92 protein-coding genes and 1 tRNA gene (2 of these 93 cut by a window edge) are annotated in these 115343 nt (G+C 43.9%); 32 read left to right on the plus strand and 61 right to left on the minus strand.

Translation table 11 applies throughout. The features are described 5' to 3' along the window. The 11 genes from DN752_RS09075 to DN752_RS09130 all read right to left on the minus strand — a co-directional run. Window positions 1-1009 carry the 5' end (the start) of a hypothetical protein gene (locus DN752_RS09075; protein ID WP_112783647.1) on the minus strand. It extends 1193 nt beyond the left edge of the window, so 1009 of the gene's 2202 nt are visible here — the first part of the coding sequence; the start codon lies at window positions 1007-1009; its stop codon lies beyond the left edge, outside the window. Between the two features lie 92 nt (window positions 1010-1101). After that, window positions 1102-1914: a DUF3823 domain-containing protein gene (locus tag DN752_RS09080; protein WP_112783648.1), complete on the minus strand. Its 813-nt coding sequence runs from the start codon at window positions 1912-1914 to the stop codon at window positions 1102-1104. Window positions 1915-1944: 30 nt separating this feature from the next. Beyond that, entirely contained in the window at window positions 1945-4002 is a 2058-nt protein-coding gene (locus tag DN752_RS09085) for a RagB/SusD family nutrient uptake outer membrane protein (protein ID WP_112786478.1), read from the minus strand. 133 nt (window positions 4003-4135) lie between these two features. Further along, window positions 4136-7363: a SusC/RagA family TonB-linked outer membrane protein gene (locus DN752_RS09090; protein WP_112783649.1), complete on the minus strand. Its 3228-nt coding sequence runs from the start codon at window positions 7361-7363 to the stop codon at window positions 4136-4138. Between the two features lie 55 nt (window positions 7364-7418). Beyond that, complete coding sequence (locus tag DN752_RS09095) at window positions 7419-8849, minus strand: glycoside hydrolase family 76 protein (RefSeq protein WP_245949493.1); 1431 nt, start codon at window positions 8847-8849, stop codon at window positions 7419-7421. A gap of 31 nt (window positions 8850-8880) precedes the next feature. Next, complete coding sequence (locus DN752_RS09100) at window positions 8881-10692, minus strand: MSCRAMM family protein (protein ID WP_112783651.1); 1812 nt, start codon at window positions 10690-10692, stop codon at window positions 8881-8883. A 390-nt stretch (window positions 10693-11082) separates the two neighbouring features. Beyond that, a complete protein-coding gene (locus DN752_RS09105; RefSeq protein WP_245949494.1) occupies window positions 11083-11976 on the minus strand; it encodes a 3-hydroxyacyl-CoA dehydrogenase in 894 nt (297 codons plus the stop codon). A 616-nt stretch (window positions 11977-12592) separates the two neighbouring features. Further along, window positions 12593-13015 carry a hypothetical protein gene (locus tag DN752_RS09115; protein ID WP_112783653.1) on the minus strand — a complete coding sequence of 141 codons (423 nt, stop codon included), beginning with the start codon at window positions 13013-13015 and terminating at the stop codon, window positions 12593-12595. 111 nt (window positions 13016-13126) lie between these two features. Next, window positions 13127-13318, minus strand: coding sequence for a hypothetical protein (locus tag DN752_RS24740; RefSeq protein ID WP_112783654.1), 192 nt, complete (start codon window positions 13316-13318; stop codon window positions 13127-13129). A 559-nt stretch (window positions 13319-13877) separates the two neighbouring features. Then, window positions 13878-13951 (minus strand) — tRNA-Asn (locus tag DN752_RS09125). 124 nt (window positions 13952-14075) lie between these two features. Next, window positions 14076-16625 (minus strand): mechanosensitive ion channel family protein, encoded by a 2550-nt coding sequence (locus tag DN752_RS09130; protein WP_112783655.1) that lies wholly within the window; start codon window positions 16623-16625, stop codon window positions 14076-14078. A 242-nt stretch (window positions 16626-16867) separates the two neighbouring features. Here DN752_RS09130 and DN752_RS09135 point away from each other — a divergent pair, with 242 nt between their 5' ends. The 4 genes from DN752_RS09135 (at window position 16868) to DN752_RS09150 (ending at window position 22960) form a co-directional block, all read left to right on the plus strand. After that, window positions 16868-18202: an alpha-L-fucosidase gene (locus DN752_RS09135; protein ID WP_112783656.1), complete on the plus strand. Its 1335-nt coding sequence runs from the start codon at window positions 16868-16870 to the stop codon at window positions 18200-18202. Between the two features lie 206 nt (window positions 18203-18408). Further along, window positions 18409-18837 (plus strand): Hsp20/alpha crystallin family protein, encoded by a 429-nt coding sequence (locus DN752_RS09140; protein WP_112783657.1) that lies wholly within the window; start codon window positions 18409-18411, stop codon window positions 18835-18837. A 215-nt stretch (window positions 18838-19052) separates the two neighbouring features. Further along, a complete protein-coding gene (locus DN752_RS09145; RefSeq protein WP_112783658.1) occupies window positions 19053-20540 on the plus strand; it encodes a Do family serine endopeptidase in 1488 nt (495 codons plus the stop codon). Window positions 20541-21028: 488 nt separating this feature from the next. Continuing rightward, entirely contained in the window at window positions 21029-22960 is a 1932-nt protein-coding gene (locus DN752_RS09150) for an HAD-IIIC family phosphatase (RefSeq protein WP_112783659.1), read from the plus strand. Window positions 22961-23059: 99 nt separating this feature from the next. Here the strand turns inward: DN752_RS09150 and DN752_RS09155 are convergent, their stop codons facing one another. The 5 genes from DN752_RS09155 to DN752_RS09180 form a co-directional block, all read right to left on the minus strand. Then, a complete protein-coding gene (locus DN752_RS09155) occupies window positions 23060-24070 on the minus strand; it encodes an adenosine kinase (protein ID WP_112783660.1) in 1011 nt (336 codons plus the stop codon). Window positions 24071-24096: 26 nt separating this feature from the next. Further along, window positions 24097-25260: a hypothetical protein gene (locus DN752_RS09160; protein ID WP_112783661.1), complete on the minus strand. Its 1164-nt coding sequence runs from the start codon at window positions 25258-25260 to the stop codon at window positions 24097-24099. Window positions 25261-26344: 1084 nt separating this feature from the next. Continuing rightward, window positions 26345-26593 (minus strand): hypothetical protein, encoded by a 249-nt coding sequence (locus DN752_RS09170; protein ID WP_112783663.1) that lies wholly within the window; start codon window positions 26591-26593, stop codon window positions 26345-26347. 204 nt (window positions 26594-26797) lie between these two features. After that, complete coding sequence (gene rimO, locus DN752_RS09175; RefSeq protein WP_112786479.1) at window positions 26798-28111, minus strand: 30S ribosomal protein S12 methylthiotransferase RimO; 1314 nt, start codon at window positions 28109-28111, stop codon at window positions 26798-26800. Window positions 28112-28284: 173 nt separating this feature from the next. Next, complete coding sequence (locus tag DN752_RS09180) at window positions 28285-29751, minus strand: Gfo/Idh/MocA family protein (protein WP_112783664.1); 1467 nt, start codon at window positions 29749-29751, stop codon at window positions 28285-28287. A gap of 800 nt (window positions 29752-30551) precedes the next feature. Here DN752_RS09180 and DN752_RS09185 point away from each other — a divergent pair. Beyond that, on the plus strand, window positions 30552-33791 hold the full coding sequence (locus tag DN752_RS09185) for a SusC/RagA family TonB-linked outer membrane protein (protein WP_112783665.1): 3240 nt from the start codon (window positions 30552-30554) through the stop codon (window positions 33789-33791). A gap of 19 nt (window positions 33792-33810) precedes the next feature. Beyond that, the gene (locus DN752_RS09190; protein ID WP_112783666.1) at window positions 33811-35595 is read left to right on the plus strand and encodes a RagB/SusD family nutrient uptake outer membrane protein; all 1785 of its coding nucleotides are present in this window, start codon (window positions 33811-33813) and stop codon (window positions 35593-35595) included. A gap of 566 nt (window positions 35596-36161) precedes the next feature. Here DN752_RS09190 and DN752_RS09200 read toward each other — a convergent pair. The 6 genes from DN752_RS09200 to rpmB form a co-directional block, all read right to left on the minus strand. Next, window positions 36162-37298, minus strand: a complete 1137-nt coding sequence (locus DN752_RS09200) for a hypothetical protein (RefSeq protein ID WP_162633180.1) — start codon at window positions 37296-37298, stop codon at window positions 36162-36164. 204 nt (window positions 37299-37502) lie between these two features. After that, window positions 37503-38648 carry a hypothetical protein gene (locus DN752_RS09205; RefSeq protein WP_162633181.1) on the minus strand — a complete coding sequence of 382 codons (1146 nt, stop codon included), beginning with the start codon at window positions 38646-38648 and terminating at the stop codon, window positions 37503-37505. Window positions 38649-39903: 1255 nt separating this feature from the next. Beyond that, window positions 39904-40863, minus strand: a complete 960-nt coding sequence (gene ftsY, locus DN752_RS09210) for a signal recognition particle-docking protein FtsY (RefSeq protein ID WP_112783670.1) — start codon at window positions 40861-40863, stop codon at window positions 39904-39906. A 98-nt stretch (window positions 40864-40961) separates the two neighbouring features. After that, window positions 40962-41114: a DUF4295 domain-containing protein gene (locus DN752_RS09215; protein WP_015264418.1), complete on the minus strand. Its 153-nt coding sequence runs from the start codon at window positions 41112-41114 to the stop codon at window positions 40962-40964. A gap of 53 nt (window positions 41115-41167) precedes the next feature. Continuing rightward, the gene (gene rpmG / locus DN752_RS09220; protein ID WP_112783671.1) at window positions 41168-41350 is read right to left on the minus strand and encodes a 50S ribosomal protein L33; all 183 of its coding nucleotides are present in this window, start codon (window positions 41348-41350) and stop codon (window positions 41168-41170) included. A 31-nt stretch (window positions 41351-41381) separates the two neighbouring features. Continuing rightward, window positions 41382-41624, minus strand: a complete 243-nt coding sequence (gene rpmB / locus DN752_RS09225; RefSeq protein ID WP_015264420.1) for a 50S ribosomal protein L28 — start codon at window positions 41622-41624, stop codon at window positions 41382-41384. A 264-nt stretch (window positions 41625-41888) separates the two neighbouring features. Here rpmB and rocD point away from each other — a divergent pair, with 264 nt between their 5' ends. Next, window positions 41889-43127, plus strand: a complete 1239-nt coding sequence (rocD, locus tag DN752_RS09230; RefSeq protein ID WP_112783672.1) for an ornithine--oxo-acid transaminase — start codon at window positions 41889-41891, stop codon at window positions 43125-43127. Between the two features lie 263 nt (window positions 43128-43390). Here rocD and DN752_RS09235 read toward each other — a convergent pair whose 3' ends face one another. Further along, window positions 43391-45802, minus strand: a complete 2412-nt coding sequence (locus DN752_RS09235) for an outer membrane beta-barrel family protein (RefSeq protein ID WP_112783673.1) — start codon at window positions 45800-45802, stop codon at window positions 43391-43393. 244 nt (window positions 45803-46046) lie between these two features. Between DN752_RS09235 and hemB the strand changes: the two genes are divergently transcribed. From hemB to DN752_RS24450, 7 genes are all read left to right on the plus strand, one after another. Further along, a complete protein-coding gene (gene hemB / locus DN752_RS09240; RefSeq protein ID WP_112783674.1) occupies window positions 46047-47015 on the plus strand; it encodes a porphobilinogen synthase in 969 nt (322 codons plus the stop codon). Between the two features lie 512 nt (window positions 47016-47527). Next, the gene (locus DN752_RS09245; protein WP_112783675.1) at window positions 47528-48838 is read left to right on the plus strand and encodes an ammonium transporter; all 1311 of its coding nucleotides are present in this window, start codon (window positions 47528-47530) and stop codon (window positions 48836-48838) included. A gap of 127 nt (window positions 48839-48965) precedes the next feature. Then, the gene (locus DN752_RS09250; protein ID WP_112783676.1) at window positions 48966-50114 is read left to right on the plus strand and encodes a porin; all 1149 of its coding nucleotides are present in this window, start codon (window positions 48966-48968) and stop codon (window positions 50112-50114) included. A 313-nt stretch (window positions 50115-50427) separates the two neighbouring features. After that, window positions 50428-50739 carry a hypothetical protein gene (locus DN752_RS09255; RefSeq protein WP_112783677.1) on the plus strand — a complete coding sequence of 104 codons (312 nt, stop codon included), beginning with the start codon at window positions 50428-50430 and terminating at the stop codon, window positions 50737-50739. Window positions 50740-51420: 681 nt separating this feature from the next. After that, entirely contained in the window at window positions 51421-52896 is a 1476-nt protein-coding gene (locus DN752_RS09260; RefSeq protein ID WP_112783678.1) for a sulfatase family protein, read from the plus strand. Window positions 52897-53140: 244 nt separating this feature from the next. Next, window positions 53141-55261, plus strand: coding sequence for a beta-L-arabinofuranosidase domain-containing protein (locus DN752_RS09265; RefSeq protein ID WP_112783679.1), 2121 nt, complete (start codon window positions 53141-53143; stop codon window positions 55259-55261). Between the two features lie 166 nt (window positions 55262-55427). After that, complete coding sequence (locus DN752_RS24450; protein ID WP_162633182.1) at window positions 55428-55583, plus strand: hypothetical protein; 156 nt, start codon at window positions 55428-55430, stop codon at window positions 55581-55583. Between the two features lie 13 nt (window positions 55584-55596). Here the strand turns inward: DN752_RS24450 and DN752_RS09270 are convergent, their stop codons facing one another. From DN752_RS09270 to DN752_RS09280, 3 genes are all read right to left on the minus strand, one after another. After that, window positions 55597-56331, minus strand: coding sequence for an RluA family pseudouridine synthase (locus tag DN752_RS09270; RefSeq protein WP_112786480.1), 735 nt, complete (start codon window positions 56329-56331; stop codon window positions 55597-55599). An 87-nt stretch (window positions 56332-56418) separates the two neighbouring features. Further along, on the minus strand, window positions 56419-57999 hold the full coding sequence (locus DN752_RS09275; protein WP_112783680.1) for a peptide chain release factor 3: 1581 nt from the start codon (window positions 57997-57999) through the stop codon (window positions 56419-56421). Between the two features lie 103 nt (window positions 58000-58102). Further along, entirely contained in the window at window positions 58103-59341 is a 1239-nt protein-coding gene (locus tag DN752_RS09280; protein ID WP_112783681.1) for a sensor histidine kinase, read from the minus strand. A gap of 156 nt (window positions 59342-59497) precedes the next feature. Between DN752_RS09280 and DN752_RS09285 the strand changes: the two genes are divergently transcribed. Next, a complete protein-coding gene (locus tag DN752_RS09285) occupies window positions 59498-59968 on the plus strand; it encodes a Dps family protein (protein ID WP_112783682.1) in 471 nt (156 codons plus the stop codon). A 98-nt stretch (window positions 59969-60066) separates the two neighbouring features. On the opposite strand, the gene DN752_RS09290 is transcribed toward DN752_RS09285, so the two are convergent. From DN752_RS09290 to DN752_RS09330, 9 genes are all read right to left on the minus strand, one after another. After that, window positions 60067-61377, minus strand: coding sequence for an ABC transporter permease (locus DN752_RS09290; protein ID WP_112783683.1), 1311 nt, complete (start codon window positions 61375-61377; stop codon window positions 60067-60069). Continuing rightward, window positions 61370-62272 (minus strand): ABC transporter ATP-binding protein, encoded by a 903-nt coding sequence (locus DN752_RS09295; protein ID WP_112783684.1) that lies wholly within the window; start codon window positions 62270-62272, stop codon window positions 61370-61372. The genes DN752_RS09290 and DN752_RS09295 overlap by 8 nt, the downstream gene beginning before the upstream one ends. A 75-nt stretch (window positions 62273-62347) precedes the next feature. Then, window positions 62348-63241: a hypothetical protein gene (locus DN752_RS09300; RefSeq protein ID WP_170134445.1), complete on the minus strand. Its 894-nt coding sequence runs from the start codon at window positions 63239-63241 to the stop codon at window positions 62348-62350. A gap of 93 nt (window positions 63242-63334) precedes the next feature. Beyond that, window positions 63335-64453: a molecular chaperone DnaJ gene (gene dnaJ / locus DN752_RS09305; RefSeq protein WP_112783685.1), complete on the minus strand. Its 1119-nt coding sequence runs from the start codon at window positions 64451-64453 to the stop codon at window positions 63335-63337. Window positions 64454-64459: 6 nt separating this feature from the next. After that, on the minus strand, window positions 64460-65080 hold the full coding sequence (locus DN752_RS09310; RefSeq protein WP_112783686.1) for a nucleotide exchange factor GrpE: 621 nt from the start codon (window positions 65078-65080) through the stop codon (window positions 64460-64462). Window positions 65081-65155: 75 nt separating this feature from the next. Further along, a complete protein-coding gene (obgE, locus tag DN752_RS09315; protein ID WP_112783687.1) occupies window positions 65156-66148 on the minus strand; it encodes a GTPase ObgE in 993 nt (330 codons plus the stop codon). 93 nt (window positions 66149-66241) lie between these two features. After that, window positions 66242-66814 (minus strand): adenylate kinase, encoded by a 573-nt coding sequence (locus DN752_RS09320; protein ID WP_112783688.1) that lies wholly within the window; start codon window positions 66812-66814, stop codon window positions 66242-66244. A 41-nt stretch (window positions 66815-66855) separates the two neighbouring features. Beyond that, complete coding sequence (gene hpt / locus DN752_RS09325) at window positions 66856-67383, minus strand: hypoxanthine phosphoribosyltransferase (protein ID WP_112783689.1); 528 nt, start codon at window positions 67381-67383, stop codon at window positions 66856-66858. Between the two features lie 89 nt (window positions 67384-67472). Then, window positions 67473-68390, minus strand: a complete 918-nt coding sequence (locus DN752_RS09330) for a M20/M25/M40 family metallo-hydrolase (protein ID WP_112783690.1) — start codon at window positions 68388-68390, stop codon at window positions 67473-67475. Between the two features lie 172 nt (window positions 68391-68562). Between DN752_RS09330 and DN752_RS09335 the strand changes: the two genes are divergently transcribed. The 4 genes from DN752_RS09335 (at window position 68563) to DN752_RS09350 (ending at window position 71952) form a co-directional block, all read left to right on the plus strand. After that, complete coding sequence (locus DN752_RS09335) at window positions 68563-69834, plus strand: OmpA family protein (RefSeq protein WP_112783691.1); 1272 nt, start codon at window positions 68563-68565, stop codon at window positions 69832-69834. Between the two features lie 70 nt (window positions 69835-69904). Next, window positions 69905-70552, plus strand: coding sequence for a uracil phosphoribosyltransferase (upp, locus tag DN752_RS09340; protein WP_112783692.1), 648 nt, complete (start codon window positions 69905-69907; stop codon window positions 70550-70552). Between the two features lie 6 nt (window positions 70553-70558). Beyond that, entirely contained in the window at window positions 70559-71488 is a 930-nt protein-coding gene (locus DN752_RS09345) for a calcium/sodium antiporter (protein ID WP_112783693.1), read from the plus strand. Window positions 71489-71493: 5 nt separating this feature from the next. After that, on the plus strand, window positions 71494-71952 hold the full coding sequence (locus DN752_RS09350) for a hypothetical protein (protein WP_112783694.1): 459 nt from the start codon (window positions 71494-71496) through the stop codon (window positions 71950-71952). On the opposite strand, the gene sdaAA is transcribed toward DN752_RS09350, so the two are convergent. From sdaAA to DN752_RS09375, 5 genes are all read right to left on the minus strand, one after another. Further along, the gene (gene sdaAA / locus DN752_RS09355; protein WP_112783695.1) at window positions 71941-72849 is read right to left on the minus strand and encodes an L-serine ammonia-lyase, iron-sulfur-dependent, subunit alpha; all 909 of its coding nucleotides are present in this window, start codon (window positions 72847-72849) and stop codon (window positions 71941-71943) included. The two genes, DN752_RS09350 and sdaAA, sit on opposite strands and share 12 nt — an antisense overlap. 138 nt (window positions 72850-72987) lie before the next feature. Next, window positions 72988-73947, minus strand: coding sequence for an FKBP-type peptidyl-prolyl cis-trans isomerase (locus DN752_RS09360; protein WP_112783696.1), 960 nt, complete (start codon window positions 73945-73947; stop codon window positions 72988-72990). A 17-nt stretch (window positions 73948-73964) separates the two neighbouring features. Next, window positions 73965-75365, minus strand: coding sequence for a hypothetical protein (locus DN752_RS09365; protein WP_112783697.1), 1401 nt, complete (start codon window positions 75363-75365; stop codon window positions 73965-73967). Next, on the minus strand, window positions 75346-75894 hold the full coding sequence (locus DN752_RS09370; RefSeq protein WP_112783698.1) for an RNA polymerase sigma factor: 549 nt from the start codon (window positions 75892-75894) through the stop codon (window positions 75346-75348). The genes DN752_RS09365 and DN752_RS09370 overlap by 20 nt, the downstream gene beginning before the upstream one ends. A gap of 79 nt (window positions 75895-75973) precedes the next feature. Beyond that, window positions 75974-76378: an OsmC family protein gene (locus DN752_RS09375; protein ID WP_112783699.1), complete on the minus strand. Its 405-nt coding sequence runs from the start codon at window positions 76376-76378 to the stop codon at window positions 75974-75976. 68 nt (window positions 76379-76446) lie between these two features. On the opposite strand from DN752_RS09375, the gene DN752_RS09380 reads away from it, so the two are divergent. Both DN752_RS09380 and lipA read left to right on the plus strand, forming a co-directional pair. Further along, a complete protein-coding gene (locus tag DN752_RS09380) occupies window positions 76447-77178 on the plus strand; it encodes a hypothetical protein (RefSeq protein WP_112783700.1) in 732 nt (243 codons plus the stop codon). Between the two features lie 59 nt (window positions 77179-77237). Continuing rightward, window positions 77238-78116: a lipoyl synthase gene (gene lipA / locus DN752_RS09385; protein WP_112783701.1), complete on the plus strand. Its 879-nt coding sequence runs from the start codon at window positions 77238-77240 to the stop codon at window positions 78114-78116. A 197-nt stretch (window positions 78117-78313) separates the two neighbouring features. On the opposite strand, the gene atpG is transcribed toward lipA, so the two are convergent. The 10 genes from atpG to DN752_RS09435 all read right to left on the minus strand — a co-directional run bounded on the left by atpG (window position 78314) and on the right by DN752_RS09435 (window position 85379). Further along, window positions 78314-79189 carry an ATP synthase F1 subunit gamma gene (gene atpG, locus DN752_RS09390; protein ID WP_112783702.1) on the minus strand — a complete coding sequence of 292 codons (876 nt, stop codon included), beginning with the start codon at window positions 79187-79189 and terminating at the stop codon, window positions 78314-78316. Window positions 79190-79244: 55 nt separating this feature from the next. Further along, entirely contained in the window at window positions 79245-80822 is a 1578-nt protein-coding gene (gene atpA, locus DN752_RS09395; protein WP_112783703.1) for a F0F1 ATP synthase subunit alpha, read from the minus strand. A 35-nt stretch (window positions 80823-80857) separates the two neighbouring features. Then, window positions 80858-81418, minus strand: a complete 561-nt coding sequence (gene atpH, locus DN752_RS09400; RefSeq protein ID WP_112783704.1) for an ATP synthase F1 subunit delta — start codon at window positions 81416-81418, stop codon at window positions 80858-80860. Window positions 81419-81427: 9 nt separating this feature from the next. Further along, entirely contained in the window at window positions 81428-81922 is a 495-nt protein-coding gene (locus tag DN752_RS09405) for a F0F1 ATP synthase subunit B (protein WP_112783705.1), read from the minus strand. A gap of 79 nt (window positions 81923-82001) precedes the next feature. Next, window positions 82002-82259: an ATP synthase F0 subunit C gene (gene atpE, locus DN752_RS09410; protein WP_015264455.1), complete on the minus strand. Its 258-nt coding sequence runs from the start codon at window positions 82257-82259 to the stop codon at window positions 82002-82004. Between the two features lie 34 nt (window positions 82260-82293). Further along, entirely contained in the window at window positions 82294-83322 is a 1029-nt protein-coding gene (gene atpB, locus DN752_RS09415) for a F0F1 ATP synthase subunit A (protein WP_112783706.1), read from the minus strand. A 173-nt stretch (window positions 83323-83495) separates the two neighbouring features. Next, window positions 83496-83786 (minus strand): hypothetical protein, encoded by a 291-nt coding sequence (locus tag DN752_RS24745; RefSeq protein WP_211324193.1) that lies wholly within the window; start codon window positions 83784-83786, stop codon window positions 83496-83498. A 69-nt stretch (window positions 83787-83855) separates the two neighbouring features. Further along, the gene (locus DN752_RS25145; protein ID WP_112783707.1) at window positions 83856-84089 is read right to left on the minus strand and encodes an AtpZ/AtpI family protein; all 234 of its coding nucleotides are present in this window, start codon (window positions 84087-84089) and stop codon (window positions 83856-83858) included. After that, entirely contained in the window at window positions 84043-84495 is a 453-nt protein-coding gene (locus DN752_RS09430) for a bactofilin family protein (protein ID WP_170134446.1), read from the minus strand. The genes DN752_RS25145 and DN752_RS09430 overlap by 47 nt, the downstream gene beginning before the upstream one ends. Window positions 84496-84497: 2 nt before the next feature. Next, on the minus strand, window positions 84498-85379 hold the full coding sequence (locus DN752_RS09435; protein WP_112783708.1) for a M23 family metallopeptidase: 882 nt from the start codon (window positions 85377-85379) through the stop codon (window positions 84498-84500). 107 nt (window positions 85380-85486) lie between these two features. On the opposite strand from DN752_RS09435, the gene porW reads away from it, so the two are divergent. From porW to uvrC, 3 genes are all read left to right on the plus strand, one after another. Further along, on the plus strand, window positions 85487-88135 hold the full coding sequence (gene porW / locus DN752_RS09440) for a type IX secretion system periplasmic lipoprotein PorW/SprE (RefSeq protein ID WP_245949495.1): 2649 nt from the start codon (window positions 85487-85489) through the stop codon (window positions 88133-88135). Window positions 88136-88142: 7 nt separating this feature from the next. Further along, window positions 88143-90455: a penicillin-binding protein 1A gene (locus DN752_RS09445; protein ID WP_112783709.1), complete on the plus strand. Its 2313-nt coding sequence runs from the start codon at window positions 88143-88145 to the stop codon at window positions 90453-90455. Window positions 90456-90534: 79 nt separating this feature from the next. After that, window positions 90535-92337, plus strand: a complete 1803-nt coding sequence (uvrC, locus tag DN752_RS09450) for an excinuclease ABC subunit UvrC (protein ID WP_112783710.1) — start codon at window positions 90535-90537, stop codon at window positions 92335-92337. A 42-nt stretch (window positions 92338-92379) separates the two neighbouring features. Here the strand turns inward: uvrC and porN are convergent, their stop codons facing one another. The 8 genes from porN to DN752_RS09490 form a co-directional block, all read right to left on the minus strand. Continuing rightward, the gene (porN, locus tag DN752_RS09455; RefSeq protein ID WP_394337173.1) at window positions 92380-93165 is read right to left on the minus strand and encodes a type IX secretion system ring subunit PorN/GldN; all 786 of its coding nucleotides are present in this window, start codon (window positions 93163-93165) and stop codon (window positions 92380-92382) included. Between the two features lie 80 nt (window positions 93166-93245). Further along, window positions 93246-94847 carry a type IX secretion system motor protein PorM/GldM gene (gene porM, locus DN752_RS09460; RefSeq protein WP_112783712.1) on the minus strand — a complete coding sequence of 534 codons (1602 nt, stop codon included), beginning with the start codon at window positions 94845-94847 and terminating at the stop codon, window positions 93246-93248. A gap of 39 nt (window positions 94848-94886) precedes the next feature. Next, window positions 94887-95699 (minus strand): type IX secretion system motor protein PorL/GldL, encoded by an 813-nt coding sequence (gene porL, locus DN752_RS09465; protein ID WP_112783713.1) that lies wholly within the window; start codon window positions 95697-95699, stop codon window positions 94887-94889. Between the two features lie 53 nt (window positions 95700-95752). Continuing rightward, window positions 95753-96841 carry a T9SS ring complex lipoprotein PorK/GldK gene (gene porK / locus DN752_RS09470; protein WP_112783714.1) on the minus strand — a complete coding sequence of 363 codons (1089 nt, stop codon included), beginning with the start codon at window positions 96839-96841 and terminating at the stop codon, window positions 95753-95755. Window positions 96842-96956: 115 nt separating this feature from the next. After that, window positions 96957-97934 (minus strand): PorP/SprF family type IX secretion system membrane protein, encoded by a 978-nt coding sequence (locus DN752_RS09475; RefSeq protein WP_112783715.1) that lies wholly within the window; start codon window positions 97932-97934, stop codon window positions 96957-96959. Window positions 97935-98014: 80 nt separating this feature from the next. After that, the gene (locus tag DN752_RS09480) at window positions 98015-98788 is read right to left on the minus strand and encodes a uroporphyrinogen-III synthase (RefSeq protein WP_112786485.1); all 774 of its coding nucleotides are present in this window, start codon (window positions 98786-98788) and stop codon (window positions 98015-98017) included. A 43-nt stretch (window positions 98789-98831) separates the two neighbouring features. Continuing rightward, window positions 98832-99944, minus strand: coding sequence for a DUF4271 domain-containing protein (locus tag DN752_RS09485; protein ID WP_112783716.1), 1113 nt, complete (start codon window positions 99942-99944; stop codon window positions 98832-98834). A 4-nt stretch (window positions 99945-99948) separates the two neighbouring features. After that, window positions 99949-101679 carry a POTRA domain-containing protein gene (locus DN752_RS09490; protein ID WP_245949496.1) on the minus strand — a complete coding sequence of 577 codons (1731 nt, stop codon included), beginning with the start codon at window positions 101677-101679 and terminating at the stop codon, window positions 99949-99951. A gap of 50 nt (window positions 101680-101729) precedes the next feature. On the opposite strand from DN752_RS09490, the gene hemW reads away from it, so the two are divergent. Both hemW and DN752_RS09500 read left to right on the plus strand, forming a co-directional pair. Beyond that, the gene (gene hemW, locus DN752_RS09495; protein WP_112786486.1) at window positions 101730-102854 is read left to right on the plus strand and encodes a radical SAM family heme chaperone HemW; all 1125 of its coding nucleotides are present in this window, start codon (window positions 101730-101732) and stop codon (window positions 102852-102854) included. Between the two features lie 60 nt (window positions 102855-102914). After that, window positions 102915-103229, plus strand: coding sequence for a DUF721 domain-containing protein (locus DN752_RS09500; RefSeq protein WP_112783718.1), 315 nt, complete (start codon window positions 102915-102917; stop codon window positions 103227-103229). Window positions 103230-103243: 14 nt separating this feature from the next. On the opposite strand, the gene DN752_RS09505 is transcribed toward DN752_RS09500, so the two are convergent. Continuing rightward, window positions 103244-103960 (minus strand): DUF4197 domain-containing protein, encoded by a 717-nt coding sequence (locus DN752_RS09505; RefSeq protein WP_112786487.1) that lies wholly within the window; start codon window positions 103958-103960, stop codon window positions 103244-103246. Window positions 103961-104043: 83 nt separating this feature from the next. Between DN752_RS09505 and DN752_RS09510 the strand changes: the two genes are divergently transcribed. The 6 genes from DN752_RS09510 to DN752_RS09535 all read left to right on the plus strand — a co-directional run bounded on the left by DN752_RS09510 (window position 104044) and on the right by DN752_RS09535 (window position 111272). After that, window positions 104044-106101, plus strand: coding sequence for a GAF domain-containing SpoIIE family protein phosphatase (locus tag DN752_RS09510; protein ID WP_112783719.1), 2058 nt, complete (start codon window positions 104044-104046; stop codon window positions 106099-106101). Between the two features lie 33 nt (window positions 106102-106134). Then, complete coding sequence (locus DN752_RS09515; protein WP_112783720.1) at window positions 106135-106479, plus strand: STAS domain-containing protein; 345 nt, start codon at window positions 106135-106137, stop codon at window positions 106477-106479. Beyond that, window positions 106469-106897: an ATP-binding protein gene (locus DN752_RS09520; RefSeq protein WP_112783721.1), complete on the plus strand. Its 429-nt coding sequence runs from the start codon at window positions 106469-106471 to the stop codon at window positions 106895-106897. The genes DN752_RS09515 and DN752_RS09520 overlap by 11 nt, the downstream gene beginning before the upstream one ends. A 92-nt stretch (window positions 106898-106989) precedes the next feature. After that, on the plus strand, window positions 106990-109005 hold the full coding sequence (locus DN752_RS09525) for a peptidylprolyl isomerase (RefSeq protein WP_112786488.1): 2016 nt from the start codon (window positions 106990-106992) through the stop codon (window positions 109003-109005). Next, window positions 108992-109873, plus strand: coding sequence for a peptidyl-prolyl cis-trans isomerase (locus DN752_RS09530; protein ID WP_245949497.1), 882 nt, complete (start codon window positions 108992-108994; stop codon window positions 109871-109873). Before DN752_RS09525 ends, DN752_RS09530 begins: the two co-directional genes overlap by 14 nt. Next, on the plus strand, window positions 109866-111272 hold the full coding sequence (locus DN752_RS09535; protein ID WP_112783723.1) for a peptidylprolyl isomerase: 1407 nt from the start codon (window positions 109866-109868) through the stop codon (window positions 111270-111272). The genes DN752_RS09530 and DN752_RS09535 overlap by 8 nt, the downstream gene beginning before the upstream one ends. Window positions 111273-111410: 138 nt before the next feature. Here the strand turns inward: DN752_RS09535 and pheS are convergent, their stop codons facing one another. After that, window positions 111411-112439, minus strand: coding sequence for a phenylalanine--tRNA ligase subunit alpha (pheS, locus tag DN752_RS09540; protein ID WP_112783724.1), 1029 nt, complete (start codon window positions 112437-112439; stop codon window positions 111411-111413). A gap of 309 nt (window positions 112440-112748) precedes the next feature. Further along, window positions 112749-115343: the 3' portion of a hypothetical protein gene (locus DN752_RS09545; protein ID WP_112783725.1), read on the minus strand. 1731 nt of this gene lie beyond the right edge of the window; 2595 of the gene's 4326 nt are visible here — the last part of the coding sequence; its start codon lies beyond the right edge, outside the window; it ends in the stop codon at window positions 112749-112751.

Raw genomic sequence — 115343 nt, forward strand, 5'->3', positions numbered from 1 at the left:
ACAGCAGCTGTGCCGCAAAGGTGGCCTGGTAATTTTTCTTATAATCAGCCCAGTCCCTAGGCCAGTCTTCGATCGGATCCGTCAGAAAATACATCTTCCTACCCGTCGGAGCTGTCATGGATTCCATGGAGCCATATTCCAGAAAAGCCGTTTCAAACACCCGCTCCTTTGCCTGGCCATTATAATAATTGGGCTCTCGTGAGGTGCCCGTCCATACCTGCGCAATGTACCCGTCTACACTGGGCAAGGACGCGAGACTGGCCTCGGGACTGACTATCATCCATTGGGAATAATTCACCAAGGAATGGGTGGGCACATAACACCGGACCTCCATACCTTTGCTTTTGCCATACTCCTTTGCAAAGGAAAAACACTCCTCCACCGCCCGGTAATACAGGTGATATTTCAGCTTATTGGCCAAATAGGTATTTTCGGCAGATTCGTGCTGTGGTCTCCAGTCAAACCCGTAATATACTTTCCACTCTCTTTTGAACGCCTCACTATAACCCGCCTTGGCCCAAAACTCAGGTTCTTCAAGGTAAATGGCATCTATTCCCGCATCAATGACCCGCTTGATCACCTTTTCTTTCAAATAGTTGATGAAATTCTGCGATGGAACAATGTACGGAACCATGTGTCCATGCCAAAGTGTATCTCCCTTTTGGGTGACCTGTCCTTCATCCAGGTGCCATTCACCGTCCCATTCGCCCGTAAAATAGTCCTGATATTCGCCCCAAGCGATCCCTGTCATAAAATGGGTCGTGTACCCTTTATCCCGCCAGGTCTGTACGCGTTCTTCGAACGTCATGCCGGCCTTTCCGTGATGATCTTTTACACTGTAGACAATCGCCACGTCCGCGCGAACATCCGTCACTGGCTTCCATGGATTGGAGGTTTGAAAAGCCGTTTTCTCTTTTGTCCCTGCCACTATCTTCTCTTCTTGGGAAGGTTTGGCGCAAGCGATAAACAAGAGGACGGGGATGATATATAATAAAGTTGTTTTTTGCATGAATATATAGGTTCTGGTAGTGAAGCTAGAGGATACATTATAGGTGTCTGACCGAGTACAGCTGTCTAGCCAGAAAGCGTCCAGACTCCGTCTCAATAAACCAACACTTGACGCGGTTCATTATAGTTCCATCGTCTGGTACCACTTCCTCTTGGTGTATCAAAATTAATTCGGGCGGCAGCTCTGACAAAGACCATTCTGCCCTCGGGGATGGTGCCATTTGACTCGATGGTAATGGTCTCGCCCAGCATGGAATTAAAGGAAGATCCCGAAAAATCCAATTGGCTGGACCAGCGCTCATCTCGGGCACGATAGCCCACTGTGGACGAATAGCTCACAAACAGCTGGATATCGGTCACATTCTGGAAACTGTCACTATATCCTCCCATGGGTTCGATTTTAGCGCGAAATTCTTCCTCGGAAACACCACGGGTCACACGAACTTGAGCCCTTACCTTTCCGTTGATCACCTCAGGCTCACTGACCCATTCCACTCTCAAAAACGGCTGTACCTCAAAGGTGACATTGGTAACGCCCTTAATGTCCACGGTCTGGGTTTCATCAGCAAGCGGCACCCCACGCTCATCCTCACGGATAAGGGGAATAAACGGCCCGTCGATGCGAACATTATAATTCCCCGCAAACAACTTGGTGTTTTGGAATGTCCCGTCGGGCATACAAAAGAAATCAGGATTAGGGGTGACATTGTCCCCCCAGCTCAATTCCATCAGCCTGACGCGTATGCCTTCGCTTCCCTGATCGGTGAGCACCGGCTCACCAGTCTCCCTATCCAGCACTTCCCCTTGGAGTGTTTCCGCAGGCAAGTCGTAATTATCCAGCTCAAACATGCTGCAAGAACTGAGTGAAAACAGCGCAGCTAGTACTAGGTATGCTATATTTTTCATCTTATAATATTCTAGGTTATTGATAATGACTTATCGGTTGGGTTGCTGGTCGATTACCGGGCTCTTGGACACCTCTCCGCCAGGAATGGCGAAATAGTAGTCGATGATATTGTATTCGAAAGTCTTCAAACTTACCCATTGGAAACGGGCATCGAAGAAATACTGCCCGCTCTCTGTGGACAGGAAAGGATAGAGTCCCCTAAAGCGGTAGCGAGAATTCATACTGAAGTCCTCTTTGTCCCGCGTTTCACCCCAGAACCCGTCTCGTTGCTCGTAATGCTGAACTCTCCATCGACGCAGGTCCCACTTGGTCTTATGCTCCAAGGCAAGCTCCTTTCTGCGCTCTTTACGCACAATGTTACGGCTCTCAATACCTGAAGAGAGCATCCCGCTAAGCAAACTAGCGCCTGCACGCTCACGGATATCATTGATCCCTGTGGTGGCTACCTGGAGCATATCGGATCCATCTGGTGATGCTTCCCCAGCAAGGGCCAACTCCACGGCAGCTTCCGCGGCATTGAGCAGCACATCTGCATACCTCATCAACACAAAATGCTGGTCAGACCTGCCTTCACCTGCCTCAAAAGAAGGGTCTGAATTCAGCCATTTACGACCGTATAATCCGGTCAAGGAGCTTTCACCATTGTTATAAAAAGGCCCATTGGCACCAGCCGCGGTGATCTGTTCTCCTTGGAAAGTAACCAGTTCTTGACTTCCGCCCTCCCTAGCACTGAGGAAAAGCTCTTTTGGCGACTGCGTGTAAAGCGGCAATTGCTGATAGCGGGTTTCTGCTGTAGCATAAGAATAATCACTGAACAACGGCTTGACCGGCTCCGAACCGGTGTAGACTCCAGCCCGGATCTCGATTTCCTGATTTTTGAAAATATCCCCGGGGAAGATGACATAGGCTCGAAGACGTGGTTCTGCCTCTTCAAAGAATTCCAAAGGCGTATCGTACATCAGGTAATCTCCTTCTGTATTAGTGGAGCCAGTGGTCACCCTGATCGTCCCGTCAGGATACCTGTCAAAGCCCTCAAACAACTCGATAAAATCCAGCGTCGGGCAGGTGCCTGAAGCCAATGGTGCCTTGAAGATAAAAGGAGCACTGTAGGCATCATAACCATGGGTCGCCACAGGAAAGTCATATTCCTTTACATAAATATTCTCTGGGCTCGTAGGATCGCTGAACATGTCCACCATGTTTTGGTATTGTGCTTCAGGGTCGTCTGCTGCCCATTTCCTCTTGTAGAGAGAATAGCGGCCACTATTGATCACTTCATTAGCTGCGGCATATGCCTCTCTGAAATACCTGACAGATGCTGTCTGGGCTGATTCATCGGAAAAGCCGATGACCCTCACCCCTGTCTTCAAGCCAGTCCCTGTAAGCCTTCCCGGTACGGTTTCATTGTATTTTGCCACAGAACCTGCATAGAGCATGTCTTGGGATTTAAAAGAAAGTGCAACGTATTTATTGGAATATCCGGGCTTGGGACTGGCCGGCTGTAGTAATTCGATGGCCCGGTCATAATCTGCCATCACCTGATCCCACGTTTCTTCCTCCGAAGAGCGGGGGATTTCCAAGGATTCGCCATCACCTGGATAGCGTAGCACCCGTGTTACCAAAGGTATTCCACCAAATCGCTTTGCCATGGCCGAAAACACAAAGGCCCGAACGAAATAGGCTTCCCCCAAATAATGATTATAGGTCACCTCCGGAAAGGCATCTGCGTATTCCGGTAGCTTTTCCAACAGGTAATTGGCCTCTCTCAACAAGCCAAAAGCCCTTCCCCAGTATGGAGTCCGCTCACCCGTATATGCTGAGCTGATCCCATCACGGTTCACTGCTTCTCCTGTTCCTTCAATCCCCAAAGAGCCAAGCCATGAATTGTATTCTACGCCCCATTGCGCCATGTATTTGAAATCCTCAAAGGGCATTTTGCTGTACATACCAGCGATATATACGTCCATGCCGGATTCACTGGTCATGAGCGTTTCGTCCCCGATGACGTTGGGAGGGGGCACATCCAAGTCCGTACAACTAGAAATGTACAATATGCTGAACAGTAATAATATGATTCTTATTTTCATATGATTATAATTATTCTTGTGGCCATATGGAATCTCGCATGGTAAATAGCCATTGCTATGTGTAACATGCTTCGTGATGCTCGATTTCATGATGTAATTCATTTTAATGTTCCAAGGTCTCATCTAGCAGCTTTTAAAATGATGCCGTCACCCCTAAAGTGTAGGTTTTGCTCAACGGGTACATTCTTCCCAGCGCATCTCCGGGATGTTCTGGATCCACAAATTTCACCCCTGTAAATGTCAAGAGGTTATAGGCATTGGCATAGAATCGGATATTGGTAGAAGGGCTCCTCCAAGGTTTTAGGGTATAGCCGATCTCGATGCTTTTGAGACGCAGGTAATCCGTACTTACCCTGTTAAAATCCGAATTCCCGAAAGGGTAATTTCCTGTATACCCGTAATATCCACTGACCCACTCTGTTTCGGGATCATAGGGATCCGCCAAAGGATCCACCGGATGCCAACGGTCCAAGTACTGCACCAAAGCACCACCACCGTTGCTGCCCCAAATGGAGTACAATGGTTCTTGGTACTGCATAGAGCCCAACGCAGAGCCTTGTAGCAAGACGCTCATATCAAAATTCTTGTAAGTAGCATCAAGTGCCAAACTGAAGTTTAGCCAAGGGGTCTGGTCATAAGCAAAGGGGTGCTGGTCTTGGCCATTGATCTCACCGTCACCGTTCCAGTCCTCGTACTTATAATCTCCCGGCAAGATGCCCCTGTCTTTATAGATGTCATACGACCAAATATCCTCCCAGTCGGTATATCTTCCTGCGGAGACATAGCCAAACTGCACACCTTGATAGCGATTGGTCAGGTTGTCATTGCGCCAGCGATCATATGAATTGCCATAAGGTCCTTTTTCAGCAGCGATCAGGTGTTGTCTACGTGTGATCGTAGCAATTCCTTTTACTCCGTAGGAAACCCCGCCGATTTTATTTCGATGGGACAGTTCAAGGTCAATACCGAATTGACGGTCACTGTTGGTGTTTTCCCTAGGTGCTCCTGTGCCCACCACAGAAGGCACATCACCCGATCTGGTGGAAAACAACCCCTCTCTACGTCGGTCAAAATAATCCACGGAAAAGCCAAACTTGCCCATCCAAGCTTCAAAATCCAACCCTACATTGAATGTTTTGGCCGTCCACCAAGTGATGTTCTCGTTAGGAACAACGACCGATGCCCCATACACAAACTCCCCATTCAGCATATAGCCAGGAGCGTACTGGTTATAATATCCCTGCTGGGCATTGCCACTGGTGGCGGGGTAGATATAGCCGGGATACCAATCATAGGCCAAGGAACCGTCATCGGCTGTCATCCCGTAACTGGCCCTGAATTTAAGTTGGTCCACAAAGGACAATGCGGAAACGGATTTAAAGAAAGGCTCTTCGGATAATCGCCAGCCTATGGAACCAGAAGGGAACCAGCCCCAACGGTTGGTTTCGACGAATTTGGAGGACCCATCATAGCGGAACTGCACTTCGGCAATGTAGCGTTCACCATAGGCATAATTGACCCTTCCAAACATGGCAGAGTTTGAGATCTCATACAAGTCACCGGAACCGCCCTGCATGCCTCCTTGCTGGTTTTCATTCATGCCTCCCACGAGATACTCCATGGCAAAAGCCAGGTCACGTTGGGCATAAAAGTTATCCCCTTTCCGATTTTGGGTTTCAAAACCCAAAAGTCCCGAAACGGCATGAACCTTATCGAAGGTGCGCTTATAATTGATCAGGAACTGGCCCAAAAACTGCTGTCTGCTGAAAAGCTCTCTTCTTATCTGGTTAGGAGAACTGTTGTTGTAGAGCTTTGACACGTAGGAATCTTCCACTGGATCATACATGTATTGATAATATTCCCTACGGTAAATGTCATTGTCATCCCCTCGGTAGTCAAAACTCACGAGGCCCTTTGCAGATAGTCCTTCCAAGTCACTGGAAACCGTACCAAAATCGAATTCCAATGATGCTGAAGACTGAAAGTACTTTTGCTTGTATTTCCTATGTCCAGAGACATCAGCCCTCATCATCGCGATGGTATTCTGCTCCAGGTCCAGCCCTTCGTAGTTCAGCATGGTGTTTTCCGGGTCTGCATAAGCAGGAAAAAGCACCCCTTGTCTCCAGTAATTCCGAATGATATCCACTGCGCTGGAATAGGGCGAATTTCGCTGGTCAGCGACTCCGCTCAAGTTCAGGTTAAAATCCAAGCCTTTGGTAATCTCCGTAGTGATATTGGACCTCAGGTTGATTTTGTTATAATTCATGTCGCCAGACTTGAAAATACCCTCTTGATACATGTATCCTCCAGCGATATAGTACTGGGTCTTTTCTGTTCCTCCCGAAATGCTGATGTCATGCTGGCTTTGTGGTGCATAATCACTGATCAGCAACGCATTCCAGTCCGTCGTGCGCCGGCGTCCCGTACGGAAGGCTTCAAAATCATCTTCCTGGTAAATCAGGTTTCCCCCATTGATATTGTTCATGGCCATTTCATTGTAAAGGGTCATGGTCTCGTAGGGATCCGAAAGCTCAGGAAATCCAGAAGGAACCTGCAAGGTATAGGAGCCATTATAAGTGACCGTAGCTTTTCCACTTTCACTCCCCCTTTTGGTGGTGACGAGTACTACGCCATTTGCAGCCCTTGCGCCATATATGGCAGCCGAAGCATCTTTCAGTACTGACACCTCGTCGATATCTGTCGGGTTGAGGCGTTGGAAATCTGCCATGGTACGCTGAATACCATCGATCACAATCAATGGAGACCCCAGTCCACGAATGTCCATTGAGGCATTAAATGTACCCGGTTCGGCACTTTTCTGCCAGACGCGTACACCCGCTATCCTACCGGTAAGCATATTCTGCGGGTTTTCATTCTTGGTTCGGAGCATTTCATCACCTTTGATATTGGCCACAGCACCTGTCATGGTCACTTTTTCCTGCATACCATACCCTACGACGACCACCTCTCCCAATTGCTGGGTGTCCGGCATCATCTTTACTTCGATTATTGACCGTGTTCCGACGTTGACATCTTGGGTGACATACCCTATAAATGAAAATGTCAACACCGTATCATCATCGGGAATGGTCAAGGTATAGTTTCCATCGATGTCCGTAGTCGTTCCTGACAAGGTCCCTTTTAGCAATACATTCACGCCCGGCATCGGCGTACCATCTTCTGCTACTACCGTTCCTGAGACGGTTTTATCGTTCTCCTGTACATTCTGATCTTCCATAAGAGCATGCCCGGAAGCTAATGCTGAGGCATGAACAGGAGCATTCCCAACGTACAGCAAAGCTGCTCCCAGGAGGGAATACTTCATCAGTCCTGTGGAAAATTGCTTATATATTTTTCTCATAAATTTTAGGCTATCTTGTTTTTATCATTGTCCAATAAGACACTTTCCATCATTATCACTTGGTCAACTCGTAGCGTGACAGCACGGCATATTCGGCTGCAAATGCGAAATTGAACATCCCCTCTGTTCGGTTATTATTGGCCGTCAGGCTCCATCCCACCAGTAAATTGGTCGGCAAAAATCCCTCATGGAGGAAATTATCGTAGCCATAATCCAGGTTTTGCTGGAAAGTGCCGATATACTCAGAAGCAGCACCATAAGCAGGGTGAACATCCACATAACCGCGCATCAACACCCCATTGAACCAGTTATTAAAGCCGCTGATATCGTAGCTGTGATATCCATCATGGGTTTGATCAGGCGTTGCAAAATAGTGGAAGCTATCGTCGGAAAGCTCCTTGGCATCCTGAAGGTAAGCTTCGTCCTCTGTCATCCTGTACAAGTCTGCCGCTCCCGAAAGCATCGTTCCGGAGTTATAAGAAATGGCCGGCCCTACACGGTCTTGGCAAGTGATGCCTCTACGGTACTCCGTGCCGTCAATGGTCTCCGTCTGCGGATTGCCAGGAGAACAGCCGCCCCTCATATCATCATAGACGCCATCAGACCTCAGGAGGCGGTCCTTTTGCCAATCGTACACTTTCTTCGCATAATCGGCGTAGTACTCACTTTTATTCACCTGCATGGTCTTTCTGGTTTGCTTGTCTTCTGCATCGATGTACCGGTAGGTGATCTCTTCATTTTCACCTTCATAGATTTCATGCAGCCAGACTAATGGGCTTACCATTGGGCCATTGCTACAGGCATGCTTGGTCACATAGCCTGGTCCCCAGGTGATGCCTCCTCGCTCCGTTCCGTCAGGATTTCGGGTACTGTCCCATCCATCCAGGACATAGGCCGTCAGGTATTCTGCTTTTTCCAAATAGGCCGCTTCACCAGTGATCTTATAAGATTCCAGCAATTCCCTGACAAGCCACATTTGATCATCGTACACATTTTCGATACCGGCTACTTTGGCTGTACCCTTGGCATTGCCCCGGTTTACACCATATACCGACCATTCTTTGGTCTGGGTATAGGATACCAGTTCGAACGTTCCCAAGTAATAGTCGGCATTGTCATACAACTGCTCTAACAGCTCAGCGTACTTGTCAAAATTCTCGTCATACAATGCTGCATTTCCAAGTTCCTTATGCGCTTGGAGTCCGTGCAGGACAGCATTGACCGCTTCTATGGCCGCCGTGTACATCCACACGCTACCGGTCTCATCGGAACGGACACCGGTAAAAGGATTGTAATACCTGGCCATGGCCATACCTGCTCCGGTAAAGTGGGCCGAAACGGCATTATCGGTCAATTCCATTGCCCTGAGGATGTTCTGTTCTGCAAGGCTGAGCTCCACAGGAGGATTCTTGGGATCTGGGTCAGATGAACTTTCACTACATGCCGCGAATAGCAGCACCACGAAACTCATAATTGTGATCATCATTCGATTTTGTATCATGTTAAGGTTTATTGAATTAGTTAAGATCGATGCGGTGAATTACCAATTTGTTTTCGCCAGTATTGGCTTCTACATTATATACCCCCAAGGCCAAGGTGACATCTTGGCCATTAAATTGGGACAAGTCATACACAAAGGCTGCGTAACCTTCCGGATTACCGGCTCCTCCATCACCATGTTTAAACTTCCAGCAGCCATCCGCTGCGGCGCTGGCTTCATCCGCGGTATTGGACTGAGGATCCAAGTGGGTAACCGTACCGTCGTTCTCTATTGCGGTGAGTTTGAAATAGGTGAAATTATCCCCAAAATTGCGGGTACTCAGCGTCAACTGGTTACTCCCAGCATCAACGGAAAACTTCGAGTATAAATAGGCCTCTGGGACAGTAGAACTCTCCTCAGGTGTATTGCGGGTTTTGATCAGGTAACCCTCAGAAGGGAACACTTCAGGATCTTTTTTCAGTGGAACAAAGAACCAATTGGCCGCCACATGATCCACCTCCCGCCATGCGCGGTAAGCGTCTACGTAATTGTCCCGATTGCCACTTATAGGGCTGATCCCTGTGAAGGAGTTTTTAGTATGCGGCATGGTGGAGCTTACCGTTTCTTGGGTCAGGTTCCAGCCGTCGATCACCTCATTGCCTGGCAGCCAGTCCCAATTCTCAACTTTGCGGTCTGCAAAGCGAATTGCCCGAAGTACCAGTTGCTTCCAATAGTCCCCCGTGGATTGCCGATAAATTCCGACGGCAACGATGACTTCTTTACCGACATAATCGCTCAGATCAAATTCAACATCCCCGTAGCTTCCTGAAGCATAGGTCCTGTTTTCACCGATCTTTACCGCAGTAGGATCCGCAGCAGACATATCGATTACCTGAACACCGAAGTAAGCCGGGTTAGCTTCATCTGCATTGTGCGCACTTACCCTCAGCGACAAGATCTTATTGTCCTCGGTGATCATCTTACTGCCATAGACATAAGAGTCAAACACATTGAGATCGGCAGGGTTGCTACGGTCTTCCTCACTGTTTCTGATCTGGAGGGTAGTGCCTTCATTTTGCTCCTGCCAAGCACCACGGAAGTCTAGTGCGGACATATAATTACAGGCCCAATCCCACCGGGGATAGGCATCCGCATTACGACCGCCTCGGTATTCATTGTAATACCATTTTTCGGCCGTCAGAAGATCCGCATAGGTAAGTCCGCGGAGAATTTCATTGCTGCCCATCGTAATATCCATGGCCACAACCCAATCTGAAAAATCATCCGCACTAACGGTTTTGGTGATGGATTCGTAGGTTGCTTTGGTGAACGTGACGGTGTACTCGTCTACGATCAGGCTTTCCAGTGTGAATACGCCATCACTACCAGTGGTAGTGGTCCCGGCCACGCCCACACTGACCGATACTCCTTCTAGTGGTACGTTTCCGTTCTTCCCGTCTTTGATAGTTCCGGTGATCTTTGCTGAAGCAAATACCAATGACACATCCGCCGTAGCGATGTTTTCATCATTGTATTTATCGGGATTTATGGTATGGCTTACAGCAAGCCAGCCCGGCTTGGAAAATTTCACTGCACGCGTCTTTAACGCGACATTCTCAAAAAAATATTTTCCATCACTTTCGGTGGTCACAGTAATTTCTTCTTCCCCTACTCCGTATAGGGTGACGTTTACATCTGGAACTGGCTCGCCTTCAGCATCCGTAACGGTACCTGTGATGGTTCCCTTGGGTGCTGCCATGGGTTCATCTTCTTGGACACAGGAAATTGCTGATAACAAAACCGTACCCAACAAGGCGATGTAAACGATCGCTCGTAGTTTTTTACTCATTTGGTTAAATTTTAAGGGTTATTATTGAATTAACTTTTACTCTTATCGGATGACATGCATAATCGATTCAGCAATCCGATAAAGCAGAAAAATAGACATAGAGTGGTTAATTTTCCGGTTAAAATGGGGTTAATAACCCGGAGAAATTTGCTAATCTGACAATAAAGTCTTAAAAAAATCCGATAACACTAGTGGCAAGGATCGATAGCAAATTGAGAAGGTAAAAAAAGTTGTTCTTTAATAGAACGCTGATCGTCTTGGCGGATTTTATCCTTTTCCTTTTTTCCTAAAGGCGAATATCACGCTGGAATTTGGCAAACAAAGTAAAAAATACCCACAGTAAATCATATAGAGTCAAAAACAGGATGTGAAGAGTTGCTTCCGTTCATCCTATTTTATTAGAAAACCAGGGTCTTTATAGCTAGGGTTGGGATACGAATAAAACCCTTCTCCACTGCTTACTCCCATCTTTCCTTTATCGATGAAATTTTCTTTGATATAGGCTGCCAATGCTAGCCGATGATCATCTTGCAGTTGCTCTCCCCACATCTGATTGACATTATAGGCCGTTTCCATTCCAATGATATCAATAAAGGCACAAGGCCCCAGCTGAGAACGGTTGCCGATCATCCATGTCTTGTCGATACTTTCAGGATCGCTCACCTCTCTGGCCACCAAGTCGATAGCCGCATTCAAAAAGGGAACAAGCAGTGAATTGAACACATAGCCGTTTTGCTCTTTGTGGATCGGAATGGGTACCATGCCAATTGCCTTGGCAAATTCTTCCACCTGCTTAAAGATCTCTGGGTCGGTACCGGGGTGCCCCATCACTTCACCTATATTTGAATCCCAAATACCGTTGGCAAAATGCAAGGCCAAGAATTTATCTGGACGATCCACCGCTTCCGCTATCTGACTGGGAATCAATGTAGACGAATTGGTGGTAAAGATGGTCTTTTTAGGAGCCAGCTTACTCACATCCCTGTAAAAGGACTTTTTTATTTCAAGCTTTTCCGGTACCGATTCATTTAGCAGGTCCGCGTCCTTTATCGCATCTTCCAAATTAGTCGTGTAGCTAAGCCTAGCCTTCGTCTTCTCCACTTCTTCCGGGCTGGCATTTCGTTCTTTAATGAAATGGTCGGCATGTGATTCGTGAAACTTCTTTCCTCTCTCAATACCTTCTTCAAAGACATCAAATACAGTCACTTCAAAACCGCAAAAAGCAGCTTGCCAGGCTATTTGTGACCCTAGGGTTCCGGCTCCTGCGATGGTAATTTGTTTCATTCGAATAAAAGTTTAAAGTTGAAACCGGGTTAAATATAATTGCGTATTCAAGGCTTTTCCATTCATCCTGTACTGCTCGATACCCAACCAACCACTGCGCCTCATTCACTGACAGAATTATTCCAAGGTAGTTTTTCGTAATTAATATCTATGCGAAATCAGTAATCTAGTAGCCAAATATTATAAACGTTGTCAAAACTTTTAATCACCTATGTGTCTCGACATGAAATAATGAGACCTGTGATCGGTGATTTCATTTTATACTATGATCAAGAAGAAATCGCACGCTTAGAAATGGATTGATCCAAATCTTACGTTTTCTCCAAACTCGTTTTTCTCCTTTTTGCTTGCCAAAAGCTGCTCAAGCAGGGATATTTTCCTTAGGGACCAATCATGGCCCAGCTCATAGACGAGAGCCTACTGTTTGATGCCCATCATTTCCCTAAAGCGCTTTTCATTCCTTCCGTGGTGATTTTTTTTCGGCATAATAGTGTCGTTCATGGCGTAAAAGTAAGGTTTGGCCCGACAACAATTGAACTATAAGTAATTTAAAGAATGGGGTAAATTGCAGACAGAGGAGGGTTGGAAATTGTTTTATTCGCTTTAAAAGGTGTGGCTACCAAAACTTCCACTGACTCTTTTTGTTTGGCCCTTTATTAAGTGTAGCCTTTAGTTTTTTTAGATACTCTAAATATTCAGTATCTCTTTCCTTATTTCGGTCCTTAACGGCGGCCTGTTTTAGGAGGATTAGATCGTCTAAGGAAACAACCGGGATTATTTGGTCATCTATATGTTTTGTTTCAGCTCTTTGGTAGGCTAAGTTAAAATCTACAACGTCCAGCTTTTTTAAGATTTCTATCCTTAAGGGAGGTTGTCCAATCCCTACCATTTTGGGAATTAAAAACATTTCCTCGGTAATGTCTTCTTTATCAATCCCAAAGTCGGTACAAGCCCTAATAGCTCTTTTTGCATTATCTGTTGTTGCATTAATGAAAATATCAAGGTCGCCTGTGCTTCGAATATATCCATAGGCGCCCATCGCAAATCCTCAGATCAATAGGTATTCCACTTTGTTGGCATTCAGTGCCTTTATGAATTCCGAAAAATTATCTGGCAAGTTGCTATTTTTCGTTCCCGTCATTGTTATCCTCTATAAAGTAAATTTTTTTTCCATTTTATGATTATGGATGTCCACACCGGATAGGGAAAAGTTAAATGCTAAATGCTGACAGTATTTTTTCAAGTTTTCTTCCATTGTGGAGGAAAGGGCATTTTTGACCATAAGGTCTAGAGCATCCTCATTGTCCTCAATGAAATATATCTTTTTATCAGAAGGTTTCATAATGGCTAATTTAGCTGAGGTTTAGGGTTTTTCATAATCTGCCCCCCATACGACACTTAGGAATGGTTCCCATTGCTGATTTCAATAGGATTGTTTCCCAGTTACCAAAATTTAAAGTACTGAAAATATTTCACCCAAGTACAGTCATACTGGTGAATTAATAGCAATAAAAGTCCTTAGCATCGACTTTTCTCAAATCATGGGAGTAATACTTTTCGAAACACTTTCTTAACATTGCTTTTCTCCTTCTATTATTAGAATTAAGTCCTATTTATGTGTATTGGGTGTTAGCGTGAATTTATAAGTGCTAGGAAGACGATTGCTGTAAAACAAGGGGATTTTTTTTAATATTCGCCTTGGGCGCTGCCCATGGCTAAGGGTGTTACGCCCCTTCAGGGCTTTTTTATACAACTAGATTTTACCAGCTTAAGAAAAAATCAGCGCAAATCATAATCATCTGCGTCATCAGCGTTCCATCCCTCAGGTTTTCGCTGATTCTATCATTTGTAAAAATAAAAAAGCCACTTACAATTATTCATCGTAAGTGGCTGATTTTCAGCTCCTCCTCTTGGGCTCGAACCAAGGACCCTCTGATTAACAGTCAGATGCTCTAACCAACTGAGCTAAGGAGGAATTTTGTTGTTTTCGTTAACCCTTTCGCTTAACGTGATGCAAACATAGCAGGTTGTTTATTTTTTTCCAAGCACCAAATAAAAAAAAGTACAACAAAATTCATTTCCCCCTCGAATTCAGGAGATTATTTTTCAGCACTATCACCGTTAGCAGGATCCTTGTCACCTCCTTCATCGCCCTCCGATGCTTCATCTGCCGGTTTGGGATCGACTTTCTCCTTCTCCGGCTGAGCCCCGGGCATGGACTTGATATAAAGATCTCGCTGAGGGAACGGAATCTCGATGCCCTCATCGCCAAACCGTTTGTAAATATCTTTCATCACTTCATTTCTCATATCCACCCAAGTATCGATATCTGCTACCCAAAAGAGCAACCGATACTCCACCGCACTATCAGCAAAGTTCTGCAAGAAAACACTAGGCCCTGGCACTTTGAGAATTCCATCTCTATCCAAGACACTTCTAAGCACCCCCTCCACTTTATCAGAATCCGAGCCATAGGCCACGCCGATAAACAGTTCCACTCTTCTCCGCTTGTTCGAAAGTGTCCAATTAATCAGCTGCTGGGAAAGCAGGTCGCCATTGGGCATGATCAGCTCCGAGCCATCATACCCAAGGATCTTACTGGCACGGATCCCTACTTCCTTGACTACACCACTACGACCACCTACTTCGATCACATCGCCAATCTGTACAGGACGCTCAAACGCCAGAATAATCCCTGAAACCAAGTTATTGATAATCGTCTGTAGGCCAAACCCAATACCTACGGAAAGGGCTCCCAACACAATCGCCACATTGTCCAATGGAATACCTGCCGCGGCAATGGCCAGCAAAAAGCCAATGGTAAACACGGCCAGCTTAATGAGCAAAATCGAAGACCCCAAACGCTGCTTACGGTTGGCAGCCATTTTTTGATCTTTGGCTTCAGCAAAATAAGAAATATACTTGGAGATGATACCGGAAATCCAAATGATGACCACAAATGTAAACACACTGCCAAAAGTGAACTTACTCTGCCCTATCGATCGCTCAGTAGACAAGAAAGCAGCCGTATGTTCATAAAGGTAATCGTAAATCGTAAGGTTTGTGGTAAGATAATAAAGCCATATTGCAGTCGCCAAAAACACGAAAATGTTTCTCACCTTACTGGTTATATCCTGAAAGTCAAAATAGGCGGTATACTCAGTGGTACTTTTCTTGCTCATCTCGATCTGCAGGTAAATGGCCTCCATGATCACCAACACAAAGACATATAGCCCCACGGCCTGCATAAGGCTGGTAGTCGCGGCCACCCCTAAGATCTTGGCCAAGCTATACCTTCCGAGCACATTGGAAATAACGGACAGCCCCTGAATAAGCAAAAACATCTGGATCAACAACACTACATACCTCGGATGGGTAATGTCACTTTTCTTTACAGCGCCAATGATATTATAAGCAAGCCCTATCCCCAAAAGACTGAGCAACAATAAGGCCCACCGCTCCTCAAAAGCCGTCTCAATGTACAGGTTACTGATGCTGTATATGATAAATATCAACAGAAAAAACCACCAATAAAGGTACACCTTCTTCTTCACGTGGGGCTTTATCAACACAGTGGTGACCAGCATCAACAGCCACAGCACCACCATGATCAACACTACCGGCGGTGACCTAAAAAAGAACGTAGCCAATGGCAACACTATGATCATTGCCGATAAAAACGGATTCCTTGGAACAAACTTGGTTCTTTGAAGGATAATATCCGAAAACTCCTTCTCTATTTTTATATGCCTCAGCAAATACCTAAACCACATAAAGAAGGCAAATATCAAGGCCGCTATCCACAACATCACCGGACGTGAAGCTTCCAAGTACCCGTTAAAAATGATGCTATTGATGATCACAGAATGATTGATCACCCTCATGATATCCTTGGTATCTGGATAGGAGCCACTTTCCCAGATAAAATTGATCTCTTTATCAAATAGCTGTCGCTCCAAAGCCCTTTCCCTATCCCTTATCTCCTCCTCAAAATCCCTCAGTGCTATCAAGGCACTTGAAAGCCTGGTCTGGTAACTGGCCAAATTAAGCTGTCTGGCCACAAACAGACTGTCCCCTGTATTTACGCGACCCTTAAGCTCACGAAGTTGATCCTGAAAGGCTGGTAATACTGATGGATCCTCAATGGACACTGTAAGCAACTTGTCTTTTTTTATGGCCTTTAGCGAATCATAAGCATTGAGCACATCGGCACTTTTGGTATCAAAATCTGTCTTCCACCGCTCCAACAGCCTATCCTGATAATTACTAAAGTTACTCAGCGCATTAAGGTAACGTAGATTTATATCCCTGTCCTTTCGCTCCAGCCTAATCCTCACTTGCTCTATCCTTTCTTCCACTTTCGGTAGCTCAATGCTAATTTCCGTAGTGTCCACCACCCGGCCCAAGATTTTGTTGATATGGTTGGTGGCAATAATATACCGCTCCATGGTATGGATGACTGAATTGAGGCTTCTCTCTTGTTTTACCGTATCCTTCCCAGCTGTCTGAACAGAATCCTCCGTCAATCCCAAAAGTGAATCACCTTTGGCCAAAATTTCAGTAGTCGTCTGAAAGGCAAACCCCTTGGGAATACCGCCCAAAAGACAAAAACACACAAGAAATAGGTAAAACTTAAAAATGGTCTTCATAAAACTGCGCTAAGAAATTACAACTAAAAGTAGCAAGAAAATTTGAGCACAAACCAATCACTCCCCTACAATGTTGCCCATTTTCAACGAATTGTGGCCATCCAATCCAGCAAAAAATCAATAATGGAAAATTATTAATGTAAAATTTCAACAAACCCAACAGGTATTAGATTAATATTTTATATATCATTACTTTTACATTCACCATTAGGTAACAAGGACTAATCAACCGTATTCAAAGCATGAAAAACTGGAACAAAGCACTACTCACCACCCTCCTTTACTGCTTGGCCGCCACTCGGCTTATCGCCCAAACCCCAACAGAAGACCAAAAAATGGAATGGTTCGCAGATGCCAAACTGGGAATATTCATCCATTGGGGCATCTATGCCGTCAACGGGATCGACGAATCCTGGTCGTTCTTTAACGACTACATCTCCTATGACGATTACATGAAGCAACTGGACGGATTTACCGCCTCCAATTACAACCCTGAAAAATGGGCGCAGCTCATCAAGTCCTCTGGCGCAAAATACGCAGTCATCACCGCAAAACACCACGACGGAGTAGCACTCTGGGACAGCAAAGTAAGTAACCTAACCGTAGTCAAGAAGACCCCTGCCCATAAAGATCTCATAGCACCTTTTATGAAGGCACTTGAAAAGGAAGGTATCAAGAAAGGCATCTATTATTCAGTCCTGGACTGGTCCCACCCTGACTACGACCGCAAAACCCGCACTCAATACCGATATAAAAACGATCCTGAGCGCTTCCAAAAATTCGTTGACTTTAACTTCAAACAACTCGAAGAGCTCTCTTTAAACTTCAACCCCGACCTATATTGGTTTGACGGCGACTGGGAGCACAAGGCCGAAGAATGGAGAAGCCAAGAGCTCAAAGACCAGCTTCTAAAATGGAACCCTAATGTCATCGTCAACTCCCGCATAGGAGGTCATCTTGGCGACTACGACACCCCCGAACAAGGCGTTCCTGTAACCAAACCCAACAGCAACTACTGGGAGCTATGCCTCACCATGAACAACAGCTGGGGATACCAACACAATGATGACAATTACAAAAGCCCAAATGAACTCCTGAGGATATTTGTAGACTGCCTCCACATGGGCGGAAACCTCCTGCTCGACATGGGGCCCAAACCTGACGGAACAACCCCCGATGAAGCTGTCAATATACTGGAATCATTTGGAAGATGGACCGACAAACACGCTGCGGCCATTTACGACACGCAGGCCGGAATCCCAGAAGGACACGTTTATGCTCCTACCACACTTTCCAAAGACCGAAAAACACTTTACATTTATCTAGACTACAAAGTAAATGAGTCATTGGTCATCAAGGGGCTGAAAAATAAGATCAACAGAGTCTGGGTGGTCGGCAATGGCACTAAACTAGATCACCGTGAAGTAGGAAAACAATATTGGAGCAAAGTCCCGGGCCTCAAATACATTGATATTCCAGATAGTGTCTACGATAAAGACATCACCGTTATCGCTGTCTTGCTGGACGATGAAGTAAACCTGTACCGTGAAAAAGGCCAAGTAATAGAAAGCAACTAATCCACATCCTGTTTTATTTAGCAAAAGAGTCAAAAACGACTCTTTTTTTGCCTATAAAGCAGTCATTTTGGCATAAAAACAAGCTAAAAACTTCAAAAAACGCCAAAAAGTCAGTAAAATCAAATAAAAAGAAAATTGGTACAAAATTCACTATAGTATGATTGTAGTTAAATAAAACAATTCAAAAACTAAAAATTCATACTACCATGAAACTCGTAAGATATAATCAATTAGAGCCCAACTATCCTTCCACGTTTAGCGGACTATTGGACAAGTTCTTTAACGACTCACTCCAAACGAGCGCTCAAAAGTTCACTCCTGCAGTGGACATCAGCGAAGATGAAAGCCACTATGAAGTAGAGCTGTCAGTACCCGGAATCAAAAGAGAGGACTTCAAAATCGACTTGGTAGATGGGAAGCTTATCATCTCTGGTGAGAGAAAAAGCAAAGAAGCCCAAGAAGGTAAAAATTACCATACCGTCCAAACTCAACACGGAGCTTTTAGCAGATCATTCTTCTTGCCCGAAGATGTCTCTACAGACAACATCGAAGCAAAATATGAGGATGGTATTCTAAAAGTCACACTCCCTAAAAGCGAGAAAAAGGTGCTAAAATCATCCATCGAAGTAAAATAAATGATAAGTGGGGCAACCCACTTATTTTTTTTGAGTTTAATTAAGTACAACATCAAACAAGACAAGGAGAACAACTGGCACCACACTTTATTTTCCTTTGTTAAAAGGTGTTAAATAACCTATTTTATATTGATCTTTACCCGATATTTGGGAACAAACCCTATGCTTAATCGTGTATTTGATACTGTAAACAAAAATAACTAAAGGAGACGAATATGAACAGAAAGCAATTCTTCCTCAGCATCATCTTGGCCTCTATCCTCGGTGGCTTGATAGCAGTAGCAGGAATAAGTCTTTTATCTCCATCCGAGAAAGTGGCTGCATTTGAGCAAAAGCAGAACACCAGCTTTGTCAATTGGTTAAAAGACGACAAATTCAATGTACCTGACGGAATCAACTTTGTAGCCTCGGCAGACCAAGTTCTTCCTGCAGTGGTACACATCAAAAGTAAAGTAACCATGCAACGCCGCGGAAGAAGCGGCAACCCGTTTGAAGAGTTCTTTGAATTCAGGAATCCTGATGGGGGACAACAACCTCCGATGGAAGGCATGAGCTCCGGATCCGGAGTGATCATTTCTAAGGATGGCTACATCGTCACCAATAACCACGTGATCGACGATGCGAAGGAAATTCAAATCACCCTGTATGACAACACCAATTACGACGCAAAAGTAATAGGAACTGACCCTACGACTGATTTGGCTTTGCTTAAAATCGATGCTTCCGGATTACCTTTCGTACCATTCGGTGATTCGGACAATACCAAGGTGGGAGAATGGGTATTGGCCGTCGGCAATCCTTTTGACCTGACATCCACTGTGACCGCCGGCATCATAAGCGCCAAAGCACGAAACATTGGCATACTCAGAAACGAAAACAACAATCTACAGATAGAATCCTTCTTACAGACCGACGCAGTGGTCAACAGAGGCAATTCCGGTGGAGCCTTGGTCAACCTCGCAGGAGAGCTTATAGGCATCAACACCGCAATTGCCAGCCAAACCGGAGCATTTAGTGGATACGCCTTTGCGGTACCGAGCTCTATCGTAAAAAAGGTAATGGACGACCTGCTCGAATACGGAACCGTCCAAAGAGGCCTATTGGGCATCCAAATACAGGATGTAAGCATAGCTAAGCAGTACTTGGACCTAGATACTGATGCCAACCAAGGCGTATATGTAGATAAAGTAAACGAAGACTCAGGCGCCGATGAAGCAGGAATCCAAAAAGGCGACATCATTATTGAAGTCGACGGTGTAACGACCAACAACGTATCCAACCTCCAAGAAATGGTCGCCAGAAAACGACCTGGCGACGAAGTAGAGGTCAAATTCCTGCGAGACGGAAAAGAACAACAAACTACTGCCACGCTGAAAAACGTCTCCGGCACGACCAAAGTCGTCAAAAAAGCAGAGGCCAAAACGACGGACTTTGAATCCGTAACCTTCAAGGACCTTGACCTTTCCTTGCAAGAACACCTCGAAATTGAAGGCGGAGCGGTCATAGACGATCTTGACAATGAAAAATGGGAAGAGGCCGGTGCCAGAGAAGGCTTTGTCATCACCCACATAGGCCGTGACAAAGTAAACGATGCAGAAGACCTCAAAAACAAACTCCAAAGAAACAAAGGACAAGAAGTAATGATCCTTGGATTTTATCCTAACGGACAGAAATCATACTTCGAGATAAAACTTAATAAATAGTATAGTGTTTAGTTGGTTTATGTATGTGTTAAAAGCCATCCGCAAAGAGCGGATGGTTTTTTTTATACACACTTGATACGCTTACCCCCGGCTAATGCATATTCCCGGATTATGGCTTTTCTGACCCGAAGTGCACCAGTAACTGTTATAACCTCTTCCACCGAGACGGATCTGCCCTCTATCATAAAGCAAAGCTGCTTCCTCCAACTTTTTCTCTTGACGCATAATAATCACGTATAAATTACACAAATAACATTTTTATATATTTATTTGACTTTTTTGGGAATATAAACGATATTCATGAATAAGGTTTGGTGTGATTCATAAGTAAGCAATCTTCTGAAAACAATCACCAACCCAGCTATACTCTACTAATTTAAGAATACCAAAATAAACCTGAGTCAATAATGGAGACGCGGCTTTTATTACTGACTTGAACCCGAAATATGCATAAATCGGGTTGAACGAAACTATTACTCTCAAACATCATGGAAACTTTACTCCCAAGGGTGGAAAACATCAAGCTTGTCATCTGGGATCTAGATGAAACTTTTTGGCAAGGCACACTTAGTGAAGAAGGTGTCACTTCCATACCGGAAAACATCGATTTGGTCAAGAAACTATCAAAAAGGGGCATAATCAATAGCATTGTCTCAAAAAATGACTTCAACACGGCAAAAGCCCAGCTTCAAAAGATAGGTATCTGGGAATACTTTGTCTTCCCTGCCATTGACTGGCGCCCTAAAGGGATGTTGGTTAGCAACATCATTGAAAACTGTCAACTCAGGAGCACCAACGTCCTATTCTTAGATGACAATCACTCCAATCTCGAAGAGGCAAAGTTTTATAATCCCAATATACATGCGCATTTTCCTGACTTTATACCAAACATTTTAGGCCACGAAGCATTTGCAGGAAAGGACGACAATACGCTCTCAAGACTACAACAATACAAAATCTTGGAAAAGAAACACGAGGCCCAAAAATCTTATGATGACAACCTCCAGTTCCTAAGAGCTTCAGGAATCCAAATCGAGCTGATAAACGACCTTTCTTCCTACGCTGACAGAATTCATGAACTCCTCCAAAGAACCAACCAACTGAACTTCACCAAAATCCGCCTCACCAAGGACGAGACGATCAAATTAATAGAGAACCCTAAACAACAAACTGCCTTGATCAAGGCAAAAGACAACTTTGGAAACTACGGAATGGTGGGGTTCTATAGTATTGACCCTAAAGACAAAAAGCTCCATCATTTTGTCTTCTCATGCCGTGTTCTCAACCTGGGGATACCGCAATACATCTATGCCAAGCTCAACTTTCCTGACCTGGACATCATCCCGGAAGTGGCAGAGACATTGGACTCCTCCCAACCTGACTGGATCACTGAAGTAGCAGCTACCACCTCGACAGTGGCCCAAAAGCACACTTCTACAAGGGAAATGCCCCAGAAATCACACAATTGGCTTTTCCGTGGCCCGTGTAATTATAAACAAACACTCTTTTACCTTTCCAATTCCGGCGTTAACATCACTCAAGAAACCAATTATGTAGCCAACAACCTCCCCGTCTCTACTACACACACCGTCTCTTTACTAAACGCCATCACCCTTACCCCGCACCAAAAGGAGCAAATTTCAGCAATTCCCGATATCCCGTTCTTTGACAAGCGTTATTTTGACACCGCTATCTCTAAACAATCGCCGGACTGCATGGTCATGGCCTTGGAAACGGACTATACCCAGCACATTTACCGTCACAAGAAATCAGGAGTGAATTTGCCCCTCGGCGCACAAGAAGGTGTCTTGACAGACCCTGCCGACCACTCTAAACTATTGGAATACTTTCACAAACGAGGAGCCACCTTATTTTCCCAATCATCTTTGGATAATTTCAAGCGAGATTTTGATCATTTGGGGCTCATCACGCCTGAGCAATTCCTGGCAAACTTAAGACAGATCCGGAAGTGGCTGCCAAAAGAAAAGCACCTTATCTTAATGAATGCCCCTAACACTACCGGCCCTCAAAAAGAGCGGACAAACCGACTTAACCAAATAGTAGACGAGTTTGTGAATAACCACCACAACACCCACTTACTTGACTTGCGAAAGCTAGACGACGAAGCCCCTGAGCTCCATGAGACCAGTACAAAATTCAATAGAAAAACTTATCTGGACATCGCCAGTGTGCTCTTAGAGATGCCCCTCTCTGTCTCACCCAAAAAGCAGGCAAGAAAAATAAGCAAATGGCTAATATGGAAAAACGAAGCTCGAATGCAGTACCTAGAAACCAAAACCTTTCTTAGGAAAACCATTTGGCTAAGGCTAAAACACCTGAATTTTATTTTGGCTACTGAATTTTTAACAGAAGTGGGGGCAGAAGAATTACTGCTGTCATTTTACTTCCCCTTGGCTTAACACCAGTCTTCTGGAAAGCCCATTGCCTTAGCTAGGGCCTGCTTTCAGTATAGGCCTTACGGGAGGGATCCGATCAGTCCCCCTCCCGTAAGGCTCCAATCAACTTAACTCAGGCAGTAATTTTTCCAGCACTTCCTTGGCTTCGTGCCACTCCAAACGAGGACCAAACTGGCTCACTACCTTAGAAGAGGCCAGGCTTGCCAGCTTTCCACTGGAGGCATACGAATGGCCATTGGTAATGCCGTACAAGAAGGCTCCTGCAAACATATCACCAGCACCATTGGTATCGACAGCTTCCGTTTTGTAGGGTTCTATATCGATAAAGGTATCTCCATCGTAGATCATAGCGCCATTTTTACCCATTGTGATCACAAATCGCTTGGCCACTTTTTTCAAGGCCTCTCTGGCTTTTACCAAATCCTCCTCACCCGTAAAAATCCTTGCCTCTTCCTCATTGGCAAACAACAAGTCCACTCCTGTCCCGATCACCTCCTCGAAGCCCTCTTTAAAATACTTCACCATGGCAGGGTCGGAAAAGGTCAAGGCCACCTTGGTTCCTTGCTGTTCTGCAAACTGCTTAGCATGCTGCATGGCTGATTTTCCATTGGGAGAAGTCACCAGGTATCCTTCTATATACAGGTAATCAGCATCATTGATCACAGCATCATTGATGTCTTGGGTTGAAAAATTCTGGGTTATCCCCAAGAAAGTATTCATCGTACGTTCAGCATCCTCGGTCACCATCACCAAGCATTTTCCCGTAATACCTTCCTCGAGCCTATCAGCAAACAAGTTGCTGCTCACTCCAGACGCCTTCATATCCTCCACAAAAAACTTCCCCAGCGCATCATTGGCCACTTTACAATTATAATAAGCACTCCCTCCAAACTGGCTAACGGCTATTACAGAATTGGCTGCAGATCCTCCACATTGTTTCTTGGCTTCAGCGGTATTGATCACCGACATCAACTCATTTTGACGAGGTTCGTCGACGAGTGTCATGAGGCCCTTTTCCACTTTGTTATCGACAAGAAACTTATCAGAAACCTTAAACTCCATATCCACGAGGGCATTTCCCATCCCCACTACATCGTATTTCTTTTTTGTCATAATATATCCTGTAATACTACATTGTTTTATTCAAAAATTTTATGCCTTTCAAAAGGCTTCTCCCTGTCAAACAGGTACCGGTAAGTATGGTGAGTCTTGTATATTTTGGCATATAACTGCTCGCACACACGCATCATTTTGGGGCTAAAATCACCTATCCAGTTCATCTCTATGGTTTCATAAGGAAAAGATTTTTGACTGGACATATCATTGAAGTTTTTCACCATGGCACTTTCCACTCCTTTGCCCTGATGCTCTGGCACTACGCCAAATACCAATCCAAGCATTTTGTTGGGTGGATTAAACACCTTATGGTAAAGGAATTTCGCTTTTCCCAGCCAATTCATATTGCCACCGACATACTTGAACAGTTGGTTCAGCTCAGGAATAGAAATAAAGAAGCTAACAGGAGCGCCTTTATAAAACCCAAAATAGATCAACTTTTCATCAATTACCGGCTTTAGCTTCTTGAGCATTAGCTGCGCTTCCTTTAGCGCCATGGTTTTACCCATGTGTTTGGCCCAGGCTTTATTATAAACTTCCACAAAGTACTCTGGAAACTTTTTGTACAATTCTTTCCCTTTCAGGTACCGGTATTCATAATCAGGGTCATCAAGGGTAATGGCAGCTCTTTTATAGAACTTGGGGTCAAAATCCACGCCTTTGACAGACCGCATGTACGTATATTGTTTAAAATACACCTGAAAACCATACTCTTCAAAAAATGCTTGATAATAAGGGAAATTCCATGGCATATTATAGTTTGGAGGGGTAAACCCTTCCACCAACAGTCCCCACCATTTGTCTCGTTCTCCAAAATTCACGGGGCCATCCATCGCTTCCATCCCTTGTTCCCCTAGCCAAGCCTTTGCCGTATCGAAGAGTTTAAAAGCCGCCTCCTGATTGTTCTCACATTCAAAAAAACCCATCCCTCCGGTCGGTTGCTTATCTTTCCATTTGGGGTTAGTAAAAGCGGCTATTCTGCCAATGGTCTTCCCACCATCATCCAACAACAACCAGCGTTTGGCCTTCGCACCTTTCCGAAACAGTTTATTGACATTCGGATCAAACAGCCCCTCAATATCTGCATCAATGGGCCTGATCCAGTTTTCCTCTTCTTGGTAAAGCCGAACGGCCATATCCAAAAACTCGCGCGCATCTGCGGGACTGGTTACCTCCAGTACATTCATCTGTTACAGTTGTTTTTTTGAAAGGCTAAAAATAGGGAGTTTTTCGGGGAATAGAAAAGATGGCCTAATCTTATCTGGCCAGTAAATATCCATGCGCAATGGATCAAACAAAAAAGCCGGAGGGTTGTCAGGGCAAACGCATTTAACATTAATTTCGTGTAGGCACCTATCATCCGTGCCGCTGGCACTCCTTCTGGAGGTGGAGGAGGCCTTAACATCCAGCGGATGAATCCGCTGGTTACTAAATCCATCGTGCCGCTGGCACTTTCTCCAAGTTTGTACATTAGGATAGCAGCAGCCTATCGCAGAAAATGCTGAAAGAGCAAGGACATCAGTTGGTTTAGAGGACCAATAAAGCATCGCACCTGTCTGCCCAAGTGGGGAGAATGATTTAGATAAGTTTAACCCGGAATATCAATGTCGTTTAGTTAAGAAGGTTTTCCAATACGGATCGTCCTTTGAGAGAATTATGGTTTTAATCCATGGCCTTTTTAAACATGTATAAAATGGATCCGCCTTGCAGGTATTGGGCGTTAAGAAATTAAAAAGCGGGGGCAAGAAGGCAGGCTTGTTTGACGAAATGCTGGCCAAAAAGAATGTTGGCAGCTAAAAAGGAGGAGTTTGCCTGCATGAGGGAAGGTTTTAATTTTAGGCCAATAGATGCACAGCGGCGGGGTTTTTTGGTTACTTTTTTGACCTGAAGCAAAAAAGTGACAAAGGTAAAGAGATGAAAACTATCTTGGAATTTAGCAAGAAAAATAATTAAACCAATATTTCCACATACACACTAACTAAACGACATTGCCCGGAATATGCATTAGCCTATCTGTTGCGACCTGAAACTGCTTCAAAATCAGTCGTTTCACTTTAGTTTTCGGCATAACCGTAGCGGTGCTACGCTAATGCCTCCAAACTAACTGATTTTCTTGCACTTTCAGCTCTCACTACGATTCCCAACGCATAATCCGGGTTAAATAGGTGCTCACAGAAAACATGGAAATCTTAGAAAAGCCTTATTTCATTCTGGGTCTTCTGTGCGTTCCGTGAGAAGTAAAACCTACGGGCAATAAAACGCATAATCAGACTATATTTTAAACATCAGCTCTTGTACAAACTTAAAACGGACAAAGCCCCATGATTTTAGAAACGCCTTGCGGTCTACTAGGCCTTTTGATTTCAGCCTTTTATAATCCATAATTGGACGATATACAAAAAAATAAATAACAAACATTCCTGCAAAATCATACCATCCGATATAATCAAATGCAAAAAGCTGCATGACAATCATCATGGGCAAAATAGTCACTAAATGATAGGCTATTAGCTTCCTCATTTCTCTAACTTTTTGATAAACTATTCTCCTCACTAGTAATCAAACGAGGTAATTCTGGGTCAGAAATATCTTCCTTATGCGAAAAAACCATTTGCGCTCACTCCTTAATTTAAAAAAAATCCTTAAAAAGAACATGGTTTTATTCAAAAAAAGCAAAAGGCCAGCTATTAAACTGGCCTTTTATTATCTATTTCCTAATATACACTAATCGATGACATCACCATAAAGGTCAAATTCGGTAGCTTCACTCACCTTCACTTGGACAAAATCCCCTACCCTACAATAATGCTTCGAAGCATCGATCAACACTTCATTGTCCACCTCTACAGAGTCGAATTCCGTCCTGCCCACAAAGTATCCATTCTCCTTCTTATCCACCAGCACCTTAAAGGTTTCGCCTACCCTTTTTTGGTTCAGGTCGAAGGAAATTTGCTCTTGAACTTCCATCAAGTAATTGGCTCTGGCTTGCTTTTCTTCATCGGGCACATCGTCATTCATACCAAATGCGTGCGTATCTTCTTCATGCGAATAAGTAAACACACCCAACCGCTCAAACTTCATTCGCTCCACAAAATCCACCATTTCCTGAAACTCCTTCTCTCCTTCTCCGGGATGTCCGGCGATCAAAGTCGTCCTGATGGCTATTCCAGGGATCTTTTCCCGAATTCGGTGGATAAGCTCTTCTTGCTTCTCCCTTGTAGTACCACGGCGCATTACTTTGAGCACGTCTGATGATCCATGCTGAAGGGGGATATCCAGGTAGTTACAAATATTGGGATGCTCAGCCATCACATCGATCACATCCATCGGAAAGCCCGTAGGATAGGCATAATGCAACCTCACCCAGTCGATGCCATTCACATCGGCCAGCGCCTTCATCAGGTCGGCAAGACGTCGCTTTTTATAAATGTCCAACCCGTAATAGGTGGAATCTTGAGCAATCAGCAAAAGTTCCTTAGTGCCATTGGCTGCTTTATGTTCTGCTTCTTTTACCAGCTCCTCAATCGGCTTGGAAACATGTCCACCACGCATCAGCGGAATGGCACAAAAAGAACAAGGGCGATCACATCCTTCGGATATTTTCATATATGCATAGTGCGATGGATGGCTCAGCAGCCGCTCCCCTACCAGCTCATGTTTATAATCCGCCTTAAACTTCTTCAGCAATGCTGGAAGGTCCCGCGTACCAAAAAAAGCATCCACCAAGGGAATCTCCTTTTCCAAATCATCCTTATACCGCTGCGAAAGACAGCCCGTCACATACACCTTCTCTACCAAACCTCTCTCCTTGGCATCCACATATTGCAGAATGGTATCGATCGACTCTTGCTTGGCATTATCTATAAAACCGCAGGTATTGATGATGACAATATTATTGTCCTGCTGCTCAGACTCGTGGGACACATTGATCCCGTTGCCCTTTAGCTGGGTCAACATCACCTCTGAATCCACCAAGTTTTTGGAGCACCCCATGGTGATGATGTTTACCTTGTCCTTTTTTAATGTTCTCGCCTTCAAATCTTTTCTTCTTTGCTGCAAAAGTACAAAAAGATAAGCAAAGGGCAGTAGCATGGCTACACTTAAGAGCAAAGATAAAAAATAATGTCCGGCATCAGGAATACGGCTTAGCCAACCCACCGCAATGAATCGAAAAGCACATTTGACCTGACACCGGACATGTTATCGCTTACTTATACTTTCCAGCCATCACGGTAGGTACGGCCTACAAACTGGTTCGCTTCCTCAAGATTGGTGATCAGCATCTTGTCACCATCCCAAAGCAGCTTCTTACGACCATAGTAATCCATGCCTCCATTGCTGTTTTCCTTTCTTAGCATATAGCTTCGAATGGCCAGATTCCCCATCAGCACCGTCTCGGTCATCGGCCCTGCATAGTCAAAAGACGAGGTAAGTTCCTTATGCTCTTTACTGGCAAAACCTGCTTTACACGCATCCACCCACTTACGCTGGTGGCCATATTCCGGCTCTGGAAAATCCTCCGTCTGCGGACCAAACTCTGTGGTGCCGTCATTAAGGTATAGTTTTGGCATCAAGGGGCTGCTGTCATTGATATTGGTAGAAATAATCCCTTTCTCTCCGATGATCAGCACGCCATTGGCACTGTCAGTACCACCTATATCATGATCTGCAGGGATGATATCAGGGTGTGCTGGCCGGATACCCCCATCGCTCCAGGTCATCTCTATGGGAGATTTGCTCTTCTCTGTAGCATCAAATTTCAGCGAGATGAATGATGATGCAGGACATCCCTCTGGATGATAGTCTGGCGTCCACATTTTGGTATAGACAGCTCCTACGCTACATTCAGCTGATTTAGGATAGTGGAGTCCCAAGGTACGGAAAGGTATGTCCACCAAGTGGCACCCCACATCTCCCAATGCACCGGTACCATAATCCCACCAACCTCGCCAGTTGAACGGATGGAGATTAGGCGTGTAAGGAATCTCTGGTGCTGGCCCCAGCCACAGGTTCCAAGAGAGCTCATCAGGCTTTTTACTTGGCTCCGGCTGCGGGAAGGCATTGCCTTGTGGCCAAACGGGACGGTTGGTCCATATTTCTACTTTGTGAATTTTGCCTATTTTGTCTGAATCGATCCACTGCTGCACCAAATTCAAGAGCGGATTAGAGCCTCCTTGGTTCCCCATCTGGGTGACTACCTTCTGGTCACGGGCCATTTGGGTGAGGAGCCTGGCTTCGCGGATATTATGTGTCATGGGCTTTTGCACATACACATGCTTGCCTCTTTCCATTGCAAATGCCGCTGCCGGACCATGCACATGATCAGGAGTGGATATGGTCACCGCATCGATGTCCTTTTCCTTTTCGAGCATTTCCCTGAAGTCAGCATACAGCTTGGCATTGGGAAAGTTCTTTACCGACTGGGAAGCAGAACCGGTAAAATCCACATCACATAAGGCCACTACTCTTTCGCGGCCATTGACAGAGGCATTTTTGATATCACTGGCGCCTTTGCCTCCCGCACCAATGGCCGCTATATTTAGCTGGTCACTGGGAGCAGTGAAGCCTACTCCTCCGAGCACGTGCCGCGGCACGATCAGAGCAGAAGAAGCCAAAGCAGCATTTTTGATAAAATTCCTACGGGAGTTTGGGTTCTCGGTTTTTTCAGGGTTTTTCATGGGTTTTTAACTGATTGATTTTTTTGCTTAATCGAATTATCAACCCAAAATAAGCCATTTATAATTCTGAAGCACTATAAACCGTAGAGATTATTTATCTTTTTTAAATGAAAACACCCTATAAAAACTATTGCTAAAAATTACATTTACAAAAATACCTTTAATCAAAATTTTAATTTATGGATTATATTCAATAATTTACCACGACATGATACAATATTAACCCTAAAAACTAAACCTATGCAACCCCTAACCAACCGTATCCGTTCAACTTTATTTTTCACTCAAAACACTTCCTTCTACTGCCATTTTTCTTGAGTAAACTTAAGTGATCAAGGTATTTTTTACCCTGATCTGAAACCATAATCCTCCAAAATTAACATTAGCAAAAACTGTTGACGCTACCTGCATTCTCAGGTCGGTAACGTGTGTATTAAAAATGCAAACGTTCTCATTTTATATGTTTCTAAAGTAAACCTAAAAATCCTATGCTAAATTAATTTTTATGAAATCTTATTTCGATTCAGGTTGATCCTGGTTTATGCATTAGGAATCGTTATCGCCTGCCCCGATAGCTATCGGGAAGGCCTGAAAGCGCAAAAAATCAGCTATTTTTCGGTGTAGACGTAGCACCGCTACAGTTACTCCGAAAACTAAAGCGAAGCGGCTGATTTTGTCCGCGGCGGCGGATCAGGCCGCAATACCTGTGCGCTTTGGAGTAGATAGGCTAATGCATATACCGGGTCAAACGACCTATTCCTTCCTATCAATTTTATTTATTCATAATTAACTATAACCCTATGTCTAAATTATTATCCAATCTTAAGTTGGGAGTGGCATTGTTATGCTTTATCATAACGGCCAGTGCCCCACTATCAATTGCCTTTGGGCAATCCATAAAAGTTACCGGAAATGTAACTGACTCCGAAAATGGAGAGTCCATTCCCGGTGTAAGCATCTCCCAAAAAGGGACTACAAAAGGCACCATTACCGACCTTGACGGAAACTATACCATTGACGTGAATGAAAACGCCACTTTGGTATTCTCCTTTATAGGATATTCATCCCAAGAAGTCCCTGTAAATGGTCAATCCACCATCAATGTAACCATGGAAACGGACATCACCGGACTGGAAGAAGTGGTGGTCGTGGGATATGGCACCCAGAAGAAGCAAGACCTTACAGGAGCTGTGTCTGTGGTAAAAATGGAAGAAATGACCCAGCAACCCAGCCCCCAACTTACCAGCCAGCTCCAAGGACGTGTTTCTGGGGTGACCATCACAGGGTCTGGCCAACCGGGACAAGCCCCCGATATCAAAATCCGTGGCGTCAATACCTTTGGCAATAACACCCCGCTATTTATCGTGGATGGTGTCCCTACCCCCAACATCAACGACATCAACCCTAACGATGTGGAAACCATGCAGGTCCTTAAAGATGCTGGCGCCGCCTCCATCTACGGATCACGGGCAGCCAACGGGGTGATCATCGTCACCACCAAAAAGGGACGTGGAGACGTCAAGGTCAACTACAACATGTATATCGGCTCGCAACAAGTGCAAGGTGGCAACCCTTGGGACATCCTTTCCTCCCAAGAGATGGCAGACTTAAAATTTATGGCCCTGAGGAACACTGACCCAGGCGGAACCATCAATGACGATCAATATGGCAGTGGCCCTGACCCGGTCTTACCAAATTACATTGCCCCTGTCGGTGCACAAACAGTAGACGAGTCACTCTACAATGTCAACCCTTACTATACAGATCCGCAGGCATTGGACAACTTCTACCGGATCGTGGAAGCCAACAAGACCGGCACCAACTGGTTTCAAGAAATCTTTTCGCCCGCAAGGATCCAAAGCCACAACCTTTCTGTAAACGGTGGAAGTGACAAGGGTAGCTACTTCTTTTCCATGAGCTATTTTGACCAACAAGGCACCTTGGACAATACCTACCTGAAGCGCTATACCATACGATCAAATACATCCTTTAACGTTACCGATAATGTACGGATTGGTGAAAATTTGACTTATTCGATTTCCGAAAATCCTTCCATTGACAACCTTACAGAGGGAAGTGCGATCGGAATGGCCTTTAGACAGCAGCCAATCATCCCAGTGTATGATATCATGGGAAATTTTGCAGGCTCGTTTGGATCTGGTCTAGGAAATGCCAAAAACCCTGTGGCAATACAGGAAAGAACCAAAAACAACAGGGGATTGGCTTCTAGGCTCTTTGGTAATGTATTCGCAGAAGTCGACTTTCTGGAGCATTTCACAGCGAGAACCAGCTTTGGCGGTCAATATTACAGCAATACCTACAACAGGTTTCAATTTCCCGAATACGAAAACTCTGAAAACCTCAACGTCAACCAGTATACTGAAGGATCAAATTTCAACTTCAATTATACCTGGACGAATACCTTGACCTACAAAAGGGAGTTTAACGAGCGTCATGACTTGACCGTACTGCTCGGCACCGAAGCCTATAGAAACAACGGCAGGGACATGGAAGCCTTCACTCAGGGGTACTTCTCCTTTGACCCGGACTATGTCACCCTGACCAATGGCTCAGGCACCCAGCAGCACACCAGCTCGGTGTATAAAGACGCATTATTCTCGCTATTTGGCAGGGTCGATTATACCTATGATGACAAATACATCATCAGTGCCACGGTGAGGAGAGACGGTTCTTCCCGTTTCCTGAATGAACAATATGGTGTATTCCCAGCTGTCAGTGCAGGATGGAGAATGTCAGAAGAGAACTTCATGCCAGAAAATGGTTGGATCGATGACCTCAAAATTCGTGGTGGATACGGCATTATGGGCAACCAGCTCAATGTAGCTCCAGGCAATGCCTATTCCACCTATGAAGGCAACAGAAATGCTTCCTATTACCCAATTGACGGGAGCAACTCCACCATCCAAGAAGGCTTTCAGGAACAAAGGATCGGCAACCCGGATGCCAAGTGGGAGCAAAACATCAACTCCAACATTGGTATCGACGCCAGCCTATGGCAAGGCAAGGTACAGCTGACTTTTGATTACTATAACAAAACGGTGGACGATCTCCTCTACAATCCAGAAGTCATCGGAACACAAGGCACGGCAGAGCCTCCTTATATAAATATTGCCAAAATGACCAATAAGGGTTTTGACATAGATGCTAGCACCTACTTCAATCTGGCAACAGACCTGACGTTCACCACTACCCTTTCATTTACGACCTACAGCAATGAAATCGTCAAAATCGCTGATGGCGTACCGTATTTTGACCAAGAAGGAAGAAGGTTTAACGGGAGCAATATCATACGAAACCAAGTAGGCCACCCCGTAAGTGAGTTCTTTGGCTATCAAGTCGTTGGGTTCTGGAACTCCCAAGAAGAAGTGGACAATGCCAACGCCTCGGCCGCAGAAATCACAGGAGACCAGCAAGCCTCCTACCAGGACGGTATTGGCGTAGGCCGCTTTAAATACCAGGACACTAATGGAGATGGCATCATCACACCCGATGACAGAACTGCCTTGGGCAACCCTAACCCAAAATTCACCTACGGCATCAACCTAGGCTTAGAATACCGCAACTGGGACTTCAGCATGTTCTTATACGGTGTAAGCGGAAATGATATATGGAACAACGTAAAATGGTGGACGGACTTCTACAGTTCCTTCCAAGGGGCCAAAAGCCACACAGCACTCTATGATTCTTGGACACCTGAAAACATGAATGCGACCGCTCCAATCCAAGAGTCTACTGGCTCGTTCAGTACTGCAGGCGTTCCAAACTCCTATTTTGTCGAAAATGGCAGCTACCTGAGAGCCCGCCAAACACAGATCGGCTACACCTTTGACCAAGCATTCTTGGACCGGTACCGTATCGGAGGACTACGGCTATATGCACAGGCCGCCAACTTGTTTACGATCACCAAGTATTCTGGACTGGATCCTGAAATATCCGGTGGCACGACCAGTTTCGGAATTGATGAGGGACAATACCCCAATCAACGTCAGTTCATCTTTGGTCTCAACTTAACGTTCTAAACTTGAAATTCTATAAGTTATGAAATACGCAACTATTAACTATTTTATACTGGGCATTTTACTCATCAGTTTTATGTCCTCATGCTCGGATGAATACCTGGACCAACCTGCACTAGGCGCCTTGGGAGACGACGTACTCGCCAACCCCGATGGAGTAAACAAACTTCTTATAGGAGCCTATGCCGCGCTCGATGGACAGGGAGAAAGCGGCACAGACGCCTTAGGAGGAGGCAGCGGCTGGGAAGCGGCTCCCGAAAACTGGATTTACGGAACTGTCGCTGGTGGAGAAGCTTCCAAAGGTAGTTTTGCCGGTGACCAACCGGCCATTGACCCTATTGTCAACTTCTATTCCAGCCCTTCCAATGGCTTCTTCAACACCAAATGGAAAGCCACTTATGAGGGAATAAAAAGGACAAATAACGTCCTAAAACTACTTCCCAACGTAGAAGAACTGACCGATAGTGAAAGGCAAGATATCGCAGGACAAGCTAGGTTTCTACGTGGGCATTTCTACTTTGAGCTTAAGAAGATGTTCAATATGGTACCTTGGATCGACGAAACCACAGAAGATCCCAACCAGCCCAACGACCAGGACATCTGGCCAATGATCGAAGCGGATTTTCAATTTGCCTATGACAATCTTCCCCCTACACAATCAGAGTTTGCCAGGGCCAATAAATGGGCTGCAGCAGCTTACCTAGGAAAGACCTACTTGTACCAGCAAAAATACCAGGAAGCAAATACCATATTCAAAGAAGTCATTTCTTCCGGTGTGAATCCAGCAGGCACCAAATATGCCCTACTTGACAAGTTTGCCGACAACTTCGACGCTGCCAAAGAAAATAATGCCGAGACGGTCTTCGATATACAAATGGTGGCCAATTCAGGAACAGGTACCATCTCCAATTCCAATTCGGGAAATATGTTAAACTTCCCTTATAATAGCCCTTTTAGGTGCTGCGGATTTTATCAGCCTACCCAGAATTTGGTCAATTCATTCAAAACCGACCCCTCTTCAGGCCTCCCATTTCTGGACAATTACAACCAAAACCCAGTTAAATCAGACATGGGCATCACTTCTTCCCAATCCTTCGAACCGTATACCGGGTCATTGGATCCCAGGCTGGACTGGACAGTGGGCCGAAGGGGCGTGCCCTACCATGACTGGGGGCACCACCCTGGGCAAACTTGGGTCAGGGACCAATCTTATGGTGGCCCCTATGCTCCGAAGAAAACCATTTACCGGCAGGCGACCCAAGACCTGTATGCAGACCAAAGCTCTTGGGCACCCGGCACCGCGATCAATGTCCATATCATCCGCTATGCCGATGTGATCCTGATGTGCGCAGAGACAGAAGCTCAGCTGGGCAACCTCACCGAAGCCATGAACCTCGTGAACCAGATCAGGACGAGAGCCATGAACCCAGACGGATTCTTAAAATCCTACATCAACGAAAGCGCCCCAATGGATGGCTTCACGAATACCCCTGCGGCCAACTACACAATTGAGCCTTATACTGCTGCCCAGTTTGGCAGTCAAGAAGATGCGCTGAAGGCCATTTACTTTGAAAGAAAGCTGGAGCTGGCCATGGAAGGCCACCGTTTCTTCGATTTGGTAAGATGGGGAATCGCCGAGCAAGAACTGAATGCGTACTTTGACTATCAGGGAAGCATTACCCAAGATGTCAAAGACGGTAGCTTCAGCGCGCCCAAAAACAACTATTACCCTATTCCTCAACGTCAAATTGACCTGAGCGTAAAAGACGGGGAACCAATGCTCAAACAAAACCCCGGCTATAATTAAACCCGGAATATGCATTAGCCTATCTGTTGCGACCTGAAACTGCTTCAAAATCAGCCGTTTCACTTTAGTTTTCGGCATTACCGTAGCGGTGCTACGCTAATGCCTCCAAACTAACTGATTTTCTTGCAATTTCAGCTCTCACTACGATTCCTAACGCATAATCCGGGTTAAACAGCTTTTGTTGAATAAAGAAAGGAGCCCAAACCAGGCTCCTTTTTCCATATTAATTAAATATTAATTGTATCATTTTGATTTAAACTATTCATAATGATGCATTTTTATGGACAGGTAAATAAATAGCTACTTTTGGTATTCGTACAGCAAACGATAACTTTTTCAACTCCTTGCTTTACTTTTTAAAAAAGACGCTGATGCGAATCGGCGTCTTTTTATTTGCTGTATGTGATCACCAAAATTGTAGGGGAAATGAAAGGTCTTTCGGGAAAATTGGGTGGCCAATCAGACTCGTTTTTTTTAATGGGATGCTGATGGCACAGATGATTAAGATTTGCGGTAATTTTTTCTCAAACCCGGTTTATGCTGTTCGGGATTAATAAGAACCTTGATCACTCCTCTATCAACTCCATTAAATAATACATTTCAAAATCCTCTTCCTCCTTTAATAGGTACTTATTTTTCTTGGCTAACAATCTCCCATCAGGCATTACTCCTTGAATAAACCCAACCTGTAGCGGAACTTCCACTCCATTATTCAACAGCTTATGTTCTTCATCAAATACAGCCAAATAATGGGGGTTCATTTGCATTGTCAGTAAAGGATCATCCGAAAACTCTTCCTTATAAACGGTCGCGTCAATCCCTTTTCTAAAATAGGCCACCAAAAAATCCCCCACATCAAAAAAACCTTCCACTGCCCCTGGCTGCATTTGGTCAAAATTCATTTCAAAATCAAAATCTTCATGGTCTTTTGACGAGATGACCTCAACAAATTCATCCCCACCAAATTCGATGGTCTCGACATAGCCTACATTCATCCCTTCCAATTTATACACATGTAAGGCGGGCTCATTTGAAAGCAACATGTATAGATAATCTCCCATTTTAGTAATGTATGGATAGAGTGAAAAATAATAATCTCCGCTGCTATATTTACTTGAATCAGGAATGGACAGGGCAGGAGTCAATTCTCCTGTTTTCAAATCAATAAAATTGAGATAATACTCCTCGTAGCCATTGAAGTTTTTCAATTCTGCAATTTGACCTAGCAACAAACTATCCGAAAGGCTATAAATCTTTTTCCGTTGTGTCCAATTAAAATATTGAATTTGAAAGGGAAGTGGAATATCTTCTATATGGACTCCATTTTTTTCAAAAACGGCGAGCATACCATTGTTATTGGCGACCAATAGTTTGTCCCCTTTATAGAATCCTAACGACACCATAGAATTGATTGGATTGGGACGATCCCCTCCTCTTGAAAACTGTTCAATGATTTTTCCAGTTTGATCAAAAATGACAAGATCTTTGGTTCTAAAATTAAAGCCCAAAATCTCAGCAGTCTCTTGATGAATATCGGTGATTTCCAAATCCCCGAGGTAGTCAATCCTTATTGAATCCACTATCTCCAAGTGAAAGGCCTGCGTGCCTGAAGTCCCTATAATTTCATTATTCCCTCCTGAACATCCAAAAAACGAACACACAAGAAGCACTGGAAAAATCAACAGTTTGTTTTTCATCATCATAAAATCATAATTCTTAATATTTTTATCCGAAATGACGCCAGTAATCTCGGAGAGATTAAATAGGGTCTCACAGAATCCGCAGAAATCTCAGAAAAGCCGTATTTCATTCCGGGTATTCTGTGCGTTCCGTGAGCAATAAAATCTACTGGTAAAAGCGTATAATCAAATTCATAAAAAACGATCTGATCATACTTAGCTGATCCATCACTCCTCTACTAATTCTATCAGATAAAGCGTTTGCCAATCCTCTTCTTGCCCAAAATATTCTTGGCCCTTGGTCGTCACCCACTGCCCTTGACCATTAACAACATCCCCTAAAATCATCCCCTTAGGACAAGGAATATCTGCCAAAACCTGTCCATTCATATCAAAGACTTGTACGAATTTATCATCGGCCCAATATGCTTCCATCTTCCCTTCAAGCGTTTCAAAATCAAATAAGGACGTCTCTTCCTCCCCCATTCCTTTCGAGTAAACCGCTAAAATTTTCCCTCCACAAAAAAGCAATTCCGATATACCTCCACTCCTAATCGATCGGTTGACTTCCTCAAATTGATCTGCCTTATCAAAAGGAACGCCTTGGAACTTAACACCATCTGGGACTTTCATTTTCACGGTCTGTCGTAGGTTCAGTTCACCATTTTTCTCTTCATAAATATAAAACTGGTATTCCCTACTGAAATATAGTACCCAAACCTTCCCCTTCCTTTTCACTGTGGGATACATCCATCCATAATATTTTCCATCCCTAAATTGGCTGGTAGCCGGGAAAGGCATCGTGTTCCTGATTTCACCTGTGTTTGGATCCTGTACTTCAAGAATGGGGCGCTGATAAATCGCTCTCATCATCCCTCCAAAATCTTCATAATTTATTTCTCCCCGCTCAGGCCGGTAATACACCAGCTCATCCCCCAACTTAAAATAGGGCTTTCCTCCAAAACCATTAAGATAATAGTACTCTCCAGGGATTTTAGTTCGGTCCACTACCTCTCCTTCCTCTCCAACAACCAACAGCCCTTTTACACGTTCGAGCAAGGCCAATCGCCCATCTACAAAACCTGCGGCCTGCGCCCAAGTAATGGCATCTGGCCCATCCTTTTTGAACACCACGCTGTCCACCACATTACCAATTGTATCAAGAAACAAAAATTCCAAATCCCCATGTCCCTTTGCGAGATACGTATTCCGTTTGGGCGAATAGTCGAATAGATAGAAATCACCCAAATAATCCACCCGGATAGAATCTACTATTTCCAACGCATAATCATTTCGGGAATTCGTCTTATCAGAAGTTTTATTGCAAGCGATCAAAAATACCGCAGCCATAACTACAAAAAACAGTCTTATCATAGCAATATAGTTATCAACTCACCCAACTTACACCTTCACCCGCACATCTACTAAAAATCTTTGTTAATTTAAGTCAAAACGAAAAATCAACCCTTATCCGAATAAAAAGACTACTATCTGCCAAGATTGATCCCTCTGGATAACAACCAAATTAATTCTCCACTAACTTAGCCCATCAATCAGGGCAAACGCATTTAACATTAATTTCGAGTAGTGCAGCTATCATCCGTGCCGCTGGCACTCCTTCTGGAGGTGGAGGAGGCCTTAACATCCTGCGGATGAATCCGCAGGTTACTAAATCCATCGTGCCGCTGGCACTTTCTCCAAGTTTGCACAATAGAATAGCAGCAACCTATTCGCAGAAAATGCTGAAAGAGCAAGGACATCAGTTGGTTTAGAGGACCAATAAAGCATCGCACCTGTCTGTCCAAGTGGGGAGAATGATTTAGATAAGTTTAACCCGGAATATCAATATCGTTTAGTTAAGAACCTCAGTTCGATTATAAAACCGTTTCCGTACAGTGGTCGGAACATGCACTGCGAGGCTTAGGGGAGATTTGAGGGAGTGGAAGCCGTGGCAGCTCGCCGCGGCGAGTTGCCACACCCTTTTCCAACCCACATCCTCCTTAAAAGGGTTCGCAATGACGCTTTTAATGCTAAAAATAAATCGAGCTCAGGTAAATAGATATTTTTTGATGCCAACAACTTACCATCAGGCATGGCTCCATGAATGTGTAAGACCTCATTCGGCACTATTACGCTAGGGGCAGGGAAATCGCTTTTAACCCCATGAAGTTATTTAATTCAGGCAGAAAGAGTCAGACCGAGCGGACCTATCTATCCTCTCATAGCCGTCAGGCTAACGCATATTGTTGCTTAAAATCTATATCCCTATTGATGTCGATGCTCCTCACAAAAATGGTCTAGGGGGATTTAAAATCCCCATTATCTCGGTTCGGGATTACAAATCCCGAACACTAAACCTTATTTCATTCCGGGCATTCTGTGCGTTCCGTGAGCAATAAAATCTACTGGCAAAAGCGTTTAATCAAATTCATAAAAAAACGATCTGATCACACAAGCAGTGGCTCAAAAATCAAAGTTCGCAATCCAGGGTTTACGCCAAGAGCACTGCTCCATGGTAAAGTCTTTGCTTTATGTTACAGCACCCAAAAATCCATCTTAATTCATCACCCGATGAATAAGAATAGGCAGTGAAGAAAACCTGTCTCTAACTTGCCTCGGGATTCGTGGACTACAATTTCTTTTTGAACAGTGAATCCACAAACTCCGTTCTGTTAAAAATCTGCAAATCGGTCATCTTCTCACCTACGCCGATATATTTCACGGGAATCTTAAACTGATCAGAGATCCCGATCACCACACCACCCTTTGCCGTACCATCTAGCTTGGTGATGGCCAACGCATTGATTTCGGTTGCTTTGGTAAATTCCTTGGCTTGGATAAAGGCATTTTGGCCAGTGGATCCGTCCAGCACCAACAAAATCTCATGTGGGGCATCATCGATAAACTTCTGCATCACCCGCTTGATCTTGCTGAGTTCATTCATCAGGTTGACCTTGGTATGCAGTCTTCCGGCGGTATCGACGATCACGACATCCGCCCCCATGTCCACGCCTTTTTTGACCGTGTCAAAGGCCACCGAGGCGGGGTCTGCGTTCATACCATGGGATACCACCGGCACATCTACCCGCTCGCCCCAAAGGATGAGCTGGTCTACTGCGGCGGCACGAAAAGTATCCGCGGCACCAAGCACCACTGATTTTCCTGCATTTTTGAACTGGTGAGCCAGTTTACCGATGGTTGTGGTCTTGCCGACGCCATTTACGCCCACCACCATGATGACATAAGGTTTTTTGTCCTTTGGCAATTCAAAATTGGAAAGATCCTCTTCATTGCTTTCCTCCAAGAGCCCTACGATCTCCTGACGAAGGATCTTATCCAGCTCGGCTGTATTGACGTACTTGTCACGGGCCACCCGCTCCTCGATTCGCTGGATCACCTTTATGGTAGTATCCACGCCGACATCGGAAGTGATCAAAATTTCTTCCAGCTCATCCAAGACTTCATCATCCACCTTGGACTTGCCAATGACAGCCTTACCAAGCTTGGAGAAGAGGTTTTCGCTGGTTTTCTCAAGCCCTTTGTCGAGGCTTTCTTTTTTGTCTTTAGAAAAAAATCCAAAAATTCCCATAGTCATTCACATCTTTGACCCGAATATAATCATAAAATCCCTCCCGAAACCAATCGAGAGGGATTTATCCTTTTTGCATTACGATTTAAGCAAGGCAATTATTTTGCAAGGGTATCCTTCACCTCAGTGGTAGGTACCATTTCTTCTCTGAAAGTGTACGCACCGGTTTTCTCAGACTTCACTGCCTTGATCACCTTAGCGTAAGTTACACCACCTTCTTTTTTCAGGGTTGCTACTACTTTCTTAGCCATATCTTTTAGGTTTTATGACAGCTTGACAAAGCAAACCGTCTGCTCCTTACAACTTATTTAATTTCTTTATGAACCGTTACTTTCTTCAGGATTGGGTTGAACTTTTTAAGCTCCAATCGCTCAGTAGTATTTTTACGGTTTTTGGTCGTGATATATCTTGAAGTGCCTGGAACACCACTGCTCTTGTGCTCTGTACATTCCAAAATCACTTGAACTCTGTTACCTTTCTTAGCCATCGCTCTATCTATTTATTGGATTCGGAAATGATTACTTAATGATAATGTGTCCTTCTGCTTGAGCCTCTTTCAAAACAGCGCTGATGCCCTTTTTGTTAATAGTTCTCAACGCTTTTGAAGAAACCTTCAACGTGATCCAAGCATCTTCCTCTGGCACATAGAAACTCTTCTTGTGCAGGTTAGGATAAAACTTACGCTTGGTCTTGTTGTTCGCGTGCGATACATTATTACCTACTCGAGGTCTTTTACCGGTAATGTCACAAACTTTTGCCATGATATATGATCGTAATTTTTAAGACGTTTTTCTAATTGAGTTTGCAAATATCGGAAGTTTTCGGGAATTACCAAAAGAGCAGCCAAAAATAATTAGCTAAACAATTGGGATTCATCCACCTGACAATAAAACCTTGCAAACTTTTCCTCCAAACAGGTCTACCGGGCAACATATTTGCTGCATTTATGGTAAAGCTGGTGTTTTTTCTATCTTTGTTATAAGATAAGAAAGCCCAAATATACGAAAATTTAAAATACTAAGCTCATGATGCAACCAATAACCTCAAGTCAACAAGCCATTGAGCTGGAAAACGACTATGGCGCCCACAATTATCACCCACTGCCTGTGGTCCTATCGAGAGGAGAAGGCGTTTTTATGTGGGATGTGGAAGGTAAAAAATATTATGATTTTCTTTCATCCTATTCGGCAGTAAACCAAGGACACTGTCATCCAAGGATACTTCAAACGCTTATCGACCAGGCCGGCACCCTCACGCTCACTTCCAGGGCATTCCACAATGACGTGCTTGGACCATTCGAAAAATTCCTCACCGAGTATTTTGGCTTTGACAAGGTACTGCCCATGAATACGGGAGCCGAAGGTGTCGAGACAGCCATCAAGATCGCCAGAAAGTGGGGCTATGAGAAAAAAGGCATCCCCGAAAACGAAGGCACCATCATCGTGGCCAAAAATAATTTTCACGGCAGGACCACTACGGTCATCTCCTTCTCGAACGATGAGACTGCCAGGAAAAACTTTGGCCCCTACACGCCGGGATTTATCACCATTCCCCATGATGACATCGACGCGCTTAAGGAAGTATTGAATTCCTCCAAAAACATCATCGGCTATTTGGTAGAACCTATCCAAGGAGAAGCCGGCGTATACGTACCGAAGGAAGGCTACCTCAAAGAAGTGGCCGCCACCTGTAAAGAACACGGTGTACTCTTCATTGCCGATGAGATACAGACGGGCATTGCCAGGACGGGAAAACTACTTGCCTGCGACCATGAAGACGTAAAACCCGACATGCTGATTTTGGGAAAAGCCATTTCCGGTGGGTTCTACCCTGTGTCGGCGGTATTGGCAGATGACCACATCATGGAAGTCATCCAGCCGGGACAGCACGGCTCCACTTTTGGCGGGAACCCACTAGGCGCCAAAGTGGCCATGACCGCCCTTAACGTGGTCAAAGATGAAAAACTCGCCGAAAACGCCGACAAATTGGGCAAACTCTTCAGGGAGCGCATGCAAAAACTGGTGGACAAATCCGACCTGGTCAAGCTCGTGCGCGGCAAAGGCCTCCTGAACGCCATCGTCATCAATGATTCCGAAGACAGCGATACGGCTTGGAAGCTTTGTTTGGCACTCAAGGAAAATGGGCTTTTGGCAAAGCCGACACATGGCAACATCATCCGGTTTGCCCCGCCGCTGGTCATCACTGAAGAACAACTTCACGATTGCTGTGACATCATCGAGAAGACCATTCATGAATTTGACTAGTATCACAACCCCCAAACCAAGACCGTTTAGTCATTGTGTATTTATTTGAAAACTAACCTATTAGTGTAATAAAAAAAAACAGCTGTCTACTCCTTTTGTAGACGGCTGTTTCAAAACACAACTTCTAAACAGGCTCAAACCAAATGAAGAAAAACCCAGCAACAAAAACAGAATTTTATTGAATTCATTTGACCGAAAGAGGTGACTTTCCTTTTCATCACCACCAAAGTAACACGGTCGTTATCAGTATTTAACAACAATAATCAGTTCAACCGATCGATTTCCGCTTCATTTTTTCTTTTCCTATTTTTGTTTTTCGTCTTCCCTCCTATGCGATAAGCAAGAGATAACCGTACATATCTCTGGTCATAATAGCTACTGAAGAAATTCACCAATCCATTGGAATAGTTGGTGGTATAGGTAATCCGGCTGGTACGCAAGAGATCATTTCCATAAAGAGAAACCGTCATTTTCTCATCCCACAAAAGCCACTTTACACTAACATCAAACTGGCCAAAAGACGAATTATAATCTAAATTGGCCACTCCCTTAGTCATATAGGTATACCAAGCATTGAGCAGAAGCGTTTTGGACCTATTCAAAGACACATCGGTAGATGCGGTGATCGCTCCATTCCACCCACTTAACAATGGCAAAGTAACCAAAAGATCCGATCGACTTCGGGAGTAGTAAATATCCACATCCAATTGACCTGACCACTTCTCAGCAAACTCAAAGGCAACAGACTGGTTCACCCCAAAAGACTTATTGGTGATAAAGTTTTCGGGCACGGTTCGTTGGATATTTGTCTTCTCGTCGATAAAGGTCATTTGCTCAAAGCCATCAGTCAAGCCTGAATAATAAACAGTCGTAAAGAGGATGTCGTTATAACTATAGCTAGCTTCCAGATTGTCAGTGAAAGAAGGCCGAAGAAACGGGTTTCCCTCCAAGTAGCTGTAGCTGGACGTCACCCATCGAAATGGATTTAAGAAGGAATAAGAAGGTCTATTCACCCTACGCCCGTAACTCAGTGAAAGGAAATGATCGGTACCAGATGTATAGGAAAGGTACGCGCTTGGGAAAAAACGAGTGTACTTTAACGTGGTAGCCGTCCCCATTGTAGCGGAATGGCCTACTGTCCGGGTATCTTCCAGCCTGCCCCCTGCTTTCATTTCCCATTTCTCTGACCACTTCCGCAACATGGACACATAAACGGATCCCGTTCGCTCTTGGTAAACAAAAGAATTGCTCTGAGCGGGATCCAACACTAAACCTTCATCCTCCAACCTATTATAGTATTCAAAACCATTGTCTGTTTTGATAGAAGACCACCTCACGCCATACCTGAAATCCACCCAGTCCACGGGATGCACCATATCCAAGCTGTAGGAATAGTTTCGCACTTTTTGCCTTCCCTTATTGACTGCAGCACGTGAAGTCCCAAGAATGGGCTCCTGTTGCTCATCGACTCCATTCAGCATAAAATCCCTTTTAGAATTATTGGCAAACCCCAAAAAGTCCACATCAAAAGACAACCTCCTCCCTACTGTATCAAATTCAAGATCAATGTGATAATTTAGCGTAGTGGTTCCTTTAGTATTCTGGTCACGCCCCGTACTGATATAGGCCGTGTCAATTTCCCCAGTACTATCCCTCAGTTCTATCCTCGAAAAATCCTTACTGGATGGCCAGGCGCCAATTTGCCTGAAACCAGCCCCCATAGCTAGTTTATCAGAGACTTCCCAATCTACCTCTAACCTTCCTGAAAGGCTCTTGCCGAAGCGTTTAGCTTCCTCCTTTTGCAGCCAATTCTTTTCAGTATATTCTGTCTCACTCCAATAGTCTGCCGCAATCGCTCCGCGATCCACATCCATACCAGTAGTCAAGCCAACTTTCCCTTTTTTAGCAGTAAAATCCACGCCTCCCGTACCTGAAGTATAAGTCGCCCGCTTGATCGCTGACCGAAATGAAAGGGAATATTCATCCTGCACCGCATCTTTGGTCACGATATTGATCAAGCCAGAATTCCCAGCAGCACTGTACCTGGCCGGTGGATTGGCGATCACTTCGATACTTTTTATTTGATCACTTGGGATGGACTTTAGGTACTGAGCCAACTCCTCTCCAGAAAGTTTCAGCATCCGGTCATTGATCAGTACATACATGCCGTTTTTCCCAATCATGGCGACCTCTTCATTTTGAACCCTGACCCGTGGAGTTCTTTTGAGCAGCTCTAGCGCATTACCTCCGCTGGACATGGTGCTGTTTTCTACATGAAAAATCAACCTATCCGCTTTTCTTTCGATCACTGGCTTACGAGCAACGACGGTCACACCAGCCAGTACCCCCATACTTTCTTCTAATTGAACCTCGCCCAAATCCCTGTCCCCTTCGACTTGAATCAGCACTGTTTTGGGCACATACCCAATAAAAGTAAAATTAACTTCGTACTCACCCCTTTCGAGTATCAACTCAAAACTTCCATCAACTCCACTTATATCTCCAACATTATGCGCCATCTGGTGGTGAAAAGCAACCACATTGACGTATTCCATGGACTGAAAAGTAGGTCCCACCACCTTTCCAGTGACTTTGTACCCCTGCCCATGAGCAAGTATTTTGACCAAAATCAAAACGATAGTAAAAACCAACTTACAGAATACTACTTTCATCATTAGTCAGACCCATATATAAAAATTTTACATAGAAAAAATATTCAACTAAAACAACAACAAATACCACATTAAAACAAGATTAAAAACTATAAAAACAATATTAACCAAATTTTGTTATTTACTACCAAGAAAATCGTACCAAACCGGCAAGAATCACCAGTCAACCATTTTACCATCACATATACCCTTACCAAACACCTTAATCCTTACCTTTGTACTGATCAAAAAGCAAAAGGACACATCTATGTATAAAAGACCCCGCAGAAACCGAAAGTCGGCCGTCATTCGAGGCATGGTGGAAGAAACGCGGCTATCGCCAAAAGACTTTATCTTCCCGCTATTCGTCATTGATGGCATCAATCAAAAGGAAGAGGTCGCTTCCATGCCCGGTATATATCGCCACTCTACCGATCTTCTACTTAAGGAGGTAGAGGAGTGCATGCACCTCGGCATTAAGGCGTTCGATATATTCCCTGCCTATCCAGAGAGCAAAAAGGACAAAATGGCCACAGAAAGCCACAATCCCGACACATTTTACCTTCAGGCTATCCATAAAGTAAAGACTACTTTCCCAGAAGCCTGCATCATGACAGATGTAGCCATGGATCCTTACAGCTCGGACGGGCACGACGGAATCGTAAAAGACGGAAAGATCCTCAACGATGAAACACTGGAAGTACTGGGCAAAATGGCCGTAGCACAAGCACAGGCCGGAGCAGACATCATCGGTCCTTCTGACATGATGGACGGACGAGTAGGCTATCTCCGCGAAGCCCTGGACAAGGCCGGCCACACTGAAGTATCCATCATGTCCTACACCGCCAAGTACGCCAGCGCCTTCTACAACCCCTTCAGGGATGCTCTGGACTCCGCCCCAAAGGCAGGCGACAAAAAAACCTACCAAATGGACCCGGCCAATCTCCACGAAGCCCTGATAGAAGCCGAGCTGGACGAAGCAGAAGGTGCCGACTTCTTAATGATCAAACCAGCCTTGGCCTACCTTGACGTCATCAGGCTCTTGAAGGAAAACTCCAACCTGCCTATTGCCGCCTACAATGTCAGCGGTGAATACTCCATGATCAAGGCTGCACACGAAAAAGGCTGGCTTGACGGAGAAAGAGCCATGCTAGAATCCCTACTAAGCATCAAAAGAGCAGGAGCCAATATTATCCTTAGTTATTTTGCCAAAGAATACGCAAAGCTCTACAAATAACAACACTACTGCCCAAATTTAACAAGGCCGTTCATTCTACTATGATCGGCCTTTATTTTTACCCCATTCACCATCTACTAACGTCAATTTTTCAAAATAGGGTTGATTTTTAAAGTACCCTCAATAAAAATAAAATACCGAAATAAATTCTGACAAACATTATATACCCAGCATTTTCATAAAATCATGCCCCATGATATTGAATATATACCTGTTTATGGAATAATAAACCATCATTATTAGCAAAAACATCATATTACAGTGTCAACAATAAACAAATTAAGACAAAATTCTGATTTTATTTAAAAGTTTTAAAATCACCCTTGATTTTCATTTTTCGCAAGTTTTATCGATTTTTAAGATATAAAAACACCCTTTGAACTTACTTTTTATAACAAATTGTTAATTATTGGTTTGTTTTTTTACTTAAAAAATATCTACCTTTAGCTCATTGAATAATCACTAACCCATAAAAAATTTCGAAAAATAAGTCTACCTAAACATTCAACTGTATGAAATGGAGTTTTAATGACCTAGCTCAAGTAAGTACCGATGCGCTCGCACAAGGCGCAGATTTGTCAGCTGACATCACCCAAAACTTACTCACTACTAACAACGTGTGGATGATGCTGTCCACAGCCCTTGTATTTATTATGCACCTGGGATTTGCAGGTGTGGAAGCCGGATTTGGCCAAGCCAAAAACACGGTCAACATTCTCTTCAAAAACACCGTCACCCCTATTATTGGAATTGTCTCCTACGCAGTATGTGGATTTTTTCTGATGTACCCAGGATTTGACGTTCCAGGATGGTTTGGATTTGACGGTGCTGGCTGGAGCATGTTCTGGTTTGCCCCGGAAAAAGCCGATGTGACCGCTGGCTATGCGGACGGCGGCTATACTTACTGGACAGACTTCTTGTTCCAGGCCATGTTTGCCGCTACTGCCGCTACGATCGTATCGGGTGCCATTGCCGAGAGGGTAAAACTCTGGGCTTACCTGCTCTTCACCGTCATCTATGTAGGGATAGTATACCCTATCATCGGTAGCTGGAAATGGGGCGGAGGAATGCTCGACAGCTGGGGATTCTATGACTTCGCAGGTTCTACACTCGTTCACTCCGTGGGCGGATGGGGCGCCCTTGCAGGTGTTATCCTCGTAGGCCCACGTATTGGCAAGTATGTAAACGGCAAAACCGTGGACAAGCCAGGTGCCAGTGTACCATTGGCAGTAATCGGCGTATTCCTACTTTGGTTAGGATGGTTCGGATTTAACGGAGGATCGGTACTTTCTGCAGACCCTGCCCTGGTTTCTTTTGTATTGGTGACCACTTCCCTTGCAGCTTGTGCAGGAGGACTGGGAGGCTTCTTGGCCGGCTACTTTGTATTCAAAAGACTGGACTTGGGAATGGTGCTTAACGGTATTCTTGCCGGACTAGTAGGCATCACCGCTGGCGCTGACGTAATCAACCCAGGCCCCGCACTAATAGTAGGGTTTATCGCAGGTATCTTGGTCGTAATGTCCGCAGTAATCTTGGACAAAATGCACTTGGATGACGTAGTAGGTGCTGTATCTGTTCACCTGACTTGCGGCATCTGGGGAACCCTTGCCGTAGGCATCTTCTCCACCAATCCTGACCACAGCTTCCTCACACAGCTAACGGGTGTCGTCGTCTGTGGCATCACCGCTTTCATCTGCGCCTTTGTGATCTTCTACGTCCTAAAAGTAACCGTAGGCATCCGAGTATCCGAAGAGCACGAAAAAACAGGACTGGATTCTCACGAACACGGCATCAGAGGCTACACTATCGTGTATGACGAATAAAAAAACAACCAACCACTATACAACTATCTACCCTGCCCACTCACATCAACGCCAATCAATCTCTGTTTGGGCAGGGTATTCTACCACAAATCCTAACAATTAACAGATAATTTAATTCTAAGTAAAAATGAAAAAACTTCAACTACTAATTGTATTGCTATGTCTAGGGTCTCTTACCACAGTGATGGCCCAGGACCTATCCAAAGTCAGCATCTCAGGATCCGTAGATGCTTATTATAGAGCCAACTTCAATGCTCCTAACAAAGAATTGCCCAACGGCACTTTCGTTGCCCCAGCCACTTCTTTTGCCAACCGACCTGGTTTTGCACTGGGCATGGCAAATATCATCACAGCATATGAAGGTGAAAAAGTAGGTTTTGTAGCTGATTTGGTTTTCGGACCTAGAGGCACAGACGCTGTATTCAACTCCACGGGAAGTTCCAATATCGTGAACCAATTGTATATGTATTGGAATGTCAGTGATGCTGTTACCTTTACTTTTGGTAACTTCAACACCTTCCTTGGCTACGAGGTCATTTCCCCTGCTGCCAACTTCAACTATTCCACTTCTTACATGTTCTCCTACGGCCCTTTCTCCCACACTGGACTGAAAGCAGATATCGCTCTGAGCGAAAACTGGTCGCTGATGGCTGCCGTAATGAACCCTACTGACTGGACAGAGTTTAACTGGGCTGGCTCCTACACTGGAGGTCTTCAATTGGGTTATGAAAATGACAATGGTGGCACTTGGCTAAACCTTCTTTATGGTGACCAAGACGGTGTTTTGGACGAGGACTACCCACTTACCATGGGGCAAACATCTGGCGGAAGCACTTTCCAAATCGATCTGACCACAGGATACAACGTTTCCGAAATGGTCTACCTTGGCCTTAACGCTACATATAATACTACTGCCGCTGGAGAAAGCTTTAACGGCACTGACATCGTGGATGAAGATGGCGATGGATATGGATTTTATGGTGTAGCCGGCTATGTACAGGCCTCCACTTCTGATAGATTCTCCATAGGATTACGTGGTGAATATTTTAATGTATTCAACAACGGCCTGGAGGGTGTAGTCGGTGTTGACACCGATGGCGACGGCAACGTCTTTGCCGTAACCCTTTCGGGCAATTATAAAATCGTAGAAAACTTTACCCTTATCCCAGAAGTAAGACTGGACTCCATGTCAGAAGAAGATTACTTTGTAAACAATGAACTTGCAGGTTCTAAAAGCTTATCATCATTCTTACTAGCAGCCGTATTCTCATTCTAATTTTTTTCTGACAAACTGAAATTTTTCAAAAAAAACCACGCGCTTTGTAAAAAGCCGTGGTTTTTTCTGTTTTATGCCAAAACATCAATTTCAGGTTTTACAAAACACCAAAAACCCTACAAAACACACATTTATCAAACACAAAGGCCAGCAAAAACACAACATTAGCGACCATATAAAATATTTATCAGTACATAATTTTACATTTTTAAAAAATACATAGATAAAAAACTGATTTAACCGCAACCTTTTTCCTTTAAATCCGAATAGTATAGTGTAAGGAATTAAACAACAACATATAAATAATACGACGATGGTTAAATTAGCTGTAATGGTTGCTGCCGGGTTCTTTGGATTTGAATCTATTGAAGCTTTTGGGCAGGATAAAGAACGAAGGGAACTTAAAGGTCCAAAAGCCAAAAATTACAAACCTTGGAAAGACCAAGCCAGAAAAGGCACTTTAGTGGTCGACATCAACGGTGAACTGACCAAAGGACCAAAGGCCAAAAACCAGAAGTTGTGGGAAAGGGATACTAAAAAAGTGGAAATCAACACTGATCTTCAGCCTATCTCTAAACCGAAAGGACCAAAAGCAAAAAACCAAAAGCCCTGGGAAAACAACTAGGCGCAAATAGTTTGTCAGAAAACAAAAGGCTACCATTTTTGGTAGCCTTTCTTGTTTTATTGCTTGCGCATATAACGGATCAAACGGAAAAGCTGTGGGGATTGGGGATGGTTCAAAAGAACTTTATTGTGTTAACCCGGTTTCAATGCCGTTTAGTCAGTGCACATCTGGAAATATGAGTTCTAAATTTTCCCTTGGACAGTTATTTTTCTTGCCTAATTCCAAGATGGTTTTCAGCTCTTTACCATTGTTACTTTTTTGCTACAGGTCAAAAAAGTCACCAAAAAAACCCGTCGCTGTGCATCTATTGATCTAAAATTAAAACCTTCCCTCATGCAGGCAAACTCCTCCTGTCTAAAACCAGGTAAACCTTTTTTAACTGCCTACATTCTTTTTGGTCAGAATTCGTCAAACCTGTCTAAAGCCAGGCAGGCCTGTCTAGCAGCGAGATAGACAAGCCTGCCTTCTTGCCCGCCCGCTTTTAGTAGCTGTTATTTTGTCCAAAAAAGATTACCTTAAGTAAGGGAACAGCGTCACTTTTCCCTGTTTTGGTCTTATTTACTTGTTTTGCTGCGGTTTTAGCCAATAACCAGTTTCTATGGAAGGCTTACTACTATGAGAATTTAGGCAAGCTATTTAATATCATAATAATTCGATCTACAATTAACCATTAAATACCCTATGAAAACACATGTATTATTACTACTATTTTTATGTACACTTTCGAACTACACGATTGGACAGGTTGGAGAAGAGCGACGGCCTAATATTGTTTTTTGCCTTGCCGATGACTGGGGCTGGCCCCATGCAGGAGCTTATGGGGACAGCACCGTGAAGACACCAAACTTTGACAGGCTCGCCGAAGAAGGCGTCCTCTTTAATAAAGCGTACGTGTCAAGTCCCTCGTGTACACCAAGTAGAAATGCATTTATTACTGGAAAATACCATTGGGAACTAGGTCCTGGCGCCAACCTTTGGAGTACACTTCCCGTGGAGCACCAGAGCTTTATTCATCTTTTAGCTGATGAAGGCTATGTTACGGGAAGGACAGAAGCAAAGACATGGGGACCAGGAAACCTGGACAGTTGGATTTCCCACCATGGCAGTCATCCTTCTAACGATGCTTATCAGACCTTTGGGGATTTTCTCGATAAGACAGAGGCAAAAGATAAACCATTTTTCTTTTGGCTAGGCACATCAGACCCTCATCGTGTATATGAAAAAGGCACTGGAAAGGACAGTGGAATAGATATTTCAAAAGTCCATATGTTCAAGCATTACCCAAATGTGGAAACAGTGCGAAGTGATGTAGCAGATTATTATGTGGAAGTGCAGCGATGGGACAGCCTTGTGGGCTCGGTCATTGCTCAACTTGAAGCAATGGACATGCTGGACAATACCATTATTATCATGACAGGAGATCATGGGATGCCATTTCCACGTGGCAAAGGAAACCTTTACGATTCGGGTGTTCGCGTACCTTTTGCAGTGTATTGGGGCAGTCAGGTAGCAGAAGGACGCAAAGTAGAGGACTTTATTTCCTTTGCGGATATTGCTCCCACATTACTTGAAGCAGCCGGAGTGAAGGTACCCAGCGATATGACGGGCGAGAGTTTTATGAATATTTTAATGTCCGAAAAATCAGGAAGGGTAGACCCTGAAGAACGTTCAGCCATCGTGTTTGGCAGAGAGCGGCATGTGCCGGCGCAAGAAGAGCCTAATATGGGCGGGTATCCATCCCGCGGATACCGTAACGATGAATTTCTTTACATTCGTAATTACCAGCCATCCCTATGGCCTGCAGGCACCGGCCAATTAGGCGCTACCAATTACCCTAATCAATGGTATGCTGACTGTGATGGAGGCCCTACCAAAAATTATATAATTGCCAATAAGGACAAGGACTTGGAACACATTTTTGCATACCAACTTTGCTTCGCAAAAAGACCTGCGGAGGAACTCTATGATCTAACAAAAGACCCAGATCAGCTGATCAATGTCGCTGCCCAGGCGGATTACGCAGACGAGTTGGAAAGCCTGAGGGAGAAGTTGCAGCAAAAACTATTAAAACTAAATGATCCCCGTGCAGTGGACCCAGATTATGATGGGTTTGACCAATATCCTTATCTAGGGGGAGGAGGCGGAAAAAAGCCATAACAGGATGTCTTAGTAAGGGGGAGTGTGCAGCTCGAAAAGTGTCATGGATTTGGTTTGAAGTGGCCTGCGGGCATGGTTTTTAGTGACTTCAAACCTATGCTGTGTTTTTCCTAGGGACATGCAGAAGCTTATTTAATTCAATGCTAAATCGAATTATCATAGAATTAAATCTGTGCTAAAACCTTGGGGATATTGATTTGATGCGTAAATTGCACGTCATCATTACAATAATTCCAATTGGCCTATGAACTATCCTACCATAAGGAACGTATGCTGGTTTCTTTTTCTATTGACCATTACCGGAAATCAGCTTATTGCACAGGAACATGCATCTAGCAAAAGCCCTTACCTTCAGAATAGAATACCATTAGCGTCTTCACCATACTTGGAGCTTCCCTTGGGGAGTATTTCCCCAGAAGGATGGTTGGAGGAGCAATTGGTACGGATGAAAGATGGCCTTACCGGTCATTTGGATACTATTTATCCAACTGTCATGGGAGAGCGAAATGGTTGGCTGGGAGGAGACGGTGACGGTTGGGAGCGAGGGCCCTATTGGATTGATGGACTTTTGCCTTTGGCTTATATCCTGAAGGATGAGCAGCTGATCAAAAAAGTCCAGCCCTGGGTAACATGGACACTCGAAAACCAAGCGGACAATGGCTATATCGGACCGGTCCCTTTTGCCGAAGAACCTACCTATGAAGCAGGTTTACAAAGAGGCATGCGAAAAGATTGGTGGCCGAAGATGGTGATGCTAAAAGTCCTCAAACAATATTATGGCGCCACAGGTGACCAACGGGTCATCGACGTGCTGACCAAGTATTTTAAGTTCCAATTAAAGGAGCTTCCCAATACGCCTTTGGACAAATGGACTTTCTGGGCCAATCGACGAGGTGGAGATAACTTACAAGTAGTCTATTGGCTATATAATATCACGGGAGATGACTTTTTGTTGGACTTGGGAGACCTCATTGCTGAACAAACGTTCCCTTGGACCAATGTATTCTTGAATGATGAAAATAACGTGGATCCTCAGTCACCGTGGTATTTTTATCAAATGAAGCGATACCCTTTCGATCAGGAAGAGATAGACCTATTGACGGTATCAAAAATAGGGGGGATTCACACGGTGAATTTGGCACAAGGCCTAAAAATGCCTGCTGTAAGATACCTTCAGGATAAGGACGAGCAGCACCTTAGCGCTACCAAGGAAGCGTTGGCTGATATTAGAAAGTACCATGGCCAACCACAGGGGATGTATGGTGGAGATGAACCACTGCATGGAAATGCCCCTGTACAAGGGGTGGAATTTTGCTCTATTGCGGAGGGGATGTTTTCACTGGAGACTATCCTAAAGATAACCGGTGACATGTCCTATGCAGATCACCTTGAGAAGATCACCTATAATGCGCTGCCCACCCAGGCATCGGATGATTTTATGACCCGGCAGTATTTTCAGGCGGCCAATCAAGTGAAATTGACCGATAAGATGGAAGTGTCTTTTGAGACCAACCATCATAAAGGAACGGATTTCGTGTTTGGCACACTATCAGGATACCCCTGCTGTACTTCCAATATGCATCAGTCTTGGCCAAAGTACGTCCAGAACCTTTGGTATGCCACTGCTGATGGAGGCGTCGCGGCGCTGCTTTATGCACCCAGTGAAGTGGAACTAAAAGTAGGAAATGGAGCGATCTTAAAAGTGAAGGAGGAAACAGGGTATCCTTTTCGGGAGGTGGTCAATTTCTCGATGACTCTTAGTGAGTCTACATCATTTCCTTTTCATCTTAGGATCCCCGGATGGGCAAATGAAGCCCAAATTAGCATTAATGGGGATCTTTGGGAAGGGACGGTTAGGGATCAGGTAGCCATCATCGATCGAGTATGGCAAAACGGGGATCAGGTAACCCTGCAGTTGCCCATGGAAATTAAGTCGTCCCAATGGTACCAGTTTTCATCTGCCATCGAAAGGGGACCCTTGGTTTATTCCTTGAAGATAGAAGATAAAAAGGTGACCAAAAACCGAGACGATGGATACGGTGAATTTATTGAAGTACATCCCGTGTCAGATTGGAACTATGGCCTATTGCAGCATGAACTGGATGACCTGCGGGAGCATGTAGAGGCAATAGAGATCGATTGGGATGGTTCCTATCCATGGAACCTTGAAAATGCCCCCATCCAACTGAAAATGTCTGGTGCCAAAGTACCGGATTGGAGGCTTCAAAATGATGTTCCGGTAATGCCGGGGTTTTGGAGCAAAACCATTGAAAGCAAGTCCTTGATCGAAAATATTACCTTGGTGCCTTATGGCTGTACGACATTAAGAATTACTGAATTTCCGGTTTATAATGTGCATCACTAAATTCTGGAACTGTATTCTTCTTCGCTTGAGAGAGTAGACCGCAGTGAGATAGACAAGTCTACCTTCTTGCCCGCCCGCTTTTTAATTTCTTAACGCCCAATACCTGCAAGGCGGATTCGGTTAATAAGTCCCAAAAAGGTGTCGCTTCCTTATGACGGCCCTTGGTATGCCTGTTTTCCAGCAGGTGGCGGAGGCCGTTAAGAAAGGGAGTTGGCTCGCGTTGTGGAACAGCGAGACCCACTCGCTTTTAGGCCGTAGCCATCGGGTGGAAATTAAAATGGGTGACGGATCCCCGTCGCAGGGGAAATCCCTGCCCCATTAAAAACCACCTCATCTTATCCACTAAAGGTATTTCCCAAATGCTGGTCCTGCGCCTTAATTTTTTCAAAATCCAAATATTGTTCCCAAAAAGCCTCCTCCGGCAGTGCCGCTCTTAGATAGAGCTTCTCTTTCTTTACAGGATGGACAAAAATCAGGTGGAAAGCATGTAGGTTGATACTGGCATCCGGATTGGGCTTGGAGAAGCCATAGCGAAGGTCGCCACGGATGGGACATCCCATCGCCGCTAGCTGTACCCTGATCTGGTGTGGACGACCGGTCTTGGGGCGCACCTCCACTAGCCAGTGATCATTGAGCTTACCTAAGCGCTTATAGTCCAGCTCTGCCCGCTTGGCTCCCTCTATTTCTTTGTCGTAGGCAGTGGTGACATTTCGGTCCCCATCCTTTATCAAGTAATGGGTCAATTTCCCGATCTCCTCTTTTGGGCGTTTTTTGACGATAGCCCAGTAAACCTTGTGCACCTCTCTTTTTTTGAAAAGCACCATCATTCGCTCCAAGGCTTTTGAAGTACGCGCAAACACGACTAGCCCACTCACCGGACGATCGATCCGATGAACAGGATGCAAAAACACTGCACCAGGCTTATCATATTTGGCGGCAATATATTCCTTGCAATAGTCCGTCAGCGTTTTGTCTCCCGTGTGGTCACCCTGCACGAGCACTCCCGAATGTTTATTCACCACCAGAAGGTGATTATCTTCATATACTACAGTAAATGGTTGCTTTGCCATGTTTTGAGACATTAGAATTGAGATGTGAGGTAGTAGGCGATCTTGGAGTTATTTCTTATCAGTATTTCCGGTGGCAAGTCCGCTTTCTTAAAACTCAGAGGTGAAGTGAAATTCAATTTCCGGATAATTGTCCTGCACCATTTGCAGCCACGCCCTGGACTCTGCCATAAACACTAGCTTTCCTTCCTTATCGTAAGCGATATGACGGTTCTTGGACCGAACAAACTCATCCAACTGCTTCTTATCTTTGCTACTGATCCAGCATGCCTTGTACAGGTTCATCGGTGCGAACTCTACCGTGGCATTATATTCATTTTTCAATCGGAATTGGATTACTTCAAACTGCAGCTGACCTACCGTCCCGATGACTTTTCTAGAGCCAATATCAAAGGTAAACAGCTGTGCCACGCCTTCTTCCATTAGCTGTTTCAGGCCTTTTTCGAGCTGCTTGGTTTTCATGGCGTCCTTATTGATCACTTCTTTGAAAATCTCCGGAGAGAAGCTTGGAATACCTTTAAACGTCAAGTTTTCTCCATCAGAAAGAGAATCGCCTATCTTCAGATTTCCAGTATCATATAATCCCACAATATCCCCGGGGAAGGCCTCTTCGATGATCTCTTTATCCTGTGCCATGAACGAGGTCACATTGGAAAAGCGCAAGGGCTTAGTAGCCCGCATGCTCTTATAGGGCTTATTTCGCTCAAATCTCCCAGAACATATCCTCAAAAAGGCAATCCGGTTACGGTGGTTCGGGTCCATATTGGCATGGATCTTAAAGACAAAGCCACTGAACTTATTCTCGTCAGGAGCGACTTCACGTTCTTCTGCATGCCTGCTTTTTGGAGAAGGAGCAATATCAATAAAGGTATCCAGCATTTCCTGTACACCAAAGTTATTAACGGCAGAACCAAAAAACACCGGAGCAATCTCCCCATTGAGGTACGCTTCCTTGTCAAAATCAGGATAAACACCCTCTATCAACTCCACATCTTCCCGAAGTTGATCAGCATTGTGCTCTCCCACTAAGTCTTCCAGCTTCGCATCCGACAGGTCTTCTATCTCCATGATATCATCGGACAGCTTTCGCTGAGAAGGGCGGAAGAGGTTCAGCGATCTATTATAAAGGTTATAGACCCCTTTGAAAGTTTTCCCCATAGAAATCGGCCAAGATAGTGGACGGACATTGATGTTCAGCTTTTCCTCCACTTCATCTAAAAGGTCATACGGATCACGGCCTTCGCGATCAAGCTTATTGATAAAGCAGATCACTGGTGTTTTCCTCATCCTACAGACCTCCATCAGCTTTTCGGTTTGGATCTCCACGCCTTTCACACAATCGATCACCATGATGACACTGTCCACCGCAGTCAGCGTACGATAGGTATCCTCTGCAAAGTCCTGGTGACCGGGTGTATCGAGAAGATTGATCTTGGTGCCTTTATATTCAAACCCCATCACGGAAGTGGCTACCGAAATACCCCGTTGTTTCTCGATTTCCATCCAGTCAGATTTGGCATGAGTATCGATTTTGTTGGATTTTACGGCCCCAGCGGTCTTGATGGCACCACCAAAAAGCAACAGCTTCTCTGTCAAAGTGGTCTTCCCTGCATCCGGGTGGGAAATGATTCCAAATGTTTTTCTTCTCTGAATCTCCTTGGTCAAACTCATCTTTCTTCTGGCTCCTTTATTAGCAAGATGCAAAGGTAATTGATTATATCGAAAGATGATAATTTAGAAGGCAGTGAGGAGTGCCGGACTTTTTAGGCCTGCATTAATTGAAAAAAGGATCTTGGTCCACTTTAAACTCCGACGAGCTCTCATGAGGACCTCTCAGCACGATGCGGAAAGTAGTGCCTTTGCCAAGCTCAGACTGATGGACAAAAATCCTTCCCCGATGATACCCTTCTATGATGCGTTTTGCCAGTGTAAGCCCCAGCCCCCAACCACGCTGACGGGTGGTAAACCCTGGGTTAAAGACTTTCTTGAACATGCTCTTGTCAATCCCCTTCCCGGTATCTGTAATGTCCACATGGACAAATTTCTCGCTTTCTTTCACAATATTGATCGCAATACTTCCTTGTCCCTTCATGGCATCGACGGCATTTTTACAAATATTCTCCACCACCCACTCAAAGAGCGACCTGTTCATCATCGCATCCACATCTTCGGCATGACTGCTCAAGTCTATACTCACCTTACTGGAAATCCTTGGACGCAAATAACTGACCGCCTCTTCAATAACCGAATAAACATTTTCTTGCTTGATCACTGGGGCACTGCCAATATTACTAAATCGTTCAGTCACCATTCTCAACTTGGAAACATCCTTATCCAGCTCCACGATCACCTCCTTGTTCTCTTCCCAGACAGGTGAGTTTTTTAGGTAATCAATCCAAGCCATGAGTGAAGCGATCGGGGTACCCAATTGGTGGGCCGTTTCTTTGGTCAGGCCAGCCCAAACCCGGTTTTGTTCGGCAATTTTGGACTGGTTAAATACGGCAAAGGCCAATAAGCCAAAAACTAAAATCACCGAAAGCTGCACATAAGGATAGTACTTCAGCCTTGTCAGCAACTCAGAATTGGTGTAATACAGGTATTGATTGTCCAGGATCTGGATAGGCTCATAGTCCATCTTCATCCTCACCACCTCTGCCCTCAGCTTCTCCTCAATATCCTGCTCTGTGGCATTTTTCTTAAAAGCAATGTTCCGGTGCTGACCAGAAGGGTTCCCAAAGGCATCCGCTACGATCACTGGGATATTATGGTTTTCCTGAATAATCCCCTGATGGATAAATGTAAGATTGTCAGAATTATTGGCCACATACTCCATGGCATTGGCATAGAGCGTGATCTGTTTCTTTTCTCTTTCCTTAAGCTCACTTACCAAGGTATTGGTATAGTAAATAGATCCTATACTGATGATAAGAGAAGCTATAAAGATGATCCATTTTACCTTGCCCCGATTCTGATATAAATCCAGCGTAGCCAGATCTTGGATTTTATTCTTCATTAATTTTATTCACTGGTGCTAATGGTGACTACCATTATTCTATAACTGTCTACATACATAGATATTATCTATTATCCATAGGAATTTTCAGTTTGATCCGGATAAAAGATAACCGTAAATTCGAATAAATATTTAAATAAACAAAACATCTATACAATGGCAACTAACGAAATTGGATTAAAAGTAAAAGATAGCAAAGTACTATCGGCCAAACTCAATAAATTACTGGCGAACTATGAAATTTACTATCAAAATTTAAGGAATTTTCATTGGAATGTGTCCGGTCCGAATTTCTTTGAACTCCACGCCAAGTTTGAAGAACTATATAATGAAGCCAACGAGGCCATTGACGAGACCGCCGAAAGAATCCTTACCTTGGGAGAGCGTCCTTTGAGTTCCTTCGCAGAGTATATCGAAGAGGCCGCCATCAAGGAAGCCAAAAAAGTCATGGACCCCAAAAGCATGGTCGAAAACGTCAGGGAAAACCTGAACACACTGCTTACCTTGGAGCGGGAAACACTGGAAATCGCCAGTGCCCAAGGCGACGAAGGTACCGTAGCCCTGATGAGTGACTACATCACATCCAAAGAAAAAGTAGTCTGGATGTTATCTGCCTACCTCAGATAAGAAAAAGGGCTGCCGATTTCTCGGCAGCCCTTTTTTATTTTATCAAATTATCTTTGTTCTTGGCTCTTGGTTCTTAATTCCAATCTTGCTACTTAAACTCAATTATTCTGCTTTATCCACTTCCAAAGCATCTTATAATTCGCCTTAGTCCCATGGACCAAAATCCCAATGCGGTAAATTTTGGCCGCCACCCAAGTAGTAAACAAGAAGCCAAGAATCAGTAATACCATTGATACCGCCAGGTCAAATAACGGGATGCCGTAACTGGCCCTGCCCACCATAGAAATCGGCGAGGTAAACGGGATAACAGAAAGCCAAAAACTCACCTTACTCCCTGGATCATCCAGCACAAAAATAAACAACCCAAAATAGCTGGCGATCAACGGAATAGTAACCGGAAACATAAACTGCTGAGCATCTCCCGGAGAGTCTACGGCAGCTCCAATAGCAGCAAAAAAAGCACCATATAGTAAATACCCTCCCAAAAAGTAAAAGAGGAAGGTCAACACCAATTTTACGAAATCAATGCCCTGAACCACTTGGATCACTTGTGCCATTTCACTGGATTGCATCATTGCCTGGGCAGCCTCTGGATTGGCCATTTCCAAGGCTTGCTGCTGTGGCATTTGCATACCAAAATACCCCATCACCACCGACGAAACAGCGGAGATCAATACTATCCAGATCAAGAACTGCGTCAAGCCTACTGCTCCTATCCCGATGATCTTGCCGAGCATCAGCTGAAACGGCTTAATGGAAGAAACCAAAATCTCAATGATCCTACTGGATTTTTCTTCGATCACCCCCTGCATGATCTGCGTACCATACACGAAGATAAATGTATAAATCAAAATCCCGAGAAAAAAGCCCAATCCGTAGTTGACCCCAGCATTGGAGACTTTCTCATCTCCCCCTTCTTCCAACGTGATGGAACTAATGGACACTGGCGTCTTTGAATCCCTGATCACTTTGGGATCAATACCAAATTTATACAGCCTGATCTCCTCAATCCGTCGGCTTATCTTTTCCTCCAGATCACCTACAAACCCTAAATTAGCAGCCTTCTGGGAATAGAATCGGATACCCTCGGGGTTTTCCACATCAATTTTAGGAATGTACAAAAAGCCAAATCGTTCCCCATCTTGGACAAGTTTTTTGGCCTCCTCTTGGGGTAGGTCAGAATATGAAAAGGCAAACTCACCGCTACTCTCCAAAAAAAACCGGTCACTCTCGTCCACTACCTCGATGATTTTCAATGCATTTCCTCCTTCATCACTCAGCGAAATCCACAAAAACACCCCTAGAATGGCTGGAAAGATAAGCGGTGTGATCAGCGTGGCCAGCAGGAACGATTTTTTTCTTACCCGAGCAAAGTACTCCCTTCTGATCACCAAAAAGACCTTATTCATTGTTTGATTCTTTTACCTTTTCTATGAAAATTTCTTCAATCGTTGGGATCCTCTCCTCAAAACCTATCACTTCACCATACGTCATCAATTCCCCAAGCAGTTCATTGGGCGAATCATGTTCGAGATGAACATCCAACAAGGTCATCCCCGCTTCTTCTGCCCTAACAAGGTATTTTTCTGGAAGATCTATCCCCGTTCCTTTCAGCTTGACTTTGAAAGTATTGCTACGGGATTGGTCCTTTATTTGGGAAACTGGGCCATCAAGTACTTTATAGGATTTGTTGATCATGGTGATATGGTCGCAAAGGAGTTCTACGGACTCCATCCGGTGGGTGCTGAGCACCACGGTGGTCCCTCGATCTTTAAGCGCCAGCATTTCGTTCTTGATCACCTCTGCATTCACTGGATCAAAACCAGAAAAAGGTTCGTCCAAAATCAAAATCTCAGGATCATGGATTACCGTTGCGATAAACTGTACCTTTTGGGCCATTCCTTTGGAGAGGTCTTCAATTTTCTTCTCAGACCATGCTTTGATATCCAACCTTTCTAACCAGTAGCTCACTTTTTCTTTTGCCCCGGCAGCACTCAGGCCTTTTAGCCGTGCAAAATAAAGCAACTGCTCTCCCACCTTCATCCTTTTGTAAAGCCCTCGCTCCTCAGGCAAATAACCGATGTCTTTGATATGCCCAGGGGACAAGGGTTTTCCCTTGATGAAAATATCACCGCTATCTGCTGCTATAATCTGATTTATGATACGAATCAACGAAGTCTTTCCAGCTCCATTAGGACCTAACAACCCAAAGACACATCCTTCCGGCACATTTAAGTCCACATCTGTCAGTGCTGGCTGTACGCCGTAATTTTTGTTAAGTCCCTCAATTTTAAGAATATCCAAACTTGTGAGTTTTAAAAACCAAAGACAATAATTAGACAAAAATAAGGCGTAATACTTAACCTCCAAGCCAATCGGCTATTTTAAGACCAAGGATCCCACGGATACATCTATTTCAAAAGTAATGAGGTTTTTCACGCCTTCCTCGTACCCTTTGCTTGCGTACACTTTATCCCCTACTTCAGTCAGGTAAGAGGGCAGTTTTTTACGGCACATGGCAGTGGAATTTATTTTTACCAAATACGGGTTTTGAGGTGCTGGCAGTAATATGTAAACTGCACCAGCACCAACTGTCGTCATGATATGACAGGGTTTATCACTTTCAAAATGCTTGTCAAAATTGAGGTTCACCTGACCATAATTCACTTCAAAAATCATATTTCTTGCGTTGGCATGTGTCATGTTGACACCATCCACAGTACCCATATTTACTTTTACCAGCAGGGTGTCCATTTCCGTCAAATTCCTCCCTTTTTCCATGTAATTGAGCGAGACATCTGCTGTTGCCGTGGTAATTTTGCATCGCTTCACTTTTAGATTGGAAAGGTCTACATTGGCCTGGCCTATGCCAAAATGTAAGTCAAGAAGATAAGCGTATTGCTCGCTAAGCCCCACTTCCCAAGTATGGTCAAAATCCCCCTCACTGGTCGCAAAAAGCTTTGAACTCAGCCGTTTCCCAAAACTCTCCTGCTCCACATCACTATGGTTAAGGTTTGCTGTGAGCACGGCATCTTGAATGTGATAGGAAAAATCAGGAAGAATATTGACTTTGGAAAGATGGGAATGGATCATAACGGGATCGCTCATATACATCTTATTGATATCCGAGACCCCTTTATAGGAAGAGAAATTCAATTGCACTCGATCAAAGCCACTCTTTTCCTCCACCACAAATTCTTTTACAATTTGGCCCCGCACTATTCCTGATAGTACCAAAGTAAAGCAGGCGACTAAGTACAATCTATTCAACATACGAATAAACTACGATACGTTGGGGAAAAGGTTGGCGAAAGCATAAAAAAAGCCGGAAAATTTTCCGGCTTTCATTACTGCTGTTTTTTCGCTCTAGAAGAATTCCTTCATTTTGTCAAAAAAAGTTTTTTCTGACTTCCCTGGGGCGGGAATGAAGTTCTCTGATGTTCTCAGCACTTCCAGTTTTTCTCTTTCTTCTTTGGTCAACTGCTGTGGTGTCCACACATTCACATGGATCAGCTCATCTCCTCTGCCAAAACCGTTCAGGTCTTTGATCCCTTTACCTTTCAGGCGAAGGATCTTGCCGCTTTGGGTACCTGGGTCAAGCTTGATCTTCACTTTACTTTCGATCGTGGGCACTTCGATGTGAGCACCCAATGCAGCATCTACGAAGTTTACATATAGATCGTAGACCACATTATTGCCATCTCTCTGAAGGATGTCGTGTTCGATCTCTTCGATGACGATCAGCAGGTCACCTGCTACCCCACCGGGGGTTTCGTTACCTTTTCCTGACATGCTGAGCTGCATTCCGTCGGCTACACCTGAAGGGATATTGATCGGGATGATTTCCTCCTTAAGCACCAAGCCTCTAGCATCTGCATGATCAGGTTTTTTATCAATGATCTGGCCTGTACCTCCGCAGTTGGGACAAGTACTGGCAGAAACCATTTGTCCAAGCATGGTATTCACCACTTTTTTGACTTGGCCAGCACCTTGACAGGTCGAACAGGTCTTAAAGGACACTCCGTCAGCTACCAAGTGCCGCTTGACCTTGATTTTCTTCTCTACGCCATTAGCTATTTCTTTGAGATTGACCTTCAGTTTCACGCGGAGGTTGGTGCCTTTTCGCACCCTTCGGCCTCCGGCTCTTCCTCCTCCAAAAAAGGACTCGAAGCCACCGCCTCCGCCGCCAAAGATGTCACCAAACTGGGAGAAGATATCATCCATGTTCATACCTCCTCCACCACCAAAGCCACCGTTTCCACCTACACCTTGATGGCCAAACTGGTCATAACGTTGCTTTTTCTCGGGATTGCTGAGCACCTCGTAGGCTTCTGCTGCCTCCTTGAATTTCTCCTCGGCTTCTTGGTCTCCGGAGTTCTTGTCAGGGTGATACTTCAAGGCCATCTTACGATAGGCCTTTTTTATTTCATCTGCCTCGGCTCCTTTTGAAAGCCCTAATACTTCATAATAGTCTCTCTTTCCCATAATATCTTAAGATCCAATGACTACCTTGGCATACCTTACTACTTTGTCGCCAAGCTTATAGCCTTTTTCCACCACATCGATTACTTTTCCCTTCATATCTTCTGTAGGAGCGGGGATCTGGGTAATGGCTTCCTGATTATCAGCGTCAAAATCTTTGCCAATCAAATCATCCATTGCTGTCAGTCCCTTTGCCTCAAGCACTTTTAGCAGTTTATGATAGATCAACAGACTGCCCTCCAGCGCCTTTTCATTATCGGCTTCTTTCTCCTCTGCTCTTATGGCCCGTTCAAAGTCATCCACCACCGGAATAAGGTCTTTCAGCACTTCCTCTGATGCCGTCTTGATCAAGTCAAGACGCTCCTTTGAAGTCCTTCTTCGGTAGTTTTCAAATTCTGAGTAAAGCCTTAAATATTTCTCTTTCAACTCCTGGCTTTCCGCTTTTAGTTGCTCTTCAGCTGACAGTTCTTCAGTGGACAGTTCCTCTGCTCCCTGATCTTCTGTCTTGGCTTCGTTGTTCGCTGTACCTTCTTCGTTGTTCACTTCTTGGTTTTGCGCATCTACTTGCTCTTCTGCGGCTACTTTTTCCTTATTCATATCTCCTTTAGAATAATTATCTTGCTCTAACATTTGACCTACGATAAACGTATTCTTCTCAACGATTATCAATTAGTTTGCCACTTTGCCTAGCCTGACAAACTGACATCATCCTATAATGGCTGCATAGACCAAGTCTTTCAACTTGTCCAAGTTATAGTGGCTTACTGAGGATATAAATACACTCGGTACTCCTTCGGGAAGATCACCTTGCATCTCTTCCATCAATTCTTCATCCAACATGTCTGCTTTGGAAACCGCAAGGATCCTTTTTTTATCCAGCAGCTCGGGATTGTACTCCTTTAGTTCATTTAGAAGGACACCATATTGCTCTTTGATACTATCAGCATCTGCGGGGACCATAAACAACAAAATGGAATTTCGTTCTATATGTCTAAGAAACCTCAGACCAAGCCCTCGGCCATCAGAGGCTCCTTCGATGATTCCCGGGATATCGGCCATCACAAATGACCTGTCATCACGGTAGCTCACCACTCCGAGGTTGGGCACCAAGGTCGTAAAAGGATAATCCCCGACTTCTGGTTTGGCCGCAGATATGGTCGAAAGCAAGGTGGACTTACCGGCATTTGGGAACCCTACCAGCCCAACATCTGCCAGCAGCTTAAGTTCCAAAATAATCCATTCCTCTACTCCCTCTTCTCCAGGCTGTGCATAGTGCGGGGCTTGGTTAGTGGAAGACTTGAAATGGTCATTTCCCAAACCTCCCCTACCGCCTTTGGTCAGCACCACTTCTTCTCCATCTGCTGTAATCTCAAAACGCACTTCTTGAGTTTCCGCGTCCTTGGCAACAGTACCCAATGGCACTTCAAGGATGACATCATCACCGTCTTTTCCTCTCCTACGGCCACCTTCACCCCCTTTGCCGTTTTGGGCAATGATGTGTTTCCTGTATTTTAGGTGAAGCAAGGTCCACAGCTGCGAATTGCCACGCAGGATAATATGGCCACCTCTACCTCCGTCACCACCATCAGGGCCACCTTTGGGCACGTGCTTTTCCCTTCTGAAATGGGCAGAACCAGCACCTCCAGCTCCGGAACGGGAGCAAAACTTCACATAATCTATAAAATTTGAATCTGCCACTTTTCTATTTTCTTAATCCACTAAAACAAAAGAGGCTAAGAAATAATTCTTAGCCAATGAAATTTTTCACAAAGGTACGATTATTTCTGGTAATTAGTATTGGTCAATTACCGCACAGATTTTATCGAAAATCTCATCGATACCCCCTACTCCGTGAATGGTCGATAGCTTACCTTGCTTTTCATAATAAGTCGCCACAGGGAGTGTTTCTTCCTTATATACTTTTATACGAGTATTGATTTTTTCTTCATCTTGATCATCAGCCCTGCCAGAGGTTTTGCCACGATGACGGATACGTTCTTTCAACTCTTCTTCAGGCACATCCAAGGCGATCATCCCAGAAATCCCCATGTTTTTTTCTTCCAATAAAGCATCAAGTGCCTCCGCCTGCGCCACAGTACGGGGAAAACCATCAAGGATAAACCCCTTGGCCGCCTCGGTATTCTTGATCTTATCATCCACCATGCCAATCACTACTTCATCTGGCACCAGTCTGCCTTCATCCATGTACTTTCTGGCCAACTTGCCCAAATCGGTCCCTTCACCAAGATGTTTTCTGAACAAATCCCCCGTAGAGATGTGCTCCAATTCGTATTTCGCGATAAGCTTCTCACTTTGCGTCCCTTTGCCGGCACCCGGAGGGCCAAATAAAACTATGTTTAGCATGATTTACTATTTGGTTAATGTAGTGTTCTGGGGAAGCCCCCTCATTTTAGTTGATATATTTCTTTAAGGTTTCGACCATAACCATCGTAATCCAACCCATACCCCACAACGAATTTATTAGGAATCTCAAACCCTACATAATCGACGACCACATCGGACTCCAACGCTTCCGGTTTTAGCAGAAGGCTGACTACGGAAATACTGGAAGGAGAGTGCTCCTTGAGTTTTTTTATCAGGTAATCCATGCTCCTTCCTGTGTCCACAATATCCTCCACGATGATCACATGACGGTCACCAATACCCATACTCAGGCCTATCACTTCTTTGACCTGGCCCGTAGAACGGGTCGCTTCGTAGGAAGCTATCTTTATAAAAGCCATTTGTAGCGGAGCATCTATTTCTTTCATCAAGTCTGACAAGAACATAAAAGCACCATTTAGAACCCCAAGGACCACAGGGTCTTTGCTTTTATAATCTTCCGACAACTTCCCTCCCAGAACCTGTATTCGCTCCCTCAATTGCCGCTCGGAAAGATATAGCTCAAATTCCTTATCTTTTACCTTTAGCATATATGCAATAAAAAAGCCCCCGGTCAGAGGGCATCACAAATATAGAAAATTTTAATTTGCGCTTCCTAATTTGAAAGCCAAAGACTTACCTATAAATGGGCCATCAAGTACTTGTACATCATGATCATGGCCTCAAGGTCCTTAAGGGAAACTTTCTCATATGGCGTGTGAACATTGTCCTCCGCCGCTCCTATGAAGCACCAATCTACCATATAATGACTCATCTGTACCTCTCTCCCATCACTGCCCCCTGCTCCTTCCACTTCTACCTGATAGGGGACTCCGCTTTCTTCTGCCAACTGGAGTATTTTGTCCACGTACACTTTTCTTGGGATAAACTGATCACGAAGTGAAATAGCGACTCCTTCATGATGTCTCACCCCTTCTGTCACCCAGGTAATATCAGAAATCAACGCCTGCCTTACTCCCCAATTTTCATAAACGTACTTCATTAAGAAAGGAACACTTCCTCCTCCATGTTCCTCATAAGTAGAAAAAACGATGACACCGTCTTCTAAATCTTCACATAACTGCAAAGCATTATACACCCCTAGACGATTATCGAGGTAAGCGGCTTGAATATAACCATCCGCTACCTTTACATCCTGTTTATAAGATAGGTTGGTTCCCGGAACGATGCCCCTAGGAAAATCATGGGTAACCTTACCATCATCTACGGTCACGCTACATTCGATATAGCCCAAGGCATCCTCACCGACCAGCACATCTCCATCGGACACGTCAGGGCCACCGACAGGCACCAATTGGTTTTCATAGCGGGCTGTAAAACCGATGGTATCCATATGAGCAAAGACTACAGTTCGTGGATTTCCGAACTTTAAAATGATATTATCGTGAAATTTTTCTCCAAAATACACTTCTGGCTGAACCTTCCAGTTTTTTCTACGTTGTAGCACATAATCGACTACAAAAGCAGAAAAAGCATGTTCATCACCTGAAACTCCTCTTTTTTCGAGGATTTCATAAAGAAAATCAATGTTTGGCATAGTTTATGAACTGTTAATTTTTGCAAATTTGGGATAATTTATCTTAAAACAAATAGTGAAAAATTTATAGTTATTGAATAAAAAATTTACATTTGCATTACAGTTATTAGTTACTAAGTTTGGATTTAAATTAATTAAACACTTAATTTTGAAAAAAAATTTTTTTTAAATCATGAAAAAATTATTACTATCAACATTAATGGCTGGAGCGTTAGCAGTTGGAGCTAATGCCCAAAATGACTTCAATAAGTGGTCAATCGATGTTAATGGTGGGTTCAATAAAGCGATGGCGCCAATGTCGCCAGGTTATTATTCTCCCTCCTTGAATCTCGGACATGCTGACGTAGGTGTCAGGTACATGTTTAACGAGAAGTTCGGTGCGAAAGTGGATTACGGATTCGGCAAATACAGCAGTGCTGATGGTGAGCCTTCTTTCGAAACAAACTATTACAGAGTAAACCTTCAAGGTGTTGCTAACCTTGCAAGGGTATTCAACTTCGAAACTTGGACTAAAACAGTTGGTCTATTGACCCACTTTGGTGCAGGTATGGGAAGAGTCACTCCTCAAGAGAACGAATGGGCTGACTTCAAAGACGATACTTATAACTTCATCTTTGGATTCACTCCACAAGTTAGATTAGGAAACAGAGTATCTCTTAATGGTGACATTAGCATGTTGGTCGCAGGTCGTCAAAACGTCGCCTTCGATGGACACACTGAAGTAGGCCCTACGGATCCTGGTTATTATGGTGCCAATGCGGTATCATGGACAGGTACTTTGGGACTGTCTTTCTACCTAGGTGGACATGATGTTCACGCTGACTGGTATGTAAGGGACTCCCAATATGCTACCAAGGATGAACTGGAAAGCCAAATTGGTGAAATCAAGGACATGCTGAAAGACTCTGATGGTGACGGTGTACCTGACTATCTTGACAAAGAGCCTAACACTCCTGCAGGAGCTAGAGTAGACTCTCACGGTAGAACACTTGACTCTGACGGTGACGGCATCCCTGATCACTCTGACGATTGCGCATTCGTTCCAGGCCCAGCGTCTAACAACGGTTGCCCTGTAGAAGAAGTGGATGAAACTGACTTCTTCAAGAAAGCAATCAACGAAGGCTATGTAAATGTTTACTATGCATTTGACAGCGCTAAACCACTTGGTTACTCTTCTTCTTCTGTTAGCTATGTAGCTAACTTCTTGAAAAGAAACCCAGGCGTAAATGTAGCCATCAGCGGTTATGCTGACGAAATCGGTCCAGATGACTACAACATGAAATTATCTGAAAAAAGAGCAAAAGCTGTATATGATCTGTTGATCTCTGCTGGTATCGACTCTTCCAGAATCTCTTACAAAGGATACGGTGAAGACACTAGCGTAGACAAGCAATCTTCAGATGCTCGTCAGCTTGCAAGAAGAGCTTCTTTCGAGGTTCAATAATCAAAGCTTAAAGCATTATTTTAAAACCGGCCTTTCGAGGTCGGTTTTTTTTTGTTTATTTTTGGGCTATATGTTTGTACTTACGGATCACAATTCAATAGCCAACCAATACATGGAGGGCTTACGGGATATTTCCCAACAAAACGACCGGCTTAAATTCCGAAGGAACATGGAGCGCCTGGGCGAAATAATCGCTTATGAGCTCTCTAAATCCCTCGACTATAGCTCCCACGCCATCACTACCCCTCTTGCAGAGACGACCTCTAATAAGCTCTCCGACTCCCCTGTGATCATCTCTATATTAAGGGCAGCTATCCCATTCTATCAGGGATTTCTTAATTATTTTGATCAAGCAGACAGCGGATTTATCGGAGCATACAGAAAAGCGGAAACCTCAGGAACTGAAGTAGAAATTGATTTTAGTTACCTTGCTGCCCCGAATATTGAAGGCAAAGAAATCATTTTGGTGGATCCGATGCTGGCCACTGGTAAATCATTGATCACCAGTGTTGGGCAACTGCTGAAAAACGGCACCCCAAAAAAAATCCATATAGCAGCTGTCATCGCGGCACCAGAAGGCATCCACCACCTTAAAGAGCGCTTGGGACTTCCTTATCAACTTTGGCTAGGAGCCGTAGATGAAAAACTCAATGAAAAAGCATACATCGTCCCCGGGCTTGGAGATGCAGGTGACCTATCTTTCGGACCAAAACACTAACCTACGTTGATTTACCTATTGATCGTTTTAGGCTTCCTTATTTTACTTGGGGGCGGAAAGGCCTTGGTGGATGGAGCATCTGCCATTGCAGTCAAACTAGGCATGAGTCCTGGGCTTATTGGCATGACAATCGTCGCTTTTGGCACTTCTGCACCAGAGCTACTTGTGAGTGTCACAGCAGCATTAAAAGGCACCAGTGACATTGCTATAGGTAACGTCATTGGTTCCAATATATCCAATATCACCTTGGTGCTGGGTATATCTGCCCTGATTTATCCTATTAGATTGAATTTAAAAATCCTTAAATTTGACTATTCTTTCACCTTATTGGCCACCCTACTTTTCTATATTCTGGCCCTAAACCATGTCATTTCCTTTATAGATGGCATTATTCTCTTTGCCACTCTCATCCTCATTAATTGGTATTATTTTACAAAAGCCGACGAAGTACCGGACGAATTCACTACTGAAGAAGCAGAGGAAGCCAAGAGAGAACCCATCATCAAATCCATATTATATATTCTCGTCGGTATGGTAGGGTTATACTTCGGCGCAGAACTGCTGGTCAACAATGCCGTGACCTTGGCCCAAGAATATGGTGTCAGCGAACGGATAATAGGTGTCACGATCATTGCTATTGGTACAAGTCTGCCAGAACTTGCTACTTCGGTTATTGCAGCAAGAAAAAAAGAAACCGATATCGCTCTAGGAAATATCTTAGGCAGTAACATGCAGAACATTCTTTCCATAATTGGTGTTACAGCTATGATAAAGCCTATTGAAGTGAGTGACCTCTTTCTATCAAGCGACTTTCTCTGGATGATTGGTTTTACCGTTTTGCTATTCCCAATTATGCGTACTGGTTTTAAAATCAGTAGATCTGAAGGTGGTCTCTTGCTGGCAGTTTATATCATTTATCTAATATTTCTCTTGTGAGCGACATGCTTGAATATATCCTTCAATTCCTAGCGATTTACGCCATCTGCCTTTTCAAATTCATTGGAGGCCCCCTCCTAGGAAACGCAGCCGACTACAGCATATTTGAAATCGTACTGGTCACTGTTTCCGGTATGATGACCAGCGTAGTTGTATTTACATTTCTAGGAGAATGGATCAAGACCAATTGGACCATAAAAATCAGGAAGAACAAAAGGAAATTCACTCCTAAAACCAGAAAAATCATTCAGGTTTGGCAAAAATTTGGAGCAGCAGGTGTTGCAGCCATCACTCCTTTGGTACTCACTCCGATTGGCGGCACTATCCTATTGACCTCCTTCGGAGTGAAGCGACGGAAAATCTTCACCTATATGCTGCTCAGTTCTATTTGTTGGGCATTTGTCTTGGGCATGTCCATCAATCAGATCATGAAAATCCCTTTTTTAAAACAATTACTCGGGTGATTCCTCGTCTGGAAGGATTTCGATATCCTGGATCAACACCTTTTTGGCAATACCTTTACCAGTAAGCGTAGCCGCTAATCCGCCTAAAGCGGTTTCCTTGTATTTGTTCTCCATACTTGAGCCGATTTCCCCCATGGCTTCCACACACTCATCGACAGGAATCACACCACTCACATCTGCAAGGGCTATCTGTGCGGAGCTATTCGCAATGGCAGCTGCACTGGCATTTCTCACTACACAAGGCACCTCCACCAAACCCGCTACAGGGTCGCAGACCAACCCAAGCATACACTGGATTGTTATGGCTACTGCATTAAAAACCTGGTCAGTATTACCGCCAAGGCAATATACCATGGCGCCAGAGGCCATTGCTGCTGCTGAGCCTGTCTCGGCTTGGCAGCCGCCTACTGCCCCCGCCAAGCTCGCATTCTGCTCGATGATGAGGGCTATGCCTGCCCCTACCAGCAATCCCTCAAGTATTTCTTGATCCTCTAAGTCATGGATCTCCTGAAGTGTGTACAGCGTGCCCGGCAATATCCCAGAGGCACCAGCCGTGGGAGCAGCTACTACCCTGCCCATACAACTATTGACCTCCTTGGCCGCAAGCGCCCTCGATACCAGCCGCTGAAACTCCGGGGACAATACCGACAATGGATGATTATAGACTTTCTTTGCTCCGTTATTAATCATACCAGACCTTGAGATCATGTCTTCCTTAAGTCCTGTATCAACGGCATCTTTCATTACTCTATATGCCTGAAGAAGACCTTCCCAAATAGAGCTTTCTGACTTGCCCCGCTGTTCCATTTCGTACTCCAACACAGGGCCATAAAGCGGCACCTCATTTTTCTCACAATAGGCCTTCCATCCTTGAAAGGTTTCAAATAAATAGCTCATATGCCATGGGTTTATATTCTGTAGACAAATTTCAAAATTGCCTTGTACAAAACAAATTCCACAGTACAAATCTTGCACAATAAAAAGCCTTCTGTTATCTCTAACAGAAGGCTCTATTTCCTCACTTCAACCCATCAATCAATCTATTGATTCTATAGTTGCCTCAAATAGAATTGGAGTAAATGGCCTGAGTGGAATGTTTAAATAACCTTGATCAAAATAATCCTTCCTGATAGCATCAGGAATTACTTGCGCTGTATTGACAAATGAGGTAGCTGAAGATGCTATGATCTGCACTTCAGCGTCTTTATGCCGGTCCTTGAACCCGATGTTCAGGAACTCATAATTATCATCATCGCCCAAAGTAGTCGTAACAGAATTGTCGAGTGATTTTGAAAAGGAATCATCCTGTCCCAATTCAAACATCTCAAAGGTAAATCGCATGGAGTTTCCATTTTTGCTGGCTTCGGTATCTTCATCACCTGCCTCCACTACTTTGAGGTACACACCTTCTTCTACTTTCTCAAAGCCTTCAAGTCCATTTTGATCAATATACCCCTGTATCAGATTATCCTCTATCGTTGCCACTTCCTGCGGAGCATATATTTTCTCAAAATGCACAGTGATTTTCATATTGGCATACTGGGGGATAAGCTGGTTATAGCTATAGTCAGAGTAAGCCAAATAAGAAGGCACATAAAGCACAAGCGTCTCTCCAAGCTCAGCCAAGGCTATAGCTTGATTTACTACAATAGGCGCCAAGGTTTGTCGCTCTCTGTCATACTTAAACTTGATCGGCTCACCATCTTCCTCTGTATGCGCTTCGATAAATGCTCCCTCCAAAGTCTCCATCTCATAATAGATACCGATGATATCCTCATCATTAAACTTCTGGCCATCTTCTACATCCAGCTCCCGGGAATAATAATATCCTGCGGTGGTCTGTTCTGCTTGGATCCCATTTTGATTAATATAATCAGCCAGTTCTTGGTTTTCTTCCTTTACCTGCTTTTCGTATGCTGACTCTTCGTTGTTCATACATGATGACAAAAGGGCCACTGCGGACATTGTAAATACGGTCTTTAAAACTCTTTTCATGTTGGTTAAGTTTACTTTTATTTTTTTAACTGAAAATTCATTCTCAAATTCACCCCACCAATGGAAAACTGCTGATTGGTAAAAGTCATATTTCCCAATGGCAATTTATAATAGGGTTCGATGGACAAGAACGTTCCATTGCTGAGATTATACTCATAGCCAAATGAAAGGTTCAGCATCTTGCCAAGATCCACATTGGACTGGTCACTACCGGGAGTGTATTCCTGTGAGTATTGCTGTACGGACTCTGCAAATTGCAGCCCACCTGTAAAATCCTCTGTGAATTTGGATGCTACAGCAAAGGTCTCTGTTCCTTTCTGGTCAAAATAAACCATACTTGAAAGACCTGTAATCAAGAAGATATTGGCTTTGGAATTATCCATGACCTTATACTTCAAATTGATGGGGATATCCAAGCCATAATAGCTCATGGTATATTCTGAACCTAAATAATCATTCGTAACAGCATAGGAAGCATTATTGGGATCTGCACTGCTCATTGCACGTACCTGCATCGATTCAGGTAGCTTGGCCATCGTCTCCGGCTCAAAACGCTGGTGCGCATAGTTCACCCCTACATCGAGTTTGATTCTTTCACTGATAGAAAACTCTGAAACAACCCCTGCCCCTAGCTGCATTCCTGATGTGGAATTAGAGGCCGCTTGAGGTCCAGCCTGCACACCAAGCCTTACCATACTCTCCTTATCACTTTCATTTTTAATGATTGTGTTGTTATTCCTTGGAGTCTCACTTTCCTGCTCTCCATTTTTCCACTTATCTACCCAGGCTTCTGCCACTTGCTCATCCATGTAAGCACTTTTTGTTGGATCAGGTGTATTTGACACATCCCCTTGTTTTGAAGCACTGGCGGGAGTTGGAGGCAATTTTTCATCTTGGATATCCCCACCAATAATATAATAACTGGCAGAAGGTAGCCCAAGAGATGCCCCGCCCTCCTTTATATCCTTTTTGCTTAGCTGGGCTATAGGTTTTGAGGACTGCCGCTGAACACGCACACCAGCCAGGTCATCGCCCATTACTTGCTCCTTCTTTTTAGCTATTGACCCTGAAGGAGGTCCTGATCGAGGCAAGGTTTCTTCTTCCTTCTCCACAATCGAATCTTCAGTAGGCTTTAGCATATCATCGAGCTTCTTGCTCTTGGTGGCGATATTCCCCTTTAGGTCTGTCACCCCCTTCTCAATTTCCTTTTCATAAGGGAAAAAGAAAAACAGCAGCAACAGTGAGGCGGCCACACCAGAGACAACGAACGGCCAAAAGACCATCTTGTTCCGTTTGGTTGGCTTATTGAAATAGACTTGGGAAAATCTCTCCCATTCTATTTGATCAAAGGCCTCTTCATGTTCATCGAAGGAGTCCCTGATCCTCTCCACAAGCCGCTTATCGAACTGCTCCTTCATCTTTTATTCGGTTTAATTCTGTTATCTTCTCTCTAAGTCGTTGCTTTGCCCGGGCCAAGTAAGTACGGCAAGTACTGGCTGGGATATCCAAAGACTCTCCGATTTCTTTGTGACTGTACCCTTCTATTTCATACATATTGAAAATAAGTCGCATGATTTCAGGCAAATCTCTCAAAGCACTTAATATTTCTTCTTTTGATAACTCGTCCACAATGGACGGATCATAGGTTTCGGCCGAAGCCTTTTCTATCTCCATCACAGCATAGTGCTTTACATTCTTCCTGTAATAATCGATGGATGTATTGATCACTATCCTGCGAAACCAAGCTTTAAAAGAGCTATTTTCGGAATATTGCTGTATCCTGTCAAAAGCTTTCATAAAGCTGTCATTAACAATTTCACAAGCTTCTTCCCGAGAATTGGAATACCTCAAAGAAATACTCATAGCATACCCATAAAAATGCTTATAAAGCATTTCCAACGCTTTGGGCTTACCATCTTTGGCTTCTTGAATGAGGTATTGGTCCAATCGACTGGGTTTTATATGCTATGCTTATTGACGAGACGACAGCTACTCAAAAAATGCTACACGAAACGAAAAAAAATCCCTAAAAATTAAAATTCACTGTTTGCACGACGTCCTGAGAAAGACTTAAAGCTACAGGACAGGTTTTTGCAGCGTTTTTAAGTTGCTGTACTAGTTTATGGTCTTCCAATGGTTGTTCCCAAGAAAAATCAATAATGATCTCTTTTATTTTCCGGGGATTGCTGTCCATTACCTTTGTCACTTCCCAATTCAGCCCCTTAAGATCCTCCCCTTTACGCTGAGCCACGATCCCCATGATGGTCACCATACAGCTAGCCAATGCCGAGGCTACGAGATCTGTTGGTGAAAATGCCTCTCCTTTGCCATTATTATCCACTGGTGCATCAGTGATGATCTTAGTGCCTGATTGCAAGTGCTCAGACGTTGTTCGTAGATTTTCGAGGTAGGTGCTTTTAATAGTAGGCATAAACCTTTATTTTTATTTAAAGTTATCTAACATATAAAACAAAATTAGCGTATAATTCCTTAGAACATATGACAAAAGGAACAAAATATCTTATCCTCTTACTGTTTGTGGCCGCTCCGCACTTTTTAATGGCTCAAGGAAGAGAAGCTGGAGACTACGATTATGACAAGGAAGTATTCTTTGGCATAAACAAAAACACCAACGGAGGGCTCATTGGTGGACTCTACCTGAAAATCGGCTCTAGAATTACCGAAAATACATTTCAGTTTTTTTCGCTGGAGATGGCAAATGTCAAAAACCCTAAGGAGACGCGTTACAGTACCATCTTGGGCAATAGCTTCATTTACGGAAAATCCAATTACCTCTATAGCATCAGGCCACAATACGGCAGGGAGCTGATTCTTTTCAAAAAAGCCCCTCAAAAAGGAGTTCAAGTATCTGTCCTTTCTGCAATAGGCCCCTCCATTGGAATCTTGGCACCTTATTATATAGAGTACGCCACATCCAATTCAGAAAGTAGCCGGGCGCAATATGACCCAGAAATCCATCAGTCCTTGGCTTATGTATTAGGGCCAGGAAGATTATTTGAAGGGCTGGGCGAATCGGAACTGGCTATTGGAGCCAATGTAAAGGCTGCCTTATCATTCGAATTTGGAGTTTTCAAATCTAATGTCACTGGCTTGGAACTTGGATATGAATTAGAGGGTTTTACAAAAGAGATTAACCTGATGCCAACCACGGAAAACCGACAGATTTTTCAATCTGTCTACTTCACGTTGTTCTATGGTTTCAGGAAATAGTACACAAATTGGTTTTGCCACCACAAAACCTTAATTTTGCGACAAGTTAAGAAAGCGAGATGATAGAACTACCCGTAATATCCGAAGAATCCAAAAAGCGTAAAAAACCAGATTGGTTGAGAGTAAAACTCCCTGTAGGTAAAGAATACGCCAAAGTCAGGAAATTAGTTGACGAACATAAACTTCATACCATTTGTGAAAGCGGGAACTGCCCTAATATGGGAGAGTGTTGGGGAGCCGGCACAGCCACTTTTATGATCCTTGGCAATGTATGTACACGGTCCTGCTCGTTCTGCGCAGTAGCCACTGGAAGGCCGCCAGAATATGACACTGATGAACCTAGACGAGTAGCAGAGGCCATTAAGCTTATGGGGGTCAAGCATGCAGTACTTACTTCTGTAAACAGGGACGAGCTGAAAGATCGTGGTGCTGAAATATGGTACCAAACCGTCATCGAGACCAAAAAGCTTTCACCGGAAACAACCATCGAAACCCTCATCCCTGATGTAAAATCCAACTGGGATGCGTTATACCGGATGATTGATGGTGGACAAGAAGTGGTTTCCCATAATATGGAAACTGTCGAGAGCCTCTACAGAAGAGTAAGGCCACAAGCAAAATACTGGAGATCACTAGAGCAGATCAAGCTGACCAAGGAATACGGCAAAAGGACCAAAACAGGCATTATGCTTGGCCTTGGCGAAACCAAGGAGCAGGTATATAAAGCCATGGATGACTTGGCCGAGCACGAATGTGACATCCTGACACTGGGCCAATACCTACAACCTACCAAAATGCATATCGAGGTAGCCGAATTTATCCACCCTGATCTCTTCGACCTCTACCGCGAAGAAGGGCTTAAAAGAGGCCTTAAATATGTAGAGTCAGGACCATTGGTAAGGTCTTCTTATCATGCGGAGAGGCATGTGAATGTGTAAGCAGAAAAATAGATTAGTCTATGCCCATCACTTTCAACTCTGTTTATGCGTCAGCAATCAGTTTAAGACCGAAATAGATCGGCGAATGCATAAACAGGGGTAAAGCTAAAAAGCCCCAGCATTGAGAATAGAATACAAAAAAAACTCTTTCCGCTATTGCAGAAAGAGTTTTTTATTTTACTTCTCTTACTATTTTATCACTCACCGCCAAGTGCCTCTGCACCGGCTACAATTTCAAGTATCTCGTTGGTAATAGCAGCTTGTCGGGTTCTATTGTACATCAGCCGCAAGTCTTTAAGCAATTCTCCAGCATTCTCAGTAGCCTTGTCCATGGCTGTCATTCGAGCACCGTGCTCAGAGGCATTACTTTCCAATACTGCTTTATAAAACTGTATTTTTAATGAGGTAGGAACAAGCTCCTGAATGATATAATCCCTAGAAGGCTCCATGATATAATCTACATTGGTGCCAGAAGCGACCTCATCGGTCTCTTCTTTTTCCATAGGAAGGAACTGCTCATTTCTAACGATTTGGGTCGCTACATTTTTAAATTCATTGTACACCAATACCACTTTATCATATGTACCTTTTTCAAATTCTCCCATGGCGTACTCCGCAGCGTCTTTTACGACATCAAAGGTCAAATCGGAAAATACTTGATAGAAATCACCTATCACACTGTATTCTCTCTTTTTGAAAGTTTCATAAGCCTTTTTGCCTAAAGGAAGGATAGTAATCTTTTTATCGGCATACTCTGTATTGATGGCCGCTGTTGCTGCCTTGATGATGTTGGTATTAAAGGCACCACAAAGTCCCTTGTCTGAGGTGACAGGAACGATCAATACGTTGTTAACCTCTCTCTTTTCAGCATAAACCAGATCGCTGCCTCCTTCAATTCCTGCAGAAACATTATTAAGAATGGCAGTTAATTTCTGAGAATAAGGACGCATTTGGATGATTTTATCCTGAGCCCTCCTTAGCTTCGCTGCAGCCACCATTTTCATCGCCTTGGTGATTTGCTGCGTAGAAACTACAGAGTTAATCCTTTCTTTTACTTCCTTTAAGTTAGCCATATTTACAAATAGAGAATAAAGCCTCCACCCTCCTGAAGGAGAGTGGAGTTAATAATTATTTTGCGTACTTAGGTGTAAGTTCTTTTGCTGCTTTTTCTAGCAATTTACCAGCTGTATCCAAGTCTCCTTTAGCTAGGGCGGTAATCGCCTCTTGGTACTGAGAAGTAAGCAGGGTATAAAATTCCTTTTCAAACTCCCTAGCTCTCTCTACAGGCACACTATCCATCAATCCTTTCGTAGAAGCATAGATAATCGCAGCCTGAAGTTCTACTTTTACCGGAGAATACTGCGCTTGTTTCAGGATTTCCTGATTTCGTCTACCTCGTTCGATTGTCCTTCTTGTAGTCGCATCCAGATCAGAGCCAAATTTCGCAAATGCTTCCAATTCACGGAACTGTGCTTGGTCAAGCTTCAATGTACCAGACACCTTCTTCATGGACTTGATTTGGGCATTACCACCTACCCTCGACACGGAAATACCAACGTTAATTGCTGGACGGATACCCGAGTTAAAAAGGTTGGTTTCCAAGAAGATCTGACCATCTGTAATAGAGATCACATTAGTAGGGATATAAGCAGAAACGTCACCCGCTTGAGTTTCGATGATCGGAAGTGCCGTCAAAGACCCGCCGCCTTTCACCAATGGTTTAAGCGACGCTGGAAGATCATTCATTTCCTTCGCAATGGTATCGGAAGAGTTGATCTTAGCGGCTCTTTCCAACAATCTAGAGTGAAGGTAGAACACATCACCTGGGTATGCTTCACGTCCCGGAGGTCTTCTTAGTAGTAGGGAAACTTCACGATAGGCTACGGCTTGCTTGGAAAGGTCATCATAAACCACCAATGCAGGTCGGCCTGTATCACGGAAGAACTCTCCAATCGCAGCACCTGTAAAAGGAGCAAAGAACTGCATGGGAGCTGGTTCTGAAGCCGGAGCTGCCACAATTACGGTGTAAGGAAGTGCTCCACCTTTTTCCAAGGCAGCCACCACACCTGCTACTGTAGATGCCTTCTGACCGATGGCTACATAAATACAGAAAACGGGCTCTCCCTTGTCGTAAAATTCTTTTTGGTTAAGAATGGTATCGATGGCCACGGCAGTTTTACCTGTCTGACGGTCACCAATGATCAATTCCCGCTGACCTCTACCGATCGGGATCATCGCATCGATAGATTTGATGCCTGTCTGAAGTGGTTCATTTACTGGTTGACGGTAGATGACACCTGGTGCTTTACGCTCCAATGGCATATCGTAAAGGTCACCTTCTATAGGGCCTTTTCCGTCAATCGGTTGACCAAGGGTATCCACCACCCGGCCCAACATACCTTCACCTGCTTTGATAGAAGCAATTTGTTTGGTCCGCTTTACAGTATCTCCTTCTCTTACCTCCTTAGAGTCTCCGAAAAGCACTGCACCAACATTGTCTTCTTCTAGGTTAAGTACCATTGCTTTGAGTCCGTTTTCGAACTCCAGCAACTCACCAGATTGAGCTTGGGATAGTCCGTAGATACGGGCCACACCATCACCAACTTGTAGGACTGTTCCTACTTCTTCCAGTTCAGCTTCCGTTTTAGCGCCTGAGAGCTGCTCTCTCAAGATCGCCGAAACTTCATCAGGTCTTACTTCTGCCATTCTTGAATATAGTTATATAGTTTTTCCTGTATTTATTAAATCTGCTTCTCGTAATGATTGTTCGAGAACTGTAATTTCAATGCCTTCAACTTGCTGTTCATCGACTCGTCCAGCTGACGGTCGTTTACTCTCAATACAAAGCCACCGATGATATCCTTATCCACCTTTTCTACGAGCTCGACTTTTTCTTTACCAGAAATTTCCTTCACTGTCTCTGCAAAGGTGGCTCTAAGCTCATCGTTCATGGCGAAGGTCGTCGTCACTTCGGCTATTTGGATGCCCTGGTGTAGGTTATAAAGCTCTAGAAAGGCTTTTGCAATGTCAGCAATAATATCTTCCCGATGCTTACGGGAAATGATATCATAAAAGGACAAGGTAAGCTCCTGCGCTGTTCCGGAAAATATCTTATTGATGACTTTGGCTTTCACGTCAGGTTTAACGATAGGACTCTTAAGCATCAAAGCAAAATCCCTATTGGAACCCGCTACTGCTAGCAACGATTCCATATCCTGATGTACTTCCTTCAGTATTCCTCTTTCATCTGCCAATTCCAATAGAGATTTGGCATACCTCGAAGCGACTCTTTTAACTGACATTTGCTACGATTAATTTAACTTAAGATCTTTAACAAACTCCTCTACCAACTCTTTTTGCGCCTTGTCACTTTCAAGGTTTTTGCGCAATAATTTCTCTGTTACGTCCAGTGCCAATGTGGCCACTTGGTTTTTCACTTCTGACAATGCCGCCTTCTTCTCTGTTTCAATTACCGCTTTAGCATCTTCAATCATTTTGGCACCTGCCTTCGAAGCCGCTTCTTTGGCCTCTTCGATCATCTTAGCAGATGTATCATTGGCAGATTTCAGTATCTGATCACGCTCAAGCCTGGCCTCTTGCAGCAACTTTTCGTTCTCTGCTTTAAGATTTGCCATTTCATTTCTTGCGTTCTCAGCTGCTTTTAACGCACCTTCGATGGCAGTTTCACGCTCATCTAGTGCCGAGAGAATTGGTTTCCATGCAAATTTGCCCAGGATAATCAATAAAATCCCAAAACCGATAATTTGCCAAATGATTAGTCCAGAACCAGGAATTATAAGATCCATCTATATAAAGTTTTAAACTGTTTTGTTCAAATGATAAAGTAGGGATAGGCCTAGCGCCCATCCCCATTCTTTGTACTTCTTAGAAAGTGATGTTCTCGTTAAGAGCGATCAGTAGACATACTACCACTGCAAACAGAGATACCACTTCAATAAGGGCAGCAATAATCAACATAGCAGTTTGGATTTTACCAGCTGCTTCAGGTTGTCTTGCGATACCTTCCATAGCCTGACCACCGATTCTACCGATACCAAGTCCTGCGCCTATCGCTACAATACCTGCACCGATACCTGCACCCAAAAGTGCTAGGCCAGCAGACAACAATAATGAAGTTAACATACGTGTTATAATTTATAAATTGAACAAAGAAATTCTAGTGATGATCGTGTTCTGCTACTGCCTGTCCAATGTACATCGCAGAGAACAACGTAAAGACATAAGCCTGAATGGCCGCTACCAACAATTCTATCAAGTTGATAAAGACAACCATTACCGTACTGGCCACTCCTACAGCGTAAGATTCAAACACGAAGATCAAACCGATAAAGCTGAGGATAACGATGTGTCCAGCCGTAATTGCGACAAATAGTCGCACCATTAAGGCAAACGGCTTGGTAAACAAACCGATAATTTCTACTGGTACAATAACAATAAGCAATGGTAACGGAACCCCCGGTGTGGCGACTACGTGCTTCCAGTATTCTTTGTTGCCATTGAGATTGGTAGCAAACCAAGTAAACACCGCCAAAGTCATCGTTACTGCAATATTACCAGTAAGATTGGCAGCTCCAGGGACTAGTCCCATAAGGTTACCTACCAAAATAAAGAAAAATATGGTTAATAAATACGGTGTAAATTTCTTGTATTTAGGACCAATATTAGGCTTGGCCACGTCATCCCTTACAAAAAGCACCAATGGCTCTATCACCGAAGCAATGCCTTTGGGAGCTCCATGGGGATTTTTTTTGTAATTTCTTGCTGCGGAAAGCACCGACCAAAAGATCACAGCCAGAACAATCAGTAGCATCGCTACGTTTTTGGTAATGGACAGGTCCATAAATGACCTGCTTTCGTCTACAGCATGTAGTTTATCATGTTCATTGATATAGTAGCCATTATGCTCCACACCAAATGCATGGGTCTCATGATCCTGAAAATCAGTAGACATGTAAAATTCCAGTCCACGATCACCAGAATAAATGATCACCGGCAAAGGCAATGTCACATGGGTATGCCCAAAAGTGGCAAAATGCCATTCATGCGAATCCTTTATATGGTGCATGATGAAACCCGTCTTGTTTTCGCCTTCCCCCTCAGAATCGGATGAAGCAAAAGTTGTAGTCGAGAGTGTCAGTAAAAATACTGACATCAAGGCGCTTAGGCACAGAATCTTACGAAGCATCAACTCAATTATTATAGACCTACTTAGAATGAGGGCGCAAGTTAGCTATTAAGCTGTATATATCAAACAACAAATACAACAAATAGATCATAAAAAAATTCGCAAAAAACAAAATCTTATTATCTATTTTAGCAAATAAACAAATAGCAACAAAAATAAGGCTTGCCAAAAACCTAATTATTGTTGCGCCCATAAGTATTGCTACAGAATTTTCTTTCGATTGTTTTAACAAAAATTGAATAAGCTGTCCGCTTACCAACATTACACCAAAGTAAAAAATGATGATTTGCCAAACACTGGAATGTACCCATTCCGGCTTGACGAATTGCACCAACAACGTCATCACTGTCACCAATATAGTAAGCAACACCAAAGAACCAATGTGTGATTTTATTAATTTCATAATTCCCTTGTGAAAATGGACTGCAAAAGTAGTCATATTTTTCCACATTGACGATGTCCATCAAATAACAGCAAGGGAAACCCGTCCTCCAAAGCTTCCAAGATAAAAATGATCCGCCAGATCTGGTCGATTACTTTTTCAAAGAAATAAAGAGACTATAAAAAGCTACCGCAATAGAAATAAAGCAACACAAAAGTAACCATACAGGAAAGTTCATCGGACTATTCTCCTGAATTTTCCAGCCTATCCACGTCCCCAATCCAATAATCGCACACATCTGGAAAGCCAGCCCGATATATTTCACGTATTCGGGATATTCACCCTGAGATGGCCTCTTTTCCTTTTTCTGGTTTTGATTTTTCATTTTTTAAGGAAACAGTATTGGTTTCACCTTTTACTTGTCCGGCAGCATTTTCGGTCATTTTGCATTCACCATTAAACACTGCGCCATTTTCTATCACCAGCTTTTTTGTATGGATATTGCCATTAATGACGGCCGTTTTTTTCAGGAACAATATATCGGAGCACTTTACTTCCCCCTCCACGTTACCGGCTATCTCTGCTTCTTTGGTATCTATATTGCCTACCAAGCGGGCAGATTCTCCGATTACAATTTTGGTTTTGGAGCTTAAAGTCCCATTTACTACACCCTCAATACGGATATTACCTTGAGTGATGATATCGCCCTTTATGGACGTTTCTTTTGCTATTACATTACTGGAGTTCACCATCTCCGCGACTGATTTTTTTTCTTCTCCTTTGTTAAACATGATTAATCGAAGGTTATAAATTCCTGAGGGTTGAGCGGATTTCCTTTATACCATAATTCAAAATGAAGGTGTTGGCCAGTGGTCTGTTCTCCTGTGTTTCCAATTACCGAGATCACCTCTCCTCCACTTACCGAATCCCCAACAGACTTCAATAATACTGAATTATGCTTGTAAATCGAAATCAATTCATTCGAATGCTGTATGGCGATGACATAGCCTGTCTCTAAAGTCCAGCTGGCCATTACCACGGTACCTTCGGCCACAGACTTCACTGGTTCATTTTCTTCTGACACCAAGTCCACTCCAAAGTGGTCATTGGACAAGTCAATTCCTGCAGAAACGACCCCTTTAATGGGAGAGAAGAAAAATGTTTCAGTAAAAGAGCTGGTATTAAGCTGCTGAAAACTTCCCTCATCAGGTGGCATCGCTTCAAACTCATCTATAATCTCCTGAGTGGCATCCCCCTTCTTATAAAGTTCCTCACTGGTCGGCGTTTGTACAGGAAGGTCTCGGTTAGGCAAGGTATCTTCACCATCTCTTAATGAATCGACATCATAGTCCCCTGAAATAATTCGTTGAATATTATCCAGGTACCGGTCCTTGGCCTCCACTTCTACCAAGAGACTATCCACTGTCTGGGACAGGGAATATATTTTCTTCATATTCTCAGACTCCAGATAAGCTGGGTCAAACCAACTGGCCAGTAAAGTCCTTGAAAGAATTAGGGATATCAGAAAAAAAACCAATAAGGTAAACACCACTATAAGCCCTACCCTTACTTTATTAATACTTAAAGAAGTGATGACCGAAAAGTCCTCCTCTCTACGAATAACGAAGAGATATTTATTTTCGATCCAGTTTTTTACCTTTTGTTGTATACCCAAAATATATCGTATTTACCAAGTCACCCAAATTACAAAAATACAAGATTAAACGTAAGCGTTTACATTATTGATTCAAAAACACTAATTTGGGAACTTTAACAAGACTTATGAAGCTTGACGTGAGAAAGACTTCCAATTTTCTATTGCTACTTTTCCTTTTTTCTTTGGGGTGTTCTTCCGAAAAGAACACTTTTACCAATCGCTTGTACCATAATGTCACTGCTCACTTCAACGCCTATTTTTTGGCAAAGGAGAAGATCGAGGAAGCTGAGACCGACTTTAAGGCTGCCTATCAAGAGGATTATACACAAGTGCTTCCTGTCTATCCTCCTATTGACAGCACTACGGTGGAAGGCAATATGGACAAACTGGAAGAAGCCCGTGAACTGGCTGGCAAAGCCATTGATTGGCACCGCATCAGCCAATGGGTGGATGACAGCTACTTCCTGATCGGCCTTATCGATTACTACGAGGCCAATACGGATGATGCCATCAACACCTACAAATACCTTAATGTAAACAGTAAAGACAATGAGGTACGTCACCGAGCATTGATTCAATTGCTCAGGATTTTTGTAGAACAACGCAAGTTTGACGACGCTTCTTATGTAATTGATTTTCTGTCCAAGGAAACCGATATCAGCAAAGACAACAAACAGAAACTTTATAAAACACTGGCTTACTATTACGAAGCCAGGAAGGAAAAAGACGGGGTGATCACCGCACTGGAAAGGTGCATAGAACTGACCTCGGACAAAGACGAAAAATCCCGTCTTAACTTTATGCTTGCCCAGCTCTACCAACGCGCCGGATTCGATGCGCTTGCCTATGATTTTTACAAAGAGGCGGCAGAAGGCAACCCACCTTATGAACTTGCTTTTTTCAGCCAGCTTTATGCACAGCAAGTGGCTGAACTCGAAAAGAGCAAGGACCTTAAAAAGGTGAGGGACTACTATGACAACCTTTATAAAGACCGTAAAAACACTGACCTCAGAGATGTTGTGCTTTACGAAAAAGCCCTCTTTGAGCTCAAGCAAAACGAAACAGAAGAGGCCATCGACTTACTCCACAAAGCAGCCCAAGAGCTTGGCAAAATCGAAAAGCAAAAAGGCTATATCTATCAAAAACTAGCTGAGGTGTTCTTTGATGAAAAAGAAGACTACAGGGCCTCAAAATACTACCTGGATAGTGCCCTACAGCACTTTAAGGAGACAGATAGCAACTATGAACCATTAGCAACAAAAAAAGAAGTCCTGGACAGGTATACTGTAAACTTTGAAATACTTCAGGAAAACGACAGCTTACTGAGGCTAAGCCAGATGCCCCTGGAGCAGCAAGAAAAAATAGCTGAAGATTTTATCAAGGCGGAGGAAGAACGACTCCTGGCAGAAGCCGCAGCCAAAACCGACAAACAGAACTCGGGAATATTCAACAACCTATTGGCATTTGGGAATGATGGAGCTGCATCGACCTTTTATTTTGACAATCCCACCGCAGTCCAACAAGGCGCGATCGACTTTTACAGGAATTGGGGCAACAGGGCACTTGCCGATAACTGGAGGCGAAAAGCAAATAGCTTTCAAGGCAATACCGTCTCTTCCCTTCCAACGGAAAAAGACACTGCCACTACCCAGAAAATCAGTCAAAAAGACAGTATACAAGGGATTCTACCCGATAAGGAAACCCTACTGGCCAATATCCCAACAGAACCAGACCAAATTACCGCCCTTAATGTTCAAATGGAAGAAGCCAGACTGGAATTGGGCAAAGTACTCTTCTTCGACCTTGACAGGCCTGACCTTGCCAGAGAATACTTGATTGACCTACTACAATTTCATCCTGATTCCGAAAAAAAATCAGAAGCCTACTATACTCTTTATCTTATAGAAAAAGAAACAGGTGGGAGCACCGCTCACTATGTCAGTCGGCTAAACAAAGAATTTCCTGATTCTCCCTTTACCAAATCTGTCAACAACCCAGTCAGCGAAACCTCCAGTACTGCAGCCAACAAAACCGCTGAAAGCAATTATAAAAAAGCCTATGAAGCCTATAAAAACGGTGACTATGCTTCGGCTCGTAACCTTGCCCGAAGCACATTAAACAGCTATCCACTCACTGATGTCACCGACAAGCTTACACTTCTGGACATCATGATCACGGGCAAAACATCCTCTAACCAACTGTACCAAGAAAGTCTTGAAAATTATATCGCCACAACAGAAAATCCAGCACTCACAAAAATGGCAAGAAATATGCTAGAAGCATTGACTGGAGAAAAGGATGAGGAGGCCTTATCAGCAACAGCACCTGCAAGCGTTAGTGATTCCTTAAATGTAAATGACACTACTGTAACAGCCGCTGCCATGGATAGCCTTACCAAAGTGGAGCAGGTATACCAGGTAAAAAAAGAGCAAACCCATATATTTATTTTGGTTATAGATCCACAGGAGATCACCCAGACCAAAAATTTAAGCGCTGAACTGGAAAACTTTCACGACAAGAACTTCCAAGACGCAAGGTTACGAACTGGCAACCTGTCATTTACCCGCAATCAATCTATTTTGCTGGTAAGCCCTTTTTCCAATGCAGAAAAGGCCATGACCTATAGAAACAAGTTCTTGGCAGATTTTAAGTACCAGGGATTACCTGAGGAATTAAAAAAGCGTAGTTTTGTAATTTCTATTCAAAACTTCCAGCAACTGAACAAAAGAAAAGACATTGCTGAATACGAGGCATTCTTCAAGACCTCCTATTGATACGAACATGAGTAATAAAAAAAACACCGCCAAATCCCGGTCATGGACTGGAAAGATCATCAGAATCCTTTGGATTGCATTATTTGCTGGCCTATTTGGCTTTGCCATTTTTGTATGGTCCGTAAGTGTAGACTTTTTGGGACTGTATGGGGATCTTCCTGACTTCAAAGCCTTAGAAAACCCAGAAAATGAACTTGCCTCAGAGCTCTATTCTGCCGATGGGGTACTATTGGGTAAATACTATAGGGAAAACAGGTCCCCTGTCACCTATAACGAACTCTCCAAGAACCTGATCAATGCCTTGATTGCCACAGAGGACATTCGGTTTGAGGACCACTCCGGTATTGACCCAAAGGGCCTGGCCAGGGTACTGTTCAAGACCATTCTGATGGGACAAAGCAGTGCCGGCGGAGGGAGTACACTTAGCCAACAAACAGCCAAAAACCTCTTCAAAACTCGAGGAGAAGCCTCACAAGGGACACTCAGTAGCGTCCCTGGGCTCAGGATGCTCATCATCAAAACCAAGGAATGGATCGTGGCCACACAACTCGAAAAGGCCTATACCAAAGACGAGATCCTTACCATGTATTTGAACACATCCGAATTTGGCAGTAATGCTTTTGGTATCAAGACCGCTGCAAAAACATTCTTCAACAAGGATCCCAAAGACCTTAACATACAGGAATCAGCTGTGCTGGTAGGTCTCTTTAAGGCACCAACCTATTACAGCCCTGTATATAACCCCGACAACTCTACCAGAAGAAGGAACACCGTGCTTGGCCAGATGAGGAAGTATGAGTTTCTCACAGAGACCCAATACGACTCTATCTCCCAACTCCCCATTGAGCTGGACTATAATGTAGAAAGCCACAACAGGGGACTGGCGACCTATTTCAGGGAGATCGTCAAATCTGACCTTATCAAATGGACCAAAGAAAATCTCAAAGCAGACGGAAAACCTTATGACCTTTATGGAGATGGCCTGAGGATATACACCACCATTGACAGCCGCTTGCAAAAATATGCTGAAGAGTCCGTTGATGAGCATATGCGTGAACTTCAGGCCAAGTTTGTCAGTGAGCTTCGTGGGAGGGAACCTTGGATTGATAGCAACGGACGGGTAATTCCCAACTTCATGGAAACCATGATCAAAAGGACAGAAGCCTATCGTGTGCTGGTCAATAAGTACGGAGCGGACTCGGATTCGGTAGAAATCAAGCTGAACGAGAAGAAAAAAATGAAAGTGTTCTCTTGGGAAGAAGGTGAAATCGACACCGTGATGAGCTCTATGGACTCCTTACGCTATTACAAAACATTTTTGCAAGCAGGGTTTGTCTCCATGGATCCACATACCGGACATATCAAAGCTTGGGTAGGCGGACTCAATCACAAATACTTCAAGTACGATCACGTTAGGGAAGGTCGCCGGCAACCGGGATCTACCTTTAAGCCATTCGTCTATGCAGCGGCCATCGAAAATGGCTATAGCCCATGTTATACCGTAGTGGACCAACCTGTAGAAATCAACATACCGGGTCAACCCACATGGAGCCCAAGCAATGCTGATGGAAAATTCACCTATGAAAAAATGACCATCCGCCAAGCAATGGCCCAGTCTATCAACTCCATCACTGCGTATATGATGAAACAGATCAGCCCAGAAGTGGTGGTAGAAACAGCCCATAGACTAGGGATCACCAGTGACTTGGATCCAGTACCTGCCCTTGCACTCGGTACCAGTGATGTTTCCATCTTGGAAATGGCCGGATCTATGAGCACCTTTGCCAATAAAGGTGAACATATCAAGCCATATTATATCGACCGTATCGAAGACAAAAACGGCAATGTTCTCCATCAGTTCCCCGCACGCAAAAGCCCAGCCATGAGTGAGGAGGATGCCTACTTAATGCTCCACATGCTACAAGGTGGATTCGAGGAACGAGGAGGCACTAGTCAGGGTGTTCCTATGCACCTGCGCGAAGGCAATGAACTGGGAGGTAAAACAGGCACCACCCAAAACGCCTCTGACGGCTGGTATATTGGGCTTAGCAAAGACTTGGTATCAGGAGTATGGGTAGGTGGTGATGACAGGGCCATCCACTTCAGAAGCTGGATCAGTGGCCAAGGTGCCAGAACTGCCCGCCCCATCTGGGTGAAATACATGACCAAAGTCTATGAAGACCCTACCTTAGGTATCTCCAAAGGTGCTTTTGAAAAGCCTGAAAGACCGCTAAGCGTGGAACTGGACTGTGAAGAGTATCAAATCCAAACGGACGAATATACCGACTTTGACTATGACCAAAGGAACAATGACTTCTAAATCCCAAACCCCATAACCAACTTTTGGAAACTTATTAAAAACAGCTCCTCACGAGAGCTGTTTTTTTTATATTTGTCGTATGCAAAGCCCTTCATACAGCCCTGAAGAATACAATAAACTCCCTGACGTACCAGGAGTCTATAAATACTACAACCAAGAGGAAAAACTCATCTATGTAGGCAAGGCAAAGAGCCTCAAAAAACGGGTGGCCAGCTATTTTGTAAAAAGCACTGGACTAAACCTTAAAACCCGACGAATGGTCAAAGAAATCCGTCGGATCGAGTTTACCATTGTCAATTCAGAGTTTGATGCATTACTGTTGGAAAACAACCTGATCAAAAAAAACCAACCTCGGTATAATATCCTCCTGAAGGATGACAAAACTTACCCCTATTTGCTGCTTACCAAAGAGCATTTTCCACAGCTCTACCCCACACGTAAACTTATTCCTTCCAGAGGCACCTATTATGGCCCTTTTGCGAGTGTCAAGGCGATGAACAACGTACTGGAGCTAATCAGGAGCTTATTCACCATACGCACTTGTAAGCTGGACCTAAACCCTTACAAAATTGCTGAGCAGAAATACAAAGTCTGTTTGGAATATCATATCGGAAACTGTTTGGGACCCTGTGAAGGCTTGCAGGGCGAACCGGACTACATGAAAGACATCGATCAGGCCAAGAACATCCTCAAAGGCAACCTCGGAGTGCCAAAGGCTTACTTTAAAAGCAGAATGCAGGAAGCTGCCGAGAACCTCGCTTTTGAGAAAGCACAACGGTTTAAGGACAAGCTGGACCTTCTTGAAAAGTATCAAGCCAAATCACTGGTCACCAATCCTCATGTGACCGATTTGGATGTATTTGCCATTGTCTCTGCAGATAAATTTGCCTTTGTCAATTACCTTAATATCAAAAATGGAGCGATCAACATCACCAAAACCGTAGAACTCAAGAAGAAACTTGACGAGACCGAACAAGAAATGCTGCTCACCGCCATCTTCCACCTGAAGGATCAGTTCCAAAGTGATGCCAAGGAGATCCTCAGCAACATTGACTTGGATGAGCCTATCGAAGGCCTGCACCTCACCGTGCCAAAAATAGGGGACAAACGAAAGCTGGTAGAACTTTCCCTTAAAAACGCCATGTATTATAAAAAGGAAAAGGCATTGCTCAGTGGTAAAGCAGAAGAGAAAAAAAACAGGGTATTGCTCCAGCTCCAAAAAGACCTTTCACTCAAGGATATTCCTGATCATATTGAGTGCTTTGATAATTCTAACATACAAGGTAACTATCCTGTTGCAAGTATGGTATGCTTTCTGGATGGAAAACCAGCCAAAAAAGAATACAGGCACTTCCATGTCAAAACAGTAGAAGGGCCTGACGACTTCGCCAGTATGACAGAGATCGTAGGCAGAAGGTATGGTCGTCTGATCAAGGAAAATAAACCCCTGCCGAAACTCATCGTGATCGATGGTGGAAAAGGCCAGCTTTCTGCATCTGTGGAAGCCTTAAAGTCCTTGGGCATCTACGGCCAAGTGCCCATCATCGGCATTGCCAAAAAACTGGAAGAAATCTATTTTCCCGGTGACTCTTTTCCTCTACATATTGATAAAAAATCCGAGTCATTACGTCTCATTCAGCGCACCAGGGACGAAGCTCACCGTTTTGCGATCACCTTTCACAGGGATATCCGTAGCAAAGACGCTTTCAAGACAGCACTTGACACCATCGAGGGCATTGGTCCCTCTACTTCCAACAAACTCTTAAAACACTTTAAATCATTGAAAAAAATCAGGGAAGCTTCTGAAGAAGATCTTGCCCAGATCATTGGCAAGGACAAGGCCAATAGGGTCATTAACTTTATAAAACAAGAAAGCAGGTGATAGGACCACCTGCTTTCTTGATTTATACTTTACTTCTGGAAATCACCATTCCCAGAGACTGTTTTCAAATTCGAGTAGATCGTATTCAAACTTCAAACCATCCAAATAAGCCTGTAACTCAGGGTTAGGATTATTTGGATCGACCATATCAGCTATCAGGGCGTTTTCCGAATTGGAATACTTCCTAACCACCGATTTGAACAATCTTAGGTCAAAAGCTTGGCTGTAAGAAAGGTCTTTGGAAGTATTACTGAAGTTAATCCACCTAGCTTCCGGATGATTTTTAAAATACTCATAAAAATCCTTGAACCGAATATAAGCGATGCTCTTTTCGCCAGCATTGGCATTGGTCTGTGAAGGCATCACCAAGTGGATGTACTTCACATCAAATTTCACTTGCGAATGGTGCTTGTCAAACAAGAAATCTTCTTTAAAGTCCAAATAATAAAGGTTCTTCACAAAGATACTGTCACCATTGGCAGACATCCAGAAGTTATTCTGAAAATCAGCGATGGAAAGTGACTCGGTAAATTCCTCATCGGCAAATAGCTCAAAGGCATTTTCCTCAGTCACGGCTTTATAAATACTATAAATGATACCATTACGCTTGGTATCTCCCGTGCCATAGAGAGGATGGTTATACTTTTCTCGCAGATCTACCCTTCTCCACACACCGATCTGGTACATCTTGTCATCCTCCCTGATTGGGTGGGCAGAAAACACCGTATCTACCTGAAATTGCCTGTCTCCACTTACAGATGGATCTACGCTCGTGGAACCTGTCTGCCCAAAAACCTTTGGACTTACAGCCAACATGATCACCATCATTAATGGGACAATGTATTTTGCATCTAATCGTTTCATAACCTTGTATTTTACTTCAAAAGAAAGCCTACCAACCTCTTGGATTACTTAATGGCAATCCGCTCTATATGGTTGACATTACTTTTTATTTTTTGACCTTGGAAGTTTGTCCTGGTAACTTCCGTTACTTGAATCACCAAGTTATCACCACTTCTCGCAGCTGCTAACAGCTGCCTAATGGCTATATCCTCTCCGCTGATGTTAACTTGCTCCCTAGGAACTTCGTTTCTCAGGAGCTTCACTACACCACCAGAGACTTGGAACCTAGCATCTTTAGGCATCGTCCGACCAAAAGTCGGCTCCGGTACAGCCTTTATTTTTAGCTGAGAAGGCCCAGGAGCGGGGAAAGGCACACTCATATCGATTTCCTTCTCTCCATTATAAGCAGCAATGGTCGGCGCTGGTACTGGTCTGATATCGTAACTAACCGTTCCGATTTTGGCACCACCACTGTTCACGCCGATGTTTACTTTTCCTGAATTGGCAGGAATAATGGTCACATCACCAGGGTTACTGCCCTTAATGGCCTGTCCATTGGTAACGGAAAACTCAGGTGCATAGCTATTGCCCAAAGCAGGAACTTTAATGCTCAGTTCGTTTGCACACTGCGCATATAGCTGTTGGATAGCCTCTGCGGTCACCTCAATGGTCGGATTGGCCACGAAGTAGTCATAGTTGACACTCAGCAGACTGTCCTTGCCATCGATGTTTACCACCACTTCACCTTCCAAGGTACGCTTGGCGAGCCCTCTGTCATCGTAACTGTCGGCTGGTCCCACTGGAAAGCTGATTTTACCAAAACCATTTTCCACAGGAACTTCTTTTCCGTTCACGCTCATCTTGGGCTGTGCCGAAGAAGAAGCCGAAGCGATAAACAGGTTACCTTCAAATTTGGTCCCTGCCGCCACAATATTGGAGTTGGCCGCTACCATGGGTTCGAAGATATCTGCTTTATAGTAAAACGATCCCAAAGAACGGGTCAGCGACCCCAATGATTCTGATTCGATGTTCAGCACCTCATTTTGGTACTGACTGATGATGGCCAATACCGCACCAATAGGAGATTTGACAAAGTTCAGGTTTACGAAATCTTTATAACTCACATCCGGGTCATTCTTGAACAAGTCGATTTCCTTGGCATCCTTGGCAATTTTCTCAAACTCCATAGGAATCCCAACTTCCTCTAAGAGAGCTTCTATTTCTTCAGGATATTGATTGAGGCGCTCTTGCATCTCATATCCTTTTTTATTGTTATTGAAGATATTGCCAGCAATATCCGTATTTTTCAGGGCGCTGTTCTTAAACTGTCCATCATCGCTTAATGCGTTCGACTGCGTAATCAATTCCTGCTTCAATCCTTCCAAATAAGAAAACACTTCAGCGGATTTCTCCCTTATCTGCCGTGCCGTCTCCACTTTGGGAAGGTCCTTTTCATTATTTCCTTGCTGCTCCACCGTCGCTTCTATATTGCTGACAATGGAGGCATTCTTTTCAATGTAGTTCTTGGAAGTGCGCTCCAAGCCATCATTCAGAAGAATGAACTTTTGCAATATTTGATTACTTACCTGTAGCGCCAAAAGAGCGGTCAGAACGAGATACATCATCCCGATCATCTTCTGCCTTGGCGTTTCTTTTCCACCGGCCATATATATCCCGTTATATTATTAGTCCTACAATAAATTAAATTAACCCTTCATGGCCGTCAGCATGCCACCATATACACTGTTAAGAGAGCTGACATTCTTGTTCAGCTTCGCCAGCTCAGCTTTGAAGGTTTCGGTTTCTTTGCCGGCTTCATTTAAGCCTTCCATGGCCGCTGTAACGTTTGAATAGAATTTATTGAGTACTTTAACATGACTATTTGCATCTTGCAATTCCATCTCGTACACTGCGTTCAGTGCGGATAAGTTTTGGGTCACTGAGACTACCTGGTCTCTATAATCTTTAGCCTCTTGGGAAGCATTGGACATTTCAGAGAGTGCCGCAGCAGTTTTGCTGTAAGACTGATTGATGTCCACCAATGTTTTGGAAGCTACTTTTACATTTTCCGCATATTCGTTGGTCGCCAATGCAGCATCTGCCACAGTCCCCATTTTTTTGGTGGAATCAGCTAGATTTTTTAATCCCTTGCCCAAGTTATCGATCAGGTCAGAACCAATATTGGCATCCTCTAGCATTTTATCCAGCTTCTGGGAAGTCTGGTCGCCTGATCCCTGTGCCACTCTTGACTGACGAGGCGCCGGAGGTACCGAACCGTCTGCAAGTTCAGGGTATACTTTGCTCCAATCCACCTCTTCTGATTGTGGTTCAAAAGCCGAAAGGAAGAAAATAGCTGCCTCTGTAGATAGGCCTATTCCGATCATGAGTGAGGCACCTTCCCAATCGAGGATTTTAAACATTGCCCCTAAGATTACTACAGAAGCTCCGATTCCATAAATCTTCGGCATTATGGAACCATAAAACATGTGGGAGAAAGATTTTTCGTTGCGTTTAGCCATAGGTTGTAAAAGTATGGTTTATAATTTTGTGTGTAAGTGTGTATATAGATTGATTAACGTCTTCTTGTAGCTCTTACGTCCATGGAGCCTGAACGACCGATAAAGGTCATTACTGTTCTGAATCCAATATGGGCAGTTTTTACATCTTGGTACTCATACGTTCGAGTACTGGTCTCTAAGTAATGAGCAATATCTTTCCAAGAGCCACCACGCACAACCTTGCGAGATTCGTTTTCATCCTCATATCTGGGATCGAGATCCCAAGTAAGGGAGCTTCCTGCGGGATTATAAGCATCTTCTACCCATTCAGATACATTACCGGCCATGTTATAGATACCGAAATTATTGGGTGCATAAGTATCCACAGGAGCTGTATAGGCGAATCCATCATCTATATAATTGCCACGACCTGGTTTAAAGTTGGCCATCAGGCATCCTCTCCTATTTTTAAGGTATGGGCCACCCCAAGGGTATTTGGCGATTTCTTTACCTCCCTTGGCAGCATATTCCCATTCTGCTTCAGACGGCAACCGGAATCTTGGCATATCATATTCAGACTTATCATTTGCATTCATGTGGTATGATTTCCACTCGCAAAATTTCTTGGCTTGTTCCCAACTTATCCCTACCACGGGATAATCATCAAATGCCGGATGTTCAAAATAGTACTCCATCAGCGGGTCACCATAATGATGGGTAAAGCTCTGCGACCAGACAGTAGTGTCGGGAAGAAGCTCATCTATATTAAATTGGGGAGGATCCTTAAGTGTAGTGGGAGTAGACAGGGCCAATTCTCCCATTCTTACCGCTTCCAAAAACTGACGGTACTTGTTATTGGACACTTCATATTTATCCATATAAAATTCGGATATCGTCACCTGTTTGTTCAGCGACGATTTACTAACGGCAATATCTTCATCAGCTTGTCCCATCCAAAAAGTACCAGCCTTTACCGGCACCATATCATGAGGAAGGGTCTGCTGCCATCCAGACCGATCGGGAACCCCAGTCACTTCACCAGTTCTGTTGGCTTTTTCACTAGCAGAACCCTTGCTACCAAAAAGACCACATCCCTGCAACAGTACCACGGATAGTAGCATCACGATCCCTGTCAAAAATCGTGAGTTCATTTTCTTGTACATATAAGACAATTTTGTTGACAATTCTTTATTCCTAGATTAACGTGTTCTTACCAAGATCGAAATTTAAGAGAAAATACCAAAACATTACAAAAAATCGACCAAAATTAACGGTTATTTAAAACCGGAATCTCGGAGTCCGTTGTATTATACTCTCTATTTTTTTCGCTACAGCTGGTAAATTATACGTTAACATAAACTCGTGGGAGGTTGGAGCCTTTGCTTCCGTCCCACTCATTACCAAATCAAAGGCGTAGCCCAATTTAAGTGACTTATCTCTTAATAATTTATACCCCATCAATACAGAAAGGGACTCTTCTCCTCTAAAAGCTAATCCACCGCTCATGCGGTCATTATATGTGGCTATAACGCTCACGTCATAGGAAAAATTATTGAAGCCCTCACTTTTTAACAAAATACTTGGATCAAATGTCACTTGTGCAAAAGTCCGTATCTTGTATCCCACCATCAAATAACTGTGATTGACCAGTTGATTATCAAAGGAATTGTCTCCAAAATCAAAAGTAGGCTCATTGAGGTGCCTACTGCTCAGTGAGACATAATACTTGGGCGCTTCGTAAAGCAACCCCGCACCAAAATTTGCACTCATCTGACTTTCGTTACCACTGCTTGGAATCGAAGGGTCGGGATTGACTACGTCGATTTCATCGAATTGTATAGTGTTGGAAAACACGCCCCCAGAGACCCCAAAGCTCAGCACACCGCGCCTGATTTTTTTGTGATAAGCAGCTGAAATATTCACTTCTTGGCTTGTCGCTGGACCAATATCATCATTGGTAAACGATAATCCCCAACCAAATGATGTGCCGGAGACCCTGCCAGCAGCTGTTACGAGCTGCGTAGTGGGAGCACCTCCATTTCCTGAAGAGGTGGTATATCCTAGCCATTGGCTTCGGTGCAAGGCGGTAAACTGATAGCCCTCATCACTTCCCGCAAAAGCGGGATTATAATAGAGCCCATTGTACATATATTGTGTGAATTGGGCGTCTTGTTGCGCAAAAACGCAGGACGGACTGATCCCCCCAAGTAGAAATCCTGAGAAAAAAATAAAATTAAGGTAAATTCTCTTTTTCATGCGCTTCAAAAGTATATTCATTCAATATGACTAGTCTACACAATTATAATCGAATTTACCTTATAAATGTTGGGATTTTTTCAGAGGTTATTCACTTTTTTTATGTACAATTCAAGCGCACCGGTCATACTTGGCGCATTGGGCATAGGAGCCTCGATGTCCAAAATGAGATTTTGATCCCTCACACTTTTAGAAGTGGTAGGACCAAAAGCAGCTATCCGGGTAGCCCCTTGATCAAAATCAGCAAAATTGTGAATCAATGATGTGATCCCTGAAGGACTATAAAAAGCCAAAATATCATACTTGATATCCTTCAGGTCAGAAAGATCAGCAGCCACCGTGTGGTAAATTACTGCTTCGGTAAATTCGATATTGTTCTTTGCCAGATAATCTGGAATGTCATTTTTGCGGATATCTGAACATGGAAACAGGTATTTTTCACCTTTATGTTTCTTGAAGTAATCAAATAGATCCGCTGCGGTCCTTACCCCTACGAAGAGCTTACGCTTCCTGATCACAATGTACTTCTGAAGATAGTGCGCTGTCTGCTCAGAAATACAGAAGTATTTCATGTCTGCAGGCATTTCGATTTTGAGCTCTTGGCAAATTTTAAAGAAATGATCAATCGCATTGCGGCTAGTAAAAATAATCGCCGTGTGCTTGAGAATATCGATCTTTTGCTTTCTAAACTCCCGGATCGAAACAGGCTCTACCTGAATGAAAGGCCTGAAATCTATTCTTAAATTGTATTTCTCGGCCAACTGAAAATAAGGGGACTTCGCATCGGAAGGTCGAGGCTGAGAAACCAAAATACTCTTTACCGGCTGAAATCTGTCCTTAGTAGATTTAGTCATATGCTCTTTTTTCTTCTTTTGTTTTCTCTCGTATTTTCCCGCATTAGCCAACGATCAACTTAACGATCACTAAAAAGGGAACCAATTCGGAACTGCAAAGGTAAGAAAATAAATGGTAACTTTTAAAAGGCACTTTTTTTAACATCAAGTAAAAAAGCCTAAAAATCCCTGCCAAATAGACCAAGAGAAATAAACCCAGGGCAAATTCCACCATTTCGTCCATTTTCGTATAACCTTGCAGATAAAATCCCATCAGCACAATGAACATAACCAACAATACCATCATCAGTATCCGTACCAAATAAAAAAATTGGCTGAAGTCTACTTTGTCCAATTGATATACCACCGCAAAGAACTTGATCCACAGGTATTTCATAAAAGACAACACCATAAAGAATGCCGTGCCAGAAAGCCACACCAACAATAGGGAGTTGAGCCCTCCTACCAAATAATCATCTAACAAACTAATCCCTGCAAAATGCAAGCAGGAAAAAGTAAAAAGCGACATAAGCATACTGAACACCAACAAATAAAATATCACGTCCGATGAAAAGGTCTTTATACCACTTCCCCCCTCTGAAAGTTCCTCTGCAAACATGGTTACAGGCCTCAATGCTGACTGGAAAATAACAGGATATGTCACTTTAAATAGCGCTATAAGCGAAAGGACAACCACTAATGCAACTATCAGAAAATCCTTTACTGGATCCTTTTTCCGTAATTGCTCACTTGGAGTATCAATACTACTATCCACTGATTTTCCTTTTCTGAAAACACCCTTTTTCACCGAAAGCTGGGACTTGTCAATACCCTCCTTGTATGCTCTCAAAGGCAATGTTCCAGACTGGCTATCGACAGGACTTATTTCTTTTAGGCGCTTTAGCGGTAGTACAAAACTGGTATCTGCCGATGCATAAAACCATAAGGTATTGTCCAAAAAAACCGCTGTTTCAGCAGGAAAAACCAGCTGAAATGAAGCCAATGGGTAGGTTTCCAAATCCAAATCCACCGCCGCCATGACAGGAGAAGGGAGAAGGTCGTACTTTTCCGAAATCACTATCCTTGGATTGTAGTTCTCCAAGACCTGCGCCTGTAGTGTCCCAAATAGAAAAAATAAACAAACGGCGGCAATCAGCCCCCTGATTTCCTTTCTCATAAACCTAAAATCTGCCAATATATCCAAAGTGAATCTTTGCGTAATTTACACCAATTTCCTGCTCATTTGACCTGCCCATCCCGTACAAAAACCGGAATTCCCCATTTCCTGTACGGAGGTTTAGCCCTGCTCCGAAGGATATGATTTTGTCAAGCTGATCAGGCAAAGCCCAGCCTGACTGCTCCAAGGCCCCTACATCTGTAAAGAGCAGAAAATAAGAATTTTCTTCAAAATAAAACCTGGGTTCAAAATTAGCATAAACATATCGGTTTGCGAAGAAGAAATTCTCATTAAAACCTCTGAGCGTCCTGAGCCCCCCCAATCGGTACATATCATTTTTCAGGATATTGTCTCCCAAAAGAAGTCCTCCCCGCAGCCTCAAAAAACCGACCAGTCTGTTACTCACCCGCCAATATTCTTCTAAAGACATAGTACCGAATGTCTGAATGGCCTCCGTGTCAACCTCCTCATAAACTCCTTCCGGAATCCCCGTATTTTGTAGGATTTTTTTATTGCCCACTCCACCCTCCATTATGAGCCTCCAGCCATTTTTGGGCTGGTATCCGTCGTCCAGTTGCTGGTAATGGAGACGAAGACCATAACTGTGGTATCGAAAATCCAACTCTGCGGGAAGTTCTTCAGCAGCATTGACCTCCGGGACAGACAATAAGTCCCCCGCCTTCCATTTGCTGAACACATCCAAATACAATCGTGGTCTCACTTGGTAACCAAACCCCAGCCGAAAATCCCTATTGACGAAGGTCGTATCCTCTTTGAGCAGGAAAAAAGAAGCATTCACATCTATCCCCGTTCCAAAAAGCTGCGGCTCCACTGCAGACACTTCCAGGTTTTGGCTATATTGTGTTAATCGCTGCCAGTGTAGCCCATATTGCCTCCCTCTACCTACTGGATTATAAATGGCCAGATCAAACTGGCCCGTCACCATTAGCTTATTGGCTTCGGCTTCGTTGGGTAGCAGACCGATGATACCATCAAGAGCATTTACTTTGCGGTTTTGGAGGCTGAGATAAACAGTCGCCTCACTGTTCTGAAAACTCACCCTAGGCGGCTCCATCACTTCATAGTAAGGCATTTCTTTAAGCAACTGGAAAGCCGACTCCACCGCCTTTTGGGAGAATGGTTCCCCAGGCACTATTCCAAGTTTCCTTCCCAAGATCACTTTTTTGACGCGGGCATTTCCACTGATCTTTAGACTGTCAAATTGGATAAAAGGGCCTTTTTCCAGCCATATATTAGCTTGAAAACCATTTCCTTCTTGTGTAATGCTATCTAGGCGCACTGCCGCAAAGGGGTATCCTTGATTTTCTTGTATACCCAGTAATTTTTCAAAAAGTCGTGCCACTTTCTTATAGGAGACTGGCTGTCCACGAAAATCCCTTGGATCCCCCCCAGCCCTCCTCACAAGGCTTTCGGATAAATTGCCCCGACGTAACTCCATCCACCTGAATTTATCCCTGGTCGTTATCGTCGCCTTTGCCACACTGTCATGATAGGTCAAGTCCACTACCTCCGCCATCAGGTAACCTTCACTCCATAGTTCTTTAAGCTCTCCTTGCAAAAAATGCTGAACACCTAAGGTATCCAGTCCCTCTTTCGTCCCTTTTCGGTGGTGTTCCCCGGTAATTTCATACTGTAGCTCATAGCCCTGTTGGGCTTGTACGGAGACCCAGGACCACATCAATAAAATCAGTGATGTAATGATTGGACGTTTCAAAAGTGCTTCTCGTTGTTTTGCTTAACTTTGTGCTGATAAAAGTAATCAATTTGGCAGGAATTTATATTCATATCCCCTTTTGTAAGCAAGCATGTCATTACTGCGATTTTCATTTCAGTACCAATACTGGGCTGAAAACCAACATGGTGAAGATGCTCTGTAAAGAACTGATACTTCAGCAAAATTACTTGGGCAAAGAAACCTCGATTAAAACCATCTATTTTGGTGGAGGGACCCCTTCGTTGCTTTCTACAGCTGAGTTAGAAATGATTCTGGAAACCATCGCCGCTCACTACCATTTGGATCTGGAGGAATTGACCATCGAGACCAATCCCGATGACCTCCACAAAACCAAACTGAACGATTTACTTGCCCTGGGTTTTGATCGGCTGAGTATCGGTATCCAAAGCTTTAGTGACGAAGTTTTGAAATTTTACAACAGGACCCATTCGGCAGCAGAATCATTGGACTGCATCAAAAAGGCCAGACAAACAGGGTTTGACAAGCTGTCCATTGACCTGATGTACGGGTTTCCTGCTGCTGACCACCAACTATGGGAACGGGATTTAAAACAGGCCATCCTTCTCGAACCTGGCCATATCAGCAGCTACTGCCTGACGATCGAATCCGGTACAGCACTGGGTAACTGGGCAGAAAAAGGGAAGTTCAATCCGGCATCTGAAGATTTTAATGCGGACCAATTTGAACTAATGCAAAAAAGGCTGGAAGATGCCGGCTATATCCAATATGAAATTTCCAATTTTGGCCAGCCAGCTGCTTTTGCCATACATAATTCCAATTACTGGAAGGGCATTCCCTACCTCGGTATCGGGCCGAGTGCACATTCCTTTGATGGTCGGTCCAGACAGCATAACCTCGCCCACAACGCCAAGTACATCAAAGCGCTCCAAAACGGACAAATCCCCTACGAAAAGGACATACTTAGTCAGGATGACATGCTGAATGAATACCTGCTGACAGCTCTACGAACGATCTGGGGAGTCGACCTGACAATGGTAAAAAAACGCTTTGGTCTTGATCTCCTCCAGGACAAATCGCCTTTCATCCAAGCCTTAACCAAAGACCACCTTATCCATATAGAAAACAACCATCTTGTCCTGACTAGACAAGGTAAACTTTTAGCTGATCATATCGCCGAAAAGCTCTTCGTGTAAGGCGGGTTAAACCGCCTCTTTAATTGGTACTGTGCCAAAGTAACGCTACCTTTGACAACGATGAAAAAGTACCCAGACTATAATCCCCGCAAAAAGGAAATCACACCGCTCAAGGAAGCTTTTGAAGAATTACTCCAGGCCTACAAGCTCAAGGATCGCTTCAACGAAAGGAAAATCGTCAGCGCTTGGGGAGAGATGATGGGAAACTCCATAGCCAGTCGCACCTCCAGCATCTATGCCAAGGACAAGAAGCTCTTTGTAAAACTGTCCTCCGGACCGATCAAAAAGGAACTGATGATGAACAAGAGCCGGGTACTTGCCATTATTGAAGATAAATTCGGAAAAGGGGCCATAGAGGACATCTCCTTCCTTTAGTTCCTTGAGCAAGTTTAATCCTGCGCAGCAAATACCCTTTTTAGCAGGCTGCTTGTTCGTTCCATTGGATTTTCCCGGATCGCCTCCTCTTCCTCGGCAATAAGCTTGAACAATCCTTCAATTGCCCTTTGGGTGACATAATTGTTCAGGTCCGGATCCAGCTTTTTACTGGTCGTTGGGAAATTATTGTAAGAACTCACTAAATCACCATAATACCTGGTAGCACCAACATTATCAAGGGACTTTTGGACATGTGGCCTGAACAGCTCCACCAGCTGATCAGTCGTGGTACGCTGTAGGTACTGGGTAGCGGCATCATCTTCTCCTTTGAGGATGGTCCAAGCATCCTGAATGGTCATTTGCTTAATGGCACTTATAAAAATAGGCTTGGCCTCTTTGGCCGCGTCTTCCGCTCCCCGGTTAATAGTAGTGATCACCTTGTCCACTTCTCCTCCCAGACCAATCTTTCGAAGGGTGTTTTCCACTTTTCGCACATCCTCGGGCAGGCCTATCCGTATCAGGTCATTGCCCAAGTAGCCATCCTGCTTACTGGCTATTCCCACACCCGTGTCTATTCCTTTTTCCAAGGCTTCCTTCAGCCCATTGCTCACCTCTCCTTCAGAGAGGCTCGCTTCTGTTGCCCCTTGTATGAACTTGTTCACTTCTGCTGCAGTACAGCTCATCATCATGGTCACTATGGCCAACATCCAGGCCAATACATTTCTTTGCATCTTCATCGTTGATTAAAAATATCCACTTTAATTGATTCAGGTTATTTGGTTGACATTACGTATAATTGTAATGGTTTTTGTACATGCTCAAGTTTCCCAACATAAATATCGGAAAAATCTTACTCCTAGTGACCGTGCTCACTTGGTTGGGACTGCTTTTTGTAGACCTCCTGCGACTCTTTGGCACGGTAAACAGGATGAATCTGGGCATTGCCCATGAGATCACTTGGACACTCGAAATCATCTTTTTCATCTTGGTGTATCTATTTTACACGCGGTCCATTGACCGCAATGAACAGAATAACTTCATCCAACTGATCTGGCGGGCAGCTTCTACCGGCCTGATGGTCATTGGAGCAGCTTTTCTGATCCGTATTTTCTATATTGTACTGGATGATACACGGCTGAGCACCGATCCTTTATTGGCCAATTTCTTTTACCATGTCAATTTCGGACTCACGTCTTTATTCCTTATTTCATGCGCTTTGCTATGGAAAAAACTCATTTTATACCAAAAGAACAAAAATACCGTCCAGCAATGGCAAATATATGAAGTCATGCTTTTTGTTAGCATGTTTTATGTATATTTTAATCAAAACACATTTGATTTCACCTTCCTTTTTGGTCTGGTATTCCTGATCATCTTTGGCGTGATCATTTCTGTAAACCTCAAATGGATCCCCTACCTTACCTTTAAGGACAAGTGGAAATCCATATTGTTCTTTGCAATCATCCTGATCACCACCTCATTTCTGTTCATGCAGTCCATGAGCTATCAAAGCCACAATGCTGAGATCAACCTCATGGATAATTTATTCCTGATAGGCCTTTTTGGTTTTGTGTTCATTTATTCACTTTTCAGTTTTTTGGTCACGCTGTTCAACCTGCCCACCTCTTCGGTTTTTGAACAAAAACTCACCGAAGCCATCAACTTCCAAAAACTAAGCCAATCCATCCAACCTGGACAAAGTGAAACACAGGTCTTGGATATTTTGGTGGACAGCTGCATGAGTGCAGCTTATGCAGATGCCTCTTGGCTGGAAATCGTCGATGAAGAAAACCAACTTCAAATCCTCCATCAACGGTTCATCACCAATAAGGACCGCAAGGAAGTCAAAGAACTGATGAACAAATACAAAACCTTCAGTACTTTTCTAAATCAACGCAGCCCTACTACAATCGACCACATCAACAGTCCTGTAGAGCATGACCTCTATAAGTCCGCGTTGATTGTTCCCATATGGGTAAACAAGCACTTGTTGGGCTATATTTTTCTGCTGAAAGAAGTAAAAAACGGCTTTAACAAAGAAATGCTTAACATCGTCACCACCTTCGTGGGCCAAGCAAGCATTTCCGTAGAAAACCATCGTCTCCTCAACGAAGCCATCAAGAACGAACGGTACAAGGAGGAACTAAAAATCGCTCAACGGGTACAGCGAAGCTTATTGCCTTCCGATCTTCACCACAACGAACATTTTGATATCTTTGGTTTTTCTGAAGCAGCTGATGAAGTGGGGGGAGACTATTATGAGACCTACCAGTTTGACGAAAACCGCTTTGCCCTTATCATTGGAGATGTTTCGGGGAAGGGGCTCTCTGCGGCTTTTAACATGTCTCAGATGAAAGGGGTTTTCCATAGTCTTGTCCAGCTGGACCTGCCCCCAAAGGAGTTTCTGGCCAAGGCCAATAATGCCCTTAGCAGCTGTCTAGCCAAAAACCTGTTTATCACCACCACGTACTATTTGATAGACACCTCCAAATCCTCCATCACCTTTTGCCGTGCTGGACACTGTCCCACATTATATTATGATAATGCAAAAGACCAGACAGATTATATCACGCTCGAAGGCCTAGGCCTAGGAATACTCCGAAACGATAAATACCCAAGCTACCTGCATGAAAAGACCATTCATTACCATTCTGGCGACATTTTGGTAATGTACACCGATGGAATCGTGGAAAGCAAGAACCAAAACGGAGAAGAATATGGTTATGATAGACTAAAAGAAGCCCTCGATACCTACAAGGAAGAATCACCCGAAACCCTCAAAAACCGCATCATCTCTTCGGTGTATGAATTTGTCGGAGAAGCAGCACTTCCCGATGATGACTACTCCCTAATGGTATTAAAATTCCTGTAACAACATTAGCAAAAACTTAGCGTATAATCAGTTATGTTGACAATCAATAAGAAGCAAGACGATAACCATATCCTCCTCTCCCTTAAAGGGCAGGTGGATGCCAGCAATTCTGTAGAGCTGGATGAAGCGATCAAAGAAGTCGTGACACAAAACCACCCGACTATCTTGGTGGATGGGAGTGAACTGGAATACATCTCCTCTGCTGGGCTGGGCGTCTTTATGTCTTATTTGGAAGAATTTGAAGAAAACAACATTCAGTTTTTGATATACGGATTGTCCGAAAAGGTAGCCAATGTCTTTCACATTCTCGGACTGGACCAATTGATCACCATAAAAGCAAACAAGGACGAGGCCTTACAGACCATTCATGAAGCATGAGCTGAGACTATATTGTGAAAAAACCAAGCTCTCGGACCTAAGGGACTTTTTGGACCAAGAGCTTTCTTCTGCCAAACTCACCGATATTCTAAAAAACGAGTTGGTTTTGGCCGTGGAAGAAGTATGCGCTAACCGCATTATCCACACCCATGGCTGTAACCCAGCCAGCCACCTCCATGTGAAAGTCCTAAAGCAGGAGGACAGGATTATTTTTGAAATTACGGACAGTGGAGAGCCTTTTGATATTTTGGACTATAAGACCCCAGACCTAAAAGAAGTCATCAAAGGCCGGCAAAAAAGTAAAGCCGGCGGGGGTGTCGGTATCTTACTGGTCAAACGCATTATGGACACCATTGAAATAGAAACCCAGCAATCTCGGTATTTGGTACGCCTGACCAAGCAATTGAATTCCAAATAATTGTTAATTCTTGCCACTTATCACCCACAAATCCACACATTCTACATTAAAATTTGTAACATTGCACAATTGTTTTTGGCATGGTAAATAAGATGAAAACTACATACCAGTGGCTTTGTGTATTGGGATTCTTGGTGGCTTGTTCGCCAAATTCCAAGGTTTCGCAAAACACTTCCTTATCCGATGAACCGCAGTACCTCCTCACAGTAGGCAATGAAAATGTCCCTGCTGAGGAGTTTTTGCATATGCTCTCCAAAAACAGGGACTTTGACCAAGCAAGTGAAAAACTTAGCGAAAAGGATTTTGAGGATAATTTTGAGCTCTTCATCAACTATAAGCTCAAAGTAAAAGAAGCGGAAGCCCTTGGCATGGATCAATCAGAAGAATTCCAGCGAGAATTTAACGCTTTCAAAGAGGACTTGAAAAAGCCTTATGTATTGGAAACTTCCCTTCAAGAAGGTGAAACCCAAAAAGCCTATGCCCGAATGAAAGATATGGTCCATGCACAACATGTTCTGTTGCGGTTTCCCCCAAGAGCTGTCAAGGCAGATTCCATTGCAGTTTTCAAAATGGCCACGAAGATCAAAGAAAAAGCTGAAACAGGTGAAGATTTCTCCAAGCTCGCCTTAGAATACTCCCAAGATCCATCCGTACAAAAGAACCAAGGAGACCTGGGCTATTTTACCTCCCTCCAAATGGTCTATCCATTTGAAGACGCCGTATACCAATTACAACCTGGCGAAATCTCCAACCCAGTACTGACAGATTTTGGTTACCACATCATTAAATTAATTGACCGAAAACCCAACCCGGGGCAAGTGAAGGTAAGCCATATATTAGTGAGAACGGACCCTACTGACCCGCTTACGGAAGATCGTGCAAGACGCAAAATAACCGACATCTATTCTGCCTTGCAAAACGACGATACCTCTTGGAAAAGTGTTTGCACCACGTATTCGGAAGACGCCAGTTCCAGAGAAAACGGTGGTACCCTCCCGTGGTTTGGAGTGGGTTCTCTTATGAAGGAATTTGAAGAAGCGGCCTTTTCCCTTTCTGAACTTGGTGAAATATCATCCCCTGTGAAGACATCCTATGGCTATCATATCATTCGGCTGGAAGACAAAAAACCGCTCGCCTCTTACGAGGAAATGGAAGAAAGCTTACGCTCCAAAATCCTTCGCGACAGCAGGTCAGAACTGATCAGAAGTCAAGTTACAGCTATCCAGAAAGCCCGCTATCAATTCAGCGAGAATACCCCAATAATCCACCAAGCCCAACAGCTGGCCTATGAGCATTCACCAAACTTGAATGATATCCGCAAGGTATACGCTGCACAGCACCTTATGGACAGTACGCTGTTTTCCATAGGAAGTGCAGAAAGAAAAGTGGCAGAATTTGTGGAATTTGTAGAAAAGGACAATGCCGTCGTGAAGACAGACAAGAAGAAGCCCTTTGATGCCTGGATGGAAAAATTTACCGAATCCACGCTCAACCAAACAGAAGAAGCTGACCTAATGACTCATAATGACGATTACAGGCTTTTGGTCAATGAATATAAGGAAGGCATTCTTTTATTTAACCTGATGAACGAACAGGTGTGGCAAAAAGCCCTAAAGGATACGGCTGGATTGATGGAATATTTTGAAAACCATCGTGACCGCTATACATGGGACAGCCGGACGGAAGCTCTTCTGGTCACCGTTCTGGATCCAGTCGCTAAAAAACCAACCAACGATTTCCTTCGTAACAAAAATTACCAACAAGGACTAAAGGCCGAGCTTCAAGAGCAATTGGAGGACATTTCCACTTTATCCTATAAAATAGAAGAGGGTACATTTGAAATCAGCAAACACGCAGTGCTAAGGGAGATTGGACATCAAGCGAAGCTTCAAGAGGTCACTGTAAACAATAAAAGCTATATTGTCCTCTTGGGGAAACAATATCCTCCCGGCCCCAAAGCGTTTAATGAAACAAGAGGCAAAGCCATCAAGGATTACCAAGAATATTTAGATCAAAATTTAATCGGTTTATTAAAACAAAACTATATCATCCAGGTCAATGAGGATGAAAAAGCCAGAATTCAAAATATCGTTGTTGAACAAAATTAAGCTTCTGCCCATGGTGCCCATCATCTTGGCATTGGTCACAGCCTGTGATTTTTTCAAGGTAAAAACCGAGGAAGAATCTACGGCCAAAAGCCCTGCCGTGGCTTCAGTGGATGATATGTTCTTGCGTAAATCCGACTTGGACTTCGTCACCAAAGAGACCAACAACCCAAGTGACAGTACCAATCTGGCCAAACGGTATGTTCAGTCCTGGGTAAAAAAACAGCTCATGATCAAAGAAGCCAGCCAAAAAGTCGCTGTCAGTAAAGCTGAACTGGACAAAAAACTGCTGGATTACAAATACGCACTAATCGTATATGAATACGAAAAATCTTATATCGAAAAACACCTTGACAAAAACGTTTCCAACGAGGAAATCAAGTCGTACTATGAAGGAAACAAGGAAAACTTTACCCTTAAGGAGATTATCGTAAGGGCGAATTTCATAAAAATGAACAAAAATCTCTCCCAAAACAAGGACGCTGACCAACTTCTCAACCAAAGTAACGAATCAGCAAAACATGAATTACGTGAACTTGCCATCAAGTCTGCAGCCAACTATTTTCTGGAAGATTCTACCTGGGTAAAATTTGATGAACTTATCTCCAACACTCCCTTGGCAGATAATCAGAACAAAGTCCAGCTCCTTACCCGTGACAATCCGCTGATCAAGGCAGAAGATGATCAGTTTAATTACTATTACAAAATACTTGAGTATAAACTCCAAGACCAAGTTCCCCCTGTGGAATTTGTCAAAGACGAAATCTCAAAGATCATTATCAATAAAAGAAAAGTCAACCTAGCAGAAAGCCTTCAAAATGAAGTTTATTCAAGAGCACAGGGAAATAATGAATTTAAAATATATGAATAACCTTACTAAAACGCTGGCCATAATTTTATGCTTTTTGAGCACATTAACCGTCCAAGCTCAAGACACAGACAGCACCAGTAACGACACCCCTACCTCGGGGCAGATACTGGATAAAATCATCGCCAAAGTGGACAATTATATCATCTTGGAATCAGACCTCCAAAAGTCTTATTTGGAAGCTGTATCCCAATCCCAGCAAGGGTTTGAGGCACCATCCAAATGTGAAGTGTTCGAATCCCTTTTGGTCAACAAACTGATGTTGGCCAAGGCAGAAATTGACTCAGTGATCGTCACAGATGCGGAGGTAATCATGGATGTAAACCAACGTTTCAATATGGTCTTGCAGCAATTTGGAGGAGATGAGGAAACATTGGTGGAAGCTTACGGAAAAACAGCCGAACAGCTAAAATCAGAAATCCATGATATGGTAAAAGAGCAAAAAACAGTTGCCAAGATGCGAAATAACATCGTTCAAAGCATGTCTGTTTCTCCCGCCGAGGTCAGGGAGTTTTACAATAAAATCCCAAATGATTCCCTTCCTTTCTTCTCTGCAGAAGTATCCGTGGGGCAAATCGTCAAAAAGCCCGAAGCCAGCCGAAAGGAAAAAAACAGGGTCGTCAAACAATTGAACGATATCAAACAACAAATCCTGGACGGAGAATCCGACTTTGCGTCCATGGCCGTCAAATACTCCGAGGATCCTGGCTCCAAAAACCAAGGAGGAGATTTGGGCTTTTTCGGAAAAGGAGAGCTGGCGCCAGAATATGAAGCCATGGCCCTTAGCCTAAGGGAAGGTGAAATAGGTGACCCTGTAGAATCCCAGTTTGGCATTCACCTGATCCAATTACTGGAAAGGAGAACAGACTCTTATAACACCCGCCACATCCTTATCAAACCAATGCCTACCGAAGAAGACCTTGTCGCAGCTGAAAGAGAACTGGACAGTCTTAGAAACCTTATAGAACTGGACAGCATGAGTTTTGCCAAGGCGGCCAAGGACTATTCGGACGACAGAAATACCTCCGACAATGGCGGTTTTTTCTCAGACCCCACTACTGGTGCCAACAGGCTTTCGGCAAGGACGCTGGAAGACCCCATTCTTTACTTCACGATTGACACCATGAAAGTAGGGACTGTCAGCCATGCCTTGCGCTACGAGGAACAGAACCAACGAACTGGCGAACCTGAAAAAGCCGTAAGGTTACTCTATTTCAAAAATGAATATCCTGCGCACCGCGCCAATCTGGAAGATGATTACGAAAAGCTGAAAGCGGCTACCAAAAAACAAAAAGAATCAGAAGCCCTAGAAGACTGGTTCAAGGTAGCCAAGGAAGAAGTCTACATCGACATAGACCCTTCATATGATCGCTGCAATGCCTTAAAAGAGGAGGATGACTGAATATAAGTCCACTAAGAAGTTCGCTCTATACACAGAGACAGGGTTGCTTGCTGTTGGCAAGCAACCTTTACTTCGTTATCGTTTTATCCCAGTTAGTTCAAGGCATCATTTCCCTGCATGACTAGGAGTATTCCACCTCTACAAAAGCGGTTTAAATTGTCTCAAGAACCGAATATCATTTTCAGTAAATAGCCTCAGGTCCTTGATTTGGTATTTTAGCATGGCTATCCGCTCTATCCCCATACCAAAAGCAAAACCGGTATATTTTTCAGCATCTATCCCGCAATTCTCCAATACATTGGGATCAACCATGCCAGATCCGCCGATTTCTACCCATCCCGAACCTTTACAGACGTTACATCCTTCGCCTCCACACAGCAAGCAGGAAATATCAATCTCAGCACTTGGCTCGGTAAAAGGGAAGTAAGACGGACGAAAACGCACTTTGGTCTCCTTGCCGAACATTTCCTTCGCAAAATGGTAAAGTGTCTGCTTCAAGTCTGCAAACCCCACATTCTCGTCCACATAAAGTCCTTCTACTTGGTGAAATATACAATGTGCCCTTGCGGAGATCGCCTCATTTCTAAAAACCCGGCCAGGAGAAAGTGTCCTAATGGGTGGCTTTTGATTTTCCATCACTCTTACCTGTACCGATGAAGTGTGTGTCCTCAACGCGATATCCGGATTCTTTTCGATAAAAAAAGTATCCTGCATCTCTCTAGCGGGATGGTTTTCAGGAAAATTCAAGGCAGTAAAATTGTGCCAATCATCTTCAATCTCTGGCCCTTCTGATAAATTAAATCCAATTCGCTCAAAAATCTCTATGATCCGTTGGCGCGTAGCTGTCAGCGGGTGAATCCCTCCCACTGGCTGATTGGTAGCAGGTAGTGTAAGGTCAATGTCCGTAGATGTTGACTGACCGGAGCCTTCGTTCACTTTATCGATAAGGCCCTTAAATTTTTCTTCGGCAGCTTGTTTGACACTATTGACCATTTGGCCAAAGGCCTTTTTTTGGTCATTTGGTACATGCTTCATCTCAGCAAAAAGCGCCCCTACCACACTTTTCTTGCTGATATAACGCATTCTATAAGCTTCCAGTTCTTCTGGATTATTGGCATCTGCCTCAGCTATTTCTATTTTTAATGCTTCAATTTTATCCTGATGCATAGAGATTTTCTTTTTTAGACATGCAAATCTAAAATATTATCATTTAATGACCACATAATCGCATGATTGGTTTTCATTCCTCCATAAAATTTAGATAATGGAGGGTATGAAAAGGATACCCTGTCTTGCAGGGGATCAAAAACCGACTGTTTCTTGCCTATTGGGAATTGATAGGGTACAGGCTAAACATTGGCGACAATTACTATAACCCGGAATCAATGCCGTTATAGCTTATCCGAAAGGCTTTCCATAGCAAGGCCCTGGGCAGCTATATCGTGCATAATGCGGATTAACCCACCAAACCTTCCACTATTGATCAATGCCTTCTTCTTCCTCTTCCTTCTTGGCCGGTCCAGCCTCACCGAGCCCCAAGGACCCCTTAAACCCTGAAAGAGAGGCTTTCCACCAATAATTAAAAATGAACTTCCGTTTATCTCTTTCGAAATATATGGGGGCAATTTTTTCTGTCCCGAAAATTCGACGTGGGTTATTGCCACGAACAGCAAAGGCATTCAGCACAAAATTCAACATGGCCTTTCTTCCCTTAGCTTTTTCCAAAGTCCTGTCATTCAGCAACTGCACCTTCAATCCATTATAAAAGAACTCCATCTGCCCCCTCGCCACGTCATTGTCGGCAGTAAAGTGCCAATAGGAAGGCTTTGCCACTCCCTCTCTGATCTTTAGAAAAGCATTTCTCGTCATGATAGAATTAACGGTTTTTAAATCAAAGCTTCCTGTGCGGACGGCCATCTCCATTGGATAGGGCGCTTGATAATAAAACCTGGCATCTACTTGAACTGAAGCCATGCCGTTGATCCGTCCTGCAGCCGTCAAGGTAGTACTATCAATGGAAAATGTATCTTCCAATGTTTTACTCAAGTGGAATGGGTGCATTTTTGCATATAGAGAATCAAAGGTAATGCTGCCCGGGATCATCCCTTTTTCCGGAAACTCCTCATAGGTAATTACTGCTTTCTCCACTTCCAACGTATCCAATTCGACGTTTACCCCTGCTTTTTTCATCAGTTCTTGGGGCATGGGCCTACGGAGACTATCATTAAAAGGCATGCGCTTATCCCTAAAAACATGGATATTAGGAGCCTGAACAAACATCTTATCGGCTTTTATCGCCCTTTTCTCTATCAGTGTGTTTAAATCTATGGCATCAAACCTAATTTCAGGAAAACTGGCCTTGACCACATCGGTCTGATAGCCCACTTTACGTACATATTCATACCGACCAAACCGTGGTTCCAAGGTAACGTTCTTAAGTCGCATTTGATCTTTCGAAATGGCTACCAAGCCAATATGAAGAATATTCAAGCTATCTGGCAGCTTGATCTCGTAGTCGGGAAGCTCGACAAAGAAATCTTTGCTTAGGAAAACATCCTTATCAAACGCTTCCGCATTGGACAGGTCAAAACTGAGATCATTCAAAGCGATATTCAACCCATTAAATGAGCGCATATTGGCCACTGAATCCTTCTCTAGCAGCTTCAACTGCCCTCCGACCAAGTTAAAATCCCTTACTTCCAGGTTTTTGACCACATCCTGCACCGCTTTGCCCCCCTCTTTGCCACTTACTTTCCCCACCTCTTTTTTGTCCAGATAAAGGTTAATTTGAGGTTGTATAAGCTCTACTTTCTCGAAGTCTATTTCACCTGTCTCCTGAAAGCTTGTCAAAGAACGGGTCTTTAACTTTACCAATGGCACATTCGCTGCAATCACCGGATCACCAGGGTTTCCCTGATAGTTTTTGGGGATGATCTTGAGGTTTTCGAATTGAATCAAATCACTCTTGGTATCCAGCTCCACCTTGCTAAAACTAAGCGTATGAACGCTATCATTAAGCGCCAGGTTAAAGTCATCAATATCCATGGCCATATTATCAAAAAAGCCAACGATATCGCCCTCATTTAGCTTGGCAGAATCTAACAAAAAACCATAAAAAGACAGGTTGACACCTGTACTGATCAGGTTTCTTTCGTGACCTCTATCGCTGTAGAAAGCACTAAAACGTGCATTATTGGCCTCTACAGTATCGATTTGGATCACATCAAGCCGTTTTGGAAAGTGCCGCTTTCGCTTGGTGCTTTTTTCCTTATCGCCCTTCCGCTCCCCATTTTGATCTATAAACAAATTCACCTCTGCATTAGAAAGGCTGACTTTGGACATGGCAAGGGTATTTTCGAAGAAAAAACGGTCTACATCCACCCCTGAGAAGCTCAGGTTGGAGATATCTGCACCTATGGTCACCTTCACGCCCAGATCCCGCCTTGGACGAAGACGGACGTTGGAAGTCACCAACTCGTCCCTGGAGGAATTATAGCTTATTTTATCCGCATGCAAGCTGTACCTTCCATCTGCGACATTAAACACGTAATTGTTCAGACTTATGTCCAGCTCCTCTGCAAAGAAGGTTTCTGCATTTCGCGGAGTGACATTTTCGTCCAATTCAAAATTCTTTATCCTAATGGAAACATCATCTTCGGCAAACGTCTTGATCTTGTCCCTTACAAAGTTTTCATAGGCAATGGAGCCATCTATGACATTTAGAGAGTCGATATTGATGTAAGAAAAATAGCTAGTGGCCAACTCATAAAGGTCATTGATTTGTACTTTCTCCTTCTTCTCCATCGGGGCAACAAAACGGCTCAAGCGTATATCGGGCGAAGGAACTTCCACCATCCCAATTTCCAGCACCCCATCAAAATAGGCCTTGGCAATATCCACCTCTTTCAGGTAAAACTCCGGGACATGCACCTCTAGCACCATTCTTTTATTTAGACGCTGCAAATTCTCCATCACCATATCTGGCTGTAAGGGTTCAAAACTAAATCCATCAATCTTCAGCAGCTTTTCTTTCGTATCGACAAAGATTTTTTTTGCCTTGAAAACGTGAAG

The organism is Echinicola strongylocentroti (genome assembly GCF_003260975.1).
Classification (GTDB): domain Bacteria; phylum Bacteroidota; class Bacteroidia; order Cytophagales; family Cyclobacteriaceae; genus Echinicola; species Echinicola strongylocentroti.

Excerpts from the sequence above, each read along its gene's own strand:
- uvrC (WP_112783710.1), top strand. The coding sequence starts at position 90,535 with ATGCAAAGCCCTTCATACAGCCCTGAAGAATACAATAAACTCCCTGAC.
- sdaAA (WP_112783695.1), bottom strand. The coding sequence starts at position 72,849 with ATGAGCTATTTATTTGAAACCTTTCAAGGATGGAAGGCCTATTGTGAG.
- DN752_RS09350 (WP_112783694.1), top strand. The coding sequence starts at position 71,494 with ATGCTTGAATATATCCTTCAATTCCTAGCGATTTACGCCATCTGCCTT.
- ftsY (WP_112783670.1), bottom strand. The coding sequence starts at position 40,863 with ATGGGAATTTTTGGATTTTTTTCTAAAGACAAAAAAGAAAGCCTCGAC.
- atpH (WP_112783704.1), bottom strand. The coding sequence starts at position 81,418 with ATGTCAGTTAAAAGAGTCGCTTCGAGGTATGCCAAATCTCTATTGGAA.
- DN752_RS09535 (WP_112783723.1), top strand. The coding sequence starts at position 109,866 with ATGAATAACCTTACTAAAACGCTGGCCATAATTTTATGCTTTTTGAGC.
- DN752_RS09135 (WP_112783656.1), top strand. The coding sequence starts at position 16,868 with ATGAAAAACTGGAACAAAGCACTACTCACCACCCTCCTTTACTGCTTG.
- DN752_RS09515 (WP_112783720.1), top strand. The coding sequence starts at position 106,135 with ATGTTGACAATCAATAAGAAGCAAGACGATAACCATATCCTCCTCTCC.
- DN752_RS09200 (WP_162633180.1), bottom strand. The coding sequence starts at position 37,298 with ATGATGATGAAAAACAAACTGTTGATTTTTCCAGTGCTTCTTGTGTGT.
- DN752_RS09285 (WP_112783682.1), top strand. The coding sequence starts at position 59,498 with ATGGCAACTAACGAAATTGGATTAAAAGTAAAAGATAGCAAAGTACTA.
- DN752_RS09405 (WP_112783705.1), bottom strand. The coding sequence starts at position 81,922 with ATGGATCTTATAATTCCTGGTTCTGGACTAATCATTTGGCAAATTATC.
- rpmG (WP_112783671.1), bottom strand. The coding sequence starts at position 41,350 with ATGGCTAAGAAAGGTAACAGAGTTCAAGTGATTTTGGAATGTACAGAG.
- DN752_RS09280 (WP_112783681.1), bottom strand. The coding sequence starts at position 59,341 with ATGAAGAATAAAATCCAAGATCTGGCTACGCTGGATTTATATCAGAAT.
- DN752_RS09085 (WP_112786478.1), bottom strand. The coding sequence starts at position 4,002 with ATGAAAATAAGAATCATATTATTACTGTTCAGCATATTGTACATTTCT.
- pheS (WP_112783724.1), bottom strand. The coding sequence starts at position 112,439 with ATGCATCAGGATAAAATTGAAGCATTAAAAATAGAAATAGCTGAGGCA.
- atpA (WP_112783703.1), bottom strand. The coding sequence starts at position 80,822 with ATGGCAGAAGTAAGACCTGATGAAGTTTCGGCGATCTTGAGAGAGCAG.
- DN752_RS24740 (WP_112783654.1), bottom strand. The coding sequence starts at position 13,318 with ATGAAACCTTCTGATAAAAAGATATATTTCATTGAGGACAATGAGGAT.
- porM (WP_112783712.1), bottom strand. The coding sequence starts at position 94,847 with ATGGCCGGTGGAAAAGAAACGCCAAGGCAGAAGATGATCGGGATGATG.
- DN752_RS09520 (WP_112783721.1), top strand. The coding sequence starts at position 106,469 with ATGAAGCATGAGCTGAGACTATATTGTGAAAAAACCAAGCTCTCGGAC.
- DN752_RS09270 (WP_112786480.1), bottom strand. The coding sequence starts at position 56,331 with ATGGCAAAGCAACCATTTACTGTAGTATATGAAGATAATCACCTTCTG.
- DN752_RS09260 (WP_112783678.1), top strand. The coding sequence starts at position 51,421 with ATGAAAACACATGTATTATTACTACTATTTTTATGTACACTTTCGAAC.
- DN752_RS09180 (WP_112783664.1), bottom strand. The coding sequence starts at position 29,751 with ATGAAAAACCCTGAAAAAACCGAGAACCCAAACTCCCGTAGGAATTTT.
- DN752_RS09105 (WP_245949494.1), bottom strand. The coding sequence starts at position 11,976 with ATGAAACAAATTACCATCGCAGGAGCCGGAACCCTAGGGTCACAAATA.
- atpE (WP_015264455.1), bottom strand. The coding sequence starts at position 82,259 with ATGTTAACTTCATTATTGTTGTCTGCTGGCCTAGCACTTTTGGGTGCA.
- dnaJ (WP_112783685.1), bottom strand. The coding sequence starts at position 64,453 with ATGGGAAAGAGAGACTATTATGAAGTATTAGGGCTTTCAAAAGGAGCC.
- DN752_RS09265 (WP_112783679.1), top strand. The coding sequence starts at position 53,141 with ATGAACTATCCTACCATAAGGAACGTATGCTGGTTTCTTTTTCTATTG.
- DN752_RS09100 (WP_112783651.1), bottom strand. The coding sequence starts at position 10,692 with ATGAGTAAAAAACTACGAGCGATCGTTTACATCGCCTTGTTGGGTACG.
- DN752_RS09095 (WP_245949493.1), bottom strand. The coding sequence starts at position 8,849 with ATGATGATCACAATTATGAGTTTCGTGGTGCTGCTATTCGCGGCATGT.
- upp (WP_112783692.1), top strand. The coding sequence starts at position 69,905 with ATGTTTGTACTTACGGATCACAATTCAATAGCCAACCAATACATGGAG.
- DN752_RS09205 (WP_162633181.1), bottom strand. The coding sequence starts at position 38,648 with ATGATAAGACTGTTTTTTGTAGTTATGGCTGCGGTATTTTTGATCGCT.
- DN752_RS09335 (WP_112783691.1), top strand. The coding sequence starts at position 68,563 with ATGAAAAAATTATTACTATCAACATTAATGGCTGGAGCGTTAGCAGTT.
- DN752_RS09475 (WP_112783715.1), bottom strand. The coding sequence starts at position 97,934 with ATGAAAAAGAGAATTTACCTTAATTTTATTTTTTTCTCAGGATTTCTA.
- DN752_RS09250 (WP_112783676.1), top strand. The coding sequence starts at position 48,966 with ATGAAAAAACTTCAACTACTAATTGTATTGCTATGTCTAGGGTCTCTT.
- DN752_RS09245 (WP_112783675.1), top strand. The coding sequence starts at position 47,528 with ATGAAATGGAGTTTTAATGACCTAGCTCAAGTAAGTACCGATGCGCTC.
- DN752_RS09430 (WP_170134446.1), bottom strand. The coding sequence starts at position 84,495 with ATGTTTAACAAAGGAGAAGAAAAAAAATCAGTCGCGGAGATGGTGAAC.
- DN752_RS09290 (WP_112783683.1), bottom strand. The coding sequence starts at position 61,377 with ATGAATAAGGTCTTTTTGGTGATCAGAAGGGAGTACTTTGCTCGGGTA.
- DN752_RS24745 (WP_211324193.1), bottom strand. The coding sequence starts at position 83,786 with ATGGACATCGTCAATGTGGAAAAATATGACTACTTTTGCAGTCCATTT.
- atpG (WP_112783702.1), bottom strand. The coding sequence starts at position 79,189 with ATGGCTAACTTAAAGGAAGTAAAAGAAAGGATTAACTCTGTAGTTTCT.
- DN752_RS09380 (WP_112783700.1), top strand. The coding sequence starts at position 76,447 with ATGACAAAAGGAACAAAATATCTTATCCTCTTACTGTTTGTGGCCGCT.
- lipA (WP_112783701.1), top strand. The coding sequence starts at position 77,238 with ATGATAGAACTACCCGTAATATCCGAAGAATCCAAAAAGCGTAAAAAA.
- DN752_RS09130 (WP_112783655.1), bottom strand. The coding sequence starts at position 16,625 with ATGAAGACCATTTTTAAGTTTTACCTATTTCTTGTGTGTTTTTGTCTT.
- DN752_RS09140 (WP_112783657.1), top strand. The coding sequence starts at position 18,409 with ATGAAACTCGTAAGATATAATCAATTAGAGCCCAACTATCCTTCCACG.
- DN752_RS24450 (WP_162633182.1), top strand. The coding sequence starts at position 55,428 with ATGCCTGTTTTCCAGCAGGTGGCGGAGGCCGTTAAGAAAGGGAGTTGG.
- DN752_RS09500 (WP_112783718.1), top strand. The coding sequence starts at position 102,915 with ATGAAAAAGTACCCAGACTATAATCCCCGCAAAAAGGAAATCACACCG.
- DN752_RS09485 (WP_112783716.1), bottom strand. The coding sequence starts at position 99,944 with ATGAGAAAGGAAATCAGGGGGCTGATTGCCGCCGTTTGTTTATTTTTT.
- DN752_RS25145 (WP_112783707.1), bottom strand. The coding sequence starts at position 84,089 with ATGAAAAATCAAAACCAGAAAAAGGAAAAGAGGCCATCTCAGGGTGAA.
- DN752_RS09330 (WP_112783690.1), bottom strand. The coding sequence starts at position 68,390 with ATGCCAAACATTGATTTTCTTTATGAAATCCTCGAAAAAAGAGGAGTT.
- DN752_RS09510 (WP_112783719.1), top strand. The coding sequence starts at position 104,044 with ATGCTCAAGTTTCCCAACATAAATATCGGAAAAATCTTACTCCTAGTG.
- DN752_RS09365 (WP_112783697.1), bottom strand. The coding sequence starts at position 75,365 with ATGAAGGAGCAGTTCGATAAGCGGCTTGTGGAGAGGATCAGGGACTCC.
- DN752_RS09275 (WP_112783680.1), bottom strand. The coding sequence starts at position 57,999 with ATGAGTTTGACCAAGGAGATTCAGAGAAGAAAAACATTTGGAATCATT.
- porK (WP_112783714.1), bottom strand. The coding sequence starts at position 96,841 with ATGTACAAGAAAATGAACTCACGATTTTTGACAGGGATCGTGATGCTA.
- porW (WP_245949495.1), top strand. The coding sequence starts at position 85,487 with ATGAAGCTTGACGTGAGAAAGACTTCCAATTTTCTATTGCTACTTTTC.
- DN752_RS09115 (WP_112783653.1), bottom strand. The coding sequence starts at position 13,015 with ATGGGCGCCTATGGATATATTCGAAGCACAGGCGACCTTGATATTTTC.
- DN752_RS09300 (WP_170134445.1), bottom strand. The coding sequence starts at position 63,241 with ATGTTGAATAGATTGTACTTAGTCGCCTGCTTTACTTTGGTACTATCA.
- DN752_RS09360 (WP_112783696.1), bottom strand. The coding sequence starts at position 73,947 with ATGAAAAGAGTTTTAAAGACCGTATTTACAATGTCCGCAGTGGCCCTT.
- DN752_RS09255 (WP_112783677.1), top strand. The coding sequence starts at position 50,428 with ATGGTTAAATTAGCTGTAATGGTTGCTGCCGGGTTCTTTGGATTTGAA.
- DN752_RS09155 (WP_112783660.1), bottom strand. The coding sequence starts at position 24,070 with ATGACAAAAAAGAAATACGATGTAGTGGGGATGGGAAATGCCCTCGTG.
- hpt (WP_112783689.1), bottom strand. The coding sequence starts at position 67,383 with ATGCTAAAGGTAAAAGATAAGGAATTTGAGCTATATCTTTCCGAGCGG.
- atpB (WP_112783706.1), bottom strand. The coding sequence starts at position 83,322 with ATGCTTCGTAAGATTCTGTGCCTAAGCGCCTTGATGTCAGTATTTTTA.
- DN752_RS09215 (WP_015264418.1), bottom strand. The coding sequence starts at position 41,114 with ATGGCTAAGAAAGTAGTAGCAACCCTGAAAAAAGAAGGTGGTGTAACT.
- DN752_RS09190 (WP_112783666.1), top strand. The coding sequence starts at position 33,811 with ATGAAATACGCAACTATTAACTATTTTATACTGGGCATTTTACTCATC.
- DN752_RS09480 (WP_112786485.1), bottom strand. The coding sequence starts at position 98,788 with ATGACTAAATCTACTAAGGACAGATTTCAGCCGGTAAAGAGTATTTTG.
- DN752_RS09445 (WP_112783709.1), top strand. The coding sequence starts at position 88,143 with ATGAGTAATAAAAAAAACACCGCCAAATCCCGGTCATGGACTGGAAAG.
- porL (WP_112783713.1), bottom strand. The coding sequence starts at position 95,699 with ATGGCTAAACGCAACGAAAAATCTTTCTCCCACATGTTTTATGGTTCC.
- DN752_RS09170 (WP_112783663.1), bottom strand. The coding sequence starts at position 26,593 with ATGAGGAAGCTAATAGCCTATCATTTAGTGACTATTTTGCCCATGATG.
- porN (WP_394337173.1), bottom strand. The coding sequence starts at position 93,165 with ATGATGGTGATCATGTTGGCTGTAAGTCCAAAGGTTTTTGGGCAGACA.
- DN752_RS09150 (WP_112783659.1), top strand. The coding sequence starts at position 21,029 with ATGGAAACTTTACTCCCAAGGGTGGAAAACATCAAGCTTGTCATCTGG.
- DN752_RS09160 (WP_112783661.1), bottom strand. The coding sequence starts at position 25,260 with ATGAATGTACTGGAGGTAACCAGTCCCGCAGATGCGCGCGAGTTTTTG.
- DN752_RS09505 (WP_112786487.1), bottom strand. The coding sequence starts at position 103,960 with ATGCAAAGAAATGTATTGGCCTGGATGTTGGCCATAGTGACCATGATG.
- DN752_RS09525 (WP_112786488.1), top strand. The coding sequence starts at position 106,990 with ATGAAAACTACATACCAGTGGCTTTGTGTATTGGGATTCTTGGTGGCT.
- DN752_RS09320 (WP_112783688.1), bottom strand. The coding sequence starts at position 66,814 with ATGCTAAACATAGTTTTATTTGGCCCTCCGGGTGCCGGCAAAGGGACG.
- DN752_RS09235 (WP_112783673.1), bottom strand. The coding sequence starts at position 45,802 with ATGATGAAAGTAGTATTCTGTAAGTTGGTTTTTACTATCGTTTTGATT.
- hemB (WP_112783674.1), top strand. The coding sequence starts at position 46,047 with ATGTATAAAAGACCCCGCAGAAACCGAAAGTCGGCCGTCATTCGAGGC.
- DN752_RS09145 (WP_112783658.1), top strand. The coding sequence starts at position 19,053 with ATGAACAGAAAGCAATTCTTCCTCAGCATCATCTTGGCCTCTATCCTC.
- DN752_RS09375 (WP_112783699.1), bottom strand. The coding sequence starts at position 76,378 with ATGCCTACTATTAAAAGCACCTACCTCGAAAATCTACGAACAACGTCT.
- rpmB (WP_015264420.1), bottom strand. The coding sequence starts at position 41,624 with ATGGCAAAAGTTTGTGACATTACCGGTAAAAGACCTCGAGTAGGTAAT.
- DN752_RS09310 (WP_112783686.1), bottom strand. The coding sequence starts at position 65,080 with ATGTTAGAGCAAGATAATTATTCTAAAGGAGATATGAATAAGGAAAAA.
- DN752_RS09185 (WP_112783665.1), top strand. The coding sequence starts at position 30,552 with ATGTCTAAATTATTATCCAATCTTAAGTTGGGAGTGGCATTGTTATGC.
- DN752_RS09090 (WP_112783649.1), bottom strand. The coding sequence starts at position 7,363 with ATGAGAAAAATATATAAGCAATTTTCCACAGGACTGATGAAGTATTCC.
- rocD (WP_112783672.1), top strand. The coding sequence starts at position 41,889 with ATGATGCAACCAATAACCTCAAGTCAACAAGCCATTGAGCTGGAAAAC.
- DN752_RS09080 (WP_112783648.1), bottom strand. The coding sequence starts at position 1,914 with ATGAAAAATATAGCATACCTAGTACTAGCTGCGCTGTTTTCACTCAGT.